Annotated in this window: 73 protein-coding genes, 1 tRNA gene and 1 CRISPR repeat array (2 of these 75 cut by a window edge); of the genes, 46 read left to right on the forward strand and 28 right to left on the reverse strand. The window is 50.0% G+C overall.

Annotated features, from left to right (window positions below; translation table 11 throughout):
* From CWB99_RS05400 to CWB99_RS05415, 4 genes are all read left to right on the forward strand, one after another.
* Positions 1-3,040: the 3' portion of a non-ribosomal peptide synthetase gene (locus CWB99_RS05400; protein ID WP_138550942.1), read on the forward strand. 485 nt of this gene lie to the left of the window's left edge; 3,040 of the gene's 3,525 nt are visible here — the last part of the coding sequence; the start codon falls outside the window, past its left edge; its stop codon occupies positions 3,038-3,040.
* Positions 3,040-13,047 (forward strand): non-ribosomal peptide synthetase, encoded by a 10,008-nt coding sequence (locus CWB99_RS05405; RefSeq protein WP_138550943.1) that lies wholly within the window; start codon positions 3,040-3,042, stop codon positions 13,045-13,047. Before CWB99_RS05400 ends, CWB99_RS05405 begins: the two co-directional genes overlap by 1 nt.
* A complete protein-coding gene (locus CWB99_RS05410; RefSeq protein ID WP_138550944.1) occupies positions 13,047-23,036 on the forward strand; it encodes a non-ribosomal peptide synthetase in 9,990 nt (3,329 codons plus the stop codon). The genes CWB99_RS05405 and CWB99_RS05410 overlap by 1 nt, the downstream gene beginning before the upstream one ends.
* 461 nt (positions 23,037-23,497) lie before the next feature.
* On the forward strand, positions 23,498-24,169 hold the full coding sequence (locus tag CWB99_RS05415) for a hypothetical protein (protein ID WP_138551005.1): 672 nt from the start codon (positions 23,498-23,500) through the stop codon (positions 24,167-24,169).
* A 60-nt stretch (positions 24,170-24,229) separates the two neighbouring features.
* Here CWB99_RS05415 and CWB99_RS05420 read toward each other — a convergent pair whose 3' ends face one another.
* Entirely contained in the window at positions 24,230-24,676 is a 447-nt protein-coding gene (locus CWB99_RS05420; protein ID WP_138550945.1) for a DoxX family protein, read from the reverse strand.
* A 149-nt stretch (positions 24,677-24,825) separates the two neighbouring features.
* On the reverse strand, positions 24,826-25,725 hold the full coding sequence (locus CWB99_RS05425) for a LysR family transcriptional regulator (protein ID WP_138550946.1): 900 nt from the start codon (positions 25,723-25,725) through the stop codon (positions 24,826-24,828).
* Positions 25,726-25,824: 99 nt separating this feature from the next.
* Here CWB99_RS05425 and CWB99_RS05430 point away from each other — a divergent pair, with 99 nt between their 5' ends.
* Positions 25,825-26,679 (forward strand): SDR family oxidoreductase, encoded by an 855-nt coding sequence (locus CWB99_RS05430; protein ID WP_138550947.1) that lies wholly within the window; start codon positions 25,825-25,827, stop codon positions 26,677-26,679.
* An 8-nt stretch (positions 26,680-26,687) separates the two neighbouring features.
* Here CWB99_RS05430 and CWB99_RS05435 read toward each other — a convergent pair whose 3' ends face one another.
* Positions 26,688-27,881 carry a GGDEF domain-containing protein gene (locus CWB99_RS05435; protein WP_138550948.1) on the reverse strand — a complete coding sequence of 398 codons (1,194 nt, stop codon included), beginning with the start codon at positions 27,879-27,881 and terminating at the stop codon, positions 26,688-26,690.
* 342 nt (positions 27,882-28,223) lie between these two features.
* Between CWB99_RS05435 and CWB99_RS05440 the strand changes: the two genes are divergently transcribed.
* From CWB99_RS05440 to CWB99_RS05465, 6 genes are all read left to right on the forward strand, one after another.
* The gene (locus CWB99_RS05440) at positions 28,224-28,955 is read left to right on the forward strand and encodes a hypothetical protein (RefSeq protein ID WP_138550949.1); all 732 of its coding nucleotides are present in this window, start codon (positions 28,224-28,226) and stop codon (positions 28,953-28,955) included.
* A gap of 110 nt (positions 28,956-29,065) precedes the next feature.
* Positions 29,066-30,058 carry an LNS2 domain-containing protein gene (locus tag CWB99_RS05445; RefSeq protein ID WP_138550950.1) on the forward strand — a complete coding sequence of 331 codons (993 nt, stop codon included), beginning with the start codon at positions 29,066-29,068 and terminating at the stop codon, positions 30,056-30,058.
* A gap of 197 nt (positions 30,059-30,255) precedes the next feature.
* Positions 30,256-30,924: a hypothetical protein gene (locus CWB99_RS05450; protein WP_138550951.1), complete on the forward strand. Its 669-nt coding sequence runs from the start codon at positions 30,256-30,258 to the stop codon at positions 30,922-30,924.
* 202 nt (positions 30,925-31,126) lie between these two features.
* Positions 31,127-31,807, forward strand: a complete 681-nt coding sequence (locus tag CWB99_RS05455) for a hypothetical protein (RefSeq protein WP_138550952.1) — start codon at positions 31,127-31,129, stop codon at positions 31,805-31,807.
* Between the two features lie 147 nt (positions 31,808-31,954).
* Positions 31,955-32,209, forward strand: a complete 255-nt coding sequence (locus tag CWB99_RS05460) for a hypothetical protein (protein WP_054013689.1) — start codon at positions 31,955-31,957, stop codon at positions 32,207-32,209.
* Between the two features lie 9 nt (positions 32,210-32,218).
* On the forward strand, positions 32,219-32,653 hold the full coding sequence (locus CWB99_RS05465) for a hypothetical protein (protein WP_138550953.1): 435 nt from the start codon (positions 32,219-32,221) through the stop codon (positions 32,651-32,653).
* A 1,698-nt stretch (positions 32,654-34,351) separates the two neighbouring features.
* Here CWB99_RS05465 and CWB99_RS24870 read toward each other — a convergent pair.
* Positions 34,352-35,263: a hypothetical protein gene (locus CWB99_RS24870; RefSeq protein WP_432760824.1), complete on the reverse strand. Its 912-nt coding sequence runs from the start codon at positions 35,261-35,263 to the stop codon at positions 34,352-34,354.
* 36 nt (positions 35,264-35,299) lie between these two features.
* The gene (locus CWB99_RS05470; protein ID WP_138550954.1) at positions 35,300-35,485 is read right to left on the reverse strand and encodes a hypothetical protein; all 186 of its coding nucleotides are present in this window, start codon (positions 35,483-35,485) and stop codon (positions 35,300-35,302) included.
* A 348-nt stretch (positions 35,486-35,833) separates the two neighbouring features.
* Here CWB99_RS05470 and CWB99_RS05475 point away from each other — a divergent pair, with 348 nt between their 5' ends.
* The 9 genes from CWB99_RS05475 (at position 35,834) to cas2e (ending at position 46,049) form a co-directional block, all read left to right on the forward strand.
* Positions 35,834-36,667 (forward strand): transcriptional regulator, encoded by an 834-nt coding sequence (locus tag CWB99_RS05475; protein ID WP_138550955.1) that lies wholly within the window; start codon positions 35,834-35,836, stop codon positions 36,665-36,667.
* Between the two features lie 106 nt (positions 36,668-36,773).
* Positions 36,774-39,659, forward strand: coding sequence for a CRISPR-associated helicase Cas3' (gene cas3, locus CWB99_RS05480; protein WP_138550956.1), 2,886 nt, complete (start codon positions 36,774-36,776; stop codon positions 39,657-39,659).
* Between the two features lie 238 nt (positions 39,660-39,897).
* Positions 39,898-40,068, forward strand: coding sequence for a hypothetical protein (locus CWB99_RS23975; protein ID WP_171045268.1), 171 nt, complete (start codon positions 39,898-39,900; stop codon positions 40,066-40,068).
* A 93-nt stretch (positions 40,069-40,161) separates the two neighbouring features.
* A complete protein-coding gene (gene casA / locus CWB99_RS05485) occupies positions 40,162-42,246 on the forward strand; it encodes a type I-E CRISPR-associated protein Cse1/CasA (protein ID WP_138550957.1) in 2,085 nt (694 codons plus the stop codon).
* Between the two features lie 14 nt (positions 42,247-42,260).
* Entirely contained in the window at positions 42,261-43,406 is a 1,146-nt protein-coding gene (cas7e, locus tag CWB99_RS05490; protein WP_138550958.1) for a type I-E CRISPR-associated protein Cas7/Cse4/CasC, read from the forward strand.
* Complete coding sequence (cas5e, locus tag CWB99_RS05495) at positions 43,403-44,074, forward strand: type I-E CRISPR-associated protein Cas5/CasD (protein WP_138550959.1); 672 nt, start codon at positions 43,403-43,405, stop codon at positions 44,072-44,074. Before cas7e ends, cas5e begins: the two co-directional genes overlap by 4 nt.
* Entirely contained in the window at positions 44,067-44,744 is a 678-nt protein-coding gene (gene cas6e / locus CWB99_RS05500) for a type I-E CRISPR-associated protein Cas6/Cse3/CasE (protein ID WP_138550960.1), read from the forward strand. The genes cas5e and cas6e overlap by 8 nt, the downstream gene beginning before the upstream one ends.
* 70 nt (positions 44,745-44,814) lie before the next feature.
* Positions 44,815-45,744 carry a type I-E CRISPR-associated endonuclease Cas1e gene (gene cas1e, locus CWB99_RS05505; RefSeq protein WP_138550961.1) on the forward strand — a complete coding sequence of 310 codons (930 nt, stop codon included), beginning with the start codon at positions 44,815-44,817 and terminating at the stop codon, positions 45,742-45,744.
* Positions 45,741-46,049 carry a type I-E CRISPR-associated endoribonuclease Cas2e gene (gene cas2e / locus CWB99_RS05510; protein WP_138550962.1) on the forward strand — a complete coding sequence of 103 codons (309 nt, stop codon included), beginning with the start codon at positions 45,741-45,743 and terminating at the stop codon, positions 46,047-46,049. The genes cas1e and cas2e overlap by 4 nt, the downstream gene beginning before the upstream one ends.
* Positions 46,050-46,206: 157 nt before the next feature.
* Positions 46,207-47,702: direct repeats of the CRISPR family, unit length 29 nt; unit sequence CTGTTCCCCGTATGCACGGGGCTGAACCG.
* A gap of 269 nt (positions 47,703-47,971) precedes the next feature.
* Here the strand turns inward: cas2e and CWB99_RS05515 are convergent.
* The 15 genes from CWB99_RS05515 to CWB99_RS05585 form a co-directional block, all read right to left on the reverse strand.
* Complete coding sequence (locus CWB99_RS05515; protein WP_138550963.1) at positions 47,972-63,286, reverse strand: non-ribosomal peptide synthetase; 15,315 nt, start codon at positions 63,284-63,286, stop codon at positions 47,972-47,974.
* A gap of 93 nt (positions 63,287-63,379) precedes the next feature.
* Positions 63,380-64,153 carry an SDR family NAD(P)-dependent oxidoreductase gene (locus CWB99_RS05520; protein WP_171045269.1) on the reverse strand — a complete coding sequence of 258 codons (774 nt, stop codon included), beginning with the start codon at positions 64,151-64,153 and terminating at the stop codon, positions 63,380-63,382.
* Positions 64,143-64,910, reverse strand: a complete 768-nt coding sequence (locus CWB99_RS05525) for a thioesterase II family protein (RefSeq protein WP_138550965.1) — start codon at positions 64,908-64,910, stop codon at positions 64,143-64,145. The genes CWB99_RS05520 and CWB99_RS05525 overlap by 11 nt, the downstream gene beginning before the upstream one ends.
* Positions 64,907-65,617 carry a hypothetical protein gene (locus tag CWB99_RS05530; protein ID WP_138550966.1) on the reverse strand — a complete coding sequence of 237 codons (711 nt, stop codon included), beginning with the start codon at positions 65,615-65,617 and terminating at the stop codon, positions 64,907-64,909. The genes CWB99_RS05525 and CWB99_RS05530 overlap by 4 nt, the downstream gene beginning before the upstream one ends.
* On the reverse strand, positions 65,614-66,342 hold the full coding sequence (locus tag CWB99_RS05535; protein ID WP_138550967.1) for an SDR family NAD(P)-dependent oxidoreductase: 729 nt from the start codon (positions 66,340-66,342) through the stop codon (positions 65,614-65,616). Before CWB99_RS05535 ends, CWB99_RS05530 begins: the two co-directional genes overlap by 4 nt.
* A gap of 1 nt (position 66,343) precedes the next feature.
* The gene (gene fabZ / locus CWB99_RS05540) at positions 66,344-66,790 is read right to left on the reverse strand and encodes a 3-hydroxyacyl-ACP dehydratase FabZ (protein WP_138550968.1); all 447 of its coding nucleotides are present in this window, start codon (positions 66,788-66,790) and stop codon (positions 66,344-66,346) included.
* Positions 66,787-67,893, reverse strand: a complete 1,107-nt coding sequence (locus CWB99_RS05545; RefSeq protein WP_138550969.1) for an ABC transporter permease — start codon at positions 67,891-67,893, stop codon at positions 66,787-66,789. Before CWB99_RS05545 ends, fabZ begins: the two co-directional genes overlap by 4 nt.
* On the reverse strand, positions 67,890-68,654 hold the full coding sequence (locus CWB99_RS05550; protein WP_054013675.1) for an ABC transporter ATP-binding protein: 765 nt from the start codon (positions 68,652-68,654) through the stop codon (positions 67,890-67,892). The genes CWB99_RS05545 and CWB99_RS05550 overlap by 4 nt, the downstream gene beginning before the upstream one ends.
* Positions 68,655-68,656: 2 nt before the next feature.
* Positions 68,657-70,882, reverse strand: a complete 2,226-nt coding sequence (locus tag CWB99_RS05555) for a beta-ketoacyl-[acyl-carrier-protein] synthase family protein (RefSeq protein ID WP_138550970.1) — start codon at positions 70,880-70,882, stop codon at positions 68,657-68,659.
* Positions 70,869-72,398: a hypothetical protein gene (locus CWB99_RS05560; protein WP_138550971.1), complete on the reverse strand. Its 1,530-nt coding sequence runs from the start codon at positions 72,396-72,398 to the stop codon at positions 70,869-70,871. Before CWB99_RS05560 ends, CWB99_RS05555 begins: the two co-directional genes overlap by 14 nt.
* 2 nt (positions 72,399-72,400) lie before the next feature.
* Complete coding sequence (locus tag CWB99_RS05565) at positions 72,401-72,943, reverse strand: MaoC family dehydratase (protein ID WP_212748498.1); 543 nt, start codon at positions 72,941-72,943, stop codon at positions 72,401-72,403.
* Complete coding sequence (locus tag CWB99_RS05570; RefSeq protein WP_054013672.1) at positions 72,903-73,175, reverse strand: phosphopantetheine-binding protein; 273 nt, start codon at positions 73,173-73,175, stop codon at positions 72,903-72,905. The genes CWB99_RS05565 and CWB99_RS05570 overlap by 41 nt, the downstream gene beginning before the upstream one ends.
* 19 nt (positions 73,176-73,194) lie before the next feature.
* Positions 73,195-74,829 (reverse strand): HAL/PAL/TAL family ammonia-lyase, encoded by a 1,635-nt coding sequence (locus tag CWB99_RS05575; RefSeq protein ID WP_138550972.1) that lies wholly within the window; start codon positions 74,827-74,829, stop codon positions 73,195-73,197.
* A 231-nt stretch (positions 74,830-75,060) separates the two neighbouring features.
* On the reverse strand, positions 75,061-75,720 hold the full coding sequence (locus CWB99_RS05580) for a GIN domain-containing protein (RefSeq protein WP_138550973.1): 660 nt from the start codon (positions 75,718-75,720) through the stop codon (positions 75,061-75,063).
* A 1,344-nt stretch (positions 75,721-77,064) separates the two neighbouring features.
* The gene (locus CWB99_RS05585; protein ID WP_138550974.1) at positions 77,065-77,577 is read right to left on the reverse strand and encodes a DUF2141 domain-containing protein; all 513 of its coding nucleotides are present in this window, start codon (positions 77,575-77,577) and stop codon (positions 77,065-77,067) included.
* 468 nt (positions 77,578-78,045) lie between these two features.
* On the opposite strand from CWB99_RS05585, the gene CWB99_RS05590 reads away from it, so the two are divergent.
* From CWB99_RS05590 to CWB99_RS05600, 3 genes are all read left to right on the forward strand, one after another.
* Positions 78,046-78,462, forward strand: a complete 417-nt coding sequence (locus CWB99_RS05590; protein WP_138550975.1) for a VOC family protein — start codon at positions 78,046-78,048, stop codon at positions 78,460-78,462.
* An 81-nt stretch (positions 78,463-78,543) separates the two neighbouring features.
* Positions 78,544-79,920 (forward strand): winged helix-turn-helix domain-containing protein, encoded by a 1,377-nt coding sequence (locus CWB99_RS05595; RefSeq protein ID WP_138550976.1) that lies wholly within the window; start codon positions 78,544-78,546, stop codon positions 79,918-79,920.
* Positions 79,921-80,214: 294 nt separating this feature from the next.
* On the forward strand, positions 80,215-81,444 hold the full coding sequence (locus CWB99_RS05600) for an MDR family MFS transporter (RefSeq protein ID WP_138550977.1): 1,230 nt from the start codon (positions 80,215-80,217) through the stop codon (positions 81,442-81,444).
* Between the two features lie 214 nt (positions 81,445-81,658).
* Here CWB99_RS05600 and CWB99_RS05605 read toward each other — a convergent pair whose 3' ends face one another.
* Complete coding sequence (locus tag CWB99_RS05605) at positions 81,659-81,841, reverse strand: hypothetical protein (protein ID WP_138550978.1); 183 nt, start codon at positions 81,839-81,841, stop codon at positions 81,659-81,661.
* 493 nt (positions 81,842-82,334) lie between these two features.
* Here CWB99_RS05605 and CWB99_RS05610 point away from each other — a divergent pair, with 493 nt between their 5' ends.
* The 3 genes from CWB99_RS05610 (at position 82,335) to CWB99_RS05620 (ending at position 84,542) form a co-directional block, all read left to right on the forward strand.
* Positions 82,335-83,504 carry a PQQ-binding-like beta-propeller repeat protein gene (locus CWB99_RS05610; RefSeq protein ID WP_138550979.1) on the forward strand — a complete coding sequence of 390 codons (1,170 nt, stop codon included), beginning with the start codon at positions 82,335-82,337 and terminating at the stop codon, positions 83,502-83,504.
* A gap of 247 nt (positions 83,505-83,751) precedes the next feature.
* On the forward strand, positions 83,752-84,123 hold the full coding sequence (locus CWB99_RS05615) for a hypothetical protein (protein ID WP_138550980.1): 372 nt from the start codon (positions 83,752-83,754) through the stop codon (positions 84,121-84,123).
* Positions 84,124-84,170: 47 nt separating this feature from the next.
* Positions 84,171-84,542: a DUF4440 domain-containing protein gene (locus CWB99_RS05620; RefSeq protein ID WP_138550981.1), complete on the forward strand. Its 372-nt coding sequence runs from the start codon at positions 84,171-84,173 to the stop codon at positions 84,540-84,542.
* A 108-nt stretch (positions 84,543-84,650) separates the two neighbouring features.
* Here the strand turns inward: CWB99_RS05620 and CWB99_RS05625 are convergent, their stop codons facing one another.
* Entirely contained in the window at positions 84,651-85,835 is a 1,185-nt protein-coding gene (locus CWB99_RS05625) for a cellulase family glycosylhydrolase (RefSeq protein WP_138550982.1), read from the reverse strand.
* Between the two features lie 326 nt (positions 85,836-86,161).
* Here CWB99_RS05625 and CWB99_RS05630 point away from each other — a divergent pair, with 326 nt between their 5' ends.
* The 4 genes from CWB99_RS05630 (at position 86,162) to CWB99_RS05645 (ending at position 89,195) form a co-directional block, all read left to right on the forward strand.
* A complete protein-coding gene (locus tag CWB99_RS05630) occupies positions 86,162-86,359 on the forward strand; it encodes a glutathione S-transferase N-terminal domain-containing protein (RefSeq protein ID WP_138550983.1) in 198 nt (65 codons plus the stop codon).
* A 112-nt stretch (positions 86,360-86,471) separates the two neighbouring features.
* Positions 86,472-86,774, forward strand: coding sequence for a DUF2809 domain-containing protein (locus CWB99_RS05635; RefSeq protein WP_212748499.1), 303 nt, complete (start codon positions 86,472-86,474; stop codon positions 86,772-86,774).
* A gap of 275 nt (positions 86,775-87,049) precedes the next feature.
* Complete coding sequence (glf, locus tag CWB99_RS05640) at positions 87,050-88,168, forward strand: UDP-galactopyranose mutase (protein ID WP_138550984.1); 1,119 nt, start codon at positions 87,050-87,052, stop codon at positions 88,166-88,168.
* 4 nt (positions 88,169-88,172) lie between these two features.
* Complete coding sequence (locus CWB99_RS05645) at positions 88,173-89,195, forward strand: beta-1,6-galactofuranosyltransferase (protein WP_138550985.1); 1,023 nt, start codon at positions 88,173-88,175, stop codon at positions 89,193-89,195.
* Positions 89,196-89,256: 61 nt separating this feature from the next.
* On the opposite strand, the gene CWB99_RS05650 is transcribed toward CWB99_RS05645, so the two are convergent.
* Together CWB99_RS05650 and CWB99_RS05655 are read right to left on the reverse strand one after the other, a co-directional pair.
* Entirely contained in the window at positions 89,257-91,830 is a 2,574-nt protein-coding gene (locus CWB99_RS05650) for a reprolysin-like metallopeptidase (RefSeq protein ID WP_138550986.1), read from the reverse strand.
* 356 nt (positions 91,831-92,186) lie between these two features.
* Entirely contained in the window at positions 92,187-92,582 is a 396-nt protein-coding gene (locus tag CWB99_RS05655; protein WP_138550987.1) for a hypothetical protein, read from the reverse strand.
* A 545-nt stretch (positions 92,583-93,127) separates the two neighbouring features.
* Here CWB99_RS05655 and CWB99_RS05660 point away from each other — a divergent pair.
* From CWB99_RS05660 to CWB99_RS05675, 4 genes are all read left to right on the forward strand, one after another.
* Entirely contained in the window at positions 93,128-93,889 is a 762-nt protein-coding gene (locus tag CWB99_RS05660) for a substrate-binding periplasmic protein (RefSeq protein WP_138550988.1), read from the forward strand.
* Between the two features lie 348 nt (positions 93,890-94,237).
* Positions 94,238-95,869: a trypsin-like serine protease gene (locus tag CWB99_RS05665; RefSeq protein WP_138550989.1), complete on the forward strand. Its 1,632-nt coding sequence runs from the start codon at positions 94,238-94,240 to the stop codon at positions 95,867-95,869.
* Between the two features lie 59 nt (positions 95,870-95,928).
* Entirely contained in the window at positions 95,929-97,143 is a 1,215-nt protein-coding gene (locus CWB99_RS05670; protein WP_138550990.1) for a hypothetical protein, read from the forward strand.
* A gap of 65 nt (positions 97,144-97,208) precedes the next feature.
* A complete protein-coding gene (locus CWB99_RS05675; protein ID WP_138550991.1) occupies positions 97,209-98,231 on the forward strand; it encodes a tetratricopeptide repeat protein in 1,023 nt (340 codons plus the stop codon).
* On the opposite strand, the gene CWB99_RS05680 is transcribed toward CWB99_RS05675, so the two are convergent.
* Complete coding sequence (locus CWB99_RS05680) at positions 98,200-98,514, reverse strand: hypothetical protein (RefSeq protein ID WP_138550992.1); 315 nt, start codon at positions 98,512-98,514, stop codon at positions 98,200-98,202. The two genes, CWB99_RS05675 and CWB99_RS05680, sit on opposite strands and share 32 nt — an antisense overlap.
* 212 nt (positions 98,515-98,726) lie before the next feature.
* Positions 98,727-99,632, reverse strand: coding sequence for a LysR family transcriptional regulator (locus tag CWB99_RS05685; RefSeq protein WP_138550993.1), 906 nt, complete (start codon positions 99,630-99,632; stop codon positions 98,727-98,729).
* Positions 99,633-99,775: 143 nt separating this feature from the next.
* Here CWB99_RS05685 and CWB99_RS05690 point away from each other — a divergent pair, with 143 nt between their 5' ends.
* The 3 genes from CWB99_RS05690 (at position 99,776) to CWB99_RS05700 (ending at position 100,962) form a co-directional block, all read left to right on the forward strand.
* Positions 99,776-100,300 (forward strand): NADPH-dependent FMN reductase, encoded by a 525-nt coding sequence (locus CWB99_RS05690; RefSeq protein ID WP_138550994.1) that lies wholly within the window; start codon positions 99,776-99,778, stop codon positions 100,298-100,300.
* A gap of 156 nt (positions 100,301-100,456) precedes the next feature.
* Positions 100,457-100,532: transfer RNA gene (locus CWB99_RS05695), tRNA-Ala, on the forward strand.
* Positions 100,533-100,647: 115 nt separating this feature from the next.
* Positions 100,648-100,962 (forward strand): cupin domain-containing protein, encoded by a 315-nt coding sequence (locus tag CWB99_RS05700; protein ID WP_138550995.1) that lies wholly within the window; start codon positions 100,648-100,650, stop codon positions 100,960-100,962.
* On the opposite strand, the gene CWB99_RS05705 is transcribed toward CWB99_RS05700, so the two are convergent.
* Positions 100,942-103,335 (reverse strand): ATP-binding protein, encoded by a 2,394-nt coding sequence (locus CWB99_RS05705; protein ID WP_138550996.1) that lies wholly within the window; start codon positions 103,333-103,335, stop codon positions 100,942-100,944. The genes CWB99_RS05700 and CWB99_RS05705 overlap by 21 nt on opposite strands.
* Positions 103,336-103,586: 251 nt before the next feature.
* Between CWB99_RS05705 and CWB99_RS05710 the strand changes: the two genes are divergently transcribed.
* Both CWB99_RS05710 and CWB99_RS05715 read left to right on the forward strand, forming a co-directional pair.
* Positions 103,587-104,507, forward strand: a complete 921-nt coding sequence (locus tag CWB99_RS05710) for a cytochrome-c peroxidase (RefSeq protein WP_249331735.1) — start codon at positions 103,587-103,589, stop codon at positions 104,505-104,507.
* On the forward strand, positions 104,504-107,317 hold the full coding sequence (locus CWB99_RS05715; RefSeq protein ID WP_138550997.1) for an EAL domain-containing protein: 2,814 nt from the start codon (positions 104,504-104,506) through the stop codon (positions 107,315-107,317). Before CWB99_RS05710 ends, CWB99_RS05715 begins: the two co-directional genes overlap by 4 nt.
* A 4-nt stretch (positions 107,318-107,321) precedes the next feature.
* Here CWB99_RS05715 and CWB99_RS05720 read toward each other — a convergent pair whose 3' ends face one another.
* Positions 107,322-107,777, reverse strand: coding sequence for a DUF3293 domain-containing protein (locus tag CWB99_RS05720; protein WP_138550998.1), 456 nt, complete (start codon positions 107,775-107,777; stop codon positions 107,322-107,324).
* Between the two features lie 75 nt (positions 107,778-107,852).
* Between CWB99_RS05720 and CWB99_RS05725 the strand changes: the two genes are divergently transcribed.
* The 7 genes from CWB99_RS05725 to CWB99_RS05755 all read left to right on the forward strand — a co-directional run.
* The gene (locus tag CWB99_RS05725) at positions 107,853-108,974 is read left to right on the forward strand and encodes a DJ-1/PfpI family protein (protein ID WP_249331738.1); all 1,122 of its coding nucleotides are present in this window, start codon (positions 107,853-107,855) and stop codon (positions 108,972-108,974) included.
* A gap of 369 nt (positions 108,975-109,343) precedes the next feature.
* Positions 109,344-109,754 carry a winged helix-turn-helix domain-containing protein gene (locus CWB99_RS05730; RefSeq protein WP_054013635.1) on the forward strand — a complete coding sequence of 137 codons (411 nt, stop codon included), beginning with the start codon at positions 109,344-109,346 and terminating at the stop codon, positions 109,752-109,754.
* A 289-nt stretch (positions 109,755-110,043) separates the two neighbouring features.
* Positions 110,044-110,463: a hypothetical protein gene (locus CWB99_RS05735; RefSeq protein WP_138550999.1), complete on the forward strand. Its 420-nt coding sequence runs from the start codon at positions 110,044-110,046 to the stop codon at positions 110,461-110,463.
* Between the two features lie 72 nt (positions 110,464-110,535).
* Positions 110,536-111,231, forward strand: a complete 696-nt coding sequence (locus tag CWB99_RS05740; RefSeq protein ID WP_171045270.1) for a response regulator transcription factor — start codon at positions 110,536-110,538, stop codon at positions 111,229-111,231.
* Positions 111,232-111,237: 6 nt separating this feature from the next.
* Positions 111,238-112,488, forward strand: coding sequence for a sensor histidine kinase (locus CWB99_RS05745; protein WP_138551000.1), 1,251 nt, complete (start codon positions 111,238-111,240; stop codon positions 112,486-112,488).
* An 895-nt stretch (positions 112,489-113,383) separates the two neighbouring features.
* Positions 113,384-114,337: a hypothetical protein gene (locus tag CWB99_RS05750; protein WP_138551001.1), complete on the forward strand. Its 954-nt coding sequence runs from the start codon at positions 113,384-113,386 to the stop codon at positions 114,335-114,337.
* 577 nt (positions 114,338-114,914) lie between these two features.
* Positions 114,915-115,343, forward strand: the 5' portion of a protein-coding gene (locus tag CWB99_RS05755; protein ID WP_138551002.1) for a carbon-nitrogen hydrolase family protein. The gene runs 303 nt beyond the window's last position; the window shows 429 of its 732 coding nt (coding positions 1-429); its start codon is at positions 114,915-114,917; the stop codon falls past the right edge of the window.

The raw sequence follows: 115,343 nt of genomic DNA on the forward strand, positions 1-115,343 counted from the left end.
GCAGGCGCAGTTGTCTCAGTGCCTGCTTGAAGAAGCACAACGCCCATTTGATCTGACCCAGCAGCTTTCAATCCGCGGTCAGTACCTCAAGCTTCAGGGAACTGGTCACTCTCAGCAAGGCGTGTTGTTGCTGACACTGCACCATATTGCTTCTGACGGCTGGTCTATGGATGTATTGATCAATGAGTTTGTGACCTTATATCGGGCCTATTCAGCTGAACAGGCTAACCCGTTACCTGAGCTGGCACTGCAATACGCCGACTTTGCCGTCTGGCAAAGAGATAAAATGCAGGGCGGCGAGTTTGAGAAACAGCTGACATTCTGGCAGCAGGCACTGGAAGATGCGCCGCTGACACACAATTTGCCTACCCAGCATCATCGCCCGGAAGTAAAGCAGACACAGGGGGCACACGTCACGGCCACGTTGCCTGCGTATGTAGCACAGCAGCTGGGCGAGATGGCCAGACAGGCTCAACTGAGCCCGTTTATGCTTATGCATGCCGTGCTGGGTGTGGTACTTAGCCGTCATAGCAACCAGTCAGATATTGTCATTGGCACGCCGGTGGCAAACCGCGTCGATGAGGCCCTGAGCCCGCTCATTGGCTGTTTCGTCAATACCCTGGCATTGCGCCTGAATACCTGTCACAGCACTTTGGCTGAATACTTTGCTCATGTTCGTCAGGTGCATATGAACGCCCAGGTTAATCAGGATGTGCCGTTCGAGCAGCTCATTGATGCCCTGAATCTACCACGCACTTCATCTTATACTCCTTTGGTGCAGATCATGCTGACCACCAATGATAAGTTTACTGACGGCAACGATGAGTCGGCCCTGATGGCGCTGCCAGACGTGAGCCTGTCTCCGCTTCAGGGCAGTCATCCGGCCATCAAATTCGATATGGAAATTGCGCTGAATATCAGCGATAAGCAAATCGAGACCACCTGGAACTATGATGTGGCATTGTTCGACGCTGAGTTTGTTGAGCAGCTTAGTGAACACTTTAGCAATGCCCTGATCGCATTGGCGGATATGAGCGCTCAGACTCGTCGCACCTTACCCTTGAATCGTCTGTCTATTTTGGGTGACAAGCTCGAATCCTATCTGATCGATGGTCTGAATAACAATGCTGCTGATTACCCTCTCGATCAGTGTATTCATCAGGTGTTCGAGCAGCAGGCGATGCAAACGCCTGAGCAGATCGCCGTTAAGTTTGGCAACAAGCAGCTGACCTATGGCGAGCTCAATGAGCGTGCCAACCAGTTGGCGCATTTCCTGATCCGGGAATATCAGGTCACCCCGGATACCTTTATCGGCTTATGTGTTGAGCGCTCGCTGGAAATGATCATTGGTACTCTGGCCATCCTCAAAGCCGGTGCAGCCTATGTGCCGTTAGACCCGGCCTATCCGCGCCAGCGTGTGACCTACATGATGGAAAACTCCGGCGTTAAAATTATTCTCTCTACACATTTTATTATTGAGCAGCTGGACTTAACCGATTATCACAGTATCTGCATTGATGGTCTGGGTAATGAGCAAGTGGTACAGACCTTTGTCGATTATGCTACCCACAACCCAAGTGAGTTGGTTGCGGGCCTGACTTCTTCAAACCTGGCCTATGCTATCTACACCTCGGGTTCGACTGGTAAGCCTAAGGGTGTGCTGCTTGAGCACAAAGGGATAGTCAATGTTGCATTCAACCACCGTCATTACCTGAAAGTAGACGAACAAAGCAAAGTACTGCACTTTGCTTCAATGAGCTTTGATGCCGGTACCTGGGAGTACGTGATGGCATTGCTCAGTGGTGCTACGTTGGTGATTGCCGACAGTGTTCAGCGTTTATCTCCGGAGAGCATAAGTCAGCTGCTGCACAGCGAAGCCATTACCCATGTGCTATTACCACCTGCTTTCCTGGCCATGATGGAGTTTCGTGACGATTTGGCGCTTAAAGCGCTGGCCGTCGGTGGTGAGGCCTGCGATCAGGAAGTGGTTGAGCAGTGGGGGGGCACCTACCGGATGGTCAATGCCTATGGCCCGACTGAGATCTCTATCTGTGCAACCTGGGCTGAATTGCGTCCCGGGCAGAAAGTCACTATAGGTAAGCCGCTGAAAAATACCAGTGCCTTTGTGCTGGACAGTAATCAGGCCTTGCTATCGCCGGGGGTAGTCGGTGAGCTGTACATCAGTGGTGTTGGTCTGGCGCGCGGCTATCACCAGCTACCTGAGCAAACCGCAGAGCGATTTATCCCGAATCCTTATTTCGATGGCCACAATAAATGTGTAACCGAAACCTTGTATAAAACAGGGGACCTGGTTCGTTATTTACCCGATGGCGAGCTGGAATATCTGGGTCGTATCGACCAGCAGGTGAAGATCCGCGGCTTCAGAATCGAAGTTAGTGAAATTGAAGGCTTGCTGAGCGAGTGCCCTGATGTCGATGCGGCCGTGGTGACTGTTGCGAGCAGTGCAACGGGTGCCAAACACTTAGTGGCGTATGTGCAGCTTAATAACCAAACCGCTGTTAAGACTGCCTCTGGCCATGAAAATATTAATGACAGTCAGGCTGCGATCCAGCGGATCAAAACAGAACTGGCAGACAGGCTCCCTGATTACATGGTACCCGGGATGTTTGTGCCAGTATCGCAGTGGCCTTTGACCAGTAATGGCAAGATTGATAAACGGGCGCTGCCAGAGCCGGACCTGGCCGCCGTTGAAGGTGAATATATTGCGCCTGAAACACACAGCGAACAACGCCTGGTTGCCATCTGGGCGCAATTACTGCATTTGCAGGAAAGTGAAATAAGCACCTCGGCCAACTTTTTTGCGCTGGGTGGTCACTCCCTGCTGGTTAGTAAGCTGGTCAGAGCTATCACCTCGGACCCGGAATTACAGCTACAACAGATAGACATGCAGGACATTTTTACGGCGCAGTCGCTGGCCCAGCTGGCCCAGCACATCGACCTGCTGCGAATGCAACAGCTCAATGCACAGGCGGCAGACAGTATCTGCGATCAGGATTTAGTTGAGGATGGTGAGATTTAATGAATGTACATCAGGCTTTCGAGTTAGCGATATCACAGGGCGTTCATCTGTATGTCGAGCAGGGCAAACTCAAGTTTAAAGCAGCAAAAGGCAGTATGACTGATGAGCTGAGAAGCGCACTCAAGGAAAACAAAACTCAGCTTATTGAGCTGTTGAGTCAGCAAGCAGTAAAAGCAAATGCGTTAACCCAGTCCGAAGGCGCGATCCCCGCTCTGGGATTAACGCAAAGCGTGTTGTCTTTCTCACAGCAGCGCTTATGGTTTTTAGAGCAACTGCGAGGGCCATCGGCCGAGTACAATATTCCCCTTGCACTGGATGTGCAGGGTTGTGTGGATTTAGCGGCCGTAGAAGATGCATTCAACGACATAATGGCGCGCCATAGTATTTTGCGCTCCGGTTACTATGACTCTGAGGATGGACCTGGGCAGACTATCCGTGATGATGTGGCGCTTAATATTCGCTGTATCGACCTGTGTGACAGTGACGATCTGGCGGCAGACGTGGCTGCACACATTGAGCGCGATACCCTGACACCATTTGATTTGACGGCTGATGTGTTGTTCAGAGTGACCTATTTGTGTACGCATAAACACAGTGATGACACACAACAGGGCGTGTTACTGCTTAATATGCATCACATAGTGTCAGATGGCTGGTCTATGGAAATACTGACCAGTGAGTTTGTTCAGGCCTATCAGGCAAGAGTCACCGGGCAGGTTGCGAACCTGGCACCATTGCCATTGCAATATAACGATTATGCGCACTGGCAGCGTGAGCACCTGACTAAAGAAGCGCTCGCTGAGCAGCTGTCATACTGGCAGCAAAGTTTAGCCGATGCACCTGCGGTACACGGGATCATGCCAGATTTTGAACGGCCAGCCACTAAGCAGCTGCATGGCGCACTGATACGCAGTGAACTGGGAGCCGCTGATGCACAAGCGCTGCAAAACCTGGCCCGCCAGCATCAGCTAACGCCCTTTATGCTGATCCACAGCGCGCTGGCTTATGTGCTGTCACGTCATAGCAACAGCCATGACATTGTAATTGGTACACCCATCGCCAACCGCGGTCACGCAGAGTTAGAAGGCCTGATTGGCTATTTCGCCAACACACTAGTGTTGCGAGTCAATACCGAGCAGCCCAGCATTACCGACTATTTTTCCCATGTAAAATCCGTACACCTGGGCGCTCAGGCCAATCAGGATGTGCCCTTTGAGCAGCTGGTCGAAAAGCTCAACCTTCCCCGCAGCGGCGCCCATGCGCCGCTGTTTCAGATCATGCTGACCACCAATTCTGATTATGGCGTCAGAGATCAGCAACTGGCACTGGATGGTTTGCACATCTCACAACGCCCTGCCAGCAGTGTGACGACTAAGTTTGATTTGGAAATCGAAGTTGCACTAAACGAGCAGGGCGTGGCGATAGAAATCACCTATGATACCGCCTTGTATCGTGCACAACGTGTCAGCGCTATTGCTAACCACTTAAACACCGTACTTGCGCAACTGGCAGCATTGACCCCAGCTGAGTTATTAGCCAAGCCTAATACGTTGAAACTACTGTCCGACACTGAGTGTCAGCAGCAACTGGTTGACTGGAACAATACGGCGCTGGATTACTCACGCGAGCGCTGTGTGCACGAACTGTTTGAACAGCAAGCCAAAGCTACACCGGATGCTATTGCCCTGCGCTTTGACGGGCGCACCATGAGTTATGACACGCTCAATACCAAAGCAAATCAGCTGGCGCATTATCTGCGCACTGAGCATGCGATTGGCCCGGACGCGTTGGTTGGCTTGTGCACCGAGCGCTCATTTGAGATGGTGATTGGCATCTGGGGAATATTGAAGGCCGGTGGGGCTTATGTGCCGTTGGATCCTGAATTGCCATCAGGTCGGCTGAATTATTTAATTGAAGATGCCTGCGCCAATGTGGTGTTGAGTACACAAAGGGTGATTGAACAGGTGTCACTGGGCGATGCAGCAGTGATCTCACTGGATAGTTTCGATTTCGATGCTTTTGCGAGCGGCAATATCCCGGTTGGAGACGTCGGCCTGACAGCCAATCATCTTGCTTATGCCATTTATACTTCGGGTTCGACGGGTAAACCCAAGGGCGTGTTGCTGGAACATCAGGCGCTGCATAACCGCATCGACTGGATGGACAACGAATACGGGTGTGAGCCGCAGGATAAAATCTTACAAAAAACGCCTTACAGTTTTGATGTCTCGGTATGGGAGTTTGTCTGGCCTATGCTCAAAGGGGCCGAGCTGGTGATTGCCAAACCCGGCGGTCACAAAGACCCCGCTTATCTGAGCGAGCTGATTGAGAAAACGGGTGTAACTAAACTGCACTTTGTGCCCTCGATGCTGGGTGTGATGCTGGAGCATGGCGACTTGGCCAGGTGCGGCACTATCAAGCAGGTGTTCTGTAGTGGTGAGGCCCTGCAGGTAAGCCATGTAGAGCAGTTTAAATCACGACTGCCCGAGGCGCAGTTGCATAACCTCTATGGTCCGACGGAAGCGGCCATCGATGTCAGCTACTGGGATTGTACTTTGCCCCATGGCAGCAGCATTCCTATCGGTAAGCCCATCCAGAATATTCAGCTATATATACTTGATGACGCGCTTAATTTGTTGCCACAAGGCGCCTGCGGTGAATTACACATTGGCGGTGAGGGTTTAGCAAGGGGCTATCATAACCGCCCTGAGCTGACCGAAGAGCGCTTTATCGCCAATCCGTTTTATCCACAAAGCGCCAGCAAACGCCTGTATAAAACCGGCGACCTGGTGCGTTTTCGTGACGACGGCAACATTGAATATATGGGGCGGCTGGATCATCAGGTCAAGATCCGGGGGCAGCGCATCGAGTTGGGTGAAATCGAATACCACATTGGTGAGCACGCACAGGTCGATTCAGCCCTGGTCCTGGCAATGAATGATGATAAAGGTAATCAGAGACTGGTTGCCTACGTTAAGCCGTCCAATGAATTAATGGAAGGCACACAGCAGGCGCTGATTGCCTCTGTACAGGAACAGCTGGGTGAGTCGCTGGCCGATTATATGATCCCGGCAAATTTCGTATTGTTAAACGAGTGGCCACAAACGCCCAACGGTAAAATTGATCGTAAAGCGCTGCCGGTGCCGCAAAGTCTCGGGTATGAAGTGGCATATGTGGCCCCAGTCACTGAGCAGGAAAAGGTGTTGGCCGAGTTATGTGCTGAGCTGTTATCCCTTGAGCTTGCCGAAGTCAGCATGGCCGCTAACTTCTTTGAGTTAGGCGGGCATTCACTGATGGTGATGGAGCTGGTCAGCCGGTTGAAAAAGCAAGGCTGGATTACCTCGGTACAGGCGCTGTTTAATGCCAGGGTGTTGGGCGAAATGGCCAAAACCATCACGGATGGCTCACAGCATAGCAATCCTGAACTGCCAAAAAATGGTATCCCGGCGCAATGCGCGCGGATCACCCCAGACATGATAACGCTGGCCTCGGTGACACAGAGCGAGTTGGATTCGCTGTCACAGCGCGTTCCCGGCGGGGCAGCTAACATCGCGGATATCTATCCGCTGGCTCCTTTGCAGGAGAGTATTTTCCTGGTTCATAGTGCGACGGAAAAAACCGACCCTTATGTGACCACCATCACGCTGGAGTTTGGCTGCAAGGATGAAATTGACCAGTTTGTCACACGCTTCAATCAGATCATTGCACGCTATGATGTGCTGCGTACACTGGTTGCGTGGCGCGAGCGTCAAGCCCCTTTACAGCTGGTATTACGCCATTGTGAATTGCTGCCAACCTGGTTGTCGTTCTCTGGTCAACAAGATGCCCGACAAAAACTCGATGCTTACGTTGCACAGGGCACACACCGAATGGATCTGGAGCTGGCGCCTTTGGTGCAACTGGAGCTGGCCCACGACCCCGTCACAGATAAATACTGTGGCGTGCTCAAAGAGCACCACATTTTGCTCGACCATATCTCAGTTGAAATGATCATGACTGAGCTGGCAATGGATGAGCAAGCTTTTGCACAGCTGCCTGATGCCTTGCCTTATCGACAGTTTATCGCCCAGACGCTACACAATGCCGAGCAACTGGATAGTCGCAAATACTTTACCGATCAGCTGGGTGATATTGAGACGCCATGCCATCCGTTTGGACTGGACAGTACCCGTGCTGATGATTTGCACTGCAATGAATTACACCGTGAACTGAGTCAGCAACAATCTCAACAGATCCGCACCCAGATGCAACAGCGCGGTATGAGCCCGGCGGCATTTTTCCATCTGGCCTGGGCCATGGTGGTATCGGCCTGTAGTCAGAGCCGGGATGTGGTATTTGGTACAGTATTATCAGGCCGCATGAGCGCTCAGCAGGGCATAGAACAGATGATGGGCATGATGATCAATACCCTGCCTCTGCGTGTTAATCTGGCAGACAAACCGGCAGCAGCGCTGTTACAGCAGGTCGATAAGTCTCTGCTCGGGTTAATGCCTTACGAGCAGGCATCGCTGACTGAAGCGCAGGCATGCAGCGGTGTCAGCACACAAACACCGTTATTCAGCGCCATTTTCAATTATCGTCACTCCCGTCTGGCTGAAGCGTCAGCGCAAGGCGGCGCGCAGGCCACAGCCGCCAGAGAGCGCACTAACTATCCATTTAACTTATGTGTTGATGACTGGGGTGAGGGTTTTTCTTTTAACCTGCAGGTTGAGCGCTCTGTCGATATAAACGCAGTAGGTGAGTATGTGATGTGTGCCATCGATCAGTTGCTGCGTGCATTGCATGACGAGTCTGACACTCCGGTGGCAAAGCTCAGTGTTCTGAACCAGGCGCAACAAGATGCCCTGATGCAGGCGAATGTCGGCGAAGTGGTAAGTATAGATAGTGTAAGCAGCATTCAGGCTCGGTTTGAGCGCCAGGTGGCCAGAGTTGGCGAGCGCACCGCACTGGTATATCAGCAAGAGTCGCTGACTTATCGCGAATTGAATGCACGAGCCAATGCACTGGCACACTATCTGATTGATGCACACGACATCTGCCCGGATACCCTGGTAGGCTTGTGTGTGGGTCGCGGCGTTAACATGATTGTGGGCATACTGGCGATACTTAAAGCCGGTGGCGCGTATGTGCCGCTTGACCCAAATTATCCGCAGGAGCGTCTCGATTTTATCTGCCAGGATGCGAGCGTGGCACTGGTACTGAGTGAAGATCAGGTGGCTGATGGGTTAGCGATACAAAACACGCCTGTTGTCGACCTTAATCAGCTGACACTAAGCGGTTACAGCACCGACAATGTGCAGCTGACAGCGCATACATCAGACAATCTGGCCTATGTCATTTACACCTCAGGCTCCACGGGCAAACCAAAAGGGGTGTTGCAAACCCACCGTAATGTGAGCCGCCTGTTTGATGTGACTCAGCCCGATTTTAACTTCAGTGAAGACGATTGCTGGTGTGTGTTCCACTCTTTTGCCTTCGATTTCAGTGTCTGGGAGATCTGGGGCGCCTTGTTGTTTGGCGGCAAACTGCTGATGCCGAGCCTGGATGAAGTCAAAGACAGTCAGTTGTTCGTTGAACTGTGTCAGCGCAACGCTCTGACTATTCTTAACCAGACACCGAGTGCCTTTAAACAACTCACCGAATATCTGGTTACGGCCCGGCAGGCGCTGCCCTCATTGCGTAGCATCGTATTTGGTGGGGAAGGGCTTACGCCAAGTCACGTTACCCAGTGGTGGATGCATTTTGCACAGCAGCCAACTGAGCTGATTAACATGTATGGGATCACAGAAACCACAGTACATGTGACCTATAAACGCATTGAGCCAGGTGCGCAAATCAATATCGGCAGACCGCTGCGCGATCAGCATATTGTATTGCTGGACGACGCGTTAAAGCTGGTACCTAAAGGCTGTGCGGGCGAAATTTATGTCGGCGGGGCTGGCCTGGCACTGGGCTACCTGAACCGCGAAGCACTCAGTGCAGAACGTTTTATTGACAACCCATTCGACAGGGAGCGCTATCCCTGGCTTGGGGAGCGTTTGTATCGTGCTGGCGACCTGGCCCGTTATGACGAAAATGGCGAGTTACATTATCTGGGTCGTCAGGATGACCAGGTTAAAATTCGCGGTCACCGTATTGAACTGGGCGAAGTTGAAAACCGTATCGCCGGGCTGGCTTTGGTTGACTCAGCTCTGGTGCTGGCTTTGCCCGCTATGGATGGCACGCTACAACTGGTTGCCTATGTCAAAAGGGCGCAGGACAGTGCTGATGAGCACTGGCTGAGCAATTTAAAAGAGGCGCTTGGCGAGCAGTTACCGGCATACATGCTACCGGGCGCTATCGTCACTGTGCAGCAGTGGCCGCTGACCGCCAATGGCAAGGTCGACAGGCGTGCCTTGCCTCCGCCAGATAGTGGACTGGCTCGGCAAGCGTATGTTGCTCCGCGTAATGATGCCGAGTACACCCTGGTTGGGATCTGGGCCGAGTTGCTCAAGCTTGAGCACGGTCAGGTTAGCGTCGAGGCGAATTTCTTTGAACTGGGTGGACATTCCTTACTGCTGATGAAGTTGCTTGCGGGGATCCGCGAGCAGCTCAACTGCGAGCTGAGCGTGAAGGATATCTTTGCTGCCACCACCATTGCGCAGCAAGCGCTGCGGGTCGCGCAGCAGGCTGATACTGAGGTGTTGCCTGCCATTGTTGCGCAACCTCGTGAGGCAAATGCCCACCTGCCGTTATCGTTTGCTCAGCAGCGTCTGTGGTTTATCGATAAACTCAATGGCAGTAGCGCCGAGTACAATATGCCGGTGGCGTTTGATGTTGATGGCGTATTAGACCTGGATGCGGCAGAAGCCGCGTTAAATCGCCTGATTGCCCGACATGAAGCGTTACGTACCGTGTATCTGGAGCAGGATGCCGAGCCTGTCCAGCTGATCCGCAGTGAGGCGCAGTTGACGCTGACCCTGCATGACTTAAGCGACCTGAATGAGCACACCAAAGCAGACCGCCTCAGTCAGTTGCTCAAAGAGGATGCGTTAACACCATTTAAGCTGAACAGTGACCTGATGCTGCGTGCTCAGTATATTCTGCTGAACTATGCCGATCAGGGCGAGGCGCAGCGTGGTGTGCTGGCGTTTAATATGCACCATATTGCCTCGGATGGTTGGTCAGTTGAGCTGATGTCGAACGAGTTTATGGCGCTGTACGAAGCAGCCACTCAGGGCACTGTGGCTGCCTTATCGCCTTTAGCTATCCAGTATGCCGATTATGCCTTGTGGCAACGCGACTGGCTGAGTCAGGCACAAGGGGGAGCAAAAGCGCTGGAAACACAACTCAATTACTGGCGTGAGACACTGGCCGATGCGCCGGCGGTGCATGGTCTGCAACTGGATAAAGCACGGCCGGAAGAAAAAGCATTCAATGCCAATGGCTTCACCAGTTTATTGCCAGGCTCGTTGAGTCAGGGCCTCAAAGTGTTTGCAGAAGCAGCCCGGATCACACCATTTATGCTGGTACATAGTGCACTGGCCTATGTGTTGTCGCGGCACAGTAATCAGCAGGATATTGTGATTGGCACGCCGGTGGCGAATCGTGCCCAGCCAGAAGTGGCCGGTCTTATCGGATACTTTGCCAATACCCTGGTACTGCGTGTGAACACCCAGCATTCTAGCCTGGGTGACTATCTTGCTCATGTGAAAGACGCCCATATCGGTGCGCAATCGCATCAGGATGTGCCGTTTGAGCAGCTGGTTGATGCCTTACAGATCCCGCGTTCAACGGCTTACAGTCCGGTGTTCCAGGTTATGCTGACAACCAACTCTGAATTTGCCCTGGCAGAACAACCAGGGCAGGGACTGGCAGGTCTGACGTTTACCCCAAGGCTGCCACAGGCCTGTTCGACCAAGTTTGATATTGAAATTAATATCGATCTGGATGAGGCAGGACTGACCGTCAACTGGTTGTATGATTGTGCTCTGTTCACAGAGCAACACATAGCAGCGCTGGATAAACATCTGCAAGGTGTGCTCAGATATCTGGCGCGGCTTACTCAGGCACAGCTAGCCAATCCGCTGGATACGCTCCCGCTGCTATCTGAGCAGGAACGTTATGAGCAGCTTCAGCAATGGAATGATACGGCGCGGGAATATGATCACACGCTGTGTGTCCACGAATTGTTTGAACAACAGGTTGCAAGGTTGCCCAATCAGACAGCCCTGCGTTTTGGCGCTCAGTCCATGAGTTATCGTGAACTCAATACCAGAGCGAACCAGCTTGCAGATTATCTGCGCTGTGAACACGGCGTTGGACCAGACACTCTGGTGGGGCTGTGTGTTGAACGCTCATTTGAAATGGTCATTGGGATCTGGGGCATTTTGAAAGCCGGCGGAGCTTATGTGCCGCTGGATCCAGAGTTACCCAGCGCCAGGCTGAACTACCTGGTTGCCGATGCCAATGCCCGTGTAGTGCTCAGTACGCAAGAGGTCGCCGCACGTGTCATGCTGGGCGAGGCCTGCGTTATTGAGCTTGATGGCTTTAATTATCACGCCTACAGCGATGCCAATATTGCATCGAATGACATTGGTCTGAGCGCCCGAAATCTGGCCTATACCATTTACACCTCAGGCTCTACGGGTATGCCAAAAGGTGTGCTGCTTGAGCATCAGGCGCTGCATAACCGCATCGACTGGATGGATAAGGAATACGGCTGCGGACCTGACGACAAAATATTGCAGAAAACGCCGTACAGCTTTGATGTGTCGGTATGGGAGTTTGTCTGGCCGATGCTCAAAGGTGCTGAGCTGGTGATTGCCAAGCCGGGCGGCCACAAAGACCCGGGCTACCTGAGCGACCTGATTGTAGAGACGGGCATCACCAAATTGCACTTTGTGCCGTCTATGCTGGGCGTCATGCTGGAGCATGGTGACCTGGGCCGCTGTACGTCAATCCAGCAGGTCTTCTGTAGTGGTGAAGCCTTGCAGATCAGCCATGTTGAGCAGTTCCAAAGCGTGCTGCCAGCGGCGCAGCTTCATAACCTCTATGGTCCAACTGAAGCGGCCATTGACGTCAGCTATTGGGATTGCGCACAACCACATGGCAGTAGTGTACCCATTGGTCAGCCAATCCAGAATATCCAGCTATACATCCTTGATGAGGCGTTGAACCTGTTGCCACAAGGCGCCTGCGGCGAGTTACACATAGGCGGTGATGGTCTGGCACGCGGGTATCACAATCGCGCTGATCTGACTGAAGAACGCTTTATCGCCAACCCGTTTTACGATGACAGCCAGGCAGGCAGCAGTCAGCGCCTGTATAAAACCGGCGATCTGGTTCGTTACCGTGCTGATGGCATCATTGAATACATGGGGCGTATTGACCATCAGGTGAAGATCCGCGGGTTGCGCATTGAGCTTGGTGAGATTGAGTATCACATCGGCGAGCACTGCGAAGTGGACTCTGCTCTGGTGATGGCTTTGGATGACCAACAGGGTAATCAGCACCTGGTCGCCTATGTTAAACCGCACTCGCTGGGTACAGACGATACACAGCAAGCACTTATTGACTCTGTCAAAGCAAAACTGAGTGAGTCTCTTGCTGAGTATATGATCCCGGCCAGCTTTGTGCTGCTGGAAGAATGGCCACAAACGCCCAACGGCAAAATTGATCGTAAAGCCTTGCCAGCTCCGGAGCACGCCGGGCTCGGTGGTGAATACGTTGCGCCTGACAGCGACACCGAGCGGACCCTGGTGACTATCTGGTCGCAGGTACTTGGCTTGGATGAAGCGCACATCAGCACGCAGGCGAGTTTCTTCTCACTGGGTGGTCAGTCTCTGCTGGTCGTCAAACTGATGAAAGAGATAGAGGCCAAGTTTGACTGCGCGCTGACCATCAAACAGTTATTTAAGTACACCTCGGTGGCTGAGCAAGCCGGGCAGATTGACGAACTGCTGGCCGCTAAAGCATTAAAAGCTAAGTTAGAACAATCAGATAATGTAGAAAGGATTGTGTTTTAATGAAACCGCAACAGTTAGTTAGTCTGCTTCAGGACAAGTTGATTTTGGTGAGTGTCTCTGACGGGTCGCTCGTAGTCGAAGCTGAAAAGGGCGCAGTCACCGCAGAGATAGCGCAGCTGATCAGAGAGAATAAAACACAATTGCTGGCTTATTTGAGTGACAGCGAAGCACAACCTAAGCGCCAGGCCGTTACGCCGCGTACTGAACAATATCAGACCTTAGCACCGTTGTCGTTTTCACAGCGCCGCTTATGGTTTATCGACCAGCTGCAACAGGGCTCGGCACAATATAATATGCCAGCCCTGATGACGGTTACCGGAGAGCTGGATCTGGCGGTGGCCGAGCGTGCCTGTCAGGCCATTATCCGCCGTCATGAAATACTGCGCACAGTGGTGGTTGATGGTGAAAACGGCGCCCGGCAGCATATTCGTGACGAGGTGACGTTTGCTATCGCCCACAGCGATTTGACCACATTGGAAGCAAGTGCCCGTTCGACGCAGCTTGACACCCTGATTGATGAGGAACTGAATACCCCGTTTGATTTGACTCAGGATGTGATGATGCGGGCCCGTTATATTTTGCTGGCTCATCCCGATACTGCTCAGCAAGAAGGGGTGTTGCTGTTCAATATGCATCATATAGCCTCCGATGGCTGGTCGATTGAACTACTCAGCCAGGAGTTTCTGACTTTATATCGCGCCTTTGCCCAGAATGCAGCCAATCCATTACCTGAGCTGACTATCCAGTACGCAGACTATGCGCTGTGGCAGCAAACCTGGTTACAGGAAAATGTACTGGAAACTCAGCTGGCATACTGGCATGAAACCCTGGCCGGTGCCCCGTCTGTACACAGTCTGCCCCTAAAACAGCCTCGTCCGGAAGAAAAGCAAAGTGCTGCGGGGTGTCAGAGCTTCAGTCTGGACAGCACACTTAGTCAGCAGCTGAGTGCTGTTGCGCAGCGCCACCAAATGTCGCCCTTTATGCTGGTGCACAGTGCGTTGAGTTGGGTGCTGGCGCAGCACAGCAATCAGCAGGATATCCTGATTGGTACGCCGGTTGCCAACCGAATGCAAAGTGAGCTGGAGCCGCTGATCGGTTTTTTCGTCAATAACCTGGTGCTCAGAACTCAGACCAGGCATGCCACACTGGGAGACTATTTCGCCCATGTACGCGATGTGCATCGCAATGCGCAGGCCAATCAGGATGTACCGTTTGAGCAACTGGTAGAGCGCTTAAATGTAGAGCGCAGCCTGTCGTACGATCCGCTGTTTCAGATCATGTTGTCCATGGACAGCGAGTTTGGTGTCAGCGCTCAGGCCGATGCTGGACTGGACGGACTGCGCTTTGCGCAATATGAGCGCGAGATAGTGTCGCTGAAGTACGACATAGATATCGATATTACGCCACAGGATGAAGGCTACACACTGCGCTGGACCTATGATCTGGCACTGTTTGAAGACCATTATATTGAAACCCTGAATCGTCACCTTATCCGCGCACTGCAACTGTTCAGCGACCGAGCTGCCAGCACTGCACTTGCTCAGTTGACCCTGATGGATAAGCAGGAGCAACAGGCACATCTTGCACAACTGTGTGGGCCGGGCGTGCCCCTGCCGTCTACTCCGGTACATCAGCTGATAGAAACACGCGCCGCACAAAGCAACGCGCGTATTGCCGTCAAAAGCCATGAGGGCACACTGAATTATCAGCAATTGAACGAACGCGCCAACCAGCTGGCCCATTATTTACGCGCCGAGCATCAGGTCGGCCCGGATACCCTGGTTGGCCTGTGTATCGGCCGCTCGCTGGAGATGATGGTGGCCGTGCTGGCTATCTTAAAAGCAGGTGGAGCCTATGTGCCGCTGGACCCGGATTACCCGCAGGAGCGTCTGGCGTATATGGTTGAAGACACCGGCCTGTCTGTGGTGCTGACCCAGCAAAAAGTGGCTGCCATGCTGAGCGATTTTAACGTCACACCAGTGCTGCTGGATGATGCCAGCCAGTTCGCAGGCTACCCAATCAGCAACCCAGATGTGGCCCTGACCCCAGATAATCTGGCCTATGTGATGTACACCTCGGGCTCAACAGGTAATCCCAAGGGCGTGATGATAAGTCATCACAATCTCATCAACTTTGCCGCTAACTGCGAGCAGCGCTATGAAATCACCGAAGCGGACAACGTGTTGCAATTCTCTACTATGAACTTCGATATTTTTGTCGAAGAGTGGCTGGCGACTTTGACTCAGGGTGCCACTTTGGTGCTGCGCGACGAGGATGTGTCGCTGAGCCGCGAGGCCTTTATCGCCTTCTGCGACAGCCATGCCATCAGCGTGGCCAGCTTACCCACGGCGTTCTGGCATATGCTGGCGCTGAGCGAAGCAGAGCTTGAGTCTCTGGCATTGCGACTGGTGATTGTCGGCGGTGAAGCGCTGGATAAACAATCGGTGGCCGCGCTTAAACCAGGCTTTGTGCTGCTTAATACCTATGGTCCGACGGAGACCACGGTCACCGCATCGGGCTATGCCATCAGCGGTGGCTACGATGAGCCCCGCGCGGTGCCCATCGGCCGCGCCAACGTCAATACTGCGACTTTGGTGCTCAGTGAGCAGCTGACCTTATGCCCGCCGGGCGTAGTGGGTGAGCTGTATGTCAGTGGTCAGTGTCTGGCCAGCGGCTATCTGCATCAACCGGCACTGACCGCCGAGCGCTTCATTGATAACCCGTATTGTGACCCGGCTAATCCTGCACTCAGCGCCCGTTTATACAAAACCGGCGACCTGGTGCGCATGGGCGCAGACGGCGAAATTGAGTTTGTCGGGCGCAGCGACGATCAGGTCAAGATCCGTGGTTTCCGGGTCGAACTGGGTGAGATAGAAACCCAGCTGATGAGCCAAGAGCAGGTCGAGTCGGCGGTGGTACTGGCCGAATCAGGCGCTCTTGATGGTACGAACAGAGGCGGCAAGATGCTGCGCGCTTTTGTGAAGGCACAGAGTGAGCAGGACAACGACTTAATTGACGCACTGCAACAGCACCTGAGCGGCAACCTGCCGGATTACATGGTGCCCTCGGCCTACAGTTTTGTGGACCAGTGGCCGCTGACCGCCAACGGCAAGCTGGACAAGCGAGCGTTGCTGGCCCTGCCGACTAAAACGGTGGAGCAGCCTTATCAGGCACCGCACACCAATGCCGAAAAAATGGTGGTCGACATCGTCGCGTCGCTGTTGTCGCTGGACGTCGATAAGGTGGGTGTCCATGCTAATTTCTTCGCGCTGGGGGGCCACTCCTTACTGATTATGCAGCTGGTCAGTCAGCTGCGCGCACGTCAGTATCAGGCGGACGTGCAGGCCCTGTTCAGGGCACACACGCTACAGGACATGGCACGCCAGGTTCGGGCACTTGGGAATGAGGAACTAAGTGGTGTGCCCGCCAATTTAATTCCGGCGGACTGTGCTCACATCACCCCGGAGATGGTGACGCTCGCTGAGCTGGATGCGCAGCAACTCGACGATATTGCGGCAACCATTCCTGGTGGCATGACCAATATTCAGGACATCTACCCGCTGGCACCGCTGCAAGAAGGCGTGCTGTTTGTACACACCATGAGTGAAGGGCAGGACCCGTATGTTACCAGCACCACCTTTGAGTTCGACAGCCGCGAGTCGCTCGAGCGCTTTAAATGGGCGCTGACTACCCTCATTGCCCGCCACGATGTACTGCGCACCGCCATCCTGTGGCGCAACCGCACCACCGCACTTCAGGTGGTACAGCGTGAGGTAGCGCTGCCAGTGACTGAGCTGGGCTTCAGCGAGGCAAACGATGTTTGGGCCGCGTTCAGTGCGCATGTGGCTGAGCAGCCGCTGTGGATTGAGCTGGAAAACGCGCCGCTTTTACAACTGAGCGTGTGCGAAGACGCCGCGCAGGGCAAGTATTATGCGCTGTTGTGTGAGCATCACCTGATCTCAGATCACGTGTCGCTGGAAATTCTGGTCCATGAATTAACGGCGCTGCTGAATGGCAATGAAGCGAGCCTGGCAGAGCCGGTGCCCTATCGGGAATTTGTTGGCCGCACTCTGGCGCGCACCGCGAGTCTGGGTACCGAAGCCTTCTTTACCCAGATGCTGGGTGATGTCAGCGAACCCACTCTGCCTTATGGCCTGACCGATGTACTGAATGACGGCTCGGGCATTGAGACCGTACATGTCACCCTGGATGACGCGCAGGCGCAGCGTATTCGCCGTCTGACCCGCCAGTATCACAGTAGTCCGGCGGCGCTGTTTCATCTGGTGTGGGCCAAAGTGCTGGGCGTGTGCAGCGGTCAGTCTGAGGTGGTGTTCGGCACCGTGTTATCGGGTCGTATGAGCGACGATGGCCTGAGCAGTCAGCTGATGGGCATGATGATCAACACCCTGCCGCTGCGGGTGTCTCTGAGCGAACAAGATGCGATGAGCCTGCTGGCACAAATTAATGACGACCTGCGTGCACTGATGCCGTACGAGCAGGTGTCACTGGCCGAGGCGCAGCGCTGTAGTGGCGTGAGTGGTCAGCTGCCCCTGTTCAGCGCGATGCTGAACTATCGCCACTCGGCAACAGAGGAGTCACAGCTGGAACAAGATGCCGGGTTTAAAGTGATTGCCAGTGAAGAGCGCACCAACTATCCGTTTAACCTCTCAGTGGATGACTTCGGCGATGGCTTTGGCTTTGAGCTTCAGGTCGATAAACGTGCCCCGGCGGCGCGCATAGCCGAGTACCTGCAAGTGACCCTGACCCAGGTGCTGGATTTACTGGACAGCCAGAGCAGCACAGTTGTGCAGAGTCTGTGTGTGTTGGACGAAGCCGAGCGTCAGCAGCAGCTGCACAGCTGGAATGACACGGCGCTGAATTATCCCCGCGAGCTGTGTATCCACGAGCTGTTTGAGCAGCAGGCAGCGGCCACGCCGGAGCAGGTTGCCCTGCGCTTTGGTGAGCAGACTCTGAGTTATGGTGAACTCAATGCCAGAGCCAACCAGCTGGCCCATTATCTGCGTGCAGAGCACAACGTCGGACCGGACTCGTTAGTGGGTTTATGTGTTGAGCGCTCGCTGGAAATGGTCATCGGCATTTGGGGTATTCTCAAAGCCGGCGGGGCTTATGTGCCGCTGGACCCCGAGCTGCCACCAGCGCGTCTGAGCTATCTGGTGGAGGATGCTAATGCCACGGTAGTGCTGAGCATCACTGAGATTGCGGGGCGAGTCAGTCTTGGCGAAGCCAGTATTACCCGACTGGATGAGTTCGATTATAACGCATATCCGGATACTAATATTGCGGTGAGCGACATAGATCTGGGTGCGCACAACCTGGCCTATACCATTTACACTTCGGGCTCCACCGGGCTACCTAAAGGCGTACTGGTCGAGCATCAGGCGCTGCATAACCGCATCGACTGGATGGACAACGAATACGGCTGCGGGCCGGACGACCGAATTCTGCAGAAGACCCCTTACAGTTTTGATGTCTCCGTGTGGGAATTCGTCTGGCCTATGCTCAAAGGCGCAGAGCTGGTGATTGCAAAACCGGGTGGTCATAAAGAGCCGGAATACCTCAGTGAGCTGATAGTCGCGACCGGGATCACCAAATTACACTTTGTCCCCTCTATGCTGGGGGTGATGCTGGAGCATGGCGACCTGGCTCGTTGTACGTCCATTAATCAGGTGTTCTGTAGTGGTGAAGCGCTGCAAATAAGTCATGTTGAACAATTCAGAGCCTGTTTGCCAAAAGCACAACTGCATAATCTGTATGGTCCGACGGAAGCGGCTATCGATGTCAGCTACTGGGATTGCAGTCAGCCACACGGCAGCAGCGTGCCGATTGGTAAACCCATTCAGAACATTCAGCTGGTGATCCTGGATGAAGCCCTCAACTTGCTGCCACAAGGAGCCTGCGGTGAGTTGCATATTGGCGGCGAAGGCCTGGCGCGAGGTTATCATAACCGTCCTGAGCTGACGGCGGAACGCTTTATTGATAACCCGTTTAAAGATGAGTTACCAAGCGGACGACTTTATAAAACCGGCGACTTGGTACGTTTTCGAGATGACGGCAGCATAGAATATATGGGTCGGATGGACCATCAGGTGAAAATTCGCGGCCTGCGCATTGAGCTGGGTGAGATTGAATATCACATTGGTGAGCACAGTGAAATAGATTCGGCACTGGTAATGGCCTTGTCAGATCCGCAGGGCAACCAGCGTCTGGTGGCTTACGTTAAACCGTGTACCGAGCAACCGGATACGGCAAAGCAGGCATTGATTGAATCGATTGTCACCGAGCTGAGTCAGTCACTGGCCGAGTACATGGTACCAAACAGTTTTGTGCTGATTGATGATTGGCCACAAACACCAAATGGCAAAATTGACCGCAAGGCATTGCCTACACCGGAGCAGGCTGATTTAAACGGCGACTATGTGCCGCCACAGAGCGACACTGAGTGCACGCTTGCGGCAATCTGGGCTGATGTCCTTAACCTGCCCGTTGAGCAAATCAGTCGTGATGCGAATTTCTTCGCACTGGGTGGCCATTCTTTGTTGGTGATGCAGCTGCTGACCCGGGTGAAACAGCTAGGCTATCAATGCCAGGCACAGGCCCTGTTTAAGGCCAGCAGTCTGAGTGCGATGGCCGCGCATCTCGACGTACAGCCACAGGTTGAGTTTGAATTTAATGTGCCGCAAAACCGTATTCCGGCAAGAGCAGACGCCATCTCACCTGAGATGTTGCCCCTGATTGAGCTAACACAGAACAGTATTGATGCCATCATTACCCAAGTGCCTGGTGGTGCAGCGAATGTGCAGGATATGTACCCGCTGGCGCCGTTGCAAGAAGGGGTGCTGTTTGTCCACACCATGAATCAGCAGCACGACCCGTATGTCAGTACTATGGCGTTTGAGCTCGATGGCGAACAACCGCTGGCTCAGCTCATCGATGAGCTGAACTTTGTGATTCAGCGTCATGATGTGCTGCGTACCGCCATCTTCTGGCGCGGCCGCGAGCAGGCTGTGCAGGTGGTATTGCGTGAAGCCGAGCTGCCCGTGACTTTGCTGTCACTTGAGCCGGGAAAGGTGAAAGCACAATTTGAAGAGTATGTGGCAAATGCACCTCATGGCTTTGACCTTGAATCTGCGCCGCTGATCCAGTTAATGGTTTCGCCGCAGGATCAACAGGGTAAAGTCTACGCACTACTGAAGTTTCACCACCTGATCACTGACCATGTATCACTGGAAATACTGCTGGCAGAACTCAGTGCCCAGAACAAGGCTGATTTGCCCGCTCCTTTGCCTTATCGTGAGTTTATTGCCCGCTCCATGGCACAAAGCGCTAAGCTGAATACCGCTGAGTTTTTCTCTGCGCAGCTTGGTGGTATCGATACACCAACTCTGCCATTTGATTTGGCTCAGGTGACCGGAAATGGAAACGCGGTGGTGGAGTGCAGTACTGAACTAAGCCCGGCGTTATCACAACAGATCCGCGCTTTGTCCAGACGTCTGCAATGCAGTCCGGCAGCGCTGTTTCACCTGGCCTGGGCACAGGTGTTGAGCGCCAGTACGGGCCGCGATGAGGTGGTATTTGGTACTGTGATGTCGGGGCGGATGAACGCTATGCCAGGCATTGAGCGTATGATGGGAATGCTGATCAATACCTTACCGCTAAAAGTTAAGCTGGGTCAGCAATCGGTACAGACGGCGCTCCATGAAGTCAACGAGGCGCTCCAGTCGTTACTGCCTTATGAACAAGTCTCGCTGGCCGAAGCGCAAAGTCACAGCGCCATCAGTGGTAACACACCTTTATTCAGTGCCATTCTCAATTATCGCCACACCGAGCCGTCCCAGCCGACCCCTGAGGGAAGCGCCACTCTATTGAGTACCCGAGAGAGAACCAACTATCCGTTTGATTTGTCTGTCAATGATCTGGGCGAGCAGGCCAGTTTTACGCTGGATTTCCAGATTGATCAAAGTATTGAGGCAACCCGGATTGCAGCGTCAATGGATACCGCGCTGAAAGCACTGGTCGAGGCTTTAGAAAGCAACAGTACACAGCCTGTTGCCACGCTGGCCGTGTTACCGGCATCCGAGCAAGCGCAGCAAAGTGCATGGCAAAGTAGCGCGGCAAACTATCCGCGAACTGCGTGTATTCATACGTTATTTGAGCAACAAGCTGCGGCAAATCCACAGCAAGTTGCCGTGCAGTTCAATGAACAGGTCCTCAGCTATGGTGAGTTAAATGCGCAAGCCAACCAGCTGGCCAGGTATCTGCGTGACGAATACCAGATAGGCGCAGGGTCCTTAGTTGGACTGTGTCTGGGTCGCTCCCTTGATTTACTGGTGGCAACCCTGGCTATTTTAAAAGCGGGTGGGGCGTACGTACCGCTGGACCCGAGTTATCCTGAATCACGTCTGGCGTATATGCTTGAAGATACCCAACTGTCAGTTGTGTTGACTGGCAAAGCAGAGCACGATGTGCTGGCGTTTAGCCCGGCTGCTAAGGTTACACTGGATGAGAATAACGCACTCTGGGCTGATCAGAGTACCGAAAACCTGGATTATCCTGAAGGTTTAACGGCGCAGTCACTGGCCTATGTTATTTATACGTCGGGCTCCACCGGTACGCCCAAAGGGGTTATGACCCCGCACCGGGCAGTCAATCGCCTGGTGTGTGACCCTAACTTTATGACGCTCAATTCAGAGACGGCCTTTTTACAAAGCGCCAATATTGCTTTTGATGCGGCAACTCTGGAAATTTGGGGGCCATTGCTCAACGGTGGGCGCTGCGTGCTCTACCCTGAAGCCTACCTCTCACTGGCTGGGATCAACAAAGTGTTGGCAACTCGGGGAATTACCGCCATGTGGTTAACCTCCGGGTTGTTCACCGAATGGAGCAAGGCTTGTGCTGAACTCAGTACCGGGCCACTGGCGCTACAGTATGTGCTGGCTGGCGGAGATGTGCTCAACCCGCAGGCGGTGAAGGCTGTGCAGGCAGCACTACCGAATGTGACAGTGATTAACGGCTACGGCCCGACCGAAAACACCACCTTTACCTGCTGCTATCCGGTACCGACAGAGCGTGATATCAGTGCCGGTGTGCCCATCGGGCGAGGCGTTCAGGGCGATCAAATTTTGATCCTGAGTCCGCAGGGACGCAAAGTGTCTAATTCGGTGGTTGGTGAGTTATGTGTGGGCGGAGATGGCCTGGCGCTTGGCTACCTCAACCAGCCTGAGCTGAGTAAAGCACGGTTTATCGATAACCCGTATGCGGCCGAGCCGGGCCAGCCTGCGCACTTATATCTGACTGGCGATTTGGTGCGCTTTAACGCTGAGGGGCTGATTGAGTATGTCGGACGGGTTGATGATCAAATCAAGATCCGTGGCTTTCGGGTGGAACTGGGCGAGATCGAAAACGCCCTGAATGCAGATGAGCGGGTCGCGCAATCTCTGGTGACGGTTAACAAAGAAAAAGGCGTAATTGTGGCCTATGTTGAGCCCGTTTCTGAGGCGCATCGAGACACGTTAACCGCGCAATTAATAGCACGTATATCAGCAAGTCTGCCCCCCTATATGGTGCCCTCAGCCTGGCAGCTGGTAGACACCTGGCCACTTACCGCGAACGGCAAAATTGACAAAAAGGCATTACCTGAAGTCGAGCTGACAGCTCTGACCGCTGAGTACGTTGCACCGCAAAACGAACTGGAGCAACAGCTGGTCGGGATTGTGGCGCGTTTGTTGGGCGTGGATGCGGGTGATATCAGTATGTCAGCCAACTTCTTTGACCTTGGGGGACACTCCCTATTGATGATGCGCCTGTTGAGTGAGGTAAACACACACTGGCAGATTGAGTTGAGCGTAGGGGATGTCTTCGAATGTCAGTACCTGGGTCAGGTGGCGGAGCTGATTCATAGTGAAGTTGCCTTACTATCGGCCTTTGATGACAGCGACATTGATGAAGACGAAGAAGTCCTTGAGATCTGAGCCCATAAAAGCAACTCGATAACACATTTTCGGGTTGCTTTTATTTTTTACATTATTGTGAATTTTTTATGTTTTAAGCTGCGGTTAACTTGCCAGCCCTATCCTGATCCAGGCGTATAGAATATGCCTGTGTCACGCCTTTGTCATATTTTAAATTTATCTTTCGATTGGCTTTTAGTTGCTGATTAAAATGTGGTTTTTGTGGTTTTTCCATAAGTCGGTTGAAGTATGTGACAGTGCTGTCATTTAGCTTACAAAATTAAACAATTGTGCACACTTGTCAACCTTGGAGAAGGTAATGGATATGTTAATATTTGCGCGTGAACTGCATGGTTAGATACAGATAGATGACACCGTCGGGTACCGCTCTGGGTGAGTACCGGATGACACTTATGATTTGTTTCAGGCCCAGTGAAGCCTGGCAGAATGACTTTTTATTATATGGATTTATGGAGATGAATATGAACAATGACAACAAAGGATTAGGGTTTGCGTTAGTGCTGGGTTTATCAGTGGCCCTGACAGGATGTGGCGAGGGTAGTGAAGAGCTTAAAGAGCAATTGAGCCATGATGCGAAAATGTCTTTTGTTAACTCACTCGACTACATGGCGGATTTTCATGCTAAAAGGCGTTCTATCAGCTCTGGATACAGTGGCCTGTTTGATAGCAGTAGTGTGGTGTCGGCAGATGTCCCTGCTAAAGAAGTTGGCCAGACATACAGCTATAGTTACAAAGCCATCAACAATATGATCAACCTGGGTGTCAAGGACAGCAACAGCGGTGAGAAACAGGACCGCATGAACACCACCCTAAAAGACGGCGCCAACCTGTGGGTGATTGCCTGGGAAGCAAACGGAGAAAGAGCTTTGTCTGTGGTAGGTAAAAAGCCAGACAATAAAGCGGACGTCTTTAACGTACGTTTGTTTGCCAACGGTAGCTATGACGTCATGGTCGATGGCAGCAAAGTGACAACAACCGAGAAAGGCAAGGTAACTGACTACTACGCCGTCAGCAGCTGCGCAGATGGCCTGCAGGTTGCTGGTAATGCGATAGACCTGTGCAATGGCGACTTTGGCAAGTCTTATTTGCTGGTCGTGGATGCCAACGGTAAACGGGTTATGGCGACAGAATAATACCGAAAACGCGCAGTGACCAAAGCCACTGCGCGTGTTTAATAATGGTAAATTGGCGACTTAAGCCAGTTTACCTTTTACCAGCGGCTGAGACGCCAGTACTTTATGGTCGATACTGAATTTTCCCGCACCGTGCGCTGCCAGCGCCAGGAAACCACCCGCCATAGCTACGTTTTTGAAGAACATAATAAATTGCATCTGATCTGCCAGGTCGAAGTGGAACAGCAGCGCGCTTACCAGGCTAAACCCTGCAAAAGCAATGGCCGTCAGGCGAGTCAGCAGGCCACCGAGGATCATCAGACCACCAATGAGTTCAAATGCAATGACCAGAGGGAGTAACTCACCTGGCAACCCACTTGATGCCATATATTGGGCATTGCCCTCAAAGTACTGAATTTTGTTCATTGCAGCCAGTATAAAAATGGCTGACAGGCCAACACGCGCTAGCAACGCCGCAAGATGAGACAAAGATGTGTTTTGGTCGAATAGTTCAATTAGTTTAGTCATTACCGTTTCCTCAAGTTTGTAATATCAAAGCCAGGGCTTGCGGGAAACGCCCTTAGTTGTTTTCCCCTCAGCCGATATGAAACAGTATAAATTCGTTTTTATATTTTAAAATTTCTTAAAATCGCACTATTCGTTCTGTAAAAAAGAACTTAACTCGTAAACAAAGATTCCGAGAGTAAAAAGTCAATCACGGCGCGGGTGCGCTGAGGTACCTGTCTTCTGGAGGGGTAAACCAAAGAGAAAACCAGCGGCTCACTTTGCAGTTGTTCAAAAATACGTATCAGTGTGCCCTGCTCGACTTCCTGTTGCACGGTTGACGGCAGCAAAGTGGCCACGCCAAGCCCGCTGGCGACCATTTGCTGTAACAAATAGGGAGAGTTACAGCTGTGATACCGCTGCGGGTGGATAATCACAGGTTCATCATTGCGATACAGTAGTTGCGTGCCTTGCTCTGCCGTTTGCTTTAGTTCCAGCCAGGGCATAGCCTCCAATTCGCTCAGAGTGTTGGGTATGCCGTGCTGTGCTAATAGCGTTGGGCTTGCGAACAAGACAAAACGCTCCTGATGTAAAAGGCGGGCAACCAGAGACTCGTCCCGAACAAAGCCAATTCGAATGGCCAGGTCAATTTGCTGTTCAATCAAATCGAGGGGGTCGTCATCGACAATGAGATCCAGGCTGATTTGTGGGTAGCGCTGTGCCAGTTTATCAAGCTTGGGCAAAATGAATTTATGGGCAATGTCATGATTCATGGTAAGCGTGACCCGCCCACTGGGCTCTGGATCTGTCAGCTGGGCTTCAATATGTTGCAAAATGCCAGTGAGCTGCCGGGCATGTTGCAGCACTTTTTCTCCTTCCTGCGTCAGCTTTAGCTGGCGTGTACTGCGTTGTAGCAGGCGGACATTTAATTGCGATTCTAACTGAGAAACCTGCTCACTGATACGTGAGCGACTGGAGTGCAGACGTCTCGCGGCTGCCGCAAAACTACCACTGTCTATTACTGTGGCGAAGATCGCCAGCAACTTCAGGGAGTTATGATTTATTGTAATCATTTATAGAACACTGCATTTTGAAATAACCATCTTATGATAACAATGATTATGCCAGACAATAAGCCCATCGACAGTAATCACACTAAGTGGAGATAAAATATGATTGCAGTAACAGGAGCCAATGGTCAGTTGGGTCGTCTGGTAATAGACGCATTATTAAAGCGTGTAGCGGCTTCACAGATTGTTGCCTTAGTACGCACACCAGAGCAGGCAGACGAACTGGCTCAGCTGGGCGTTGAACTCAGATATGCTGATTATGACAAGCCTGAAACCCTAAATAGTGCGCTTGAAGGGGTAAGTAAGCTATTACTTATATCGGGTAATATGATTGGCGAGCGGGTACGACAGCACACAGCCGTTATCACCGCTGCGCAACACACGGGTGTCACCTTGCTGGCTTACACCAGTATTTTACATGCCGCTACGTCGCCCTTGTTGCTCAGTGAAGAGCATAAAGCCACCGAGCAGCTAATCACCCAGTCGGGCTTGCCCTATGTGTTGTTGCGCAATGGCTGGTACAACGAAAACTACAGTGGTGGGATTGCCGGCAGCCTTGCCGCCGGAACCATTACCGGTGCCATGCACGAAGGACGTATTGCCAGTGCTGCCCGTGCCGATTATGCAGAAGCGGCAGCTGTGGTACTGACCGAGCCGGGTCATGTGGGTAAAACCTATGAACTGGCGGGCGATCAGAGCTTTTCTTTGCAGACGCTGGCTGAGCAGGTGGCAGAACTCAGTGGTAAAACCCTGATGACCAACTATGTGTCTGAACAGCAGTATGCGGAGTTTCTGACTCAGGTGGGCGTACCGGCCGGATTTGCTGCACTGCTGGCTGATGCAGAAATCCAGGCCAATGCGGGCTGGCTGAACGAACAAAGTGGCACATTAAGCACATTAATTGGCCGACCAACCACGCCTATGGGTAACAGCCTGGCACAACAGCTAACAGCCTGATGAGTCTGTTACGGAGTTTCTTCCAATAAACTGAGCGACATGCTGGCGACTTTTACACAGTTTCGTCCAGCATGTTTGGCATCGTACAGTGCAGCATCAGCCTGGTTCTGCGTGGTTTCGAAGCCTTGTTGACTGATATCCCGGCTACAGGCTATGCCCACACTGATGGTCAGTGGGGTGTCACCCAGCCCGAGTGTCAGGCTTTGTTGTGCAAACGCGTTTTGCAGCTTGTTCGCACACACCACCGCCATATCGGGTTGCATATCAAACAGCACAAGACAAAACTCTTCACCACCCCAGCGTGCTAACAGATCGGCACTGCGAAACTGCTTTTTAAGTACCTCGGCAATACAGCTAATGGCACGGTCGCCACTTTGGTGACCATACAGATCATTGACGCGTTTAAAGTGATCCAGGTCTATCATCATGACGGTGAGGGAGTCGCACTTTCTTTTACTTAGCGGCACCAGTTCACTTAATTGCCTGGCAAGCCCACGCCGATTCAGCAGTCCGGTCAGCAGGTCGTGGTTGGCTGCAAACTCCAGCTGCTTAACAAAGCGCCCGGCGCTGAGCAGCAGTAAAATAGGTGCGCCTGCCAGGATCCCCAACAGCGCAGCAACCCAAGTGTATCCGGCTACCCAGTTAAAGGCCTCGCCAATTTGCGGCAGATTACCCAGTGCACCTTGTAGCGTATATAGCACGGAAAATGACACTTCCAGCAACACCACGCCTGCGGTTATTTGCGCAGCCAGAAACTCGTTGCTGTCTTGCCGTGCATGCTTATAAAGCACCCAGGCATAATGACATCGCACGGCTATCAGCCATACTCCAATGATCGTAATGCGCAGCTCTCGTTCGGGGTAAACTGTGGCTGTCAGCCAGGAGAAAAGCAAAATGGGCAAGATAAGCGCGGCTATTTTTTGTTTTGACGGGGTGCGCTGAACAAATTGCCAGGTGCCAATCAGCCAGGCAGAGTGACCTAAAATGAGGAAACTATTGAAAGTTAAAACCCGCCATTGTACGTCCAGGCTTTGCATACTCAGCTGTGATAAATAGGCGCATGAAAGTAGCAACATGGCCAGAGACCAGAGCCGGGTACCGGATATGGTCTGAGTCATTTTAGAAATCACAAACAGCACGGTTGCACCAGCAAGCGATGCAATCCATAGCGACAACATCAATGTAAGATCATGAACCTGCATTAACCCGACCTATTATTCTTCTACATTATTGCCCGTGATTGCCCGTACTTTAAGCTTGGATTAAAGGTGCGAGCCTGAGACCTTCAATCTTCAAGCATAGCATTGTCATACTCAGATGAGCAGACATTGTTCGTATTTCAGTCATTTATCAACATACAGAGGCTGCCTTCATTCTGGGTAATGTAAACAAAGGTAAATAGTGTTTCTCTTTTAACATATTGATATTAGATTATTTATATCTTGAGCGCCTGCATACAAGCAGTATCGCAATTAATCTCACTTGATAAAAACCGGCGGAGCAATTAATGTTCCCATAAGTACTTCATTTGTTAATTTATTGATATGTTAAAAGTGTTCACTTACATATTGATGGGCGTCTTTACGTGGTCGTCACTCGCTTTATTGCTGTTTTATGGCAATGTAAGCGCGTACTTCGATGCGCAAGAGGCGTCGGGCGATCAGGTGAGCGCCTCTTTTAATGTATCTGAGCTGCAGCAGGCGATGACGCATGAACCTGAATTGATGACTTATGACCAACAGAGCAGCCCTGTCAGATTACCGCAGCATGAGTTACAGAGTACCTATTACACCATCAACAAGGAGTCTCAAAACGCCAGAGCCTTCTTTAAATCTGGCACTACGGTCCCGTATGAGTTGCACAACGAAGCCTATCTTGAATTAGATGTCAAAAGTATTCGTCAGTTAGATATGGGCGATAGCTTCGAGTTTCTGATCCCTCAGACACAGGAAAAAGTGTGCGCAGAAATCGTCGAGATAACACGAACCGAACGAGAAAAACGCTTGATCGGGCAGATTAGTAAGCAACCGGACAACCACTACCAGGTGCACCTGACCCTGACCGATGAGGTGATTTATGGCCAGATCCAGCTTCCCAGTGGTAACTATGTTTTTGAGTCGTACGAGAAGTATGCCTGGGTGGCAGCTAAACGAAATATTCACTCGACTCCGGCTCGGGTAAAAGGGCAGGCAGCTCGAAGTCACACATCCGGAGTAAGCGTTGCAGATAATGTTGCGAAGCCATCAAACCCCAAAACCGCTCCACCTGGTTTATGATCCTGATCACATCTTATTGTTAAAATGTTTGTTAATGTGAAAAGTTTGCGTTAATAAAAATGCAATCTAGAGTATATATTCTTGCCTCGAATTTAACGACGGGAGTATGTATGAAGTTATCAAGGTTGGCTCATATCACAGCTAAAACGGTTGCAGCAGCAGCCATTGCATGGTCTGTTGGTGCGCAGGCGCTGCCACAATGTCCAGATCCAAGCTGGATTGAGCAAAATTATGCTAAACCTGAAGTACCCAGTGCCGGGTATCGCAATGGTCTCAATCGGTTCATTACCTGGCTGCCAAGCTTTCATATGGTCCACGATGAGGTGGTAGCAGAGGGCAATAGTGTCACAGTGACAGCCAAGTTTGATTACGGCGCGATTGCACACAAAGATCTGGAATTTGAAACTGTGCGTTTTTATCTGCGCGGACAGCAAGACAGTGACTGGCACTATCTGGGTGATGCCGTGACCAATAGTGATGGCAAAGCCAGTGTCACTTTATCGGCAATGAATGCGGGCCAGTATCGTATCTATGCTGCGGTCCCTGCGGATGGAACCGGTGCCGAAGGGTTTGTGACTGTGGTTCAGCCTAACACACCCGCTGTGCTCTTTGATATTGACGGTACCTTGACAGAATCAGACGCAGAGCAAATTGGCGACTACACAGGCATTGATCGTGCCGATCAAAAAGAGGGCGCATACAGCCTGGTGCGTCGGTACCTGGACCTGGGATATCAGCCCGTTTACCTGACTGCGCGTGTTTACTGGTATGCCAAAGGCACCCGCGACTGGTTAAACTGGATGGGCTTGCCGCGGGGCTTCTTGCGCACTTCTCTTAGCAATGAAACCAGTTTGTTCAGAACGGCTGAGTACAAGATAGAGCAGATCCAACAGCTGCAATCACAGGGCCTGAACATAGTGCGTGCGTACGGAAACGCAAAAACCGATGCCGAAGCCTTTATTCGTGCCGGACTGGGCGCACAAAATAGCTTCACAATAGGCCCGGATGCCGGACATTACGGTACCACGGCTATCAGTAACAATAACTATTATTCACATATAACCAATGAGGTAGATACCTACCCGGCAGCACAGTGTGAGTAAGATAAGTTAGGGCTTACGCGAGAGTAAGCCCTGAATCCTTCTAAATTGGGTTATATAATTCCCAACCTGCCCATTTTAAATCAATATACTGCAGTTACTCTGTACATTTTAATTCAAATATTTATAATTCGCGCCTAACTTCGGGTCAAGACAGACTCGATAGTCAGTATTTTTGAGATAGAATAATAAGGAAAACTATGAAGCAGTTATCTCTTGTGGCTGGATTAGTCACACTTCTGGCAGGTGCACCTGCAGCGGCACATACCATCAACTTTGATAAAGTTGAAGTGGGTTACAAGCGTATTAGTATTGATACTAATTTTCTCGATACGCATACCGGTGTGAACCTGGCGGCAAGCAAGCGCTTTGATAACTACTATGTTGAGGGACGTTATTACAGTGTAAGTGATTCAGAGAGTACCAATGAGCAAATTGGTGTAGAGCACTTTATTAAAGCTAATTATGAGCTAGATATTAGCCAGTTTACGCTTGGTGCGGGTTATATTCATGAATTGGATGAGGTCTCATTGTTTGATGTGAGTTTTCACATTGGCCGAATGGATCTGAAAAATAAGTTGGACGCCACGGAAACATACAGAACACAGGCATTCCAGTCTAACAGCTCTAATTCTGACGATTTCACCATGTATCGCTTGCGTGCTCAGTATCAGACACGCGTGCTGGACGATATTGAATTAAGAGCAGGGCTTGGCTACGAAAAAGCCGACGATGGAGGCAGCGATGGTAACCCGCTGTTCTTTGTTGGTGCAGGCTACCACTTTAACGATATGTTCTCGGTACATACAGAATATCGCAATGTTGATGACTACGACACGCTGGACGTCAACTTTAGATACAGTTTCTAATCGCGTATTGATTATAAGCGAAGGCCAGTCATTTGACTGGCCTTACAGTAACCCATTTCGACTGTCCCCCAACAATTTCCCTAACCTGTATACATTGCCAGATAACCTGTCTATAATGCCGCCGCTTTTGCGCACTAATAGATTGTGATGATCATATGATGGTGCGACTAATTTCTAAGGTACATATTAAAAAAGGAAAAATATGAAGCAGTTACCTTTTCTGGCAAGTATGCTCTCTGCGCTAGTAGGCGCTCCGGCCATGGCACACAGCATCAATTTTGATAAAGTGGAAGTGGGTTATAAGCGCTTTAGTGCCGACGATAGTGGTTCGAGATATAATGATGCGCTTACCGGTGTAAACCTGGCAGCAAGCAAACGCTTTGAAAACTACTACTTTGAGGGACGTTACTATAGTGTAAGTGATTCATTTGAAGAAGGTTATCAATATGGCGAATATCGCTCTGTTCATTCAAACGTTGAGTTAGATATTCGCCAGTTTACATTTGGCCTGGGTTACATTCACGAATTGGATGAGACCTCTTTGTTTGATGTGAGTTTTCATATTGGCCGAGTGGATTTGAAAGGTGAGTTTGAAATCACAGAAACATACTTGGCAAGCGTATCCCAGTATAATTCTTCAGGCTCTAGCGATGAAAATATCTATCGCTTGCGTGCTCAATATCAGACACGAGTGCTGGAAGATATTGAATTAAAAGCAGGACTTGGCTACGAGAAAACCGACGGTGACGACGGTGATGATAGCAATCCACTGTTCTTTGTTGGTGCAGGCTATCACTTTACTGAGATGTTCTCGTTAAATGCAGAATATCGCAATGTTGACGAATACAACACACTGGACGTCAACTTTAGATACAGCTTCTAATCGCGTATCAAAGCATTAAGCAGACGGCCGGTCATTTGACTGGCCTTTTTTGATCCTCACAATGAGACGCTTTGGCCTTGTTTTAATTGCACCCCCTTACTTATTCCACTAATATTGGAATAAATCCGGAAATTTTTTGGAGTAATTATGGCAGACAGTAAAAAAACGGAAGTACGCTTTTCCGTCGATGCAGATTATCTTGCACAGCTACAGCAGCGTTTAGGGTTAAAAAAATCCAGCGATCTGACAAAAGTTGCACTGACTTTACTAGACTGGGCCTCAGATGAGGTGGTCCATGACAGAGCAATTTTATCTGCGGATAAGCAAGGCAAAGATGTACACAGATTAGTGATGCCAGAACTCAATAACATCAGCAAATCAAAGCCGAGCGCACAACATTAGGTAAACAGGATGACGGGTAACGCACAGGACAGCGACCAAACCAACACTCAGACACCATGGCAAAACCTGGACTTAAGCACAGCCCGGGACTCATCGCCTATGGAAGCCCCGGTATCCGACCCAGAACCACTCACAGGCAAAGAAAAAGCCGGTGTAAACCTCACCTGGGGGATCATCGCGGTCTTAATTGGTTTTTTACTTATCATTCTCAGCATTTTTGTCTGGGGAGAAATTCGCTTTTTTAACGCCATCACCGCCAATCCAAACAACACTTTAACCGCCGAACAAATGCAGGCCAAACTAGAGCTGCTCGCCACTCAGCGCGCCACCTTCCGCGCCTTCTGGTTCGACACCCTCCAGCTGATTATTCTCAACGTACTCTTCCCAACCCTCACCGCACTACTGGGATATGTATTTGGCACCAGCAGGAATAATGGGGCGTAGAAAGGGTGGAAGAATGCAGGGTTTGTATATGGTTGCAAACTTTGCACAACAAGGGTGAATTCTGGCTTGATGGCAATTTTCTCTATCTGTTTGGCTTTTTACAACAGTATGTTTTGCGGTTATTGAAGCCGAATGGATGCTCCTGCTCACCTCGCCACTGGCGGCATTTTTAGCCGCGATACTGTTAGGCCTGATCTTGTTCTATTTATTTATGGCTCTGGCTGTCACTCTTTTTTCTTGTCTACTGTGTTGCTACATTAAACAGATGCTCTTTAAAAACATGGCTAAATAGCGAATGAATCAATGCAAGATCTGACCTGATCTTGTACCTAATATTTTCGGTAACTTTTTCAATACGACTTTTCTTTAATGAAAACAAGTATATAATTTTAGAGTTTTCCCCGCAGGCGCGGGGCTAAACCGCCGTTCGCCGTTAGTCTCAGATTAATGTCGTTGTTTTCCCCGCAGGCGCGGGGCTAAACCGCGTGTTGACATCGACTTTGCAAAGAAGGTTGAGTTTTCCCCGCAGGCGCGGGGCTAAACCGTATTGTTACTGTTTCAGCGGCGCATACGTCGGCGTTTTCCCCGCAGGCGCGGGGCTAAACCGGGTGCAACAACTGGCGGTGGTGGTGGGACGGAGTTTTCCCCGCAGGCGCGGGGCTAAACCGGGGGAGGGTGTATGTGGGCAGGTATTTGGAACGTTTTCCCCGCAGGCGCGGGGCTAAACCGCCTGGCCCATACCGATTATATCTATCCCTCGAGTTTTCCCCGCAGGCGCGGGGCTAAACCGGCCCACTTTACAGCGCCGCTGATGGCGTTTTTGTGTTCCCCGCAGGCGCGGGGCTAAACCGCAGGCTGCAATCAGAGCTTCCTCCCTGGTCCCGTGTTCCCCGCAGGCGCGGGGCTAAACCGGTACCGTTGTATGCCTTGATCACATGCTTGTTGTGTTCCCCGCAGGCGCGGGGCTAAACCGCTCTACAGCAGCAATAACCGTCATATCATTTGGTGTTCCCCGCAGGCGCGGGGCTAAACCGGCGAGCGTGGTGCAAATGGTCGTGATGGTGAGGTGTTCCCCGCAGGCGCGGGGCTAAACCGAATATGGTATAAAATCCTAAACACATGATTACGTGTTCCCCGCAGGCGCGGGGCTAAACCGTTCAGTATTAGGGTTGGTTGTAGGATTTAAATGTGTTCCCCGCAGGCGCGGGGCTAAACCGTAAACTGGATCCTTTGGAATCAACGATTCTGTGTGTTCCCCGCAGGCGCGGGGCTGAACCGAATGCTTGAGCCGCATGAGCTGTATGCTGCCAGTGTTCCCCGCAGGTGCGGGGCTGAACCGAGGTTTGGGAGTAATCATGGCACGCGGAGTAAGTGTTCCCCGCAGGTGCGGGGCTGAACCGTCCATTAATGTGTCCGGATTGATCTCGACTGAGTGTTCCCCGCAGGCGCGGGGCTAAACCGCAGACATTTGCCGATGACGTCAGAGACCTGGAGTGTTTCCCGCAGGCGCGGGGCTAAACCAGAGTAGAGGTTAATGACATGGTTCGCGTTTTTCGTGTTCCCCGTACACGCGGGGCTAAACCGCGATTTTATGTCCAGTTGTCGCGCCGGTAATTGAGTTCCCCGCACACGCGGGGTTGAACCGTTCATAGGCTTTTTTTGCATTGTGGTTTATTGGAGTTCCCCGCAGGCGCTGGGCTAAATCTGGTTCGAGTCGGTTATGGGTTGTACGACTTCGAAATCACAGGGGGTTGAGTTATCTGTTTGGGTTGAATCAGCACTTTTTGATGGTTTGGTGGTCGATCTCGGCTCTTCGTTTTTTTCAAAGTGTTCTTTGTACTCAAAGTCATGTAAGTTGGCGTGGACAACCTCTCTGACAGGGATGTTGATGAGGAATTTTTCTAAGTCTAATACCTCTTCATCTGATTGGTTTGCTTCTGGGTTGTCTTTGTTGCTGGTTTCAATATCTGACCAGGCGGAGGCATAATTGGTGACCAACTCAAGGCGTAACTCGTCTTTACACCTGTAACCACTCTTGAGTGGAAGTACCATAAAATCGTTCATGTGGTATCCCAGATTAATCACATAGCCAATATAAACCTTGCGGCTTGAAAGCGTAAAAGCAATTGGCAGCCCCTTGAGCATGCTGTTGTGGAGTATACCTGTAAACTCGGGCGTATCATCAGTGCCAGACAAGCTAAAGTACACTGCATTTTTTAGATCTTCGGGGGTAACATTTTTCTGCTTAGCAGTGATGCTTAGTATCATATTTGGGCCAAATACTGACAGTATCAGCGCAACTCCGGAAATCAGGATACAGTGAATGCTGTATGAGGGAAAAATTAAACCCGGAAAAAGCAGCTCAACCGTGTGCTTTAAAGTTGGGGCGATTATACCCTGAGGGAAGCCTGACAACTCGAAAACCCATGCGCTGATACCAAACACAAGTGTGGCGACCATATACAGCGCAAACCCCCAAGATGCCGACAAAATAAACGTATGATAACCGCTTGTTTTCTGGAATGTTGGTTTGGTCACGTAGTACCTCTGGCAAAAAATATAGCCAACAATAGTAAAAACCAACACTAAAATCACGGTGGGCTTTATCATGTAATTCCTTCTTTTTAAGAAATCAAAAAGGGAGCCTCATGCTCCCTTTTTTTCTGCTCGAATATGAGCAATTTGATTTTTCACTTCGTCGCTGTTTTTGAGCGACTCCATGGGAACTTTAAAGGTTCCGTCTCCCTGTGCGACAACTTTAATTTGCGCTTTTTGACTTTCTTCAAGCCCGGGAGCAAAAAAGTTAGTAACTAACTCAATGATGCCTGACATACTCCCCCCCATTATCCAATTAGCGGATGCGCATTCTAACTATGTGTACTTTATAGTCAAGGGCATGCGTGACCTTATGTCAAATGTCTATTTGTAAGTGATGTGCGTACTGACATGTAAACCTTACAACCCTGTTAAACATTCGTCTATAGGCAATGTCTTACAAACTAAAAAAGCCTGTCACTATACATTTTCCTTTAGAGCGTTGTTAAACGAGTTCAGACATTCACAGTTTGCAGCACAAAACCGACTATTGATAAACCATGAACCAACAGTTTGTCGCAGGTCAATGACTTATAATTCTTTTGTTGATACATTTATTTCACGATAAATTTACCAAAGTGTTTTATGCAGGCTAAGGAAGAGCAATATTTTCGGTATATTGAAGCGGTGTTGTTTTGGCAAGGAGAAATTCAAACTGGTACTTTCCAGGATAAATTCAAGCTTTCACGGCCCAGTGCACGGCGTTATGTGACCGACTTTATCGAACGTTACCAGATTGCAGCGAGCTACAATGAATCAGAAAAAGCCTATGTACTGACAAGCCCCTTTACACCTAATTATATTTCTCAGGATTTTGCTGAGTACGCCAGTCTGACCGGCGATCAGTACGTCCATAACCTGAGCACCTCCACCATCACAGCGCTGGCATTACCACACAGAAAGCTTAATCCAACCATTTTGCGGCCCATACTGAATGCCTGTCGGCGACAAAGCGTGCTGGATATTCGCTATCAGTCTATAAAAGAAGGCGGCGAAACCGAGCGCGTGATCCGCCCTCACACCTTGATCAACTCCGGGCTGCGTTACCACCTGAGAGCCTACTGTGAAAAAGCCAAAGGGTTCAGAGACTTTTCATTATCGCGTATCGTCTCTGCCTCCCCGGAATTTATCAGCAAAGCACAAAAGTACAAAAAAGACGACGAAGCCTGGCAGCAGGAAGTCACTTTAACCATTATCCCCGACCCAAGACTCAGCGAGTACGCCCAGCAAGTTATCGCCCACGACTTTGATATGCACAACCACCAAAAGCAAATCAAAACCAACGCTGCGCTGATCAATTATCTGATCAGCATCCTGAGGCTAGACGTTCAGCATCCGCACCCGGAAGCCCAACAAATCGTGATGGAACCGGCTTGCTATAGGGAGCTGAGGGCTAGGGGGTTGTTATGGAACAGCTGAGCATACGCACCAGACCGGGTAATTTTTTTACTGGTTGCAATTGCAGGATTGTCGGCATTTTATTCGCGTCGTAAGCTGAGTGTATAAAAAGCAAGGAAGTAATAGTGTGTGTGATTTTAATAGCGAGATTTTTCAGTTCTGGGGCAAGGCCGACGAGCACAACACGTTACCTGCAGTGTGTCATATGCTGGATGTCGCCTTTGTGGCCCGGGCGATTATTCTCAAGCTGGCAGCTCAGGAGCGGGCTATTTTACTCAAGCCGTTTTTAGCTATTGAAGGTGTTGATGAAGATACCGCGATTGCTATGGTGGTGTTGCTTATTGCCGTGCATGATATTGGCAAGATCACACCGGGTTTTCAGTATAAGTTGCCATTTGAACGTATCAGAAGGCTGTTTGATACTCAGAGATACGATCTTAAGAATGCAAGCGAAACTCAACATGGTACGTCTGGTTACAAGATATTATCAAACTGGGCAGAAAGTATCGGCCTAAGTTGCTACACCGAAAAACCTTTGTTCTCCTCTGTCGCAAGTCATCATGGAGAATTTGTAACCGATTCAAAAAATGGTCGAGTTTGGGGCAAAGGTTATATCTGGGAAAAAGTTCAGCTAGCTTCGATTGAATGGCTATTCGACTACTTTCTGGTTGACGCTTCACTGCTTTGTGAAATTGACGATGAACTGCTCACACCCACCTGGTACGTCTATATGGCCGGACTATGCTCGGTTGCTGACTGGATTGGCTCCGATCATCACTATTTTACCTATATCAGTTCTGAAGAGTATTTTGCCAATGTTGCGCTGCGTGTTGAGACGGCACATCGGCTGGCAGATAAGCTGAACATTAAGCATGTAAAAGCTGCACAGAGTATCATTGAATTCAATAAAGTCTTTGGCTTTAAACCCAACGCATTGCAGCAAAGCATATTAGCCTTATTTAACTCACAAGAATTGCCCTGGCTGACAGTGATTGAAAGCGGTATGGGAAGCGGAAAAACAGAAGCAGCACTCATACTGGCTGACCATTTTATTCGTAACCTGGATCACTCTGGGCTGTATGTGGCTATGCCATCTCAGGCTACGGCGAATCAACTCTATAAACGGACATTGAAGTTTCTGAAACATGAGTCCCTGGGATATGAGGACATTGAAACCCATTTAAAGCACAGTAACGCGGAGTTTAACCCAGCTTATGAGGGCTTATTGCTGTCCAGTATTGAGGATCTGAATGAGCAAAATGCCGTAAAGGCAAACTTATGGTTTACAGCTAAAAAAAGAGGGTTACTGGCCGGAGCTTGTGTTGGCACCATTGATCAACTGCTTATGGCTGCTATGCGTTACAAGCATAATTTTGTGCGGTTATTCGCTATTGCGAACAAAACCGTAATATTAGATGAGGTACATGCACCGGATTACTTCCAGCTTTCTTTGCTCAAAAACACGTTACGGTGGATGGCAAAACTGAAAGTCAGGGTAATCATATTATCTGCTACTTTACCTAAACTAATGCTCCGAGAGTTAGTGCAGGCTTATGGCCAGGAGTTCGGTAAGAATATTGAGCTAAAAGAGGCTGCCTATCCGAGGCTTACAACTTATAGCGGAGGGCAGTTGGCGACATCTGTTCACGTTGCAGAAGATGAAAATACTGATGAGCTGGCTTCACCACCTAAACGGTTTGGGATTCAGTTACATAAAACCACGCCACAACAGTGTGTTGAACAGATGGCAAGCGATGTTTTGGCACGTGTAAAGGAGGCGGGATGCGGTGTATTTGTGTGTATCCTGAATACGGTAAACGCGGCGCAGGCACTCAGTGAAATTATCCTTGAGCACTGCAATCGGAAGGAAAGTCAAAACATGCAGTGTCTGGTGTTTCATGCCAGATACCCCATCGGTAACCGCTTAGCCATCGAAGACATGGTTGAATATCTGGTAGGCAAGAATCCGGGAGATCGAAAAGCGGTTAATCCAAATCGACCCGTCAAAGATCAGTGTTTAATTCTAATTGGGTCCCAAGTTTTGGAACAGAGTTTGGATTATGACGCCTGTGAGATGTTTACTCAGGTCGCACCCATTGATCTGATCATGCAACGGCTAGGGCGGATATGGCGGCATCAGGTAAATAACCCTTTCAGGTCTAAGCTTGTTCAAAGCCCGAGACTTAATGTCTATTTGCCGGGGTTAGATGAGATCCCTGAAGACTACGCTAAATGGCTTGGATACGCTGATGTTAAAATTTACCCGTCGCATATACTCGCGGTAACGACCCGTTTACTGTGGGAGGAAGCTGCAAGTTCAGGGATAAATAACGGTTTCGAGTTGGATCTTGATACAGAGATTGATGATTGGGTAAATAACGTATACAACGATATTGAGCAGCAGGTGGACTGGTTGAGGCAGGAGCAAGAAAAAGCGTTTGAATTCGAGCTTGAAAAGAAGCTCGTGTATCGGCTTGCTAACAACATGATGTTCGATGCAGACCAGGAAGATGTATCGGATTTGCTGGATTATCTAAATGATCAGTTTGATGATGAGGACTTGGTTTTATCGACCCGGCTTGCCAGTCTCAGTGTGCAGATAATTCTGCTGATCCAGAATGTAGACGGCTCGTTGGTACCCATTACCGAATATCAGCCTTACCTGCAACAATGCCAGACGCCCATGAGAGAAAATGCTCCCTATGAAGCGATAAACTGGCGTGCAGATAAACGCTTTAATAAAAATGATATTGGCAAACTGAAGCAATCTTTGGTGAAGCTCACCCATACAGACTGGGTTGAACATTTTCGTGAGCTTGAAAGCAACTGGCCATTTGATTTTGTTGCTAAGGATGTATGGCAAAGAACTTCGCAGCTACACAGTTGTTTACCGGTTATCTTGGATCAGTATTTTACCTACTCAGTGACCTCGATTGGCACACTTAAACTAGATCCAGTATTGGGATTAAAAGTAGAGAAATGCAGGAGTAGTCACAACCATTCTAAGAGGTAAGAAGCCGATAGCATGAGCTATCGGCAGACGCCCCGTGCGTACGGGGAACAAAGGTGTAGCATCAATTAAAGCCTGAGTACTACTCGGTTCAGCCCAATCAATATTTGGGAAAAGAACGTGAGAAGTTTAACACTGAATACAGGGTGGAGAAATGTTTTAGTAACTGACTAATTTTATTTTTTTAAGAGTAGAACTCATTGATTAATTCACAGATTAAAAGTTTGCTTGGTGAATTACTATGCTGTATGGTTTAAACGTAATCAACCTTAAGCAAGGAAAATATCTTATGTTCGATGGGCTGGCAGAGGTAATTATCGCGCTACAGAATGCCAATGCACCTACTTATGCGCTGTTGTTCTTTTTGATTTGGGCATTTTACAAAAAAAACAGCAACAAAAACGAGAAATAGAGCCTAGCAACTTGCTAGTCAGATGCAAGTACCGATTTGGCATTGTGTGGTAGCGTGATCGGCATAAAAACCTACAGGAGGACTTAAAGGATTATGAACTACGATCTTTTGGAACAGGAGTGCTGGATCCCAGCGCAAGACTTACAGGGAGAGATCCGGCATTACTCAATTCTTGGTGTGCTAAAGGCTGCCCCACAGCTGCGCCAAATTGTTCATGACAGGCCGTTGGCTGTCAGCGCCATTTCAAGGCTGTTGCTAGCCATATTGTATCGCAGCTACCGGTATTTGAGCGGCAAGAATTGGCACAAAGCACTTGAAAAAGGGGAGTTCGATGCGTGTGTATTTGACTATATAAAGTCTGACAGCTGTCAGGGCAAGTTCGATCTGTTTTCAGCGCAATATCCTTTTTTCCAAACCGCTGAATTTCAAAAAGACAAAGGCGTGACGACATCGGTTAAGAAGTTGGTGCCTGATTACAGTACAGGGTCAAATAAGCTACTCTGGAGCCATCTGGCTGATAACGAGAAGTTCTCAATTTCAGCAGGTGAAGCGGCTGTTCAGCTGCTTGTATGTCAGTATTTTAGTCTCGGTGGCGGGGTAAGTGGCAGTTCAAACTTATTCAAGAAACATCCCAACTTTACCAATGCGCCGTTAGTGGGCGGTGCAGTGGTGATGGTTGAAGGGGAAAACTTATTTCAAACCCTGATGCTGAACCTGAAAATGCCTAAGGATAAAGCCTTACTGGATGACACAGATGTGCCTGTCTGGGAGCAAGCAGATAGTAAGCAGGAAGCACCCAAAGCCAGGGCTATGCGTGGTTTAACAGACTACCTTACATGGCGTTCAAGACACGTTCGGCTTATTCCGCAAGAAGATGGTTCAGTATCTGAAATGCATTTTTCTCAGGGCCTGCCAACGCCGGAAGAAATGCCACGGGAACCTTACTTTGCCTACCGCCTTAATAAAGACGATAAAATGCTACCTGTACGGTTGAGTTTTGCACGCAGTTGCTGGCGAGAGACTGCTAATCTGTTGCGACTGGCGGAATTTACAAAAGGCAAGATAGCAACCAAAGACTTGCGGCCAGCGGGCATTCAGTTGCTCGCAACTCTGGATAATCGTGTGCTTAGTGGACTTACACTGAACTGTCAGCTGATAGGGTTGGATAACAATAAGGCCAATCCGCTTTCATGGTTCAATGAGCGCTTGCCCTTACCGGTAAATCTGGTGCAAAAAGATGCAGCGCTGGGTATCAACCATAGCGAGTTATTGGTAAATGGTCTGAAAAATGCTGAAGGAATGTTTTATCAGCTTGAAAATGCAATTAGAGTATTTGCCCGGCATTTGTTACCTGACGGTGCTCGCATGCAGGAAGTGAATGCAAGGGTGTCTGCGATCAACCCCGACAGATTCTACTGGCCACGGTTAAACGAAGGGTTTGAACAGTTTATGTGGGCGCTGAGCACTAACACAGATGATGCCAATGCTAAATGGCGTTTACTCTGTATCGACACTGCAATGAAAGCGTTCGAAAGTGCGACAGTGAGCTGGCGTTATAGTGGCGCAAAAGTTAAAAAAGGGTTAGGTCTTGCGTCACAGCAGCTGGAGCGGGCACTTTACGGGCGTGAATGGCAGCTGAACCAATACTGGAGTCAGGATACACTGACATTAGTGGCAAAGCTGGAGCAATGGGCAAATCCGGAGCATCCAAACCGGGAAATTCTCGCTGCGCTGAAAAAGTCACTCGACCAGCAAAAGAGCACACACCTTGCTGTCATGCCCTACCTAGCTCACCTTTTATCTGACGATTTAAAAAGAGCTGAGACTCAGGCATTTGTTGCAGGGCTGTTTGCCAGTCATAACACGCTGTACTTTAGCGAAAAACATCAGAGCTTTGGGAAAGCATGGCAGATCTGCGATGGCAGTGAGCGCCCCGGCATGAGCTTTCGCTTTGAGTGTCTGCTGGAGGCCAAAGGCGAGCAGTTAAAACAAACGCTGCGCCAGATGGTACAAATTCTAAAAAGCAAAGACATTGCCATTGATTACCGAACCCTGATGGAAGATCTCTATCACTGGGATAGCGACGACAAACGCATTCAACTTAAATGGGCCAGAGATTACTGGGCCAAACCAATTCAATCCGATGAGTCTACAAACTCAGCAGACGCGACAAATTAAAAAGGAGTTACCTTATGTCTTTTATCGAATTTCATGTATTACAGAACTTTGCCCCCAGCAACTTAAATCGTGACGATACTAACACCCCTAAATCTTGTGTATTTGGTGGTTCACAACGGGCGCGTATCTCAAGCCAGTGTCAGAAGCGTGCGATCCGTACTCATGGGGCATTTAACGATGCAGTGGTAGAGCATCAGGGCGATCGTGCGGTACGCACTCGTAAGCTAGCCATCGACATCCGTGATCACCTGATTGCTAATGGTAATGACGAAAAGCAAAGCGAAACCGTCGCACAAAAGCTGTTAGAACAGGTAAAGCTGAGCCTGAGCAAAGACAAAAAGCATCCGTTTAAAACAGAATATCTGCTGTTTCTTGGATTAAATGAAGTGAGTGCTTTGAAAGCGATTGCTGAGGCGCACTTTAGTGAGTTTCAGGCAGACAAGCTGGACAAAGCCATCACTAAAGCAGTGGGCGATGTGTTTGTAAGAGAGGGCAAGTCTTTCGCCGCAGATATCGCACTATTCGGCCGTATGGTCGCGGACAACAACAATATCAATGTTGATGCGGCGTGCCAGGTGGCCCATGCAATTTCAACCAATATTGTGACACCAGCCATGGACTTTTTCACTGCTGTGGATGACGAATTGCAGGCAGGTGAGCAAGGCTCTGGCATGATGGGTGGCGTTTACTTTAACAGTGCCTGTTATTACCGCTATGCCCAGATCAATATAGATAAACTAGTGGCCAATCTTGGGCAGGATAAGGAACAGGTGACTGGCGCGGTAAAAGGGTTTTTCCGTGCGTTAGTTCAGGCAGTGCCTTCGGGTAAACAAAACAGTTTTGCGGCGCAGAACCCGCCAAGCTATATCAAAGTGAATGTGCGCAAAGATGGTGCGCCCTGGTCCCTGAGCAACGCATTTACTCAGGCAGTAATGATAGAAAAGCCTGATGAAGCGGAGCTTGAGCACCAGTCGGCACAAAAACTGGAAATGTTCGCCAAGAAGCTGGCGGCTATGTATGGTGAATCTGGCTTTATGTTTGAGGGCCGCAGCACTTACATCGACAATCTGGAAGAGTATCAGGACAAAGACAGTGGCACCATTGCACAACTGGAAGCTCAGATGCTGGATGCACTGCAAGGTGCTTTGGAGTGTCAATGAGCACTTTGTTGATCCGATTAGCCGGACCAATGCAGTCATGGGGGCTAAAAAGTGCCTTTGAACTGCGCAATACTCAGCTTGATCCGACAAAAAGTGGTGTGATCGGTTTGCTGTGCGCATCGCTAGGACGTGAGCGAAATGAGCCTCTGAATGATCTTACAGCATTGCGAATGGGCGTGCGCATAGATAAACCAGGCGATCTGGCATTTGATTACCAAACGGCGCTGAATGTGGCAAAGGCTGACGGTGGCAAGCCGGATACGCAGCTGTCACATCGTGCTTACCTGGCAGATGCCGCCTTTTGGGTGGGCTTTGAAGGCGACGTGGTTTTGCTTAAAAAACTGCATCATGCTTTGCTAAACCCGGTCTGGCCGCAGTTTTTAGGGCGTAAGTCCTATTTGCCGGGCATTCCGTTAGTTGATCCTCACAGTGCGTGTTTGGAATTACCTTTAGAGCTGGCGCTGCAACAGGCACCAAGAATGCAAGCTGAGCATGAAAAAGTAGCCGGAACACCGGTGAAATACATCATAGACAGCGAGGCACAAGAAGGCACGGAGCAACGGCATGACGTACCGCTGAGCTTTGAGATTAACCACAGAGCTTTTACATTCAGAAGTGTTAAAAGTAGCTGGGGGTTGGTGGATACGGAGGAAGTGCTATATGTCTGACATTCTCTGGTACGAAAGCCGATTGTATTTTGATCCTGACCAGGCGGGAGAAGATCTTGGGTTTTTACACCCCGATGATCTTTATAAGCAGCATCAGTGGGTGTGGCGTTGTTTTGTTGACAGTGAGCTGACTCAGGCTGATTTTATGTTTCGTGTGGATATGGCGTTGCCAGTGCCAACAGTGTTTATTCGCTCAAAGCGTCAGCTAAAAGAAGCGATTAAAGGCTGGAAAATAGTCACTCAAACACAGCCGGAACAGCTCAAAGAAGCAGGGCTGGTTCAGTTCTCTTTGCGAGCTAACCCCACGGTAGATATTACGCCAAAAGGAGAGAAAACTCGCCGTCACGATGTTTTGATGCATGCCAAGAAACAGGCTCAAAAAGCAAATAGCGATGTAAATGAAGCTGTAGATATTGCTGCAAAAGCCTGGCTTGACAAAAAACTACAAAAGGGTGGTCTGGAGTTGCTGACTCAGTGTATTGAGTTCAGTAATTACAAGCAGCACAAAGTGGCTAAAAAAGACGGGGCGAGGCCAATTCAGCTCAGCACCCTGGATTATTTTGGCGTGGCAAAAATCACCGATTTGCAAAAACTGGAGCAGACATTATTTAACGGCATCGGTCGTTCCAAAGCTTTTGGCTGCGGGCTGATGTTGATTAAACCGTTGTAACCAAATTTGTAAGGCGGGGCGACTCGCCTTCTTTCTTCACTAATTTTTATTCAATTCAGGAGTGCAGGGAATGGCATTTCTTCCTTTAAAACCTATTCCAATCAAAGATCGCAACTCAATGATTTTTATCGGTATGGGGCGTATTGATGTGCGCGACGGCGCGTTTGCAGTGATTGATGAAGTCAACGGCGAACGGGTGCTGATCCCGGTAGGGTCTGTGGTGTGTATTATGCTGGATCCGGGTACGCGGGTGAGCCATGCTGCGGTCAAGCTGGCAGCGACCACGGGTACTTTGCTTACCTGGGTGGGCGAAGCGGGCGTCAGGCTTTACTCGGCGGGGCAGCCTGGCGGTGCGCGCTCCGATAAGTTGCTGTATCAGGCTAAGCTGGCGCTGGATGAAAACCTGCGGCTCAAAGTCGTGCGCAAAATGTTTGAACTTCGCTTTGGCGAACCAGCACCCGAGCGGCGCTCGGTTGATCAGCTACGGGGCATTGAAGGCTCGCGTGTGCGTAAAATTTATGAACTGCTCGCCAAGCAGTATCAGGTCAGCTGGCAGGGCCGACGCTACGACCCCAAAGACTGGGCGAAGGGTGATGTGATCAATCAGTGCATCAGCGCTGCTACTTCCTGCCTGTATGGTGTTACCGAAGCCGCTGTTTTGGCCGCTGGCTATGCACCTGCCATTGGCTTTTTGCACACCGGAAAACCACTATCTTTTGTTTATGATATTGCTGACATCATTAAATTCGATACTGTTGTACCCGTGGCGTTTAAAATTGCCAAACGGCGGCCACAATCCCCCGATCGAGAAGTGCGAATTGCCTGCCGCGAAGCGTTCCGCAAAGACAAAGTATTACCACGCCTTATCCCACTGATTGAAGAAGTATTGGCCGCCGGTGAGATCACGCCACCTGAACCTTATGCTGATGCACAACCGCCAGCACTCCCTGAACCTGAATCCATTGGTGACGAGGGCCATCGCAGCGGAGGCTCATTATGAGTATGTGTATGGTTGTGACTGAGGCGGTGCCACCGAGATTAAGAGGTCGCCTGGCAGTATGGCTGCTGGAGATCCGTGCGGGTGTGTACGTGGGGGATGTAAGTAAACGCATTCGCGAAATGATTTGGTTTCAGGTGAGTGAATTAGCTGAAGACGGCAATGCGGTCATGGCCTGGGCGACCAACACCGAATCGGGTTTTGATTTTATCACCTATGGTGAAAATGCCAGAATGCCGGTGGATTTTCATGGCCTAAGATTGGTGAAGTATACCCCCAGATCTGATGATAATCAGGGAGGGGATTAGCGAATTATTTCCGCCATTCTATCTGTGATTTATTGCTCTTTAACAAGTTGGATATTGAGATTTAAAGGCTCAAAAAATAGATACATTTGTACCCAAAAATTTCGGTAGATTTTAAAGTGTGTTTTTTCTTTATAAAAAACAAGTATATAATTTTAGACTGTTCCCCGTATGCACGGGGCTGAACCGCCCTTTTTACCGCAGCGTTAGCTGCTATGGCCCTGTTCCCCGTATGCACGGGGCTGAACCGTCTACAAAGAGACTGGCGATGTGGCTAAAACCCTGTTCCCCGTATGCACGGGGCTGAACCGAGTCTCAGATTTCAACACAGCGCGCGCAAATTCTGTTCCCCGTATGCACGGGGCTGAACCGCGTATTAATTGCCTCAGCATCTATCTCACTGGCTGTTCCCCGTATGCACGGGGCTGAACCGCCATTGCGGCCGGTGCGGCCCTGTTGTTCAACCTGTTCCCCGTATGCACGGGGCTGAACCGTGTTGGCGTAGCTTGGCAACTCAAACACTCCTCTGTTCCCCGTATGCACGGGGCTGAACCGCAGGTGTATTTCATTTGTTATTTTGGATAGGTCTGTTCCCCGTATGCACGGGGCTGAACCGTTCCATCTCCACTACCAGAACGGGCCGCAGCTCTGTTCCCCGTATGCACGGGGCTGAACCGTCAACGTCCATTTTCCCAATGGCCTCTACTAGTCTGTTCCCCGTATGCACGGGGCTGAACCGGTCGGCCCAAAACGGCTCCTCTGAGCGATTACCTGTTCCCCGTATGCACGGGGCTGAACCGGCATTCAGCTCGCGAAACGTGCTGTTCGCGCGGCCTGTTCCCCGTATGCACGGGGCTGAACCGTAAGGGCCGTATTTGGCGGCTGACTGCTCGCCTGTTCCCCGTATGCACGGGGCTGAACCGCTTATGCGAGTGCGATACGGGCCAAATAACGCCTGTTCCCCGTATGCACGGGGCTGAACCGTAAATTGAAACTTTCCCCATCCTACATAGGCCCTGTTCCCCGTATGCACGGGGCTGAACCGGGACCAACGGCCAGGCAATGTTACCTGACGTACTGTTCCCCGTACACACGGGGCTGAACCGCATGCTGTTTGCCGTTGTAAACGGCCTTTATACTGTTCCCCGTACACACGGGGCTGAACCGCACGCACGGGAGCTGGGCCAGCGTTGTCGCATCTGTTCCCCGTACACACGGGGCTGAACCGGATGCACATTCGATGGTCAAACAGGCTGTAAAGCGTTCCCCGTACGCACGGGGCTGAACCGTTCAAAACGAACTCAAATCAACCATAGCACTTCGTATTCCCCGTACGCACGGGGCTGAACCGCAACCTGTGACAGCGCCTCTGTGAGTGCATCCGTATTCCCCGTACGCACGGGGCTGAACCGATCTCTCGTTGGCTCAATACCGGTGTTGGTTCGCGTTCCCCGTATGCACGGGGCTGAACCGTTCCTGGGCGTAAACACGGTATTAAACAGCGAGCGTTCCCCGTACGCACGGGGCTGAACCGACAAAGAAACATTTTCCGGGCTGGCTATACGAGTATTCCCCGTATGCACGGGGCTAAACCGCCCCCAAAACCTAACGCTCATGGGCGGGCTGAGTGTTCCCCGTACACACGGGGCCAAACCGTAGGCATTTGCTGTGAAAGAAGGCGATAAGCTTTTCCGGCCACAAAGCGAACGCGTTAAGATCTGGTAGTCAATTGGCCAGGTTTCAGCTGTTTCTCCAGGCGGCACAGCCGTGCTCGTCTGAGGGAGTCACTGCCTAGCCTGGCTCTGTGCAGAGCTTATATCGCGATGGTTAAGTTTCCGATTCTGGTTGTGCTCTTGGCATGAATTAAAAAGGGCGCCACTTAACGGGCGCCCTGTTTTTTATGTCGCGTATTGCTGATGTAGAGTTTAGGTTAGTTCAGCTTCTGCCAGCTGACATAGCTCATGCAATACTTTGACATAAGCGTGTGCCAGCCCTTCAATGGTCTCCCGACGGTGAATGGCATGACTGAAAGACCAGTGGAAGCTGATCTGTCCCTGGTTCACAAAACAGTCGATCCCCAGTAAGGCAGAGCGATGGGCTTTCGGGCTGTGTAGCGGTCCGATGGCGTCATCGCTAATCACCATCTTGGGCGATGCATTGCCCTGACTGACAAACTGACCGAGATAGTTAAACTCTATCTGCGGCTTAGGCAAGTGTTGTAGCTGCTCAGCCTGATCACTGGCGTATTTCAGTACCCCGTAGCCCATCCCTTTGTTCGGCACTGCGTCCAGCTGCGACTGAATGCTTTGCAGGCCGCTCACCAAGTCCGCGTGCTGGTCAAGCTGCAATACCACAGGGTAGATTTTAGTAAACCAACCCAGAGTGCGGCTAATGTCGACACTGTCAACGCCGGGCAGCTCATCCCGTCCGTGACCTTCAAGGCTGACGGCAAGGTGATCGGCGCCATGCCACTGGGCCATTACCCGATGAAGAGCAGTCAGTAACAGTGCATTGATCTGGGTTGAAAACGCCTGTGGAATGGTCCGCAATAACGTGTCGGTGCGGGTTTCATCCAGCGCAACTGAGACCACTTCGGCACACGCTTCGGTGTTGTCCTGCACAGCAAAGTCCTGAGGCAGGGCCGGCACTTTGTCGAAGGGCAGGTTGCGCCAATAGCTCAGCTCATCTCGGTACACATCTGCATGTTCTGCCAGGTGATGACCCCACTCAATGTACGACAAGGTCGTGGGCAGCAATGTCTCGGTTTGTGGCTCGGCACTTTCAATTAGCTGATACAGGTCCTCAAAAATGGCGCGCCAGCCCATCATATCAATCGCCAGGTGGTGCATAATAAACACCAGCTTTTGAGGTCGGTGCTGTCCACAATCGAATAATAAGACCTTGCTGATCGGCCCCAGTTGCAGATCCAGGCTGGCCTGAGCATCTCCGGCTATGAGCTGAAGCTGCTCTGCCATCGGGCTGTCGTCATGCTGGCTTAAATCATGATACTCAAGCACCAGACCTGTGCCTGTCTGGTCTATCCTTTGTTGCCATTGTCCTTCCTGACGGTCAAAGCGTAAGCGGAAGATCTCATGGTGCTTGTCCAGCTGTGTAACTACCTCAGTGATAAAGTCTGGTGACTGAGGCTGTAGCAAAGTGAAGGCAAAAGCCTGATTCCAGTGGTGTTGCTCGGCAAATTCTTGCTCGAAGAAACGTGCCTGAATAGGCACCAGCGGGCCAGACAGGCGGGCTTCAACCGGCGCCTGTTCACAGCCGGTGAGCGCCGTGCAGCAGGCCGCCACCTGGCTCAGGGTTTGCTGCGCGAGCAGATCCTTCACCTGCAGGCGCCAGCCGTCGCGTTTCAGACGGGCACCAAGCTGAATGGCAATCAGTGAATCGCCACCCAAAGAGAAGTAGTTATCGGTAAGCGAAATTTGCGTTGTTTCCAGACTCAGTAACTCGGCCAGTGCCACTACCAGTGCGTGTTCTGCCTCACTTTGCGGTGCGACGCGCTGTGCTTGACCTGTTTTTATCAGGTTGAGCTCGGGCAGCTTCTTACGGTCTACCTTAAGACTTGGCAAACGCGGCAGCGCCGTGAGCTGCTGATATACGCCAGGTCTGTGGGTTTGCGGTAAATGGGCCTCTGCATGGGCTCTGAGTGCGCTTTGCAGATCATCATTTGTGTCTTCGCGCGCCACCCAATAGGCGACCAGCACTGGCTTGTTGTTTTGTGTGGCCAGTGGTTTGACTGCCACACACAGCTCTTTTACGCCAGCCAGAGTTGCCAGCTGGTTTTCAATCTCTTCAGGCTCCAGACGCACCCCGTTCAGCTTCACCTGATGGTCGCGGCGTCCTGCATAAAGGTATTCGCCCTGTTGATCCCGCCAGACCAAATCACCACTGCGATAGTAGCGTTGGCCGTTCAGGGTAACAAAGGCGCGGCGGGTTAACTCGCTGTCGTTGCAATAGCCCTGTGCCAGTTTGAGCCCGCTGAGCAGCAGCTCGCCAGTCACGCCATCGGGAACAGGGTTAAGGTTATGATTGACCACCACGGCGGCGATTGGACCGGCCGGGTTACCTATTTTGACTGCCTGTTCAGGGCCAAAGGTTCGCGGCGCGCGCCAGAACAGACTGTCGACACAACATTCGGTCGGGCCATACAGGTTAATTAGCTCGCTGCCGGGCAGAGCTTGATAAAATGCCGTGACGGTTGACGCCTTGAGGGCTTCACCGCCGGCTTTGACATACCTCAGGCTATCCAGGGTGGCAAACTCGGGCTGTTGCAACAAAATGTCCAGCATACTGGGGACCAGGTGCAACTGACTGATATGGTTATCTCTGAGCAGGGCTATGAGTCGGTCCGGTTCATTGTGCACGTCGGCCGGGGCCAGATACAAACTGCTGCCACAGGCCATAAAGGGCAACAGGGCATTGATTGAGGCGTCGAACACCACAGGTGTGATCAACAAACAGCTATCCTGAGGCTGCAAGTCAAATTCACTGACATGCCAGCGAATATGCTCAGCCAGCGCCCTGTGGGTGATCTCAACCCCTTTAGGCTGACCCGTTGACCCCGAAGTAAAGAGCACATAGGCCAGCGCACTGGGTCCGGGTAACTCGCACGCCGGGTGAATTGTGCTGGCAAGGGCCGCAGGCGTGTCGATGCAGCACTGTGGCACGCTGAGTACCTGGCAGCTGTCCAGTAAGGATTCCTCACAGATCAGGACCTTAGCCTTGACCTTATTGGCGATGTACTCGATACGTTCCGCCGGAAAACCCGGGTCTACAGGCACATAGACACCACCGGCATACCAGATGGCCAGCAGTGCGCGTATTAAGTCCACCGAACGTGGCAGCGCCAGAACTACGGCATCGCCCGGGCAGCAACCCTGTGCAATCAGGCCGTGTGCCAGCGCTTTTGCATTGGCTTCCAGCTCAGCAAAGCTGACGTCCTGTGTGCCATCGGTCAGGGCCGTTGCCTGTGCTCTGAGCGCAACCTGCTTGCTGAACTCATCCAGCAAGGTGGTGTTTTGCGCAGCGTGCATGGGGGCAGCACAGATCAATGCCGTTTCAGACAGTTGCAGCGGCTGGTGTGCGTCTTCAGTCAGTCGGTTCAGGTTGGCACACAGGCTGTCGAGCAATGTCTGGATCCCTGCACGGTTGTACCTGGCGGTTTTATAACCCAGGTTCAGGCTGAGCGTATCGCCCGGGCAAACGCTCAGGGTCAGGCCAAAGGCGGTATTTTCTCTTGCGTGTAAATCACAAATAGCCAGACCGTCACCACGCATCATGTCTTCGTCAACCGGGTAGTTTTCAAACACCAGTATGCTCTCGTACAGGTCGTCTTCGGCGTCAATCTGTGCCCATTTCTTGATCTCCTGAGCAGAGCTGAATTGCCAGCTCATCAGGGCGCTTTGACAGTCGCTGATCTGCTGAACCAGCTCGCTACCCGTTTGTCGAGGCTGACAGTCCACTATCATAGGCAGGGTATTGATAAACAAGCCTGTCATATCCAACACGCCGGTCATGTCGGTGGGGCGGCCAGAAACCGTTACCCCAAAGACCACCTGATTGCTATGACATACTGCGCTGAGAGTCAGTGCCCAGGCAGCCTGTACCAGGTTGTTTAATGTGGTGCCTTGTTGCTCTGCATGCTCACGCAGCCTGGTAAACTGCTCATCGCTCAGCGTCTCGCTCAGCATATCGAAACTCTGCGTTTCATCTGGTGTAGGTGGCGCCAGCAATAATTTACGCTGCTCAGGCAAGGCTGCTAAATAGGTTTGCCAGAACTGCTGCTGAGCCTGTTGATCTCGTCCGGCAACCAAATCAACATACTCGCGATAAGGCGTCAGGGAGCGCATTTGGGTGCCCGGCTTTAATGCCGCAGACAGCTGTTGCAACAGGTTGGCCTGAGACCAGCCATCGAGGATGATATGGTGATAGGTCCAGCAAAACAGGGTGCGTTGCTCGCTGAGGCGGATAAGTTGCAGGCGAAATTGCCCTGGCTGTGCCAGGTTGAATTCCTGGTAGCGGCTGTTCGTGAGTGCCTGATCTATTTGTTCAGCCTGTTGCACTGAGCCGGTGAGATCGAGGTGCTCTAGCGGCGGGGCCATCTGCGTATGGACCACCTGAGCGTGCTCGCCTGAGGATAAAAAGTGGAAGCTGGTACGCAAAATCGGGTTGTGGTCTATCAGAGTTTGCCACGCACCAATAAAGGCTTCCTCATCCAGCGTCTCGGTAAAGGTCCAGTAAAGCTGGCAAATGTACACACCCTTGCCCGGATCAGCCAGAGTATCAAACGCAATACCTTGCTGTACTGGTGTCAGCGGATAAACATCGGCGACGTTATTCAGTGTCAGTTGCTGCTCGGTCAGGGCCTGTGTCAGTTCACCCATGGCTTCCTGGTTGAGCCGGTTGGCAGAGAAGTCGCTCGGCCACAGGTGTGCGTCATCGCTGCTTTGCGGCGCTTCTAAAGTCTGCCACAGAGTATTTGCCAGTGTATTCAAAGGACCCGCCAGCAAATCCGGGTTAACGATTAAGCGGCTGTGCAGCTGTCCCTGATCGAGCCAGAAAATCACTTCCAGTAAATAAGGACGGTTATTTTCCGGTGCCGCGTTGTCACCCAGCGGCAGGTGATGTAACGGTGCACTCAGCAGCGCGTCTGGCGTATCCTCGGCGCTAAAATCACCGAGGAAATTAAAGCTTAGCCAGGCCTTTGGCAGCGCACTTAATTGCTCGCGCAGGGCCGAATCAAAACTTAAGTAGCGCGCCAGATTATAGCTTAACCCCTGCTCAGGCACGGCGCGGAGCTGTTCTTTGATACAGCCGATCAGATCCGTTTGCTGCGCTTTACCCTGAAGCAGAACCGGATAAATGCTGGTAAACCAACCTGCTGTGGCCGAAACATCCAGCTGCTCGTCATAACTGTGGCGGCCATGGCTTTCTAAGTCCAGAACCAGAGCGTCTGTGTCCAACAGCCCGGTCAGTGACTGATACAGCCGGGCAATCAGGTATTCCTCCAGTGTACACCGCATGCGCTGACATGCATTATGCAATGCCTGAGTTGCCGCGCAGCTCAGGGTGTGTTTCACGGTGGTGGCATCACCATACAGGTTCTCTTCATAGTCGCTTTGCAAGGCGTCATCGACCCCGCTGATGTGCCATTTGGGTGACAACCAGTAGGTGGTGACTTCACTGACGACTTCCGGCTTTTGAGCCTGCTCAACCAGGTGCTCAGCCCACTGCCGGTAACCGGATTGTGGAGCGGTTAGTTTGGTGTCTGGGTTTGCCAGTGCATCTGCCAGATCTTTCATCAGCAGACGCCATGAAACACCGTCAATTAATAAGTGGTGACACGCCACCAGCAGGTATTGCTGCGGTTGTTCATTGTGCGTTGCGCAGATTCGGGCAAAGACCAGGTTGCAACCTTGCCAGGGGTCGACCATTTGGTGCACCTGATTAGCAAATTCATGCAATACCTGAGTCCGGGTTTCTTCATCCTGCCAGTGTAGCTCAGCATCAATTACCTGATAGAGCGGCGCGTGGTTTTGCTGCTTGTCATACAGCCATTGCATTTGCTGACCCTGTTGCTCACTAAAGCGGGTATGGAACAGGTCGTAAACCTCAGCCAGTCTGGCCACCGCGGCATTCAACTCGCTTTGCCCGATACTCAAATCCAGCGCAAAGATGGCGCTTTGGTCCCAGCCAGCGGGGGTGGTAAATTGCTGGGCAAAAAACCACTGCTGGATTGGCGTCAGCGGCACCTGCCCGTAATTTTGTACCGCGTGGTTGTGGCTGGTGACAAGCTTATCGCTTAATGGCGCCAGAGCCGCCAGCGTTGGGTTGCTCATAAATTGTTTGGCAGTGAGTTTAATGCCCTGTTTGGCAGCTGCGGCAACCACTTCCAGCGCCGAGATTGAATCACCACCGAGTGTGAAGAAGTTGTCTGTGTCACTGAAGTCGTTGCGCTTTAGCACTCTGGCCCAGATGGTTCTCAGCGGACTGAAGGCATCAGGTACTGCTTTGCTATGGTGAACCGCCATGGTATTCGGTGCCGGACGCGCCAGTTTGTCCTGCAACTGTTGTAGCAGGGCTTTTTTGTCGGCTTTGCCGTTACTGGTGAGCGGGAAGTCATTCACCGCATGCAAATACGCTGGGATCATATAAGCAGGTAAACGGCCCTGTACCTTAGCCTTGAAAGCCGCTTCGTCGATATTGGCATCGGCGGTAGCTGCCATTTTCAGGCAGGCAACAATGCAGGGGTCGCCTTCATCTCGTTGCCATACCATAGCTTCACAGGCTTCGACCAGTGGCAAAGCGGAAAACGCCGCCTCAATCTCACCCAGCTCGATACGAAAACCCCGGATCTTCACCTGATTGTCTTTACGTCCGCGATAGACTAGCTCGCCACTGGGGTGCCATTTGGCAACGTCGCCACTGCGGTAAAGGCGTTGCTCGCGCCCATCCAGCTGTTTTGTCACAAAGCGCTCCGCGTTAAGTTCTGGCCGGTGTAAATAGCCCAGCGTAACGCCGTCACCACCAACAAACATTTCACCGTATACGCCCAGCGGTTGTGGTTCACCTTGTTCGTTCAGTACCCAGATAGACAGGTCATCGAATTGACGACCGATCACATTGCCCACGCCTGAGGTTAAGTCTGCGGCTGTGATCTCCCGGTAAGTGTTATGCACCGTGGTTTCTGTGATGCCATACATATTGATCAGGCGGTGCTGTCGCTCGGGGTAGCGCTCAAACCACGGTCGCAGCTGCATGATATCCAGCTTTTCACCGGCAAAAATCACATAGCGCAGTGCGTCATACCGGAACTGATTATGACTCAGGTGCGCGCGCATCAGCGCCAGAAATGCCGTGGGTGTCTGGCTTAATATGGTGACCTGCTGATCGTGAATAAAGCGGTCAAACTGCTCTGGTGCACGACACACCCATTGTGGCACCAGGGCAATGCGGCCGCCATATAACAGCGCTCCCCACATTTCCCAGACCGATACATCAAATCCGTAGGAGTGGAACAGGCTGAATACGTCCTGCTCGCTGAAGTGATAATTCTGTTCATTGGACTTGAGCAGGCGCACCACGTTCCTATGATTGACCACCACGCCTTTGGGGCGTCCGGTTGAGCCAGAAGTAAAGATCACATAACAGGGTCGTTCGGAGTCACGCCGCGCCAGTATTTCTGCCCGATCATAGTCAGCGGCTTCACCTTTTTGCAGTTCACTCAGTGCCAGCCAGGGCGCGCCACTGGCGGCGACTATCTCGCTGGGTGTCTGATCGACAATAAAGGCGGCAACACTGACGTCCTCCAGTATGGTGGCGATCCTGTCTTGCGGTACATGGGTATCGAGCGGGATATAGGCCGCACCTAATTTAAGCACTGCGATGATGGAGGCGATTAAATCCAGTGAACGCTCGACGTTAATGGCCACAAAGTCTCCGGCAGAAATATTCAATGCCAGTAAAGACGCAGACACTTGCTCAGCACGCAGGTTGAGTTCGCGATAGCTCAATGCTTCGCCCTCATAATTGACGGCAATGCGGTCACCAAAACGCGCCGCTGTCTGTTCAAAAGCAGTCGCCAAGTCGGTCACCGGATATTGGGTTTGCGCTGCACTGAACCGGGCAATCTGCGCCTGCTCCTGTGGCGCCACCACAGATACCTCGGCCAGTGCGTTATGCTCCAACAGTTGAGTCATGACGCCTTGCAGATTGGCGCCAAAGCGCGCTATGGTGCCGCGCTCAAAGCGTTGTGTGTTGTATTCAATGGCCAGCCCCAGTCCCTGCTCATCTTCAACCAGGGTAAAGGTGGCGTCAAACTTAGCGCTATGCATGTCCAGCGGTAATGCTCTGAACACGCTGCCCTGTTGCTCGGTATTGGTTTCAATGCCGTGCATCTGGCTGTCGAATACCACTCGCACTAAGGGGGTTTCGCCCTCGACACGCTCAACGCCCAGCGCATCGACAATACGGTCAAAGGGGGCGTGCTGGTATTGTATGGCAGATGTAAAGCGCTGACTGATCTGTGCCAGCAGTTGCGCGGTGTTGTCTGCCTCATCCAGGTCAACTACGAAGGGCAACATGTTGACGAAAAAACCTATCTGCGACTGGCTTTGTGGTACCTGACGGTTTGCGAACGGCGTGCCAATAATGACTTTGTCACTGTTGTTGTAGCGCCCCAGTAACAAGGCCATGGCAGCCAGGCCGAACTGATAAGGCGTGGTGCTGTATTGCTTACAGCAGGTGTGGATTGCCTCACTGAGCTTGCTATCCAAGCTCAGTCGGAAGATTTCTCCCTGATTGCGATTCTCGCCGCTCTCTTCATAGTCGTAGGGCAATACAGAGTGCTTAGGCTCGCTGCCGAGTAAAGTTTGCCAGTATGATACGGCGTCATTCACCGCGTTTTGGTTGCTGTCATGGCGCTCCCAGTAGGCAAGATCTTTTACCTGCAGAGGTAAAGTGGCTAACGTTGCCTGGGTCGCCCCGCAATGGCTTTCATATAGCTCGGCCAGTTCCTGTTGTAATATCCGTACCGACCAGCCGTCGGCAATAATATGGTGAAAGTTAAACAACAGTATCTGACGCTCTTCGGCACAATTTAGCAGGGTAACCCGAAACAGCGGAAGCTGGCTCAGATCAAACGGTGTCCGTGCCAGGTGACGCAGTGTCAGGGTGAGCTCATCGTCACTGTGTGTGCGGCAGTCCTGCTCTTCAATGGCGACTGTAAAGGGGCTTAACACCTGCTGCACCGGCCGACCTGCCAGGCGTTTAAACACAGTACGCAGGCTACAGTGACGCACGACCAAATCGCTCAATGCGGCGCTGAAGGCAGTTTTATCGAAGCTGCCGTGGATTTCTAAAGCAAAGGGGATGTTATAGCCTGGATCCTGGCTTTGCAGTTGGTTGATAACCCACAGTCTTTCCTGCGCATAACTGAGTGGATAGCAGTCTTGCGGATCAAAATGGACTGACAGCGCCTGGCTGCTTTGCTGTGTGGCCTCTGAGGCAATGGCGATTAAAAAGTCACCCAGTTTAGGGTTGGCAAACAAGGTTGCAACCGGGACCGAAAGTTCGAGTGCCTGATTAATTTGATGCAATAAACGCATAGCCAGGATGGACTGACCGCCGAGTGCACAGAAGTCGCTATTGCGGTCGGCCTGTGGCACGCCCAGTAGCTGCTGCCAGTGAGAGACTACGATGTTTTCCCAATCATCAAACGGACGTTCGTCAAGCAGAACAGAATCGTCGCTTGCCTTTACTTGCGGTTCTGTCAGCGCCCGATAGTCGAGCTTACCATTGGCGGTCAGCGGCAGCTCTGAAAGGCATTCATATACCCCGGGTTGTGCATAGGCCGGGAGTTCACCTGCCAGCTCTGCGGTGATCTGTGACAGGTCGATGTCAGTGTCGGGTTCGGCAACCAGATAAGCCGCCAGATACAATTCGCCCTGACGGTCATTAAACGCGCGTACCGCAGCATTGGCTACGTTCGGGCAATTACGCAAACAGGCCTCAACTTCTGCCGGCTCGACCCGGAATCCACGGATCTTGAGCTGGTTGTCCAGTCTGCCGCCAAATTCCAGATTGCCGTCTGGCAGGTAACGCACCCGATCGCCACTGGCGTACAGACGTTCAGTGCCCACTTCTGGCAGCGTCAGTTCAGTAAACTTCTCGGCATTGAGTTGTGCACTGTCGAGGTAGCCTGAGGTTAGTCCCATACCGGCAATATACAGCTGGCCCCAGCTGCCGTCAGCCACGGCCTGTAATTGCTCATCCAGTACGTACAAGCGTGTGTTATGCAGTGCTTTACCCAGAGGTGCATGAGCGGTGTGATAACGGGTTGCCGTAAAGTCGCCATGATTGGCCGGGCAATAGCTGCTGACATAGAAGGTTGATTCCGTGGGTCCGTAGCCATTCACTATCTGTAGTGGTTGATGACAGGCATCCAGCACTGTGTGCATCAGTTTGAGGTCACCAGCCTGGCCTCCGGTGAGCAGGGTTTGCAGACCCTCAAATACCTCTGGGCATTGACGTGCCAATTCATGGAACAAGGCCGTCGTCAGGAACATATGGCTGATCCCGCGTGCACCGATGTACTGGCGCAGCGTATCCGGCGCCATTGCCGCTTCGCGTGGCACCACGGTCAGTTCACCACCGTGCAGCCAGGCACCCCAGAGTTCAAACAGGGCGGCATCAAAGGAGATATTCGCTATTTGCGAGATCACCGACTGACAGCTCAGGTCGGTGTAGTTGTTGTTACAAACCGTACGCAGTATGGCACCATGAGAGACTGGCACTGCTTTTGGCAAACCGGTTGACCCAGAGGTAAACAAAATACACAGCGGATCCGCTAAGGTGCGGTCACACTCATGCAAAGTAACGTCTTTGGGTGCTGTGGTCTCATTCAAATTCAGGCACGGACAGGCAAGTTCAGCGTCCAGCACTTCATTCACATCACTCAGTAACACTTTTGCGTCACTGGCCTTTAGCAGGTGTTTGATACGTGACAGAGGATAATCCACAGAAACGGGTACATACACGGCACCTAAGCGTACTGTGGCCAAAATTGCGATGAGTCCCTCGCTGCCCTGCTGATAGCACAGCGCGACTTTATCGCCTGCGACTATGCCTTGCTGGTGCAGCTGATGTGCTACCTGCTCTGCTTGCTGCTGTAGTGAGTCATAATCCAGACTTTGCTTGTCGCAGCTTAAGGCGGTGCGCTCACCGTGAAGCTGCACCTGCTCACGAAAGTAACTATAAATATTCTTGGTCTTTGGCAGCGCCACTTCTGTGTTATTGCGCTCGCACAGGATCTCGGTGCGCTTTTGTGCAGATAAGCAGTTTAGTTTGCCTACGCGCTTGCTGCTGTCCTTTACCAGATCTTCGCACAGAGTGAGCCAGTTATCGATAAAGTCGTCGGCATAGACTGAATCCATCGCTTTAAGTGCGTACTCAAAGCACAGTTCAACCCGGTCATTGCTGGCCAGTACATTCATAGTCAGCGGGAATTTCGCTTGCTGAGCATCCACAGCAAACGGTGCCATATCGAGTCCGGGCAGCTGAATGTCAGGCTGAGCCTGCACCCAGGAAAACAATACCTGCACCAGGTCGCGTTTAGCGCCGGTCGCTGCGCCTTCGCTGCTTTGCAGGATATGATGATAGGGCAGATCGGCGTGCTCCAGTACACTCAGACAGTGCTCTTTTACCTGCCCGGCCAGCGCAGTGAAGCTTTGCTGCGGGTCAACTTCGGCCAGCAGCGGCAAGGTATTAATGAAAAAACCAAGCGTATATTGTTGTGCTTCTTTGCGCTCCGACGCAGGCAGGCCAATGACAAACCGTGACTGGCGGCTGTAATGCCATAAAAGTACCTGAAAACTGGCCAGATACAGCATGTTCTCAGACACCTGTAAGCGCACTGCCAGTTGTTTCATGGCTGTGCTCAGCGGGGTTGGGATTTCGCGGCGCACTGTGCCCGCCTTATCGTCAGCATCTATCACTCCCGCGACGGGGAACGCCAGTGCCTGTGCTTCATTTAAGTAGTCGTGCCAGAAGGTTTGCTGTCTTGCACAGGCCGGACTTTGCAGCCATGCGTGCTGCATTCTGGCATAGTCGCTGTAACGACCTGCCTGCGGCCAGTGTGTTGTTTGCAGATCAGGTTGCTGCCACAGCTCGGTGAGTTCGCGTAAAAATAAGGCGCCAGAGCTGGCATCTGCAACGATATGGTGAAACACCAGCGCCAGCACATGATCCTCGTTGCCCAACTCAATAAGCGCACAGCGTAATAGTGGTGGCTGAGACAGATCGAAGCAGGTCGTCAGTAATTGCGACTGATACACATCAGCGGCAGCTTTCAGTCGTTGGGCCTCATCGTCGTACTCAGTTACGCACAAATGCTCGACTTGCAGTTTTGGTGGAGTAACCAGGTGGGTAGTTAACACACCCTCTTCTATGCGAAAAGCGGTATGCAAGATCTCATGACGAGCCGCAACCTGGTTCAGACAGGCGGTGAGTTTCTCGCTGTCCAGTGCGCCCTGAATGCGCAATGCAATGGGAATATTATAGCGGGCTTGTGCGCCCTCGTGTTGCTCGACAAACCATAAGCGCTCGGCACTGAGTGACGGCCGGGCAAAGCGCTGGGTGTCATTGGTGGGCGCAGACCAGCTGCTGGTTTCCGGCTGGCCGGGTTGTGCCAGGAGCAGCGCGGTTTGCTGAGCTATGCTGGTGGCCTGATAAAAGTCTTTAATGCCGGCCACACTATTGAGTGCCTGACAAGCCTGACGATGCGCCTGGCTCAGTTGCAGCGAGTCAACTCCGAGCTCAAACAAATTGGTATCAAGTGCGACGGGGTGACCCAGCAGTGCCTGCCAGATTGCCTGTATGGTATGCTCTTGCTCGCTTCCTGCTCTGTCGGCAATCTGTGGCTGAGACACCTCAGCCTCTACGGATTCGCTCAGGCGTTGCTTATCAATTTTGCCGCTGACATTGAGTGGCAATACTTCTCGCTCGCTCCAGCGGGTCGGCACCATGTAATAGGGGAGTCGCTCAGCCAGATAAGATTGCAGTGTTTGTGCGCTTATTTCGCAATCGGGCTCTGCCACATAACAGGCATGCAGGTAAGTTTTCCCGGACTGTTGCAGCGCCAGAATACACGACTGCCTGACCTGAGGATGGAGCGTGAGGTGCTGGGCGATTTCCTCGGGTTCAATGCGAAAGCCACGTACTTTAACCTGATGATCAATACGACCGGCAATTTCCAGCTCACCGTTGGGCAGCAAGCGTGCTTTGTCACCCGTTTTGTAGTAGCGCAGGGCAGGTTCACCCGGTTGTTCAATAAAGGCGTTGGCTGTGGCTTCGGGCTGGCCAATATACCCCAGTGCCAGACCCACTGAGCTGACACACAGCTCGCCCCAACACATATCGGGTACTTGTCTGCCCTGAGGCGTGAGGATCTGCACCTGCATCCCCGCGATGGGCTGACCAATATTGTTGCTGTGTAACGCTTCGGGCTTTGCCAGCTGCTCCGAGGTGATGACTTTGGCCGACACGCATACGGTACATTCGGTCGGGCCGTAGGCATTCACAAATCTCAGATGCTGAGGCCACAGTTGGAGCAGTTTTTTCGGACAGGCTTCACCTGCGCTGATCAAGGTTTTCAGCTGCGGAACCTGATCGGGCTGTAGTAGCTGGATCAGGCTCGGCGGCAAAGTCACTGAAGTAATAGCCTGATCGTTGAGCAGTGCTAGCAGCGTCTGATGAGAGAAGGTGTCGGCTTGTTTGGCCATGACCAGGGTTGCACCGGCGGCCAGTGTTACCACGATTTCCGAAATAGCGGCATCAAAGGATAAAGAAGCAAACTGCAATACTCTGTCGTCAGGGGAGACGTTGAATAATGTTTGCTGGGCGCGGGCCAGCGGCATCAGTCCGGCATGGCTGACCAGTACGCCTTTGGGTTTACCTGAGGTGCCCGAAGTGAAGATCACATAGGCCGCAGCTGTGGCATTGAGTTCCTCTATTGATGTGGTCAGTGCCTGTTGCGGTGGGCTCAGTTGTGCGGGCACCAAAGTGCGACAAGGCATATCCATATTGGTTTCCTGGCTGAGTAGCAGCAAGCTCAATCCTGGCTGATCCAGGCATGCCAGCAGTCGTTCTTTCGGCCAGGCAATGTCGCAATGTAAGGACACGGCCTCCAGGCGCCACAGGGCTAAAATCGTGACCAGACTGTCGAGAGATTTGTCGAGACAGACGGCAACCTGCATGCCCTTGCTGACACCTTGTTCGCTGAGCTGGGCGGCGCGCCGTTCCAGTGCCTGCATCAATTCAGCGTAGCTCAGTGCAGTGTGCTCATCTTCAGCTGCGCATAACGTCCCTTGCTGCTGTGCCAGCTGGTGGAGGTGTTGCAAAATGTGCGTGTGTGGCTGTTCGGGTAAAGAGACAAACCCCCTGTCAGATGTTAAAAGGTTCGCAATGGCTTGCGGCTGGGTTGGGGTCAGTGTTGTCAGGGCGCAGCTAAACAATTCGGCCAGATGGGCCAGCTCCTGCTGATCGAAATAATTCGCCCGGCCAATCAGCTTAGTGTGCAGTGCATCATTCACTTCAAATAAAGTCAGTTCCAGATCAACCTGAGCAATGGCACTGTCTTGCGCGTCACTCAAGCACAGTCCGTGACACTGCGCCTGGCCGTTTGCGAGGCTTAATGGAGTGGATTGTACGCCCGATAATAGTCCCATCAGACCCGCGCGAAAGCCACGGATCTTGAGCTGTGGCAGGTAGTTACAGATCACATTATGTTTGTGGCGTTGCGGATCGGCCGCCGCTGAGCGTAATGCGGTCATGGTCTGTTGCTCAAGCTTACCCAGCAGCTCCTGAATACTGAGGCTGTCGATGGCAGTGATACTGACAGGTTGCAGGTCGACAAAATGGCCCAGATGGTAGCGGTTTTTACGGCTGCGCCTTGCTACCGGAATACTGATAGTCAGATCTGTCTGACCGCTGTGGCGATATAACGCCAGGAACCAGCATGCCAGTAGCACTGAGAAGCGACTTACCCCATATTCGCCAGCCAATTCCGCCAGTCGCGTGTACTCATCGTTGAGGGTGCCGAACTCACCTAATCCGCTGAACTTATTTTGTGCCTGTTGCAGTCCGGTATCGCTAAAGTCGAGGGCGTGATCAGGCTGGTATAAGGGCTCATCATCGGTGCTTTGTTCACTGACCGAGGTATAATCAAGCGGCTCTAAGGTCGCATCTTTATGCTCCAGCAAGGATTCCAAAGACGCGAGGAAGTCATTCACCAAGACCTGCAAGGACCATTGATCACAGATCACATGATGAAGCTTGAACAGCACCAGATATCCGGCTTCACAGGCTTTGATCCGGCAGTCGTACAGTTTGTCCTCCAGGCTGATGGCGGTTGCCACTTGCGCCCGGCACCAGCCGCGCAGGTCTTCACTCAACTCGGGATCGTAGGTGAATAGTTCGTCAGGCTCATGAGAGTCTGTGCAGGTCACCAGGTTGTCGCTGCCTGCCTGCCAGCGACAATTGAGGAGCGGGTGGCGCAATAGCAGCTGGCGTCCGGCCTCTTGCAATTGCTGGCTTGTCAGGCCCTTAACCAAAAAGCCCGTGTACACGTTATACACAGGACTAAGCGGATGCAGCTGTTGATCTTGGAGTAAATGAACTTGTCTAGGTGAGAGCTCGATAACCAGGTTGGTTTGTTGATTACGCGTATTCACTGGGACTTCCTGTTATTTTATTCGTTATTTTAAACACTGCAAAGGCACGCCCGGGACAATCCCGGGGGCCGGATAAAGCTTGGATAATGCCGCTCAGGCACGGCAGCTGAAGCCGCCGTCAACATACAAGGTACTGCCGGTGCTCCAGCGGTTTTGCTGTAACAAGTACAGCACTGCATCGCTGATATCCCCGGGTTGGCCAAAGCCGAGCGGGTGTTTGTTCTCGATTGCACTGATGGCCTCTGCGGCGACTTCGGCATAACCGTTATTGAGCGGAGTTTTAATCATCCCGGCGGCGATGCAATTGACCAGCACTTGATCTTTTGCCAGTTCCAGCGCGGCACTACGACACAGCGCTGCCATCGCCGCTTTACTCGCGGCGTAGCCAGACACGGCTGGCTCTGCCTGAGACTGGCTCACCGAAGACAGCAACACCACAGAAGTCGGGGCACCGGCTGCGCGTACTTTTTTACGAGTAAAAGCCTGTAGCAATGCCAGGGCACCGCCGGTATTGATGCGAAACATGCGCTCAAAGTCGGCGTAGCAGGTGGAACGCAATGGCGTCATCTGATGCACGCCGGCGCATTGCACCGCGCCCTGAAAAGGGCCATGGGCCGTGGCGTTGGCAATGATGTGCTCGGTCAGGCTATCTGGTTCGTTGAGGTCAACCTGCGCGACCTGGTGTTCGCCGGGTAAGGTGCCGCGGATCTGTTCCAGTAGTGCCAGGTTGCGCCCCAATAACAGCAGGCTGTAGCCGTTGTTGCTCAACCGCTGACAAATATCCTGGCCCAGCTCTGAGCTGGCACCACAGACAACAACCCGGGCAGAGTTGACTGCCTGATTGTCGTTACCTTGCTTAAACTCCATGATTAACTCCTTGCAAAGTGTCTTGATTAAGGCGCTGGCTCGTCTGTGCAATGACCGCGGAAACATCGTGGTCGATTTGCGCACATACCTCGGCGCTGTGCTCTTCAAGGTAAAAGTGCCGCCCCGGATATTGGTGGCTGCACAGGGAAAAGTGAGAAAAGTCCTGCCAGGGGGGCAGCTCTGTCGTGTTCACGATTTCATCATCAGTGGCGCTAAAGACACTGAGGGCACAAGCGAGCGGACTGGGCTTGCGCAGTGGTGCACATTCGGCGAGATAAAAGTCGTCGCGTACCTGCGCCAGCAGACGTTGCCTGACTTCAGGGTGCGTGAGTCTCTGGGCTGGGAACTGTTGCAAACGCTGCAGCTGCTCGGCCAGCGGCTCATCCGCCAGTGTGTGGACCTGGGTTCGGCTGGGCAGTGAGGGTGCCCGGCAGGCGGACACGCCCAGCCACAGTGGCAAAGGTTGGCCCGACTTTTGAAGTGCCAGAGCCAGTTCAAAAGCGACTCTGGCCCCCAGACTGTGTCCGAAAAAAGCAAACGGAGTCTGGCATTGGCCTAGTTCACTCAGTAGCTGCGCTGTCAGTTCTGACCAGTCACGACAGCTTGCCGTCGCCAGTTTGTCGCCGCGACCGGGCAAGTCGGGACAAACCACGCGCCAGTGAGCGGGCAACAACTGCGACCAGGTCCGAAAATAGCGCCCCGATCCACCAGCATGGTGAAAGCAAAACAAGGTGATCGGTTTCACAGCATGGGTCATAGCTTAATATCCATCGCCGGACGCAACGCCAGGGTCTGGCCGTTTTGCCAGCCCGGATCACTGGCCTGACGCCAGATCTCGGCCAGCACTTGCTCGCGCAGCATGACCGCAGGTTTAGCACCGTATACCGAATTGCGCATGGCTCGCTTTAGTGCCTTGCGCTCGGTGTCATCACTGGCACACAGCGGCAATGCCAGGCTATTTACCCGTACCGGATAGCCACACCACTCTTTGGCCAGGCTTTTTTGTAATGCATCTATGCCATAGCATGTAATGCTGTCGTGGCCGTGCTGGTAACCTTGATCCTGAACATAAGCATAAGCGTCCGACAGTAACGGATAACACAGGCTGCCTTCAAATTCGCGTAACACACCACAGCAATACTTGGCGGTCAGAAACGCCGCTTCGATGTGCGCCTGGCTGACCGTTGCATCGACTGTTGCGGCGCTATCCGCAATGCCGCCGATGGCATGCAGTACAACCAGGCCAGTGTCTTTGCTTTGTGCGCTGAGCTGTTGAAACAGCATCGCGTCTGGTTCATCGGCTTGTGCCAGCGCTTCTATTGTCAGCGTTGCAAAAGCCGGAAAGCGCGCGACTATCTCTGCTGTCGGCGCGAGCAATAGGGGTGACTTGCCCTGAGCTTGCAAATAGTCGAGCAGTGCCCGGTCCCAGTCGCTGTGGGCAAACGCGTAGATGACTCTGCTCATAGTAAAAACCCTCCGTCCAGTTTGATCACCTGGCCGTTGCAATATCCAGCTCGCGGTGTGGCAAGAAACAGCACCCAATCGGCCACTTCTGATACTTGTCCGACCCGCCCGAGCGAGGTATGTGCAAGTACAGGCCTGGCCTTGTTTTGTGGCATGACATCGGCCATCTCAGTGGCAATCAGTGCAGGTGCCAGCGCATTGCAATAAATGCCTGATTCTCCATAACGTCGCGCCAACATGCGGGTCATGCCAATCACGGCCCCTTTGGAGGCCGCATAGTTTGCCTGGCCTTCACGTCCTGACACGCCGCTGAGCGATACCAGGTTAACAATCCGTCCCTGACCTGCGCGCTGCATATGAGGCAGCACGGCCTGGCACAGAGTAAATGCGCCGACAAAATTCACCCGCATCACGGCGTTAAAATCGTCCCGGCTCATGGTTTGCAACAAGTTATCCCGGGTTATCCCGGCATTATTGACCAGTACATCAATACGCTGATGCTGGGCAATAATCCTGGCAACCGTTGCTTCGACGAACTCAGGGTCGTCCACTGAACCGCTGAATTGGACATAGTTTGGCTGCGCCAATTCCTCAGCCACATCTTTACTGCGGCACAGCCCGAAGACCCTGGCACCCTGCGCCAGAAAAGCCTGCGCCAGTGCCAGCCCGATCCCGCGGGACGTGCCTGTGATCAGGACCACCTTATCTTGCAATTGCAGGTCCATATCAGGCCTCCGACGACACAGGCTGACTGAAATGGATAGATACCTTGGCCCGGGCGACTTCCTCGTCGCCGACATAAGCGATGGCCTGAAAGAGCGCCATGTCTTCCAGGCGAGTCAATAATTGCGACTTAATCACCAGAATATCGCCAGGCACGACGGGACGCAGAAACTTGGCTTTGTCGATGCTCGACAACATGCCCGCGCTGTACTCGCTAAAACACAGGCCACTGATCTGTGCCATTGTCTCGATGATCAGCACCCCGGGAAAGATGGGCTGGTCGGGAAAGTGGCCCTGCAAGCTTGGTTCGTTGTGGCTAATAAACTTGTGCCCTTCGATATATTCACCGGACTCAAGACGCACAATGCGGTCGGCAAATTTGAATGGCGCCCTGTGTGGCAAGCGTTCACTCAAAGTGCTTAGGTTATCTGTAAGCTCAGTGTTGCTCATCCGTTGTCTCCCCAGTCAAAACTCAGATAGATAGCGATAAACAACACCACTGAGGTGCCTGCCAGTATCGTAAGTTGTGGTGCAACCTGCTGTAATCCAGCGGCTTCGTTGGCTACCAGACGGAAGGCATCCAGAAAAGCGGTGGACGGTAGCCACTGCACGAAGGCTTCAAAAACGTCCGGGAAATAACTGGTTTGGAAATAAATACCAGACAAGAACATCAGCGGGAAATACAGCATATTGGCGATGCCGGTAGAGACTTCGACTCGGGTGCTACGGGCGCCGATCAAGACTCCTAACAGGCACAGGCAGGCAGATCCACAAAACAGCACAACGGCGATATTGGCCCAGTTGCCGGGCGGCTTAAAGTCGAACATAAAGTAGAAAATGGCCAGCAATAATAATAGCTGGAAGCTCAGTAAAAACAGTCGAGCCAGCACCACGCCCATAATGTAATCCGATTTCTTAAAGGGTGATAACTTGAGGCGTTTAAAAAAGCCCTGCTGGCGATCTGAGACCAGGCCATTGGAGATGGAGAACAGCGCCAAACCAAGGATCTGTAGCACGATTATCCCGGGGATCAACCAGTCGACATAGCGATAGCCGACGATGCTGAGCTGCTGGCTACTCAGGGGATTGCCCGATAAGCCGCTTTTCAGCTGCATCAGGTAGTTGATTGCCTTATCGTTAAATTGATCAGAGTCCCCTGTGGTATAGATTTGTCCCTGATTTAAAATCAACAAGGAGTCATACTGAGCCAGCAGGTTTTGCAATGGACCTGAAGGTTGGATCTCCTGTTGCGCATCGGCCAAAGAGGCCAGAAGCTGTTCGGTTTGCTCCTGACTAAGCGTGATCAGGTTGACCTGCAGGTCGTCTCGCATCAACTCACGCCAGCTCTTATCTGGTGCCTCATTGTAGGTCACTGCAACATTGATTTCCTGCAACTGGGCGCTGCCGGAAAAGGCTTTGACCATTAACAGTGCAATCAACACCGGCAATGCAAAGGTCCATAGCATGGCCGCCGGCTCGCGAAAAAAGGGTCTGACATTGAGGAGCATTAATTGCCAGAATGGGTAAAGCTTAGGGCTGATTGTGTGGCTCATGCCATGCCTCCCGAAAGGTCAAATCCGGTTAATTTTAAAAACACGTCGTTCAGGGTCGCCTTGCGCGGCTCTTTGATGACCGGCTCGGCAAAAGTGCGATGGATAATGTCCTGAGGTGAACCCGACTCGATAATGGTGCCCTTGTCGATGATCGCCAGGGTATCGCACAAAAACTCCACTTCATCCATATAATGAGAAGTCAGTATCAGGGTGACACCATCGGCTTTGAGTTTGTTGAGGATCTCCCAGAATTCCTGGCGGCTGGTGGGATCCAGTCCGGTGGTGGGCTCATCGAGAAAGATGATCTCAGGTTTGCCGACCACTGCCATCGCCAAAAAGACCCGCTGACGTTGTCCACCACTGAGCTCGCACAGCCAGTTGTTGCGCTGTGGCGTAAGATTAAACTGCTCCAGCACCTCGTCGATGGCCTGATAGTCCGGGTAAAAGCTGGCGAACAATCTAACCGCTTCCACTACCTTAAGGCGCGCATACATCTCATTTTCCTGCAGCACACCGGCAATGCGACGGCGAAGTTTTTTCTCGTTGCCCTGCCAAGGCATGCCAAATAATTCTATGCTCCCGGCTGAGGGCTTTTTCAGGCCCTGTAACATTTCCAGTGTGGTGGATTTGCCTGCCCCGTTGGGCCCGATAAAACCAAAACACTGGCCGCGTTCAACCTCAAAGGACACGCCCGCAACAGCCGTTTTTTGTGTTCTGTCATAGACCTTTTTCAGATCTTTGACGGCAATAACCTGTTCCATCCTTAACTCCTTGGTGCCGATGCGACACTATGTAACACACAGCCATGCATTATCTGCTCGGCATTAACAGACACCACCAGCACACGGCACAATGGTGCTTCGCTTGTCTGACTGGACATCTCATCAAGCCCCTGGATCAGGGCCTTTAAACCTTGACTTGCAATGCACAAATGGTTGTCGACCAACGGGGTGACGCTTTGTGCTTGCGGGCATAATTCGCTGAGCAGGTGCTGAACATGCTGTAGCTCATGTTGGCGAGTTGCTGCAACGACCACATGGTCCACTTCCTCTAAGCTGACCATTTCGGGCAGTTGCTTCCCTTGTGCTGTGGACACGGTAAAGCACTCCACCACTTCGGCCAGCGGTTGGGCGTTTGCCGTGAGCCCGGATTCATTGACCATGACCAGTGCCGCGGCATTCGCTTGTTGGGTGTCTGCTGCCTCCACCGCCTGGGCTTGCCAGATCTGTTTACTGCTGTTGCTGCTGTCTTCGCCTGCCACCACCAGTGCCCGCTCAACTCGGTCGGCGCGCAGGTCGTAAAAGGCCTGCCACAAGGCTTGTAAACCCTCGTTACCACAGTCGCTGAAGTTTGCCGCTGTACCCCGGATCGTGTGGGCAATCGCCAGACTCCCCAAAGAGGCATTCAGCACGGTATCGGTAAACAGGGTACTCTTGATGTTGTTGGCGCCCAGCTTTGCCAGATCATCGTAGTTGCGCTCTTGTACTTCACTGCAACCCAGTGCCGTGGCGAAATAGCCGCCGCAGCGAGTCGGGTCGTTAGTTTCACGCTCTAATCCACTGGCCGCCAGTGCAAACTCGGCAGCGCCAATGGCATACTGGGACAAGCAGCTCATCCGGCGTCGGTACAGTGTGGGGAAATGCGCCTTGAGACTAAAACCGGCCTCGTCAAGCCCGGAGCTTGTGGCTGTTTTATCAGCAGCTGTGCGGATCTGACTATCGATTCGGGTATGCGCCGCGATAAAAACGCGCTGGTGTGATGCGGGTGCCTTTGGTGCATGTGCAACGCCTCCACTGGCCAGCACTAAGCTGGTGTTATGACCGCCAAATGCCGAATTGGTACTGGCAAACCAGTCAACCTGGCGCTCTGCCAGGCGCTCTCGGATCAGGGCATATCCCTGACAATCTTCACGCACGTCGTTGACGCCCAGGGTCGCTGGCAGGCAACCGTGACGTTGTGCGGCCAGTACAGAGATAAGCTCCAGTGCACCAGCGGCGCCCAGGGCATGGCCGAAATAGGATTTGGAACTCGACACCTGGGCTGTCATCGGCTGTTCACCACTGAGGGCTCTGCGGATCCCCTGTAGCTCGGCACCGTCATTAGCCGGTGTCCCGGTGCCGTGGCTATTCACATAGTCTATCTGTGTGCCCGACACGCCCGCATCCGCCAGCGCCATACTGAGTGACCGAGATACGCCCCGACCTTCTGGTTCTGGTGCTGTGGCATGATAGGCATCCAGGCTGGAACCGCTGCCACGTAGCTGAGCAAGTATGTTTGCTGCGCGCTGCTGTGCAGCTTCTGCCGTTTCCATCACCACAAACCCCGCGCCTTCTCCCAGGCTCAATCCGGTATCCACGCCATAGGGCGAACAGACGCCGGCAGAGACTGAGCGCAGTGAATGAAAACCGGCATACACCAGTCTGGCCAACGAGTCGCTGCCTCCCGCGAGCACTATGTCGGCCTTGTTATCGCGCAGTAACTCGCGACCAAAGCTGATGGCGCTGCTACTGGCGGTACACGCAGAGGTAAAACAAAACAGTGGACCGTTTAGGTTGAAATGATTGTGCACATTGGCGGCCTGCCGGTAAGCGGGGTATTGTTTGATTTTTTCGTTGTCTTGCTGCGTCATCCCTTCAAGCAAAATGTCGGTACCGGAATTGGCATTACCAAAACACAGCGCAACGCGTTTATCGGCCAGTTGTTCGAGGCTTAAACCGGCATCTGCCAACGCTTGTTCCACCGCAGAAATGGCAAACAGGGTAGCAAAGTCGAACTGGTCTGAGCGTGCTTTATGGTTGGTCCTAAACTCGTTGAGCAGGGCAGCATGATGGCTTTCCAGCTGCAACTGAGCAAAATCAGCCTGGGCCCTGACGCCTGAATGTCCGGCAGCCATGCTGGCAAACAAGGTTTGGTTGTTGCCAATGGCAGATTCCAGGCCATAGCCGGTGATCACCGCCATGGCGTTGTCATTATGGTTATTGCTTTGCATGAGTTACTTCCAATAGTGAGCTAAGGGTCGTTTTTCCCATTTGATTGAGCGGAAAAGACGGTAGCAGGGCGATATTAGGCACAGGGTAATCGCGAAAGGCGTCCCTGAGTGCCTGCTCGCACGGGTGCTGCTGGCTTTGGGTTTCGACAAAAGCCAGCAGCTGTCCGCCGCGTTTGTCATTGTCATCTTCGACAAAAAACAGTTTTAATGGCGCCGTACCAAAAAACACCTGTAAGCGTTGTTTTGCCTCTTCCAGTGACAAACGTTTTCCTTTGTATTTAAAGACTTTGTCTTTGCGTCCGAGGTGACGTATGCGACCATCGCTGAGTAAGGCAATTTTATCCATCATGACGAACTCTGGGTGGTCGCTCAGCAGATAGGGTGAGCGCAATATGGCCGTACCCTCGTCATCCAGCCGCAGCCGGACTTCGGAAAATAAAGTGAAGGTAGCGATACTATCCTGGGCGATAGCTCGAAAACCGATCCCACCAGTTTCGGTACTGCCAAGGACTTCAATCCCACCTAATTGGGGGATTGTTTTCTGTAACGTGGCAAATTCAGCTTCGCGCCGTGCGCCGAAAGGTGCACCCGAGCTGATCACCGCGCTGCCCGGAGTCAGTTTTTCATGGGTCAGTAAATCCCAGACACTGGGGACCAGGATATTCAACATGCTGATCTCGCCACAGGGCGTGGCATCGACATATTGGGCGCCCTGATAGAAAACTGGCTTGTTTAATCGTATCGGTATCAACCAGGTCCAGATAAACCCATACATATGTTGCGGACTGATCAGCGCATTGATAAGCGCATAGCCAGAGAGATCCAGGCTCTGACAAATCCCTTCAGCTTCGGACCACATACTGTGTAATGATTTAAAAAACAAACTTGGCTTTCCGGTACTGCCCGAGGTGAGAAAGCCCACCCTGGCGCTACCTAGCCGGTGCATCAGACTGGCATCTAACCCTGTGCAGTGTGGGGTGGCCGGCTCACCGTTATCGATCCCGGCAGACAATTGCTGCCAGCTCAGTCCGTCATTACCGCCAAGCACGGGTGTGCGGCCACTGAGCAGCAAACTGAAGACCGTTAGCATCAGCGCAATGGCATTTTGCTGTGCAACCTGCACTTCCTCTGTTTTACTCTGACGAGCCAACTCAGGACTGAAACTGAGCACCCGATTGAGTAGCTCAACCAGCTCGGCTTCGTCATAATGGCTGCCATCGCTTGCCATAAAACGGTGCAAGTGCTGCTGCGCTACCTGTGTCTGTCCCAGTTGTGAGATGATCAGAGTGGCCAGATCGGCAACGCAATTACGTAATGTATGGCGCTGCGGATAAAGCTTGATGCAGTAGTGGCGCTCGCAATCCGCGATAAGCTGCAACATATCAATAGAGTCTAGAAACAAAGGGGCACCAAGCAGATCGGCCTGATTATCCAGCTCTGCCAGTTCGCTTACTTCTATTTCCAATGAGTGCTGCATCAGCACGCGGATCTGCGCGACAACTTGCTGATGTCTCATATCTAGGGCTCCTGTGCAGTTTCCGTGTTATCCAAGCTGCGTAAACGCTCGGCAAGCCGTTTTTTGCTCGCCGCTTTGGGCGGTAAAACCACAGCCTTACCATCGCTGACCAATTCACCTCGCTGGTTGTGCCAGCTGAGTGTTAGTTCAACCTGGCGAGTGTCTGCGAATTTGGCACTGACTTCGGCTTTGGCAAAAATGGTGTCGCCGATATAAATGGGCGCGTGAAACCCTATCTCCATAGACAGCACCATAGAGCCAACTCCGGGCAATTTCATGCCAATAACCGGTGCTATCATGGCGGGCGCTATACCGGCATGAGCTATGCGTCCCTGTAAGCCGAAAGAGTGTGCAAACACCTCATCAACATGCACCGGATTGAAGTCTCCTGTGATGCCAGCGAAGTTATACACATCCGTTTCGGCAATGGTCTTGCTGTGCCCTGCCTGCTCACCTATGGTCAGCTCTCTGAAGGTTTTACCTAGCGTGTACACAATGGCGACCTCAGGCTCTGGCTTCTTCGCTGACAAATTGTGCCAGGGCATTGATTGATGCCATTTTTTCCTTGATCACTTCATTGCCGTAGTTACTAAACTTCATGCCATACTTTTTCTCGATTGAGACCACGAGCTCAAGCACTTCAATACTGTCCAGTTCCAGGCCGTCGCTTACCAGTCCCTGTTCGTCGTCCAGTTCGTCGATGGAATCCACCACCTCCAGGTTATCTACGATGATGTCCTGTTTGATAAAAGTTCTGATCTGGTCGAAATCAGCCATGTGAAAACTCCTTATTTTATTAGTTATGTAATTGATATTCCGGGAACAGCTTCTTAACCATAGTGTCGATGTCACGGTCCATCGGGCGGTCCTGGATCACTGGGGTGAAGTAGTCGCGTAGTTGCTCAAAGAAGCGCATGGATTCGGTATTGAGCTTGTCTGCACTACCATCTTTATCGAGTACGTAAAAGGCCTGGCGGATTGCCATAGCGTGGATGGCTATCACAGGTTTCACCAAAGAGAGAATGTGTTTTAAGTCGCGGGCTGCAATGGTGCCCATGCTGACGATATCCTGGTTAAGTGCCTCGGTGGTGCGAGAGAATACGCTCATTGGGGAAGCATTCTTCAGCGCTTCAGCAGTCAGTGCCGAGGCGGTGATTTGCACAGCCTTAAAGCCATGGTTGATCCAGGACTCATCCCCTAAGTCGTCAATGGCGACCAGGTTGTTTGGGATCCCGCCGTTCAATCTGTCATCGACTAAAATACCCAGCTCGCGCTCCAAAAGGGCTGCGAGGTTCGCCAGTTGTGGTTTTAGTGCGTCGCAGACTGCCGCAACATGCCCACCGTAAAAGTGTCCGGCGTTGAGGATCAGATCTTTTTGGTTGTCGAACAACGGATTGTCATTTACAGAGTTAATCTCCGTGGTGATCACCCGTTTGGCCCAGTCAAGCGTATCCAGCAGTGGCCCTATGACCTGAGGCGAACAACGAATGGAGTAGCTGTCCTGTAATCTGAATTGCTCTTTTTTTCCTGCTCCAAATTCATCGTCACTGCGCAGGCGGCGCCCCAGACGCTGCTCCGGGTTTGATAAGCGTTCGTAGATCATCGCAGCGCATTTGATCTGGCCCGGATGTGGCTTGAGGTTGTGTACCTGAGGGTGAAAAGGTGAAGCACGACCGTCAATCAGCTCAACGAACAGCGCTACTTGTTTGCAACTTAGTTCGATAGCACGTTCAATTTCCAAAAATGACATAACGGCGATACCACACATCACCGATGTACCATTCATGATGGCCAACCCCTCTTTGGGCTTAAGGCGATATGGGGTGATGTCTAATTCAGCAAATACTTCACTGGTAGGGCGGATCTCTCCACGGTAGTAGACATGGCGTTTGCCAGCCAGTGCCGCACCTATGTATGACAAAGGTGTTAGATCGCCACTCGCACCTACCGACCCCATAGCTGGGATGGCTGGGAAAATACGGTGATTTAACAAGCATTCCATTTGTTTCAGCAGCTCCCAGCTTACGCCGGAAAAGCCCTTGGCATTGCAGTTGAGGCGGATCAGCAAGGTTGCAGCGCAGATTTGTTCAGGCAGGTAATCCCCGACACCACATCCATGGTAGGCGATTAAATTCTCTTGTAGACTGGCGGCAAGTTCTGGCGATATACGGTTGCTGGCAGAGTTGCCAAATCCAGTTGTAACACCATATATATCTTCACGATTTTCTATTTTATCATCAAGATAGTCACGATTTTCTCTGATGACTTTCTCTAATGCAGTATTCAGAGATATATCCACATTAGGGTTAGTTACAAAAGAACCTACATCATCGATAAGTAATTCATAATCTCCCCCGATTTCAAGAGTTAGGTGGTCTGAATTTCTGCTCGTTGATTTTGATACCAAGTCTTTGTCAAATATGTTTTCCATAGTTTATACGCCAATATAATTATTAAGATTACCCATGTGGCCTGCCTTGTCTGACAAATCCGTTTTCAGGTTTTATGCACGCCGAAATAAACTCTCCTTTTAAAAAAAGAGAGGTTTTTAACTAAAGGGATGTTTTAAGACGCTTCCTTTTCTTTTACCAATTACTTAAAATACGATAATTCAAAGTTTTATTTAAAAGCGCCCACTCATGTGGACGCTAAAAAAAGCGACTTATTGACAAAGGTCAGTGCGGATTGAGCTTGCAAAGCTCTGACTGACATTGTATTGAGTCGTTGCGCCAAGGTGCAGGCTAGTGCCGAAAGACATGTAACCAGAAACCAAAGTGGCATGACACAGTTCGGCATGGCTGCCGAATTCCAGGCTGAGGTCAACGCTGTCAACGACAAAGTTGCCGTCTCTGGCTGTGAAGTTACCACCCTGAAGCAAAGCCAGGTTCAAACGCTCAGTTTGACCTGCAAGGCTAATGTCGGTGCCAACCGTACCTGTCACTGAAACTTGAGACGAGTTCACTGCGCAGGATGCAACATCCAGCTTTACGCCAACATAGTTTTCAAAGTTTGAGATAGGTTGATTGGTGTAGATGGCAAGTGCTAAGCGATTGTCTTTGTTCCACCATTCACGCTCGCTATAAGCTTCGTTGCTGACACTGAGTTCACCGTTTTGAGATGTCAGTTCAAGCACATCAAGGACATGACTTTGTGCTGTCGCTACTACCTTTGGCTCGTTACCACAGTAAACGGTTGCTTCGATGCCTTTTTTCAGGTTGAGTTGATCGAACGCCGCTACATTGAATGACTCTTCAGCAGAATGTGCTAAAGAAGCACCCAGTACGCCTGTCGCTAATATCAGGCCATTTATTGCCGTTTTCATTTAAAACTCCATCTATGAGTAATAAAAAATTAAATCCGTTTATTTGACTTAAACAATAAATTATTACTATCTGAACAACAGATACAGCGTAATATACAACATACAGTAAAACCAAATAAATATATAAATATCCAATTTATTGCATGCAAAAAACAACACAACATTCCAAGGAATTAAATAACGCGTTGTGTCGGCAAATATATTACCCATAAAAAATACAGGGTCAAGCCGTTGCTTAACAAAGCTTTAACTAAGTGGAAGCAAAGAATTATCGAATGATAACGATAAAAAATTAAAAAACAATTACAAAAAACGGTATTTTGATTAGCCCGCAACATTAGTCAAAAAACTAATATTGGATAAACAGCAACAATGCTATTTAAAGTAGAGTAAATGCTTTATTTTTTATACAGAGAGTATAAAGAGGTGAACTTGTGTGCAATTTTGCGACAAATGTCGGGGACTTGTGTAAAAAACGTCCCTAAAATGGATTGTTCCAAATTGGGCAATTCCTTGGCACACAGGTGTTAGAATTTTCCGGCGGTTGCCAGAGTCATTTCTATCGCTGCACTATACACAATAAAAAAATGGGCCGAAAAAAGAGAAAAAAATTTCGCAGGTCTATGAATGAAGTTATTCAGTCAGCATAAAAAAGCCGTGATGGAGAGAACTCCCACCCCGGTTGGGGGGGATCGTAAGCGGTATGGTCAGGACCTGACAGATGGTTCAGATTCAAAATATCTCTAAATGTAATCCATTGTTTACTAAAAATGGCAATGTATCGATACTGAAATTGCCGGCAAAAGTCCAAGGAGTGCAAACATAGCAGGTAGCACAGCTGTTTTTTGTAATGTGTATTCATTGTGAGGTGGTCGGTAAATGGGTAATTAATTATTTTGGGGAAATCAAATTGGCTAAGTTGACTTTTATATTCATCAGAGCCTCGTTTCTTACCAATATAGGCACTGATGAGTTCCGGAAAACCCCGCTTAAGTCGCATTAATTTCCACTCAATGCTTGCTACAACACACAAAAACTCAGGATTCATTTTGGAAAAGTTGAATATATATCAACGACAGTCTGTAGGGGGTTAGATTGTCAGCCGGGAGCGGATCTCGATAAAGGTGTTTTGCTGTTTGCCAGGGGTTGGCAGACTGACGGGCACATTGTATTTTCCAACAACATGATCTCGGCACGCCAGAGTCGTGTTTGCTGAAATCTTACATTATTAAGTTTTGCAGACGGTGAAGCCCAGACTGACAGTGTCTAGCCGGGCGAGTGTGGCAGGTAACGGCTCTGTGCAAAAACCTATTGAATGCACCAGAGCACACAGTGCAATTGCTATTACAGGCCGCTTATCTTATTCAGATGAGTAGCCAGCGTCAGATGCACCTCACTGCCTGGTGTCTGAACGGTGATCAGCGCGTCTTCAAAATCACCTTTACTGAAAGTGTCATAAATATTATTCGACAGAGCGTAAGGCTCGCTGGGCATACCTAAAAAAGGAAATACCATGCGATTCAGTCCCCCATCTTTATCTTCGTCATGGACTACATTAATTGCGTAGCGACCCGAGGGGATCCCTTCGAAGGTGACGGTTGTAACTGGCATACTAGGTGTAACCACCTGACTGCGGAAGTATCTGCTGTCATTGTCATTGATGTTATCGTCGGAATGAAAGCTTTCACTATTATCGTGTAAGGTTACGATCAGCTGCCCTTGCTCGCTGGCGACATTGTCTATCACAACGGTCAAGCTGGTCGGCGTGGCATCGGCTGAATTAATGCTTTGAGAGCTGGTCGACTGGCATCCGGACAACACCAAAGTGAGTGCAGCTGCTAAATAAAGTTGTTTCATAGCAAATCCTGACTGTAGTTTTTATAAAGATTACCTAAATGTGTTTTCAAAAATATTAACACTGGTTAACACTAAATGCAGTTGTTATTTTTTTAGGGACGGTAAGGGGGGATGATAAGGTCCATGTTTTTGCTCATCGTTTGGACTTCACGAGGATACTTTTACAGGTCGTGAGTTCGCTATAACACGGCAGGAGTAACTCTGCTGGTGTGTGTTGCCGAGTTACCAGGGGTCTACCTGAACCTCTATCCAGGCATCGGGCCTACCCTCTATTGGGTGAGCACGATAGTAAATGAGAAATAAATTCAAAAAGTGCTTTACCGCAACTTAACTTGAGGTTTTATCTTGGCTGCACATCATTAGAAGGAGCCAGATTATGCCAATATCCACACTCACCCCTACATCATTTACAGCGCAGTTATTGCGTGTTTTCAATGCCACCATGAGCAGTAAATAGGGAGACGTTTTATGTACCTTGAACATGTAAATTTAGTTGTCGATGACATCGAACAGGCCTTGCACTTTTATCAGGCAGCTTTTCCACATTGGCGCGTACGCAGTGAGGGACAGGGAAGCTGGCACGGCAAACCCAGAAACTGGCTACATTTTGGCGATGATTACCATTATATTGCCTTCAGCGATCATGGTGAGGGTGTAAACCGGGAATTAACGGGCCACTCAGTGGGGCTGGCACATTTTGCTTATGTGGTGCAATCCATAGATGCGGTTATTGCTCGATTGAACCAGGCTGGATACCCCGTTGACAAAGACGGCGCACAGCACCCCCATCGTAAGAACGTTTATTTTATTGACCCTGCCGGGTTTGAGGTGGAATTTGTTGAATATCTGAGTGATTTGCCCGTTGAACGAAATAGCGATGCATAGAAGAGGTAATCGGTACGAGACTTCACAAAAAGTTTACTTTATTATCTATTTCCAGAAAGGGTTCTATCAGAGGCTGCCGGGATGGCGACAGTCAACATTATTGCGAAACCAGATTGGGTTATAAATCATCAGCATCAGCAGTTGTATAGTGGTCAGCGAGTCATCTCGCTAGACGATAAACAGTATGCACTGCTGATACTATTGATGGACAATGCCAACATGGATGTGACTAAAGAACAGATCTTTACCACTTTATGGCCGGGCAGAGTGGTCAGTGAAGATGCTATCTATGTCACCGTCACGGGCCTGCGCAAATTACTGGGCGATAATGTTAAACAGCCCAGCTATATCAAAACCATTTCGGGTGTTGGTTATCGCTGGATAGGTCCGAAAATAGGCGCCGATAAGCCTGTTTTTTCAGGGTATCTGATGCTCTCGGCTACAATACTTTTGCTGGGAACCGTTTTTCTGGGAAGTCAGCTTAGCGTGTTCTCTGCGCCTGCACCTATGTCACCTGAGCAATCCGAAACCTTTCAAAAGGCACGCTACTTATTGAATCATCAGCCCGAGTCCGTTGGGCAGAGTATTACACTGTTGCAGCAATTAACCCTTACCCGCTCAGATTTGATTGAGCCTCAGGTTTGGCTGGCTGATGCGTATTTACGTCAGTTGCTGGAAGACCCGCAGAGCAATGCACATCATCGTAACCGTGCCCATGCACTGTTAAAATCCGTATTGGCGAAAACACCTGAGCACCTAAAAGCCAATTTATTGATGGCACGACTCTACCTGTTGATTGATTTTGAGCCACAAGCTGCCCGGCGCTATTTCAAAGCGGCCTTAGGGCATGCCGAGGGACATCACTGGCTAGGTCAGTTTTTACTGGCGACAGGGGATTTTCAGGGCGCGCTTGCACATATTGAGCAATACAGGTTACTGGAGCCGAATGGTTATTCCAGTGAGAGTGTCGCCTGGGTCTATACTATGAGTCAGCGTCATGAAGCTGCATTGGAGGCTTTACTTAAATTAAAGCCCTACAGCGACACCAGTCGTTTTTATCACACCTGTTTGCGCACTGTGTACGAACAGCTGGGCGAATACGATAAGGCATTTGCCCAGATGCTGTGGGTGATGCAGGATGCAGGCTATAGCTCAGCTCTGATGGCGCAGGTTGAGTCTGCATATGCCCGCGATGGCTTACCTGGTGTTTATCGCTGGCTGTTACACGAGGATCCATTACGCGCAGAGATTGGTCATTATACGCCGCCTATGTCACTGGCGCGTTATGCGGTCATGGCGGGTGAACCTGATTTGGCGGTAGAGTATCTTGAGCAGGCGTTAGAGCGGCGTCAGCAAGCTGTGCTGTGGGCGGCGGTGGATCCCGTTTTTACGCCTTTACATCAGTACCCACCTTATCAAACATTTGTTAGCCGCATAGGTATTCTTACGCTTGAATAAAGAATAAGCGACCAGGATAACCGTTCGATATGGTTCCACCCCTTAGTTACTCACCGTAATTAGCGCATTGTCTGTAAGGCGATTGCTTATTCAGAACGACTCCCAACCAGTGCGGCTTTGATGGCCGCATTTTTTGTGTATGGCTGCGGTGCTGTGTGAATTTATTATTATTTGCACAATGTTGCGCGATGATATGATCAAGTCAGGTGTACAAAAGACAAGGTTAAGCTTGACCTAAACTTAACTTGAGGAATTAGTCTGGCCACCACAAAAAGAACGATAATAGGGAAAAGTATGGATATAAGTAGTTTATCAACTCAGCTATCGCGATTCACGCCACTGGTCTGGGTGATGCTGATCGGCAATTTCTTTGTGCGGGCCAGTTATTATATGGTGTGGCCGTTTCTGGCAGTGATGTTGTATGAAAGTTATGGCCTGAGTGCCACTGAGGTCGGGCTGTTGTTAACGGGTTCAGCCACACTGGCCGTGTTTTTGGGGTTTTATACTGGTAATCTGGCAGACCGATTTGGCCGCACTAAAATGCTCTATGTGGCGGTGCTGGTAGGGGTGGGGTCTTTTACCCTGCTAGCCATGGCTAATGCGTTGTGGCTGTTTGCCGTCGCGGTGTTTCTGGCTTGTATGCCACGTACATTATGGGAAGCGCCGAGCAAAGCTTTGCTAACTGAGGAGCTGGCTAACCCCAAAGATCGTGAGCTGGCGCTTCACTTACTGTACTTTTTGGTCAATGTGGGGGCTGCGCTGGGTCCGCTTTATGGCCTTTGGGCAGGCCTCAATGGTGAGCAATTCAGTTTTATTTATACTGCGGTGTCTTATCTGGGCTTGCTGGTGGCTTTGGTGTACTTCCGACCTAAGGGTGGCAGTACCGCGCAGACTACTCAGTCTGCGCCTAAGTTCTCTCAATGGCTGAAAATACTCAATAAAGACAGTACCTTTTTGGTGGTATTAGTGGCAACGACGCTGGTGTACTTTGTTTATGCGCAGTGTGATACCAGTCTGGTGCAATATCTAACCCGCGCTGAAGTGCCTGAGCTTGCCTGGTTGATCTCGGCGGTGATCATCACCAACTCTACCGTGATCATTGTCTGCCAGTTTCCGCTTTTGCACCTGATGCGCAACTGGCGCATAGAGCACAGGCTGTATCTGGGCGGCGCTATTCTGGTGGTCTCGCAAGTGATGATGGCCCTGAATGATGTACACAATATCTGGGGGTGGATAACGGCGATGATTGTGCTGAGTCTGAGCGAAGCGATTATGTTCAGCAATATCAATGTGTATGTTGACCGACTGGCGCCTGATAACCTGAAGGCCAGCTATTTTGGCGCGGCAGGTTTGTGCTCACTAGGGTATGCGTTTGCGCCCATTCTAGGCGGTCTGGTGCTGGATTTATCGAGCGGAGTGATGTTATTTGTGCTGACAACGCTCACTTCCTTCGCGGCCCAGGCGTTATATAAAGTGGCTGAACTTAAATTAAAAGCAACGCCTCGCACAGTGTCTGAAGTATGAGGAGCTGAGCGGTTTACAGGTGTGGCCGCTTTTGTTTGTAGAAGCATGGGGACAAGCAAAGACTTAGCGTCATGCTTGATTCAGTCACTATGGAAGCTGCAAAGATATGGGCAATGGTCTCAGGAAAAAGAACACGGCTCCGAACTGATTTTTTAGAGAGTTCGGAGACCGTTTATGGTGCGTTACTGAAAAAGGTGACTGTTATAAAAAGTGATTAAACTTCAGTACTGCAACCACCGCCAGTACAACCAAAGCCACCACCACTTCCACAGTATTTTTGTTCGTGTGTAATTTCGATGTGCTTACCACCTGCCACATTGGGCGTCTGCATTATTGGCAGAGTGTTAGAGTTTCCGGATAGGACCTTGATATGGTTTTTATTCAGTTTTAATTTCATTGTTTTAATTCCTTTAAATTTAAAATAGCACGCCATTGAATGAGGGCGTTTTTCAAACATCAAACATCAAACATCAAACATCAAACATCAAACATCAATGATTTCCCCTTTAACATATTACCAAATAATACATCTTGTCAACAAACAGTTAACGTTTGATTGTTCTACAGTTGGTATGGTCATCCCGTACGTTATGGTTACTTTGGAGACCGAACAAACCAGCAAAGCATGTATAGCAATAACTTCATATTACTTTTTTAAAATCACTTCAGCAGGCATCAATCCGGCAGGCTTGCTGAGGATTCAAAGTTACAAATTGCTCCAGTTGCTGGCGCTCATTGCTGCTGCCAATCCATTAGCAAGTCGTCAATTACTAAAAATAAAAGTAATTTAATGAGTACGTTAAGGATCTTTAAGAAGGTTTCAGAGTGCTTTCAGGACTTTCGTACGTGCTGTGTTCCAGTGTGATTGCAAACCACATAAGGAGAACACCATGAATTCAGTAAAAACACTTCAACAATTTGGATTGGCCAGTTTATTACTTGCCGGGCTCAGCCATGATGTCGCTCAGACTGCACTTGCTGCCAGTGGCGATTATCTGTTTAGTTATCAGGTGAAAGGAGAAAACTGGGGAGGCATTACGCTGCGCGACCATACCGCATATTTTGGCAGTGATGATGGCCACCTTTATGCCCTGAATATTGACCGACCCAAACTTGCCTGGTCGTTTAAAACGGGTGGCCTGGTGCGTTCAAAGCCGACTATAAAAAATCATCAGATCTTTGTAAGCAGCGATGATGGTTATCTTTATGCGCTCAATCGCTGGCAGGGGAAGTTATTGTGGCGCACCAGTCTGAATGATGCAGATGTAGAGCGCATTTTACCAGCTAATCATGCGCCATGGGAGTTTGACTATACCAAATCCAGTGCGCTGGTCCACGGTGATAAAGTCTTTATCGGTAGTGGCGATGGTCAGCTTTATGCGCTTTCGCGATTTTCTGGTGAGGTCCTTTGGCACTTTAAAACCCAGGGTAAAATTCGTACCACACCAGCACATTACAACGGCTTAGTGTTTGTCAGCAGCTGGGATGGCTCGGTGTATGCCCTGAACGCGCAAAGTGGTGAACGGGTTTGGCAATATGAAACCAAAGGCGCGCTGACTTCCAGCCCACTGGTGGTGGACGATGTGCTGGTGATAGGCTCTCGGGACACCCATCTGTATGGACTGGACCCAAACAGTGGTGCGCTGCTATGGCAACAAGCGTATCCGGGCGGTTCCTGGGTTGAGTCATCGGCAACAGCCGCCGCAGATGGTGAGCACTTTTATATCGGCAGCTCAGATTCCAACTTACTCAATAAGTTTCATGCCAGAAGTGGTAATCTGATCTGGCAATTTGAAACCGGAGGCTGGAGCTGGGGGCAGCCGGTTGTGAGCAATGGCACTGTGTATATCGGTGCGACAGGCCATGATGAACCCGGCTGGTATGAGACCAAGCGCGGCTTCTTTGCTGTAGATGGTCAGACCGGCCAGCAGCAATGGCAGTATCAACCTGAAGCCATAGATGGGTTTGTACACGGCGGTGTTTATGGTGCGCCGGCTGTGGGTTATGGCAAAGTGATAGTGCCGGACCTGGATGGTTATGTGCATGTTTTTGAAGAGTAAGCTGCTATTGCAATCTTGAGTTTCAGGCCCTGAACCGCCTTGTTCAGGGCTCAATTCTGTGAAGGCAGCGGAGATAAGGCCGCAGTCTGGTAGTGTTTATACCTGTATCTCAGTTTGGTGTATTAAACCATGGGTCAAACCAATGCTGGACCTGTTTTGGGTTTTCTTTATAATCCACTTAATTGTAGAAAATAGAATACGCAGAGGATGCAATATGAGTGTGAGTGTTTTCAGGACGATAGTACTTGTGAGTTGGTTGACCCTGGTTATTACCCTCCTTCACGCAATTTTGAGTCCGCCAGATTTACCTCCATTGCTAGCCGAATATGAGGCGCACACTCAGAAAATGGCATTGACGGCACTTGACTGGATTGCCAGTGTGCTTGCTGTTGCAGGATTAGCTGCTAGTGTGTCTTTACTTATCTTTTCTAACATTGGACGTTGGGTTTACGCTGTGAGTATGCCCGCAGTGTACTTACTCGGGTTCTTTGGTACAGACTTTTTTGTGTCATCCAGTGCTCAGGACGCACTATTTGCAGTTGAAGCCATGTTGACTGGCATGATCCTGTGCCTGAGCTTTTTCTCTGATGTAAGCCAAAATTTTACCCGCAGTGCTTAAACTATGTTATTGAGTAAACGGGTGAGGTGAGTACACAAGGCAGCAATATGGGAAAGTTAATTGCACAGGAAATAGCGTTACACCAGTATGAAACAAGGCAAAACCGCGCTGCCATAGAACGCCTGCTACATGTCGACTTCTCTGAGGTGGGTATGTCGGGCACCTGTTACAACTTAGATTCTATTGTTGCCATGATGGGCAGCGAAACGCCGTCAAAATTGAGCGTGCATTCGCAAAATTATCACTGCAATGAATTGGCTCCGGGCGTACATTTATTACGTTACCAATCTGCGCTGGTCGATAAAGGGGGTAAGGCGTCTGATTTTGCGCAGCGTTGCTCGGTCTGGGTGTTAGAGGGTGATAAATGGCAGCTGAAATATCATCAGGGCACAGCCTGTGCGCCCTTTGAGTTGGTTTAGCTGAAATAAGTGTGATTACCAAGCGATTTTGACGTAATCACACTATTGCAGTTTAGCTGAACCCTCCAAAAGAGCGCTGTCTGCTAAATCACAGACAGTGTCATATTGCTATCTTCCTTCTTCTATCCAGCCCTTGACCCAGGTGCCTGCTTCTTTGAGCTGGCTGTCGACAAAGTTCTGAGTGTTACAGGTTCCTTTTTTCCAAACTGCGCCACTGCGAAAATCGTCGGAATAGTTCCAGTTGGTCCAGCTGATCTTTTTACGTTTCATCAGGTCTATGTACTTTTGTGAACTGATTAAGTCGTTCGGGCCGTCACCATCGTAGTTTTGAGTGCCCCATTCACTGACAAAAACCGGCAACACATCGGATGCCTGATCTAACACTGAGCGGTGGTAGTCTTTATGCGATGCCGCGTAAAAGTGGAAAGTGTACATGATGTTGTCGAATGGTACTGGATCATTAATTACGTCCTGTACGCTTCCCCCCGTTGAGGCGCCAAAGGTTGACCAACCATGTGTCCCTATCAGGATCAGTGCATCAGGTTGGATAGCGCGGATCACCGGAATAATTTGCTCACTATAATGGCGAACTTCTGGCCAGCTGACGTCGTTTGGTTCATTGGCGATATCGTAAATCACATTGTTCCGGTTTTTGTTAGCACTGACAACGTCCGTGAAAAACTGCTTGGCCAGCGCCAGATTATAGTTCGGATCGCCCGGGTTGAGTTGATGCCAGTCAACCAGTACATACAAGCCGCGCTGGCTTGCCATGTCAATCAGGGTATTCATTTGCTGCGTGAATCCAACCGGGTCGGTCTCATAGCCGCCTTCTTGCACGTACAAGCTAAGACGCACGATATCAGCTTGCCAGTCCTGCGCCAGTACATCCAGCGAGGCATCGGTCAGGCACTTATTAAGCCCATACCATTGCAGGCCATGGCTGCTCATGCCGCGCAACTGGATCTTTTCTTGCTGTTCACTACACAGGCCGGTCCCGCAGACGCTCAGCTTGCCATATCGTTCAACGGGCGTAATGCGATTACCCGAATCGCAGCGACCCAGGTATTGCCAGGCTGAGCTGGTGCCCGGCTCCGAGCGGGTCCACCAGTTTGCACGATAGAGTTTGTTCTGATGTTGCATTTTGTCATTGGTATTGGCATGGCTGGGGTTGCCTTGCCAGTCTGTTTGTGTCCAGTCTGGGTAGGCATTAACGCCCTGGCAGCTTGCTGCATGCGCCTGGCTGAATGCCAACCCGGCTGTGAGTGAAATTGCGATCAAATGTTGATAACTCATAATAATGCTCCTTTACATGTGTTGGGTCTGCCGGGATCTGCTGCGTATCAGAATCGATGCAGGTATTAAATCGCCAGCGGACCTTATCCAACATAACTGAGATTGAGCGCACTGAGATTAGACTTTGGTCTAGGTTTGATCGTTAAGTATTGCAATTAGATAGATGTGTGTTATCCGGCCACCAATATGCTGCTCTAACGGCAATCTGAGTGTTTGTGTCAGAATCAGCAAGGCGATGTTTTGATATTAATTGATGGACCTCTAAAGGGTATGGCTATAATCTTGTATCCTCTCGGCTTAGAGAATTAAAACAAAAAAGGAATGTCGTGAAGTTATATGGTCGTACTACCTCATTTAATGTTCAAAAAGTGCTCTGGCTTCTTGATGAGTTAGGGTTGGAATATACACATATTGAGCTGCCTCAGCGAGTGAGTAAGTGGTATAAAGTCCTTCAACAGCGCGCCAGTTATCAGAAGTGGGTCATGAGTGATTTTACCGAGCTAAAGGCCCGGGAAGACTATTAAAGACAATGAACCGGGTCATTATCAAGCGCAATGTTGCGCTATATCTTAGCCTTTTCTTGATGACGATTCTCCTGGGCTCCTCTCTCGAGCTTCATTTGTTGAGTTGCCGAAGTTGCTCGCGCTTTATGCAGGAGACACACTGTGGGCCATGATGGTGTTCTGGTTGTTCTGCTGTATTAAGCCCGCGGCACGCACCCGAGTCATTATCTGTCTGGCTTTGGTATTTTCTTTTTCTATTGAATTCTCTCAGCTATATCAGGCGCAGTGGCTCAATGATATCCGCCATACCCGACTTGGTGCTCTGGTGCTGGGTTTTGGTTTTAAAGTTAGCGATCTGGTGTGTTACTCGGTGGGTATTTTTAGTGCCGCGGGCTTGGATTGGTGGTGCTTTCGCAGGCAAGTGCAATCGGTCTAAAAAAAGCCGTTTTTTCTGCATCAGGTTTGCGAATTAACGGTCTGTTAATAGCGCGGGCGCCCAGGTTTTCTGCACCGTTACAGTTACTGTTGGTTACAAATGGTGATTGGTTTATTCCAATGAAAGTGAAGGCAGATTAAAATTTGCCACATTAGTGCTTATATCGGCACGTATTTTCGAATTTCCTCTGTTTCGCTTAATCATTTCTTCACTTTTTCTGATATAGTTTTGCGCTTACGATAGAGCCCAAGACCGATTCAAAAAGGCAAATTTAAATGAATGAAGCTCAATACGACTACCTGATTGTTGGTGCAGGCCTGTTTGGCGCTGTATTTGCGAGAGAAGCAACCGATCAGGGCAAGAAAGTACTGGTGATTGATAAGCGCAATCACACTGGCGGAAATATCTACTGTGAACAGGTAGAAGGGATCAATGTGCATAAGTACGGTGCGCATATTTTTCATACCAGTAATCAGCAGGTATGGGATTATGTCAATCGTTTTGTGTCGTTTAACCATTACGTCAACTCGCCTGTCGCAAGGCATGAAGACAAGCTCTATAACCTGCCTTTTAATATGAATACGTTTTACCAGTTGTGGGGAGTGACCACACCACAACAGGCAAAAGACAAAATTGCTCAAGAGCGTGCGCCTTATGCCGATTTGTCGCCTAAAAATCTGGAAGAGCAGGCGTTATTTTTAGGCGGTCGTGATCTCTATGAAAAGCTGATCAAAGGCTATACCGAAAAGCAATGGGGCCGCCCGGCCACTGAGATACCTGCTTTTATTATTAAGCGACTTCCTTTTAGATTCACATTTGATAACAACTACTTTAACGACCGCTACCAGGGGATCCCGATTGGGGGCTACAATGCCCTGACTGATGCGCTGCTTGACGGAGTAGAAGTTAAAACGGGTGTCAATTACTTTGAAGATGCCGAGAAATACAACCAGTTGGCAGATAAAGTACTGTACACAGGTAAAATTGATGAGTTCTTTGAGTGTCAGTTTGGCAAGCTGGAATATCGCAGTTTACATTTCGAAACGGAAGTGCTGGACGAAGAAAACTACCAGGGCAATGCCGTAGTCAATTACACTGAGCGGGATGTGCCTTACACACGTATCCTGGAGCACAAGCACTTTGAATTTGGTACTCAGGAAAAAACCGTGGTCACCAAAGAATATCCGCATGAGTTCAGTAAAGACAATGAGCCTTACTACCCAATCAACGACGACACCAATAATGCCTTGCTGGCTCGTTATCAGGAACTGGCAAAGACAGCGCCGTATGCAGATAAGTTTATTTTCGGCGGCCGTCTGGCGGACTACAAATATTATGATATGGATGACACCATTGAGGCGGCACTCGCGCTAACCAGTAGGGAATTGGCATAACATCATGAGTCATAAAGTTTATATCGCAAGAAACTATCGTTCTAAGTTTGATGCCGCGGGTAAAGCCAAGATGGATTGCGAAACCATCCTGGAGAACAATGGCTGGAAAAACATTGGTTTCAAACAAACCTGGATCGCAAATTCGGTGCTGGGTACCTTGATCAGTGCGCTGGGTGTCAGCTGGGCCTTGTTGAGGCTGAAATCGGGTAGTACCGTGTGTCTTCAGTACCCGTTTAACAAGTTCTATGGTTATTGTTTGTGGGGCGCCAAGCTTAAAAACAGCAAAGTGCTGACGCTGGTACACGATGTGCGCAGCCTCAAGGGCAAATATGGTCACTCTGAAAAAGAGATCAATATGCTCAATAAATCGGATCAGCTGATTGTACACAACGACAAGATGCGCGCCTGGTTTGAAGAGCAGAATATTCAGAGTGAGATCACCAATATCGAAGCTTTTGATTATCTGCACACGGATAATCCGGATGCGCAGCGTACGCCAACGGACTACGACAAAATTCGCGTGGTCTTTGCCGGTAATATGGGGCCGTTTGTCTATGAGCTGGATGCCCTGGAGCGTGGCAACTTTAAGTTTGATCTGTATGGTGTTGGTTATGATGAGAAGAAAGTTAAGAACATCAACAATACCATGCTGGACTACAAGGGGTGTTTCCCATCAGATAAAGTGATCGATCACATTGATGGAGACTTTGGTCTGGTTTGGTATGGTAACACACTGGATACCTGTGATGGTGTGACGGGTCAGTACCTTAAGTACAATAATCCGCATAAACTGTCGCTGTATTTGCTGTGTGAAATGCCGATCATCATCTGGGATAAAGCGGCTATGGCCGATTTTGTCGAAGAGCAAGGGATAGGCTTCAAAGTGAGTTCACTGCGTGACATTAAAACCCGTCTTGCAGAGCTGACGCCGGAGCAAATTGACCAGATGAAGCAAAATGTGCAGCGCGTTAAAGCGGATGTACAGTCCGGGCAATATTTAACACGTGCACTGGAAAGACTGTCCTAAGCAGGACAGTCTTATATGAATCATGGCCAGAGCATTTTTATGCTGCTGGCCACTTCTGCGATTAACGGCGGCGTCTTCTGCCGAATAATAACAGGGCACTTAGCATCGCCCAGGGGCCGAATGAGCCTGAATCGTCATCGTCTTTGTCACCTCCGCCGTTATCCGGATTGGGGTTGTCTTTTACTGTCACCGTAACGGTCGCAAAATCGCTGCCATCTTGTCCATCCTCGATATCGTAACGGAAGGTCTCGGTGCCTGAAAACCCGACAGCCGGGGTATATACCAAGGCATTGCCACTGATAGTCACCTGACCCTGACCACGATAGTCGACTGTGCTGATCTTCAGCGCATCGCCATCCACATCCTGGTCGTTGTCCAGTACTGGCAGCGAATTATTCTTAGAATCAAAATCAAGGGTATAGGTATCGTTTTGCGCTTCAGGTGCATCGTTGACAGGTGTAACCGTGACTCTGAGTGTAAACGAGGCACTGGTCAACGAACCACTGGAGACTGTAACAGGCACGTTCAGTTGGCCATGAAAATTGCTCGCCGGCGTAATAGTGTTACCCGTTACCTGATAGTTTTGCCTGCCGGATAAAGTGAGGGTATCTAACGTCATAGCCTGGGCTAATATCAGATCGTCGGGTTTTATTTGTATGCTGCTGTCTTCTGTGAGGCTCAGGGGCTTCTGTCCTGTGATCACAGGTGCAACATCGCCAGATGCGTCGGCATTGACGCTAAAGTTGCCCGTATTGACCGCAAAAAAGATATTGTCGTGGCATTTTACCTGAATTCGCGCCTGCTCAGTGCTGATGTTGCTAAGCTGTACCTCAGACTGGCCAGAGTTGGGAATACGTTTGGCCAGTTCAATGTCAAATGTCTTACCGCCGTCTTTGGAAAGCAATATATCGACATTTTCACAGGAAACGGGCGCACGCTCAGTGCCTGCTGTGTGCCACTTTACCAGTTGCGTATTACCGTGCCACTGGCTTGAGCTGTCAGGTAAGGTGACCGCAAAGCCTTGTTCATTACCAACCACAGAGACTTGCATTGCATCATCACTGACACCTCCCTGACCATCTCTGACAACCAGCCGAAAATCGAGTTTGCGGGTTGTGGTTGCATAGGCTTCGCCGAAGCTCGGCTGGCCAGACAGTATGTCTGCCATTTTTGGCAATGTGCGTTGTGGTGCGCTGTGCGGATTAAAGGCTCTGAAAAGAGGACGTTTACCATCATCAATACTGTCGTCTGCTTTACTGGCCGACGCTCCGCCCAGGTTAAACTGTTGCCAGCTGTAGCTGAGTGTGTCCTGTGCTTTGCCTGTCGCGCTGCCGGTGAGGGTAAAAGGTGTACGGGCCGGAATGGTGTAGTCGGCACCCGCGTTTACTTCGGGGCGTGAATTACCGCGCTCCTTATGCACACCACAGTTTTTGCCTGACGATATCCTGGCGTAACGATTCATCTGATCCAGAGAGTGAATATGAAAATAAGGGTCTGAATTGGGCTGAAGATCCTGCTCGTCACAAATGCCGGTATAGCCCATGATGGTAGAGCCACTGCCCGGTTCATAGGCACTGTTTTCAGCCCGATTACCGCCGCACGCGCCGGCTTCGCCATTAAAGGTATGATCTGCCCCCAGCTGATGGCCTATCTCGTGGGCAACATAATCTATGTGAAAGGCATCGTTGGTTGGCGCTTCGCTACCTGTGATCCCCTCGGCCTTCAGTTCAGTACAGACCACTTCGAACCCGGCGAGACCGCCACCACCTGTGCCTACCAGATGGCCTATGTCATAGTTGTCGGTACCAATTCGGGTATTAATCTGTTCAGTGATCTTATCGATGTCTTCATCCGTGTTGGCGAATGGGTCTGTATCGGGGTCGAGAAAAAGCAACTTGTCATTGTCGGCAACCAGCTCAAACTTAATGGCCAGGTCGCGTTCATAAACATCATTGATGCGATTGAGCATAGTGACCACGGCGGCCAGCGTTTTTTCTTTGGTGCCGCCATGAAAGCGAGCGTATTCGCCAGTGGTAGCAACGGCTATGCGGTAAGTGATCTGTGTGTTTGGTATGGCTTGTGGTGTGTTGTTTTGGGCAGCTTGTTCGAGCAGATGGCGCTGATGCAAGTCACTCTTGTGTTTTCTGGGGGCGTGCTGTTTGAACGCTTTTTTACTCAGAGCCTGGCTGTTGTCATGGTAGCTGCGGTAATGGTGTTCGCCCGATTGGGGTTGTGGGTCCAGATACACCTGCTGTCCCTGATGGTTAAATACACCATAGAAACCGTGTGGTCCCAAATCGAAACGGCCAGAATGAGCAGGATTACCTTTCTCATGTCCACGGAAAGTTTTAATCCCCGGATACTTACCAGCCAGCTCCGGTGCCATAACCTGACTTGGTCTTACAATAAACTCAACCAGTTCACCGTTAGGTAAGGGGAGCATCAGCTCAATAGTCTGCGCTTGAGTCAGCTTTTCAAGCTGCGATGAAAGCGCATGATGATCCAACAGATAGTGACGCTGGGCGCTTTGTGTCGTAGTCCGCTGTTGCTCCAGAGTATGCCACATAGCGGGCGAGGCCAGTGCCGAAGTACACATAAATTGTGACAAGGCCAGTGCAATAAGGTGTTTTTTCATAATTGTATCCCATTGATATGCTTCAATAGAACTGTAACTGGTTAGATGGGGTTGCGGGGTATCAGATTGTCTGGCTTTTGTAGCAGTGCTGATACATATTGAGCTGCGCTATTCGTTTACTCTTAAAGGGCGTATCAGAGCATGCTCTCACCCTGAGAAACCGACTGGCGAAGATGTTGGGGTTTCTTAACGTTTGGCGTGGTAGGGACGTTAATTAAACGAATTTAATGGACACATCCAGGGCTGAATGCGAAGGCTGCTTCTCGTGTGAAAAGCAGCCCGTTAAGTCTTCAGAGCAAAGCGCGATGCCGAACTTTCGGCGAAGTTAATTTACTCCAAATGGGTATAGGTTTAGCTTAGTAAACCGTTACATAGTTCACGTTGACTGCCCCTTCGTGGAACAGCTGGTTGAACTGATGGTAGTCCACATCAATCTTGACCATGGCATAGTCTGTTTCCAGTGAGTAATCTCCGCCAACGGAGCGAGAATAAGTGCATTCAGTTTGTGCATACAAGTAAACGGGCGAAGCGGGCTGCGCAAAGTAGTTAATTACATGCTGATTACACCCTTGCAGGCGATATCCTGACTCCAGTAGCTGAGCTTTAATCTCCTGATACTGTCGGCCATATTCAATTACTTCATCGACACTGGCATATCCCGCTCTGACAGGCGCGTGCTCGACTGGTGCGACCGCGGCAATTGCTGTTGTGCTTGCAAGTGAGAGTAATGTAACAAGTAACGCGTTTTTCATGGTTAAATTTCCTTTTTGATAGATATTAGTCAACCCGTTTCCTGCGCGTCATTCGAATCATACGCACGTTGAAACAGCTTGATACAAGTCACTGTAGTCAGGCAGACATCTGTGTTTGCCTTGCCCTGCCACAGCTGAAGAAAACCAATGGGGTATCTGCCCCTGTGTCTTTCTTAGGACCAATGTTGGTACATTATCATGAAACTTATGTTTCGATAAATAGACGAAATAAAGAAAGTTTTATTTATATAATTTTATTTAAGTGCAAAAATCATTCAATTTAACCTCGATTGTTGACTTTGATAGTTTGTATGTGTGCGTTCACTTACTATGCGAGGCCGTTTAATGAATATTTTCATATTTAACCTTGCTTTGTCTTATGCAGATAACTTGAATACCCAATGTTTGTATTACATTTTGTTTATAAAATTTTGCCTAAGCGCGTTGCTTAACTAAGCTTAAGATCTGTCTTGTGCAAAATTAAGTGCCTATTGTCATGCTTATATTTCGAAACCTTCGGGTTTGCTTCGCTTGAGCACGTTACAATGCGTGCAGTAACCCAAAACGCGGTGCACTATTGGCTACTGATGTTGGCCTTATTGTCGGCAAGTGTTCAGGCCGAGCGTTTCTCTGTTCTGGTCTATCATGGTGCCAACCCACCTTATAATTATCTTGAAAAGGGAGAGCAGGCCGGGATCTTCAAGGATATTTTTGATCGCATTGGTGAGTTAACCGGCCACGAGTTTGAGTTTGTTCTGCTATCCGTTGCCCGGGGACATAAATCTTTTGAGTCTGGTGAAATTGATATTGAGCCTGGTGTGAATCCTAGCTGGCGTCAAAGCTCTAGAGTGCCCGGTATTTACAGTATCGACTACGCCTTCTCACGGGAAGTTGTGTTGGGGCGTAAAGAGGCGAATTCTACACAGCAACCTGAGTCATTTTATGGCAAGGTCATGGGGCGTGTGAGAGGTTATCGCTACGGACCATTTGAGCGACATTTTGGCCCCGGGAAAATTGCAGTGTACGACAATATTTCGGAAAGAGAATTGTTAGTTCAGCTGGCACATACCCGCCTTGATTATATCATGATCGGTGATGTCACTGCGGCTTACTACATTGCAAACTATCCTGCGTACAGAGGTTTTAAGGAAGTCTATGAAATAAGTAAGTTACCCGTCTCTATGCGCATTCAACCAAAAAGAGCAGAATTAAAACGAGAAATAGACCAGGCATTAAGACACATGCTGGAACAAGGTGAGATAACTCAGATTTACCACAAATATGGCATTACTATGCTCCCGCTTTGATTTGCGCCTGCCCATCTAGCATCAAGCTCCCTTGTTTGCCAGGCTGGCATTTTCACGCTGCTTCTAAGCGATTCTTGTCTCAGAGAACATGCACTTAAGTCATTGTAAATTAAAACGTTCCAAAAGCGTTGGTCGTCATTTTGATGAAATTATAGTGCAATCAATTCTACGCAGCACTGTAAAATGTTTGTTACATTTAAGTGTTTAAAATACAAACTAATGATCAGCGACTGGCTAAATTTTTCACTGGTCGTGCCAGTTGTTTTTTCACCATGATTATTGATTTTTATGTGTATCTCAGATTATTTCTAGATTGCTTTTTGAGCAATAACCTTACAAGGATACAACATGAAAATTACAATTTTGGCCGCTGCAGTCATGTCACTGTCAGCTGGCTATGTCTCTGCAAATACGCAACAATCAGGCCTGCCTGATATTACCCCATCTGTCGTTGGTGGAATTGAAACTCCTGCTTATTCAAGACCATATCAGGTTGCTTTGTTAATGAATGGACGTCAGGGCTGTGGTGGTACCTTGCTGAGTGAAAACTGGGTACTTACTGCTGCACACTGTTTAGATAATGCTTCTACGGCTAGCCTGACAGTACGTGTTGGTGCCCATTCAATCAGTCGTGGAGATGGCGATACACTGAGAGTATCTCAGATTATCATGCATGAGAATTGGCGCGGTGCGAACGGGATACGCTCAGGCTATGATATTGCTGTATTACGCTTGGCCACTCCGGCTGCAAGCAAGTATACCCCAGCTAAGCTTCCCACCCAGTCCATTGCCGATCAGTATGCCGGTATTGGTGATTATCCAACGGTTTCTGGTTGGGGGCTGACCTCTAACCGCGGCCGTCCGAGCGATGTACTTCGTGAAGCACAGCTACCAGTGATCTCCAATGCCAGTTGTAGCAGCCAGCTGAGCTTTAATATCCCGGGCTCAGTCATTTGTGGCGGAGGTGAGGGCGGTCGTTCAGCGTGTAACGGCGACAGTGGTGGCCCTTATGCCGTGCGTGTCGGGAACGATTTCTACAGTATCGGTACTGTCAGCTGGGGCATAGCCTGTTCAGGTGCAACCGCATTCACCAGAACAACCAGCTATCTCAACTGGATCGAGCAAAAAACTGGTCTTACACCGGATAACCCGACAGATGCCAAACCGGTTGCTGATTTCAGCTCATCGGTATCAGGTATGACGGTTAGCTTTGCCAACCGCGCAACCGATGACAAGGGGATCACAGCATATGATTGGAACTTCGGTGACGGCAATCGTTCCAGCGCCGCGAACCCAAGCCATACCTATGCGGCCGATGGTGATTACAATGTCACTCTAACAGTGATAGATACAGCTCAGCAGACAGCCAGCGTATCAAAAGTCGTCTCTGTTGGTGAGCCACCAATATGTGATGTTGAAGCCTGGAACCGTTCAGTGTCATACGCATTAGGCGACAAGGTATCTTATCAGGGTAGCATCTACGAGGCTATCTGGTGGTCTGCGGGTGCACAGCCAGATTTGTATCCTAATGTCTGGAAGAAGTTAGATAACTGCAACGGGTCAGGCGATCCTGCTCCTGTGGCTGGCTTTACTGTGGCTCAGTCAGGCCTGACAGTTACCCTGACCAATACCAGCACTGACAACGGCCAGATAGTGTCAAGCCAGTGGCAATTTGGAGATGGTCAGAGTGCTTCACAGCCTTCTGTGACTCATACTTATGGCGCAGCAGGGCGCTACACCATTCGTCTGACTGTAACCGATGATCAGGGCCAAAGCAGCACCCTGGCTAAAGAAGTGGTTGTTGGTGGGGATGATAACTGTCAGGGCCTGCCTGCCTGGAATGCGAGCACGATATACAACACGGGTGATCGGGTTGCTAAAAGTGGCGTAGTGTACGAAGCGCAGTGGTGGGTGCAGGGTGAAGATCCGGCTCAGTCAGGTCCCTGGGGCCCATGGAAGTCTGTAGGCAACTGTAACTAGTCGCTTTTTTGCTCAGTCCTAGGTAATCTATCAATTATGAGACGTAAAGTTAGAAGACCATGGGACTGAGTAACCAGGCACACAGTGAACTACGCAGATTGGGTGAGCGCGTTAAAAAAGTGCTCACCGCTATCATGCGGGCATTACCTCCACAAGCACAGACCATTGGCGGTTTTTCCCGCCACATAGGGTGTCATCGTTCAACCAGCCAGCGATTATTTAATGCCAACAAAGCCAAATCTGGTGAGCAAGTTCTTTACCATTTACCCGGGCTACAGGCTTTGAGCGCACTGGGCAGTCAGCTGCAAGGCCATATTCCGGATAACCTGGTAGCCCAGTGGTGTCAGGTTAGCCAACGTTTTGCTGCAACCATGCCACAGTACGCCAGAAGTCATGCCGAGTTAAAACGCTTACTGGCAGATGATGAAGAGAACAAAGTGAAAACACCGAATGGCAATGTGTCAGGTCAGGATAAGCGTGCCCAACTCTACTATGCAGCCAAGTCTTTGCTGGGTATGAGTATGGATGAAATCTTTTGCGCTTATGTGTTAACCCGTGGACGAGGTCGGGAAGGGTTCTTGCAAGAAGTGGCTATGATCAGCAAGTCGCAAGTGACGCGAGAAACCGGCGCAGCGCCTTTTGTACAGTTTTACACTCACCCTCACAGTGATGACTTCATCGCGCCACTGAACATTGATAAGCATAGTCGGGTCGAATCAAAGCGATTTAGCATTGGTATAGCACAAGAGTTATCGACCCCGGGCTTACTGAACGCATTTGCCAGCTATTCCCCCGGAAATAGCGGGTTGGTGTTTGATCCTATTCCAGGCTATGAACACTTTGATGCAACGTTTATTTTCAATAATCCCGATGAGCTGGTTGACCCTTTGAGTCACGCCAGTAAATGCAGCTCAACCAGTATTTCAATTAAAAACCCGGCCAAAAAATTGCGGTTACTGGTTTTGATCGAGAAGCAGTTAGACCGTCACAGCTGTGTCAATGTAGGGTGTTATCACGGCAATCAGAAAGTCGAGGAGGGAAAGCTCAGTGTCGAAGATATGTGGACAGAGCGATTACCTGAATTTCCGGAACTGCGTTTAATTGATTTAGCAGCTGGCGTTCAGGCTTTGCATGGAGACAGTGCGCAGCAGCAAAAGCTTGATTATTTGTTCCGATACGCTGAGCTGGACCCTGCCAACTATAGTTGCTATTTGATGGAGGTGGATTACCCCATTTGGTCGACCACATATCGTATTTACTTCGAACACCAGTGAGTGACTTTGAACAATGTTGCCGTGCAATCTATAGTTTCAGGAGGTAGGTAATCGCGGATCTGAGGATGTTGAAAGCAATTATAGGGCTGTGGATAATGCTGATACCGCTGACTATATGGGCTGCGACACCGTCACAGATCATAGACAAACTGCAAGAAGCAGAAGACTACCTGACGGTTGACCCTGCCACGACTCTTTCATTGTTGGCGCAGATTGACCAAGTTGAAAGCCTGCCTACGTCTTTGTTTTTACGCTGGCACCTGATCCGCTTGCGGGCAGCCGTACCCACCCATCAAATGGAGATGATGGAATACTCGTTGGCGGCCATTTTTACGCATCACACCCATGCCTACTTTATTGAAAAACTGCCTACCGCCATGAGTGCATTGGGGATCTGGTTGCGTCGTCATGACTATTTGAATGATGCCTGGCTCAGTCTGGAGTGTGCTTACAAACATGCGCAGTCAGAGCAACAAAGGCTGGTCCTGACAAACAGTCTGGCGCTGGTATCGCGTCAGTTGGGTGATTATGACAAAGCTCAGCGCCTGTATGGAAGGGCAAACAGCATTGCCGATATGGCGGGTATCACCTCTAAAAATGGCATTATTGCCAATAATTTGGGGATTATCGCGCTGGAACTCGGCAACGTGGCTGAGGCAGAGCGCCAGTTTCGAAAAGCACTGGCCAGCTATCAGGAGATAGATAAGCGCTCCGGTCAGATCTCAGCGGGGGTCAATTTACTGTTCGCTTTTATTATTCAGGAACAATTATTGAACTATCAGCGCCTGTACGGACCTACGTCCAGGCTGACCGAGTCTTTCCCCAATGAGACCAAACAAGCAATGCTACTGTGGGTTAATGCTCGGTTTATGCAACTGGAGGGTCACCCTGTCAGTGAGCAGACTAAAGCCAGCCTCAAACTGGCATATGCGCAGCTGCAGGATGATAATATTCGAAGGCTGGTATTTCAGCACCTCGCAAAGCCGCTGGGTGTTGATGTTCAGCTACCAAAACCCGTGATAGTCAGACAATTCGAACGCAGCTGGTACAACGTAGTCAAAGCCTGTGACTGGCCGAAAGCCAGTTAGCGTTCAAGAGCGTATTTGTAACCCACGCCATAAACCGATTCAATGAGACTTTTATCAGGCGCGATAAGGCTGAGCTACTCAGGACAAATGTGGATGATTGAGATGAATCCTGATTGCTGTCGTCAGAGTTGTCACTGGTGTTCCCTGAGCCATCATTTGCAGCGTCCTGGGCTGTATTGCCTGTATCTGATGTGACATTGCTCTGATCTGTGGTGGCAGAGTCGGATCCTGAGCCACAGGCACACAGCACAGTACAAAGCGTAATTAAAAGGAGTTGTTTCATGTAGACCTCGAAAGCCGCTGTTGTCTTAGTATTTAGTCTAGACGGCAATTGTGGGGATAAAATAGTCGAGGTCTAAATCTATTAGCTGATATTAATCAGCCGCTTAGATGGATTTTGTCATGTGTTTTGTGCAACTGTGTGGAAATTGTGTGGTTTATTAAAAAGGTTTCAGTGTGCACAGCATCGAATATCTGCTGTGCACAACGCCAAGATCAGGCGCGTATTTTGTCAAAATGTGCCGACAACAGGTCAATAAAATGTCGCACTTTGGGAGAGAGGTGACGGCGGCTTGGATAAACGACATAGACGTTGACGTCTGGCTGTGGGAAGTCAGGGAACAGAGGCACCAGCTGCTGCTGTGCCAGTAAGGTGTCCACATAAAAGGCGGGCAGACGCGCAATACCGATCCCGTCGCGCGCCATCGCGGTTTGCATATGACCATTGTTACACAAGATCCGCTGTCGCACTTCAACATGAAAAATACCGCCCTGCTTATCTTTGAACTCCCAGCGATCCGGCGTTTTGTGATTGCTGTAGCAAATACTATGATGCTTTTGCAGCTCCTTTGGGTGATGTGGTTCCCCGAAACGATTGAGGTACTGCGGGCTGGCAACAACGTACGTTTTGCAATGGTAAACGCGTTTGCAGATCAGACTGGACTCTTCCAGTTGCGGGGTTGCCCGGACAGCCAGGTCGTAGCCGTCAGCAATGACGTCAACGGCTTTGTCTTCCAGATCCCACTCCAGTGACACATTCGGGTAGCGGTTCAGATACTCAGCTAACACCGGTTGTAAATAATCGGCGCTAAAAGCCACCGGGCAGGTGATCTTTAGGGTGCCCCTTGGGATATCGTCGGTCACATTCAGGCGTTGTTGTGCTGCCTGAGCATCCTGGATCAGCTGGGTACAGTTTTGGTAATACGACTCCCCTTCTGGCGTCAATGCCAGTGTTCGTGTGGTTCTGTTCAACAACCTCACGCCCAGACGCTCTTCTAGCTTGGCAATCATTTTGCTGACATGTGACGGAGAGTGCCCCAGCTTCTGGGCTGTAGCAATAAAGCTTTTGTTTTCGACGACCTCGGCAAAGATCTCAATGCCTTCAAATAGATTGTTATTCATTTGGAAATAGTGACTTTGCTTTTGCCTTATTAATTATTATTAAAACCTAATATACACTGGTTGTCATCAGCTTGAGGTGAATACAAATCAAGTCATCACCCTGAGTAAACACCATTTTTGATTTATTTTGAGAGGGTAATACCATGAAAGTTTTAGTATTTGCAGCCAGTAACAGCCGTCAGTCAATTAACCAGCAATTAGCCAGCTATGCAGCTTCGTTGATCCCCAATGCCGAGGTCGAAGTACTGGACCTGAATGAGTATGAAATGCCGATTTACAGCATTGAGCGTGAAACTGAGGGTGGCATTCCAGACGAAGCGCAGCGTTTCTACGCAAAAATTGGTGCCGCGGATGCGATTATTGTGTCATTTGCTGAACACAATGGCAGCTATTCAGCCGCTTATAAGAACCTGTTTGACTGGACATCTCGCATCGATATGAAGGTATATCAGAATACACCAATGCTGATGATGGCAACGTCACCGGGCCCTGGTGGTGCTCAAAGCGTACTGGGATCGGCGGTGGCTTCTGCGCCTTACTTTGCTGCGGATGTTAAAGCGAGTCTGTCAGTACCAAGTTTCTTCGATAATTTTGACCTCGAAGCGGGTGAGCTGACTAACCCTGATATCAAACAAGCGCTGGAAGCGGCACTTAAATTGCTCCACTAAACGGCGCTCAGTAACACCGGGTATTTTCAGCAGGCACGTGTATCAGCGCACATGTGCCTGTTCGATTTTTATCCTAACGGATTCATTTCTATAAAAAAGTGACTTTTGGGGGTTTTCAAAGGTAGAAAAATCTTCTAGTATCTTTGACGTCGATTTGGGGCTATAGCTCAGCTGGGAGAGCGCTTGCATGGCATGCAAGAGGTCGGCGGTTCGATCCCGCCTAGCTCCACCAAATCTCTTAACTACTATTCTTCTCTCATTCATTTTTTGCTTACTCTCAGATTCTCTGCTTTAGTACTTATCCTCAGTACGTGACACTTTTGTGATATTCAATCAATGGGTGAATAATGAACAACTTACTATCCAACCTTCCCGCTGATCTCAGCGAAGAAGTATTTCAGACGTTACTGTCCCATGACCAGCTCAGGATTGAGCGCATTGTCTCTCAAGGGCATACCTCGCCACCGCAAGGCTGGTACGATCAGGATGAACACGAATGGGTGCTGGTTTTACAAGGGACAGGAGAACTGACGTTTGAGGATGGTCGGGTGACACGCCTGTCAGCCGGAGACTATCTGAATATTCCCGCACATTGTAAGCATAAAGTCAGCTGGACCGATCCCGAGCAGGCAACAGTCTGGCTAGCCATTTTTTATCGCTAACCATTTGTCCAGCACAGATTTGAGTTGCTCCAGTGCAATGGGTTTACTGATGTAATCGTCCATCCCCGCTGCGAAACAGGCTTCGATGTCTTTGATGAGGACATTGGCGGTTAACGCGATAATCGTCAGCTGCATATGCTGAGGCATACCGCGAATGGCTTTGGTTGCTTCTATACCGTCCATATTGGGCATGTGCATGTCCATCAGAACCAGATCATAGTGCTCTTTTTCCAGTTGTTGCAAAGCCTGCTCACCATCGGTGACTATGGTGACACTCAACCCCAGTTTTTCCAAAATAGCCTTGGTCACAATCTGGTTTACCGCATTGTCCTCAGCTAAAAGGATATGGCCATGTAGCTCTCCTAATGTTACCTGATCGCTGTCCTCAGAGTAGATCAGGCAGCAGGGCGCCACTGGCCAGTTAAAGTCAAACTGGCTGCCTTCCCCCTGTACTGACTGGCAATTAAGATGACCTCCACATAATTCGATGATCTGCTGACAGATGCACAAGCCCAGGCCAGAGCCACCATAGCGTCGGGTTGTGCTTTCGTCTTCCTGATAAAAAGGGTTAAATATATGGGGAAGTTTATCCTCGGCAATCCCAATGCCACTGTCCGAGACGGCAAACCTGAGCATCACTTGTTCCATGTTGCCGATATTCTGAACTTCAAGCCGAATAAAGCCTTCATGGGTAAACTTAATGGCGTTATTCAGCAAGTTGAGCAGTACTTGTTGTAGACGATGTTTGTCGCTGACGACCTCTTTTGGCACGGTATCCCCAATAACCAATTGAAAGCGTAGCCGTTTTTCTATGACTTTTTCGCTAAACAATTGTTCCAGATGATGTAAAACGGCATACAAGTCAAACGGTTCAAAATATAGTGATACCTCACCCTGATCGAGTTTAGAAATATCGAGAATGTCATTGAGCAGGGTAAGCAGATTCTGTCCCGACTCGTTGGCAACCCGGATGAGGGTTTGTTGCTCTTCACTGTAGTTATTCTGTTGATTGAGCAGTTGCAGGGTGCCCAGAATGCCGTTCATCGGCGTGCGTATCTCGTGGCTCATGTTGGCCAGGAAACGACTTTTTGCGCTGGCGGCTTCCTCTGCTGCTATTTTGGCCAGTTCCAGCGCCTGAGTGCGCTCCTCCACTCTATGTTCCAGCTCTGATTCTCGCTGATACACTTTGTCGCGCATCTGAGCGAACGCCAGGCTGAGTTTTGCCATCTCATCTTTGCCACGGGTCGACAAAGACACGTTAAAATTACCCTGCGTCAATGCATGCGCGGCTTTGGTCAGTTTGGCAATAGGCTGATAAATACCGTGTGAAAAGCGCCAGACAACCAATAGCGAAATGACCACCGCAAATCCAAGGATAATTAGCAGCTGCTGACGCAATGCGTATACGGGGGCGAACACAACATGCTCGGGTAAGGTCAGGGCAATACTGTAACCTGCGGACTTCACCGGCGCGTAAAAAATATAAGATTTGGGCTGAGTGGCGGTTTTATCCAACTGGGCATAGCCATTAAACCCTGCGATCATTTTCAGGCCAATCTCGCGTAGTTGTGGGTTGGCTTCCTCGGTGATTTTCAATCGAATAGCAATCTTTTCACCAATGTCATTTTCGACAAACTTGCCCTGTTCACGTTTTAGCTGAATTATTTTGTCTGGTAGCCAGTGATACATGTAAATGCCTTCCTTAGACACCAGCATAAAGCGCGCATTGTCATAAAACTGATAGACAACCTGCTGAGACACTTCCTGAACCAGACGGTCAATTTCCCGCCAGGGAATGCTGCCACCAAGCAGGCCCGCTACTCTGCCGTCGTTCGCGAGTATGGTTGCGGCAACCACTATCTGTTTGACTCCTGTGGTGTATGAGATCATGGGTTCAGAAACATAAATTTCAGCGCTTTGATTAACATTGCGGCCGATGGTTTCCTGCCAGTAATCGCGGCGGGTTATGGTTCTTTTGCGGGCTTGTGGCGAAGTGTCATCAAATGTTCTGAGCATATCCAGAAAAGGGTTGCCGCCCTCGGTGTTGTGAAAGCTCCCGTCGGGACGCCCAAGAATGAACTTCTCATAGGTTTGCTGGTAAAATGCTTTTTCGTTTTCCAAAATGGGCGCTATCTGAGCGAAGTCCATGGTTTTAAGGGGGGGCTGGCGCGCCAATGCGGCGACCTCGCTCTTGCGCTTAGCAAAATAGCGGTCAAAAATCGCGGCTGCGTTGTAGACTTTTGCCTGGGCTGCGGAAATGCTCAGACGCTTTGCCTGCTCGGTACTGTGTAACATAGCCAACGAAAAAATCACCAGCATGGGAGCCAGTGCGGTTAAACCCAGTATGACTGTCAGGCGCGTTTTTAATTGCATAGAGTTGACTAAAAAGCTTCTTATCTCACAAGTCTAGACAAAATTTGACGTTGCACCTCCCGTTGTCGGAATTTTATTGTTGTTGCCCGTTTGGTCCAGGTGGACTTTTTACGGATACGTACAAGCCTGTATTAGCTACTACTGAAATCGTAGTTTCTTTATTCCATATCAAGTCAGGTATCGTTAATAAGTGCTACCTTGGCAAGGTGTTTAGTTACTAAGAGTGGTACTAAAGCGTGATGTTGAGGTCTTTGATTTGGGTACTTGTTATTGGCTCGGCCTGTGCGGTCGCTGAGCCTATATTACCTTTGCAAAGTGTCGCCACCGATGCGCGCAAAGTTGCACTTGGCAGGCAGTTGTTTTTTGATACTCGCCTGTCTCGCACAAACGATATTAGCTGCGCCTCTTGTCATCAGTTATTCAGCCATGGAGCCGACAACTCAGCCCGCTCAAAGGGCGCATTCGGACGATTGGGGGAGGTACGAGCACCTACAGTATACAACTCAGTGTTCAACATTCGTCAGGCCTGGGATGGTAAAGCCATTGATCTAAAAGCGCAGGTCACGCTGCCAGTAGAAAATCCCAAAGAATTTGCAACCACCTGGCCCGAGTTAATCGCGACGCTCAATCAGGATCAGGCGTTCAGAACTGCATTTACTCAGGTATATCGAGCAGGGCTGTCGAGCGATTCAATCAGTGACGCCATCGCCCATTACGAGCGTAGCCTCATCACTTTAAATGCCCCGTTTGATTTATGGCTGCAAGGTAAAGCGACCTTGTCGGAACAAGCACAAGAGGGATATCGTTTGTTCAAATACTATGGCTGCATCAATTGTCACCAGGGGAAAAATGTCGGGGGGAATATGTTCGCGAAAATGGGCACTTTTGGTGATTACTTTGGCGATCGTGGAACGGCCATTGAGCCCGCTGATTATGGCCGCTATAACGTCACGGGTCGCGAAGAGGACAAGTTTACCTTTAAAGTGCCTGGTCTCAGAATGGCCGCCAGACAAACGCATTTTTTCCATGATGGTAGTGAGCAAAGTCTTACCGGGGCGATTAACACCATGGCGCGTTACCAGCTCGGGCGTTCGCTCAGCCAAGCCGAGTTAGCAGCAATTGCTGCTTTTCTGGAAAGCTTAGTCGGACACCACCAGGAAATGGATCAATGAAGCACAAAGTAAATGTCAACCTCCCCGTTATTGGTCAATGCTTGCTGATGTGTGTGCTCACGGCCTTGATGGTGTATTTTTTCCGAGCCCACGTTACCACTGGTGAGCGGCAACATGAGCAGGTATCACTGCTGTTCGATGCCAAATCTATCGATGCCAAACTAGATAAGTTTGCTCTGGCACTGAGTGTCGGCAGTTTGCGTCATTTTGATGAGTTACAGCAGCTGGACAAAGCTCTGCATCATTTGACCGACAAACAGCAAAGCGGCCAGGTTGGCGCAGAGTATCAGGCGTATCTGAAGTTGTTGAGTCATAAAATGGCCCTGATGGAGCAATTAAAAACACAAGCGGTGGGAATGCGAAATGGGTTGACCTACCTGCCTTTGGTATTGGACGAAATGATTGCGATTCAGCATCCGCGGGCGTTACTTGCCAGTACCATATTGGCCAGTCTGGTGACATCTGGTCAGCCACTTGACGAGGTACTATTGGATACCCGGATCCGGATGCTGGCCCAGACATCTGACAGCAATGAGAGTTTTGCGTTACTGAGTCGCCGATTCGTCAATCATATTCAGGTTGCCGTACATTATTACCGCCAGGTGCACAAAACTCGCCAGCAGTATCTTGCAATTGACAGTAAAGCCGCGTTTGCCAGCTTGTATCGGGCACAAATGGACTTGCATGCTAAGCAGTTGCAGCAAACAGGCACATTGAGTGAGCAATTATTTGGCCTGGCGGTGGTACTTTTATTGATGTTGTTATTTATTTTACAGCGGCTCAATAAAGCAAAAAATCGCGCACTGCAAGCAAGTCAGTTACTTCACGATGCCATTGAACGATTGCAAGAGGGGTTTGCGCTCTACGACAGCGAGGGCACACTGACACTGACTAATCAATGCTGGTTACGACATTATGGGGTGTTATCCAAAGCCCAGTTTCCGCAAACTCTGGATGACTGGCACTTGCGTAAATCTGAATTTGTTCATGATCAGAGCGAGACGCCGCAGCGGTTGCAAAAAACCGCACAGGGGCGCTGGCTGCAAATCCGTCATGCCCGAACGGCAGAGGGAGGTTACGTTTACATTAGCGTTGATGTTACCGAGTTCAAAGAAGTTGAGGCTGAGCTGAAAACCGCAGCAGCTGTGTATCAGGCAACGCAGGAAGGGATCATGACAACCAATGCCGACCTTGAAATCACAGCGGTGAACCCGGCTTTTACCCGCATCACGGGGTATCAGGAGCACGAAGTGCTTGGGAAAAAGCCAAACTTGCTCAGTTCAGGTCGTCACGATACACGGTTTTACGAGCATATGTGGCAAACGCTCGAAACCAAAGGAGAGTGGGCCGCTGAGATTTGGAATCGCCGAAAAGATGGCACTATTTACCCGGAGTGGCTCGCGATCAGTTCTGTTCAGGACGAACAGGGTCAGGTGCAGCAGTATATTGCAGTGTTGTCGGACATGACAGAACGCAAAGAGCAGGAAGCTAAAATTGCCTATCAGGCCATGTATGATGCGTTGACTGGGCTGCCAAATCGACGCTTATTGCTGGACAGGATCTCTCAGGACCTGAAACAAATTGAACGACAGACGCATCTGAGTGCGTTGCTGTTTATCGATCTGGATCGCTTTAAACGCATTAACGATGCGATGGGGCATGACGCGGGTGATAATTTGCTGCTCGAAGTTGCCAACCGGCTTAATCATCTGGTGCGTCGTACGGACACACTGGCACGCTTTGGAGGCGATGAGTTTGTGCTGCTGCTCAGTCAGATCAGTGATGTTGAGGACGCAGCAAAAGTGGCCGAGAAAATTCTCACATCATTAGCACTGCCATTTACTATCAACGGATTTGAGGTGATCAGTGGCGCCAGTATCGGCATTGCCATTATGCCCGATGATGCGCGCGAGCAGCAGGAGATACTGCGTCGGGCAGATTTGGCGATGTACAAAGCCAAAGAGAGTGGTCGCAATCAATATCACTATTTTGCACCTTCCATGCAGCAACAGGTTAACCGTCGTGTAGAGCTTGAGCAGCTGCTTCGCAGGGCCATTGCTAATAATGAGCTGGCGGTATTTTATCAGCCAATTATTGAACTTAAGTCGGGTCAGCTCTATGGATTTGAGGCTCTGACGCGTTGGCCCCATGAAGGGCAGTACATAACCCCTGATGAGTTTATTCCGGTTGCAGAAGAAAGCGGTTTGATCTCTGAGTTGGGTGAGTGGATGCTGACCCAGGCTACCTCAGACATTGAGATGTTGAATCGCTCACTCAATCTCAACTGCTGTTTGTCGGCAAACATATCCAGTCAGCAGTATCGGCTGGGTTTTAATGCGACTACATTACGCCATATTTTGCGCCAGACCGGATTTGCACCCGGCAATCTCGCGCTTGAGATCACTGAAAGTATTTTGCTGGATGACGATGAAGCTATTCTGGCCTGGCTCGAAGGGCTCAGGGCTACTGGCGCACAGCTGTCTATCGATGACTTTGGTACCGGCTACTCTTCGCTGAGTTATTTACGCCGCTTTCCGATCAACACCATCAAGATCGATAAGAGCTTTATCCATGAGTTTGCACATGCGCCGGATTCGCAAAATTTGGTGCGCGCAATCTTGTCGATGGCCGCCAGCCTGGGTTTATCTGTGATTGCAGAAGGGGTTGAGCACGTTGCACAACTGGAGGGCCTCAAAGAGATGGATTGCGATCTGGTTCAGGGTTATGTTTATGCAAAACCAATGTCACTGATGGAGTTGCAGGTGTGGTGCGAGGAGTTTTGCCAGGATCAGGCTAAAAATCTCGCTTAGTATTTTAGATACTTGGATACAGAATGGCTTCATTGTAAGCAGGTGGCTTGGCATAGGTGAGCCGTGCGTCGAAGGTGGCGGGCAGCGGAGAGTATTGCTGCGGGTTGTGTGTGTTGTATAGCCAGATCTGCCCCTCTTTTACATAGTAATAGGCTTTTTGGCGGCATACCTTTGCCAGCCGGGCTGCTTTATTCTGTGAGCAGTTGACCAGTACACTTAACTCGCGATAACCAAGATCGGGGCTGCTGCCCCACATGAGGTGCATGTCGTAGCCTTTGCGCTTAAGTGCCGAATATATAAGTCGCTGGCACTTGATGTTATTTTTATAACTCTTCTTCATGCCATCTGGGTTCCATAAACTGATGATTGCGCCACCGGGTGACAGCGGTAGTGTGCCGTATGGACGGAACCATACACCCAGGTAAAGTTGCCAAAGGTTTTCGTCAATCAGATTTTGCACGCCTGTGTCCTGATTTTTCACAGTGGCTTCACAGTATCAGCGCTAGGGTGAGTCTGTCCAAACAAAGGAGACTCAATGATGAAGAGAAAGCTGATAGTTGCATCCATATGGCCACTGATGAGCACCACTTTGCTGAGTACAGCTTATGCCGCAGAGCAGCCACATGTACTAATGGTACTGAGTAGTTACGGTAAGCAGGTTGATGGTAAAACCACTCAGCCCGGCTTTGAATTTGATGAATTAAGCAAAGCATATCAGGTTTTTAACGACAACGGGATTAAAATCACACTGGCCTCGCCTGAGGGAGGTCAGCCGCTTGCAGATGAATATAATAAGGAAAAGTCTTATAACCAGGCGTTCTTAAATGATCCTCAGGCGATGAGTGCCCTAACCGACACGGTAAAACTGGCGAGCCTGCAAGGTCAGTCATTTGATGGGGTGTTTATCGTCGGTGGCAAAGGCCCAATGTTTGATTTACATAAAGACACTGAGTTGCAGCGCCTGATCAGGGATATTTATGAGCAGCAAGGCGTGGTGGGCGCAGTGTGCCATGGACCCGCTGCACTGGTGGATGTCACGTTGAGCAATGGCGAATATCTGGTTGATGGTAAAAGAGTCAACGGTTTTACCAATCTGGAAGAAGACGCCTTTGGCAAAAAGTGGCGACCTCAGTTTGAGTTTTTACTGGAAGACAAGTTAAAAGAGCGGGGGGGTCAGTTTGAACAGGATGGCTTAATGCTGAATCAGGTGACCATAGATGGCCGTTTGATCACCGGTCAAAACCCGTTTTCAACAGCAGATACAGCCGCTGCTATGGCCAAAGCCATGGGTGTCGATGACGTCAAAGAACCTGCTTATAAAGATGATCAGAGTGTTAAACTGGCGGAGTTAATGTTCACAGATAAAGCCGCTGCGAAAGCTGAGTTTAAGCAATCGCCACAGAGCTACGATGTGCAAATGCTTGCCATGATAGGGGTCTATCAGGCGAAGTACGCTAAAACTCAGTTGCAACTGCACAATGCTATTGAATTAATGACATTTGCCCAGTCTCAGTTTAATCACCCCATGATTGAGCTCACGATTGCGCAGGCTTATGTTCGGCAAAATGATTTTGCTCAGGCAAGGTCAAGGCTGCTAGAGGCACAGAAAACCTACCCGGACAATGCCAAAATAAAAGCCATGCTTGCAACACTATAACCTTATAAAACGACCATAGAAACAGGGTAAACAGGCTGGTGTTTGCCCTGACGTCTGTAACTATGAAATTTACTAATAGCTGAATGCCTGGTTACTTTATGTGCATTGTCACTAATAACGGTATAAAGGGTGGGAAATAAAATGCCCAGCGCAGTCTTAAACCTTAATTTGTATCTTTTTTGTTTTATATTTGTGTTTTAGTTGATCTATGTGAACAAATCCTTGCAGTGTGCTTACGATAACCTATCATTTTTTCTATTAACAAAAGTCATGTACTTTCATCGCAAATTGGATTTTAAAAAGCCCGATCAGGCGCTACACTAACCTTGCTTGATAACTCAAAACGTCAAAGGAAGTGTGTCTATCATCATGAAGTTAAATGATAATTATGATGCTGACTTTAGCCGTGCAGTATTTGGGCCCTATGAGCTTCACAAAAGGAAAAGGTTGTTAACATATTGTGGTGAAAGCGTGCGGCTGGAACCTCTTATCTATGACTTATTAGAATATTTTATCTGTCATAGAGATAGAGTGATTGGCCGGGATGAATTGTGCCGGGAGATCTGGCAACAAGAGTATGTCGACAACAATGCCATTAACCGGGCTGTTTCCGAGTTACGGCGATGTGTGTCCAAGCACAAGCTTGGCGTTGACGTGATCAGAACGCATTATCGCAAGGGCTATAGCTTCAACCTGATGGTTGAACTGGATCCCAGACCAAACCCGTTCCGTTGGATAGCTAAGTGGTTTCATCAGGCTGTGCCATGCAAAGAACAGTGATCAGTCAGAACCTGACTTTTTTCAAAAGTCTTGTGGGCCTGCGTCGCTCACACTGGTCGTGCTTAATATCTATATTTTTCTCATTGGGTTAGTGGATTTATAGCTCAATCAATGTTCAATCAACCATGCGTGCTGGTGGCGGGTTAATTTTGTCGATTTACCTGCCCACATTAATCCGCTTAGTGTGTAATTATGCCTTTCCCTCTTTTGCACTAAACACTTACGTTTTTTACGATAAAACCAGGGTGTGGTAAACTGGGTAAAACCAAAGGACTACTCAGGTAACACTATGGCACCGCCACTTCAACAACTGACTCACTGGTTTTGTGCTTTGCCGCAGGGCCACAGACACGTGCTGACTGACACATTAAGCGGGGTCTTTACGGAATTAAATGACTGCCCGACACCTTTAAAAGAACAGCGACTGGTTGAGTTATTGACTCATCAGGCAAGCAATACCAATGTGTTTGCCCTGATCCTTAATCTGCGTACACATATTGAGCATGCGTTTACGGTACAGACCGACCAGCTCCCCAAGCTGGCGACGGCGCAGGATCTGCTTTTTTATAGTCGGGCACAGGATGCGAAAATGCTGCGAAAAATTGCCGATGAACAATGGCATTGGCAGCAATCACGCGACTCATGGTTAAAATTAAAGCAAGAATACCTGTCTTTGCAGTATGTACGCCGCTGGTTGCACACAAACTGACCTGGTTTTCACATTGCTTTCACGAATTTCGCGTTAGCTTTTAGGTATATTCCGACGAACGTGGTGGCCGGTATGGCGCAAATAAAAGTACTGCTGATTGAGGACAACCAGGATCTTAGCCTGAACATAGGTGAATACTTTGAGTCGCAGGGCGCGGTCATCGACTTTGCTTACACCGGAGAGCTGGGTGTGCAACTTGCCTTGGAACAATTCTACGATTGTGTGGTCCTAGATGTGATGCTACCCAAAATGGATGGATTGGCTGTCTGTCAGCAACTCAGAGCAGAAGCCAATCGCCATATTCCCATCATTATGCTCACTGCCCGCGACACGCTTGATGACAAACTTAACGGTTTTTCTTTGGGGGTAGACGACTATCTGACCAAGCCTTTTGCTCTTGAAGAGTTATGGGTGCGTTGCAATGCTTTGGCCAAAAGACACTTACTTAATAGTGAACACACACTATCTTTGGGTCGTGATGAAAAAGCGCTATCACTTAATAGTCAGACTCAACATATTGAGCGTGCCGGGTGTGAAGTGACGCTTCAGCCTATTCCATTTAAAATTTTGCGTTTACTGATGGAGCATCATCCTCGCGCGCTGAGTCGCAGTGAGTTGTGTGACAGGATCTGGGGAGATGAACCGACGGATTCTGATGCATTACGCTCGCATATTTATCAGCTTCGCAAAGCGATAGACAAGCCATTTAGCAGTCCGATCATCAAAACAATACACGGCATTGGGTTCGCTCTGGATATAAAAGGATAATTCAGCATGAAAGCTACTCAGTTACGCAACCGGATTGTCGCTTTTTTTGTCGGCATAGCGTTATTTATTAGTGCCCTGTTTGGTGCGGCTAGCTTTTTATTTGCGTACAGCATAGAAGACAGGTTTTTTATTTATTTGCTGGATGATGAGGCGCAGACCGTTGCTGCGCAACTTGAATCTGGCCTTGAAGCCAGGCCCAGGCTCGACTTTATTCGCTATTACCCTGAAAAGCATGAATTACCGACAATCATTCGGGAAGTACTTGAGGATGAACCAAATCGGATCGAGTTTAGCGGCGAAAACGACACCCATTACCATCTCAAGCAGATACCCGCAGGCTATTTACTGGCTGAAGTCAGTGAGCAGCTGGTGGTGCGTAAGATCAAAGGTGGCATGTTGAAGTTTATTTTGGTGCTGTTTGGCGGTGTTCTGGTACTGGCGTTGATATTGGCTTTTACTTCTCTGGTGATGGCAAAGCGTCTGATAAAACCGCTGGATACTTTGGTTAAAATTGTAGAAGACGCGCCAGTAGAGCGCTTGCCGCAGAATTTCTCCGGGCAGTTTGTCAATGATGAAATTGGTGCATTCGCCAGAACACTGGAGCATGCCTTGTCTCGTATTCGGCGTTTTATCAGCCGCGAGCAGGCATTCACTCGGGATGTTTCTCATGAGTTAAGAACACCGGTGGCCATTACCCAAAGCTCGCTGACTTTACTCAGACAAACGCCACTAACCGACAAGCAGGCAGAGCTGGTGGGGCGGATTGCCGATGCTCAGCATCAGATTACCCAAAGCCTGGAAGTCTTACTGGCATTGGCCCGCGAAGAAACCTTAGCTGATGCGAATACCCGGGTGTTACCTGTGGTTGAACAGGTTATCTTAAGCCAGGCAGAAAAAATTGCTGGTAAAGACATAGAGGTAGAGGTCGACATCGCTGCAAAGCTGGAGTTACCCATTGCCCCCAGTGCATTACGGCTGTTGCTGAATAACCTGATCGGCAATGCATTTACCCATATTCGTAGCGGCGTAGTCACCATAGAAGGACACGCACAGACAATTATGGTATCGGATACAGGGGAAGGTATTACCGCAGACCTGTTGAAAACGCTGTTTGAGCCCGGTGCAAAAGGTCCCGATAGTGAAGGAATGGGCATGGGGCTTTCCATGGTTAAGCGCCTGTGCGAAAAACTCGACATTGAGCTGAGTGTTTCCAGCTCAGATTCAGGCAGTGCGTTTTGTCTGAAGTTTCCTGGCTGAGATAACCGGATCAACCAATAGCTGAGTCTTTATTTACTCACATGATGACATTGGGTATCTAGCAAACCACTCAGCCACTTCCAAACAACCCAATCACTTGCAAGCAACTCCGTGACCTCCAGACAACTCCGTCATCCCGGACGCTTGCGAGCCGGGATCTGCTTAAGCACCACACAGCACCGTCCTATTTTAGACGGACCTCACAAACAACTCCGTCATCCCGGACGCTTGCGAGCCGGGATCTGCTTAAACACCACACAGCACCGTCCTATTTCAGATGGGCCTCACAAACAACCCCGTCATCCGGACGCTTGCGAGCCGGGAACTACTGAAACACCACGCAGCACCGTCCTCATTCAGACGGACCTCACAAATAACCCCGTCATCCCGGACGCTTGCGAGCCGGGATCTATTTAAACACCATGCAGCTGTGCCTTATTCAAGACGCGTCTGATAAACAACCCCGTCATCCCGGACGCTTGCGAGCCGGGAACTACTGAAACACCACACAGCACCGTCCTATTTTAGACAGACCTAACAAACAACTCCGTCATGCGGGAAGTCGGCACTATGGATTCCTGGCAAATGAATAAAGCGGTGAGGCCTCGCCACAAATACGATATGCACGGTAATAAGTCAGGCTGCGTCGCAATCATCACACCTTGCCAAATAGTAAAAATGGGTCTAAAAATACGTTTAAATAACGTTGTTTAGGCAAGGAATGAGTCACGTTGTAACGGTTTAAAACAAAAATTACTCATCAAAAAGAAATTCCTACAGCATAAACCCCGCCAGCCGGATACGGCTTGCAGGTAGCGGCCTTGCTCGACAATCGATTATGCGTACGCATGAATACTAAAGTGTTGGTATTTTCAATAATGAAGGAGAGGAAATCATGGAAAAGAATACAGTGGACACTGTACTAGAAAACGAGCATTTGATTGATTATTTAAGCCAAAAGGCGGCACTTCTCGCTGAAGAAAAATTAATCAAACATGAAGAGCGAAAGAGACAAAACTTACTTGCTACAATCGCTGTAGTGTCAGTGCTTGGGGTCGGAACACTATACTCAGCTTTAACGCTACTTGTTAAAGATCAGGTGGATGATGCTTTAAAAACAGAAACATTTACAAGCAACATGAAAAGTTTGACCAAAGACGCAGTCAAATCTGAGGTTGGTGATATTAAATTACAAATGGACGGATTAATTGCATATCAACAACTATCTGCTTTATCACTTAAATTCGACTTAGGCGACTCATTTTCAAACTCTGAAAGAGATACTGCTCTATCACTACTGGCCGAGATCAAGAAATCTGGCAGCTTCGAGGACAAAGAAGATTTCACTACTCATTTGGAAAACGTTGCAAGTAGCTTTACCTCTGCATTTGAACGAGGCTCAGTTGATAAAATAGATGACTTATTTAGGGCTGAAATGGCATCTTCTCGTGATACTACTGTGACAATGCTACAACATTACGGTCGAGCATTGGTTGTGTCACCGGAAATATCAAATAGAGATTCGAATGCATGGGCTAGATTCAATTTCTACTCCAATGAAGCTGTTCGGTGGGACTATCCTACGCTTGGTACTTTTTATCTTACGCTTGCTGAATACAAACTCAACGGAATGGCCGGAAGTGAGACGATAAAACAATTACTTGATACATATAAGTATGTTGATAACTCTGATAAAGCCTATTTGGTGAGACTTTACAAAGGACTAAGTGCTCCCGAAAATTGGCAGAGAACCCCCAATGCGATGGGTCGTGAAATTGGTGAACTGGTGACTGGTATCTCAGAAGAGTACGGAAACTTACTGTCCAACGTAGGGGTTGATCTGCGCTAACAAGTGGCTCTGGCGTCAATAACTAAATTTCAGTATCTGGCGCTTCCCACATTGCTTGTCTCCGAGTATTGAGTTCAAGGTAACGACCACCTTTTTAACGCGGGCAATTAAGGCCATTTTTTCGGCTCTCCTGAGGTGACCAGCTTTTCATATTGCTCTTTGAAAGCGGAGTTGGATTGGAGGGCTGACATCATAGCCATAGGGGAGTTTAGGTGGCACCCTCCCCAAACTGGCGTACAGGGTGTATGCCAAACCGTCGGTTCATACGTCTAATTTTGTGCTTTGCAGCAGCAGAGCTTTTCATATTTCGATCCAGCCCAGTAGGTGAAAGTTGATTGCTATCGAGCAAAGCTTCGATTGCCAGCATTAATGAACCAAGACGCCGTGCATGAACTTGGGGGCAGTTTTTTCTGAGCATATCGTGTAGGATGGGTGATTACGTATGGTGTTGTTATCTGGTTCGTTTTCTGATAAATAAGTGAGATAAAACAATGCCGAGGGTGCCATCATCTTAATTTTAAATATCTGGTGATTCCTCAGACAACCACGTTATTTTTCAGGCCACACGGAGTTAAAGATGAGAATAGCCGTAGCGCAAAGTAGTTCAATAAGAGGTAACGTTAGCCTGAATATGGAAAATCACCTCAGGTTTATCCGGCAAGCTAGTCGTCTTGATGTTGATTATTTAGTTTTTCCAGAACTATCCCTATCTGGTTACGAGCCTGACTTAGCAAAAGAGCTCGCTTTTATAGACAATGATCCGCGTCTAGAGCCACTAGTTGAAGCCGCTATAAAATACCAAATATCTGTCGGTGTTGGTGCACCTTTGCAATCGGAAGGGCTACCTAAGATCGGTTTGATCTTAGTTCACCATACTGGTGCAGTAGACAGGTATGAAAAAATACATCTTCACGAAGGCGAAGAGGTGTTTTTTGGTAGTGGTGATAAACATCACATGTTTAGCTTAGGTCAAGATACCGTCGCAAATGCGATTTGTGCAGATACA

The sequence above is a fragment of the Pseudoalteromonas rubra genome (assembly GCF_005887095.1).
Classification (GTDB): domain Bacteria; phylum Pseudomonadota; class Gammaproteobacteria; order Enterobacterales; family Alteromonadaceae; genus Pseudoalteromonas; species Pseudoalteromonas rubra_E.

Excerpts from the sequence above, each read along its gene's own strand:
- CWB99_RS05450 (WP_138550951.1), top strand. The coding sequence starts at position 30,256 with ATGAAGCAGTTATCTCTTGTGGCTGGATTAGTCACACTTCTGGCAGGT.
- CWB99_RS05655 (WP_138550987.1), bottom strand. The coding sequence starts at position 92,582 with ATGAAAAACGCGTTACTTGTTACATTACTCTCACTTGCAAGCACAACA.
- CWB99_RS05600 (WP_138550977.1), top strand. The coding sequence starts at position 80,215 with ATGGATATAAGTAGTTTATCAACTCAGCTATCGCGATTCACGCCACTG.
- cas2e (WP_138550962.1), top strand. The coding sequence starts at position 45,741 with ATGAGTATGTGTATGGTTGTGACTGAGGCGGTGCCACCGAGATTAAGA.
- CWB99_RS05525 (WP_138550965.1), bottom strand. The coding sequence starts at position 64,910 with ATGACCCATGCTGTGAAACCGATCACCTTGTTTTGCTTTCACCATGCT.
- cas5e (WP_138550959.1), top strand. The coding sequence starts at position 43,403 with ATGAGCACTTTGTTGATCCGATTAGCCGGACCAATGCAGTCATGGGGG.
- CWB99_RS05570 (WP_054013672.1), bottom strand. The coding sequence starts at position 73,175 with ATGGCTGATTTCGACCAGATCAGAACTTTTATCAAACAGGACATCATC.
- CWB99_RS05535 (WP_138550967.1), bottom strand. The coding sequence starts at position 66,342 with ATGGACCTGCAATTGCAAGATAAGGTGGTCCTGATCACAGGCACGTCC.
- CWB99_RS05560 (WP_138550971.1), bottom strand. The coding sequence starts at position 72,398 with ATGAGACATCAGCAAGTTGTCGCGCAGATCCGCGTGCTGATGCAGCAC.
- CWB99_RS05405 (WP_138550943.1), top strand. The coding sequence starts at position 3,040 with ATGAATGTACATCAGGCTTTCGAGTTAGCGATATCACAGGGCGTTCAT.
- fabZ (WP_138550968.1), bottom strand. The coding sequence starts at position 66,790 with ATGAGCAACACTGAGCTTACAGATAACCTAAGCACTTTGAGTGAACGC.
- CWB99_RS05665 (WP_138550989.1), top strand. The coding sequence starts at position 94,238 with ATGAAAATTACAATTTTGGCCGCTGCAGTCATGTCACTGTCAGCTGGC.
- CWB99_RS05575 (WP_138550972.1), bottom strand. The coding sequence starts at position 74,829 with ATGGAAAACATATTTGACAAAGACTTGGTATCAAAATCAACGAGCAGA.
- CWB99_RS05410 (WP_138550944.1), top strand. The coding sequence starts at position 13,047 with ATGAAACCGCAACAGTTAGTTAGTCTGCTTCAGGACAAGTTGATTTTG.
- CWB99_RS05520 (WP_171045269.1), bottom strand. The coding sequence starts at position 64,153 with ATGGAGTTTAAGCAAGGTAACGACAATCAGGCAGTCAACTCTGCCCGG.
- CWB99_RS05435 (WP_138550948.1), bottom strand. The coding sequence starts at position 27,881 with ATGCAGGTTCATGATCTTACATTGATGTTGTCGCTATGGATTGCATCG.
- CWB99_RS05415 (WP_138551005.1), top strand. The coding sequence starts at position 23,498 with ATGAACAATGACAACAAAGGATTAGGGTTTGCGTTAGTGCTGGGTTTA.
- CWB99_RS05470 (WP_138550954.1), bottom strand. The coding sequence starts at position 35,485 with ATGTCAGGCATCATTGAGTTAGTTACTAACTTTTTTGCTCCCGGGCTT.
- CWB99_RS05625 (WP_138550982.1), bottom strand. The coding sequence starts at position 85,835 with ATGAGTTATCAACATTTGATCGCAATTTCACTCACAGCCGGGTTGGCA.
- CWB99_RS23975 (WP_171045268.1), top strand. The coding sequence starts at position 39,898 with ATGCTGTATGGTTTAAACGTAATCAACCTTAAGCAAGGAAAATATCTT.
- CWB99_RS05580 (WP_138550973.1), bottom strand. The coding sequence starts at position 75,720 with ATGAAAACGGCAATAAATGGCCTGATATTAGCGACAGGCGTACTGGGT.
- CWB99_RS05730 (WP_054013635.1), top strand. The coding sequence starts at position 109,344 with ATGAAGTTAAATGATAATTATGATGCTGACTTTAGCCGTGCAGTATTT.
- CWB99_RS05590 (WP_138550975.1), top strand. The coding sequence starts at position 78,046 with ATGTACCTTGAACATGTAAATTTAGTTGTCGATGACATCGAACAGGCC.
- CWB99_RS05610 (WP_138550979.1), top strand. The coding sequence starts at position 82,335 with ATGAATTCAGTAAAAACACTTCAACAATTTGGATTGGCCAGTTTATTA.
- CWB99_RS05465 (WP_138550953.1), top strand. The coding sequence starts at position 32,219 with ATGACGGGTAACGCACAGGACAGCGACCAAACCAACACTCAGACACCA.
- CWB99_RS05585 (WP_138550974.1), bottom strand. The coding sequence starts at position 77,577 with ATGAAACAACTTTATTTAGCAGCTGCACTCACTTTGGTGTTGTCCGGA.
- CWB99_RS05675 (WP_138550991.1), top strand. The coding sequence starts at position 97,209 with ATGTTGAAAGCAATTATAGGGCTGTGGATAATGCTGATACCGCTGACT.
- CWB99_RS05425 (WP_138550946.1), bottom strand. The coding sequence starts at position 25,725 with ATGATTACAATAAATCATAACTCCCTGAAGTTGCTGGCGATCTTCGCC.
- CWB99_RS05725 (WP_249331738.1), top strand. The coding sequence starts at position 107,853 with ATGATGAAGAGAAAGCTGATAGTTGCATCCATATGGCCACTGATGAGC.
- CWB99_RS05530 (WP_138550966.1), bottom strand. The coding sequence starts at position 65,617 with ATGAGCAGAGTCATCTACGCGTTTGCCCACAGCGACTGGGACCGGGCA.
- CWB99_RS05475 (WP_138550955.1), top strand. The coding sequence starts at position 35,834 with ATGCAGGCTAAGGAAGAGCAATATTTTCGGTATATTGAAGCGGTGTTG.
- CWB99_RS05750 (WP_138551001.1), top strand. The coding sequence starts at position 113,384 with ATGGAAAAGAATACAGTGGACACTGTACTAGAAAACGAGCATTTGATT.
- CWB99_RS05620 (WP_138550981.1), top strand. The coding sequence starts at position 84,171 with ATGGGAAAGTTAATTGCACAGGAAATAGCGTTACACCAGTATGAAACA.
- cas6e (WP_138550960.1), top strand. The coding sequence starts at position 44,067 with ATGTCTGACATTCTCTGGTACGAAAGCCGATTGTATTTTGATCCTGAC.
- CWB99_RS05420 (WP_138550945.1), bottom strand. The coding sequence starts at position 24,676 with ATGACTAAACTAATTGAACTATTCGACCAAAACACATCTTTGTCTCAT.
- CWB99_RS05670 (WP_138550990.1), top strand. The coding sequence starts at position 95,929 with ATGGGACTGAGTAACCAGGCACACAGTGAACTACGCAGATTGGGTGAG.
- casA (WP_138550957.1), top strand. The coding sequence starts at position 40,162 with ATGAACTACGATCTTTTGGAACAGGAGTGCTGGATCCCAGCGCAAGAC.
- CWB99_RS24870 (WP_432760824.1), bottom strand. The coding sequence starts at position 35,263 with ATGATAAAGCCCACCGTGATTTTAGTGTTGGTTTTTACTATTGTTGGC.
- CWB99_RS05705 (WP_138550996.1), bottom strand. The coding sequence starts at position 103,335 with ATGCAATTAAAAACGCGCCTGACAGTCATACTGGGTTTAACCGCACTG.
- CWB99_RS05690 (WP_138550994.1), top strand. The coding sequence starts at position 99,776 with ATGAAAGTTTTAGTATTTGCAGCCAGTAACAGCCGTCAGTCAATTAAC.
- CWB99_RS05555 (WP_138550970.1), bottom strand. The coding sequence starts at position 70,882 with ATGCAAAGCAATAACCATAATGACAACGCCATGGCGGTGATCACCGGC.
- CWB99_RS05660 (WP_138550988.1), top strand. The coding sequence starts at position 93,128 with ATGCGTGCAGTAACCCAAAACGCGGTGCACTATTGGCTACTGATGTTG.
- CWB99_RS05685 (WP_138550993.1), bottom strand. The coding sequence starts at position 99,632 with ATGAATAACAATCTATTTGAAGGCATTGAGATCTTTGCCGAGGTCGTC.
- CWB99_RS05605 (WP_138550978.1), bottom strand. The coding sequence starts at position 81,841 with ATGAAATTAAAACTGAATAAAAACCATATCAAGGTCCTATCCGGAAAC.
- CWB99_RS05715 (WP_138550997.1), top strand. The coding sequence starts at position 104,504 with ATGAAGCACAAAGTAAATGTCAACCTCCCCGTTATTGGTCAATGCTTG.
- CWB99_RS05595 (WP_138550976.1), top strand. The coding sequence starts at position 78,544 with ATGGCGACAGTCAACATTATTGCGAAACCAGATTGGGTTATAAATCAT.
- glf (WP_138550984.1), top strand. The coding sequence starts at position 87,050 with ATGAATGAAGCTCAATACGACTACCTGATTGTTGGTGCAGGCCTGTTT.
- CWB99_RS05430 (WP_138550947.1), top strand. The coding sequence starts at position 25,825 with ATGATTGCAGTAACAGGAGCCAATGGTCAGTTGGGTCGTCTGGTAATA.
- CWB99_RS05700 (WP_138550995.1), top strand. The coding sequence starts at position 100,648 with ATGAACAACTTACTATCCAACCTTCCCGCTGATCTCAGCGAAGAAGTA.
- CWB99_RS05740 (WP_171045270.1), top strand. The coding sequence starts at position 110,536 with ATGGCGCAAATAAAAGTACTGCTGATTGAGGACAACCAGGATCTTAGC.
- CWB99_RS05645 (WP_138550985.1), top strand. The coding sequence starts at position 88,173 with ATGAGTCATAAAGTTTATATCGCAAGAAACTATCGTTCTAAGTTTGAT.
- CWB99_RS05545 (WP_138550969.1), bottom strand. The coding sequence starts at position 67,893 with ATGAGCCACACAATCAGCCCTAAGCTTTACCCATTCTGGCAATTAATG.
- CWB99_RS05550 (WP_054013675.1), bottom strand. The coding sequence starts at position 68,654 with ATGGAACAGGTTATTGCCGTCAAAGATCTGAAAAAGGTCTATGACAGA.
- CWB99_RS05745 (WP_138551000.1), top strand. The coding sequence starts at position 111,238 with ATGAAAGCTACTCAGTTACGCAACCGGATTGTCGCTTTTTTTGTCGGC.
- CWB99_RS05445 (WP_138550950.1), top strand. The coding sequence starts at position 29,066 with ATGAAGTTATCAAGGTTGGCTCATATCACAGCTAAAACGGTTGCAGCA.
- CWB99_RS05440 (WP_138550949.1), top strand. The coding sequence starts at position 28,224 with ATGTTAAAAGTGTTCACTTACATATTGATGGGCGTCTTTACGTGGTCG.
- CWB99_RS05455 (WP_138550952.1), top strand. The coding sequence starts at position 31,127 with ATGAAGCAGTTACCTTTTCTGGCAAGTATGCTCTCTGCGCTAGTAGGC.
- CWB99_RS05650 (WP_138550986.1), bottom strand. The coding sequence starts at position 91,830 with ATGAAAAAACACCTTATTGCACTGGCCTTGTCACAATTTATGTGTACT.
- CWB99_RS05565 (WP_212748498.1), bottom strand. The coding sequence starts at position 72,943 with ATGCCCTGGCACAATTTGTCAGCGAAGAAGCCAGAGCCTGAGGTCGCC.
- cas7e (WP_138550958.1), top strand. The coding sequence starts at position 42,261 with ATGTCTTTTATCGAATTTCATGTATTACAGAACTTTGCCCCCAGCAAC.
- CWB99_RS05735 (WP_138550999.1), top strand. The coding sequence starts at position 110,044 with ATGGCACCGCCACTTCAACAACTGACTCACTGGTTTTGTGCTTTGCCG.
- cas1e (WP_138550961.1), top strand. The coding sequence starts at position 44,815 with ATGGCATTTCTTCCTTTAAAACCTATTCCAATCAAAGATCGCAACTCA.
- CWB99_RS05680 (WP_138550992.1), bottom strand. The coding sequence starts at position 98,514 with ATGAAACAACTCCTTTTAATTACGCTTTGTACTGTGCTGTGTGCCTGT.
- CWB99_RS05460 (WP_054013689.1), top strand. The coding sequence starts at position 31,955 with ATGGCAGACAGTAAAAAAACGGAAGTACGCTTTTCCGTCGATGCAGAT.